At 71.6% G+C, this 111,088-nt stretch carries 111 protein-coding genes, 1 tRNA gene, 1 other RNA gene and 2 pseudogenes (2 of these 115 running past the window's edge); 74 read left to right on the forward strand and 41 right to left on the reverse strand.

All coding sequences use genetic code 11. The features are described 5' to 3' along the window. The 4 genes from mtrB to hpf form a co-directional block, all read left to right on the forward strand. Positions 1 to 756, forward strand: partial view of an MtrAB system histidine kinase MtrB gene (gene mtrB, locus ACFYPR_RS07725; protein WP_355063071.1) — the 3' end only. The gene continues 1,002 nt to the left of window position 1, outside the view; the window shows 756 of its 1,758 coding nt (coding positions 1,003-1,758); the start codon falls outside the window, past its left edge; the stop codon is at positions 754 to 756. After that, positions 753 to 2,570 carry an LpqB family beta-propeller domain-containing protein gene (locus tag ACFYPR_RS07730; RefSeq protein WP_354859043.1) on the forward strand — a complete coding sequence of 606 codons (1,818 nt, stop codon included), beginning with the start codon at positions 753 to 755 and terminating at the stop codon, positions 2,568 to 2,570. Before mtrB ends, ACFYPR_RS07730 begins: the two co-directional genes overlap by 4 nt. 4 nt (positions 2,571 to 2,574) lie before the next feature. Further along, complete coding sequence (locus ACFYPR_RS07735; protein WP_387258994.1) at positions 2,575 to 3,282, forward strand: ComF family protein; 708 nt, start codon at positions 2,575 to 2,577, stop codon at positions 3,280 to 3,282. Positions 3,283 to 3,527: 245 nt separating this feature from the next. After that, the gene (hpf, locus tag ACFYPR_RS07740; RefSeq protein ID WP_354859047.1) at positions 3,528 to 4,160 is read left to right on the forward strand and encodes a ribosome hibernation-promoting factor, HPF/YfiA family; all 633 of its coding nucleotides are present in this window, start codon (positions 3,528 to 3,530) and stop codon (positions 4,158 to 4,160) included. A gap of 63 nt (positions 4,161 to 4,223) precedes the next feature. On the opposite strand, the gene ACFYPR_RS07745 is transcribed toward hpf, so the two are convergent. Together ACFYPR_RS07745 and ACFYPR_RS07750 are read right to left on the reverse strand one after the other, a co-directional pair. Next, a complete protein-coding gene (locus tag ACFYPR_RS07745) occupies positions 4,224 to 5,339 on the reverse strand; it encodes a GNAT family N-acetyltransferase (RefSeq protein ID WP_387258996.1) in 1,116 nt (371 codons plus the stop codon). Continuing rightward, positions 5,336 to 6,487 carry a GNAT family N-acetyltransferase gene (locus tag ACFYPR_RS07750; protein ID WP_363935258.1) on the reverse strand — a complete coding sequence of 384 codons (1,152 nt, stop codon included), beginning with the start codon at positions 6,485 to 6,487 and terminating at the stop codon, positions 5,336 to 5,338. Before ACFYPR_RS07750 ends, ACFYPR_RS07745 begins: the two co-directional genes overlap by 4 nt. Before the next feature lie 168 nt (positions 6,488 to 6,655). Between ACFYPR_RS07750 and secA the strand changes: the two genes are divergently transcribed. Further along, positions 6,656 to 9,583 (forward strand): preprotein translocase subunit SecA, encoded by a 2,928-nt coding sequence (secA, locus tag ACFYPR_RS07755; RefSeq protein WP_354859054.1) that lies wholly within the window; start codon positions 6,656 to 6,658, stop codon positions 9,581 to 9,583. A 265-nt stretch (positions 9,584 to 9,848) separates the two neighbouring features. Here secA and ACFYPR_RS07760 read toward each other — a convergent pair whose 3' ends face one another. Then, a complete protein-coding gene (locus ACFYPR_RS07760; RefSeq protein ID WP_355063077.1) occupies positions 9,849 to 10,430 on the reverse strand; it encodes an Rv3235 family protein in 582 nt (193 codons plus the stop codon). 240 nt (positions 10,431 to 10,670) lie between these two features. Continuing rightward, positions 10,671 to 10,898 carry a helix-turn-helix transcriptional regulator gene (locus tag ACFYPR_RS07765; RefSeq protein WP_387258998.1) on the reverse strand — a complete coding sequence of 76 codons (228 nt, stop codon included), beginning with the start codon at positions 10,896 to 10,898 and terminating at the stop codon, positions 10,671 to 10,673. A 214-nt stretch (positions 10,899 to 11,112) separates the two neighbouring features. Here ACFYPR_RS07765 and ACFYPR_RS07770 point away from each other — a divergent pair, with 214 nt between their 5' ends. Beyond that, the gene (locus tag ACFYPR_RS07770) at positions 11,113 to 11,622 is read left to right on the forward strand and encodes a DUF6912 family protein (protein ID WP_355063079.1); all 510 of its coding nucleotides are present in this window, start codon (positions 11,113 to 11,115) and stop codon (positions 11,620 to 11,622) included. Positions 11,623 to 11,726: 104 nt separating this feature from the next. Here the strand turns inward: ACFYPR_RS07770 and ACFYPR_RS07775 are convergent, their stop codons facing one another. After that, the gene (locus tag ACFYPR_RS07775) at positions 11,727 to 12,824 is read right to left on the reverse strand and encodes a hypothetical protein (RefSeq protein ID WP_355063081.1); all 1,098 of its coding nucleotides are present in this window, start codon (positions 12,822 to 12,824) and stop codon (positions 11,727 to 11,729) included. A gap of 513 nt (positions 12,825 to 13,337) precedes the next feature. Between ACFYPR_RS07775 and pruA the strand changes: the two genes are divergently transcribed. From pruA to ACFYPR_RS07825, 10 genes are all read left to right on the forward strand, one after another. After that, positions 13,338 to 14,966: an L-glutamate gamma-semialdehyde dehydrogenase gene (pruA, locus tag ACFYPR_RS07780; protein ID WP_354859066.1), complete on the forward strand. Its 1,629-nt coding sequence runs from the start codon at positions 13,338 to 13,340 to the stop codon at positions 14,964 to 14,966. A 176-nt stretch (positions 14,967 to 15,142) separates the two neighbouring features. Then, complete coding sequence (locus ACFYPR_RS07785; protein WP_007455856.1) at positions 15,143 to 15,658, forward strand: PadR family transcriptional regulator; 516 nt, start codon at positions 15,143 to 15,145, stop codon at positions 15,656 to 15,658. A 64-nt stretch (positions 15,659 to 15,722) separates the two neighbouring features. Then, positions 15,723 to 16,844, forward strand: a complete 1,122-nt coding sequence (gene prfB, locus ACFYPR_RS07790) for a peptide chain release factor 2 (protein WP_354859069.1) — start codon at positions 15,723 to 15,725, stop codon at positions 16,842 to 16,844. A gap of 118 nt (positions 16,845 to 16,962) precedes the next feature. After that, positions 16,963 to 17,643 (forward strand): cell division ATP-binding protein FtsE, encoded by a 681-nt coding sequence (gene ftsE / locus ACFYPR_RS07795; RefSeq protein WP_354859071.1) that lies wholly within the window; start codon positions 16,963 to 16,965, stop codon positions 17,641 to 17,643. 67 nt (positions 17,644 to 17,710) lie between these two features. Further along, positions 17,711 to 18,586, forward strand: a complete 876-nt coding sequence (ftsX, locus tag ACFYPR_RS07800; RefSeq protein WP_354859074.1) for a permease-like cell division protein FtsX — start codon at positions 17,711 to 17,713, stop codon at positions 18,584 to 18,586. A 151-nt stretch (positions 18,587 to 18,737) separates the two neighbouring features. Then, positions 18,738 to 19,217, forward strand: a complete 480-nt coding sequence (gene smpB / locus ACFYPR_RS07805; RefSeq protein WP_354859076.1) for an SsrA-binding protein SmpB — start codon at positions 18,738 to 18,740, stop codon at positions 19,215 to 19,217. Positions 19,218 to 19,321: 104 nt separating this feature from the next. Beyond that, positions 19,322 to 19,697: a transfer-messenger RNA gene (gene ssrA / locus ACFYPR_RS07810) on the forward strand. A 266-nt stretch (positions 19,698 to 19,963) separates the two neighbouring features. After that, positions 19,964 to 20,620: a hypothetical protein gene (locus ACFYPR_RS07815; RefSeq protein ID WP_387259000.1), complete on the forward strand. Its 657-nt coding sequence runs from the start codon at positions 19,964 to 19,966 to the stop codon at positions 20,618 to 20,620. 142 nt (positions 20,621 to 20,762) lie between these two features. Continuing rightward, positions 20,763 to 21,251 carry a hypothetical protein gene (locus ACFYPR_RS07820; protein WP_387259001.1) on the forward strand — a complete coding sequence of 163 codons (489 nt, stop codon included), beginning with the start codon at positions 20,763 to 20,765 and terminating at the stop codon, positions 21,249 to 21,251. A 44-nt stretch (positions 21,252 to 21,295) separates the two neighbouring features. Then, a complete protein-coding gene (locus ACFYPR_RS07825) occupies positions 21,296 to 22,243 on the forward strand; it encodes a hypothetical protein (RefSeq protein ID WP_387259003.1) in 948 nt (315 codons plus the stop codon). Between the two features lie 42 nt (positions 22,244 to 22,285). Here ACFYPR_RS07825 and mdlC read toward each other — a convergent pair whose 3' ends face one another. Further along, positions 22,286 to 23,881, reverse strand: coding sequence for a benzoylformate decarboxylase (gene mdlC / locus ACFYPR_RS07830; protein ID WP_387259004.1), 1,596 nt, complete (start codon positions 23,879 to 23,881; stop codon positions 22,286 to 22,288). 142 nt (positions 23,882 to 24,023) lie between these two features. Then, positions 24,024 to 24,824, reverse strand: a complete 801-nt coding sequence (locus ACFYPR_RS07835; RefSeq protein WP_363940620.1) for an S-methyl-5'-thioadenosine phosphorylase — start codon at positions 24,822 to 24,824, stop codon at positions 24,024 to 24,026. A 172-nt stretch (positions 24,825 to 24,996) separates the two neighbouring features. Here ACFYPR_RS07835 and ACFYPR_RS07840 point away from each other — a divergent pair, with 172 nt between their 5' ends. The 5 genes from ACFYPR_RS07840 to ACFYPR_RS07860 all read left to right on the forward strand — a co-directional run bounded on the left by ACFYPR_RS07840 (position 24,997) and on the right by ACFYPR_RS07860 (position 30,720). After that, positions 24,997 to 25,587, forward strand: coding sequence for a YqgE/AlgH family protein (locus ACFYPR_RS07840; RefSeq protein ID WP_234583082.1), 591 nt, complete (start codon positions 24,997 to 24,999; stop codon positions 25,585 to 25,587). Between the two features lie 88 nt (positions 25,588 to 25,675). Then, positions 25,676 to 25,748 (forward strand) — tRNA-Ala (locus tag ACFYPR_RS07845). A gap of 436 nt (positions 25,749 to 26,184) precedes the next feature. Continuing rightward, positions 26,185 to 26,667, forward strand: coding sequence for a sigma-70 family RNA polymerase sigma factor (locus ACFYPR_RS07850; protein ID WP_354860799.1), 483 nt, complete (start codon positions 26,185 to 26,187; stop codon positions 26,665 to 26,667). An 8-nt stretch (positions 26,668 to 26,675) separates the two neighbouring features. Beyond that, positions 26,676 to 27,329, forward strand: coding sequence for a hypothetical protein (locus ACFYPR_RS07855; RefSeq protein ID WP_355063092.1), 654 nt, complete (start codon positions 26,676 to 26,678; stop codon positions 27,327 to 27,329). A gap of 115 nt (positions 27,330 to 27,444) precedes the next feature. Then, positions 27,445 to 30,720 carry a S8 family serine peptidase gene (locus ACFYPR_RS07860; protein ID WP_387259006.1) on the forward strand — a complete coding sequence of 1,092 codons (3,276 nt, stop codon included), beginning with the start codon at positions 27,445 to 27,447 and terminating at the stop codon, positions 30,718 to 30,720. 70 nt (positions 30,721 to 30,790) lie between these two features. Here ACFYPR_RS07860 and ACFYPR_RS07865 read toward each other — a convergent pair whose 3' ends face one another. Then, the gene (locus ACFYPR_RS07865; protein ID WP_030490864.1) at positions 30,791 to 30,913 is read right to left on the reverse strand and encodes a 50S ribosomal protein L36; all 123 of its coding nucleotides are present in this window, start codon (positions 30,911 to 30,913) and stop codon (positions 30,791 to 30,793) included. Between the two features lie 140 nt (positions 30,914 to 31,053). Here ACFYPR_RS07865 and ACFYPR_RS07870 point away from each other — a divergent pair, with 140 nt between their 5' ends. Further along, positions 31,054 to 31,965 carry a lytic polysaccharide monooxygenase gene (locus ACFYPR_RS07870; RefSeq protein ID WP_387259008.1) on the forward strand — a complete coding sequence of 304 codons (912 nt, stop codon included), beginning with the start codon at positions 31,054 to 31,056 and terminating at the stop codon, positions 31,963 to 31,965. A gap of 28 nt (positions 31,966 to 31,993) precedes the next feature. Here ACFYPR_RS07870 and mgrA read toward each other — a convergent pair whose 3' ends face one another. Beyond that, positions 31,994 to 32,989 (reverse strand): L-glyceraldehyde 3-phosphate reductase, encoded by a 996-nt coding sequence (gene mgrA, locus ACFYPR_RS07875; protein WP_354860792.1) that lies wholly within the window; start codon positions 32,987 to 32,989, stop codon positions 31,994 to 31,996. 70 nt (positions 32,990 to 33,059) lie between these two features. Between mgrA and ACFYPR_RS07880 the strand changes: the two genes are divergently transcribed. The 8 genes from ACFYPR_RS07880 (at position 33,060) to ACFYPR_RS07915 (ending at position 41,612) form a co-directional block, all read left to right on the forward strand. Beyond that, positions 33,060 to 34,040: an aldo/keto reductase gene (locus tag ACFYPR_RS07880; RefSeq protein ID WP_355063098.1), complete on the forward strand. Its 981-nt coding sequence runs from the start codon at positions 33,060 to 33,062 to the stop codon at positions 34,038 to 34,040. After that, entirely contained in the window at positions 34,037 to 34,543 is a 507-nt protein-coding gene (locus tag ACFYPR_RS07885; RefSeq protein WP_354860788.1) for a hemerythrin domain-containing protein, read from the forward strand. Before ACFYPR_RS07880 ends, ACFYPR_RS07885 begins: the two co-directional genes overlap by 4 nt. 55 nt (positions 34,544 to 34,598) lie before the next feature. Further along, positions 34,599 to 35,843, forward strand: a complete 1,245-nt coding sequence (locus ACFYPR_RS07890) for a histidine kinase (protein WP_387259010.1) — start codon at positions 34,599 to 34,601, stop codon at positions 35,841 to 35,843. Next, on the forward strand, positions 35,840 to 36,490 hold the full coding sequence (locus tag ACFYPR_RS07895; protein ID WP_266249167.1) for a response regulator transcription factor: 651 nt from the start codon (positions 35,840 to 35,842) through the stop codon (positions 36,488 to 36,490). Before ACFYPR_RS07890 ends, ACFYPR_RS07895 begins: the two co-directional genes overlap by 4 nt. Before the next feature lie 76 nt (positions 36,491 to 36,566). Further along, positions 36,567 to 37,646: a hypothetical protein gene (locus ACFYPR_RS07900; protein ID WP_354860785.1), complete on the forward strand. Its 1,080-nt coding sequence runs from the start codon at positions 36,567 to 36,569 to the stop codon at positions 37,644 to 37,646. Positions 37,647 to 37,712: 66 nt separating this feature from the next. Continuing rightward, positions 37,713 to 39,164: a sigma 54-interacting transcriptional regulator gene (locus tag ACFYPR_RS07905; RefSeq protein ID WP_354860784.1), complete on the forward strand. Its 1,452-nt coding sequence runs from the start codon at positions 37,713 to 37,715 to the stop codon at positions 39,162 to 39,164. Between the two features lie 2 nt (positions 39,165 to 39,166). Next, the gene (locus ACFYPR_RS07910) at positions 39,167 to 41,119 is read left to right on the forward strand and encodes a VWA domain-containing protein (protein WP_387259012.1); all 1,953 of its coding nucleotides are present in this window, start codon (positions 39,167 to 39,169) and stop codon (positions 41,117 to 41,119) included. Between the two features lie 28 nt (positions 41,120 to 41,147). Continuing rightward, the gene (locus ACFYPR_RS07915; RefSeq protein WP_354860783.1) at positions 41,148 to 41,612 is read left to right on the forward strand and encodes a hypothetical protein; all 465 of its coding nucleotides are present in this window, start codon (positions 41,148 to 41,150) and stop codon (positions 41,610 to 41,612) included. A gap of 228 nt (positions 41,613 to 41,840) precedes the next feature. Here ACFYPR_RS07915 and ACFYPR_RS07920 read toward each other — a convergent pair whose 3' ends face one another. Next, positions 41,841 to 42,854 carry a DJ-1/PfpI family protein gene (locus ACFYPR_RS07920; RefSeq protein ID WP_354860781.1) on the reverse strand — a complete coding sequence of 338 codons (1,014 nt, stop codon included), beginning with the start codon at positions 42,852 to 42,854 and terminating at the stop codon, positions 41,841 to 41,843. A 71-nt stretch (positions 42,855 to 42,925) separates the two neighbouring features. Here ACFYPR_RS07920 and ACFYPR_RS07925 point away from each other — a divergent pair, with 71 nt between their 5' ends. Further along, complete coding sequence (locus ACFYPR_RS07925) at positions 42,926 to 44,230, forward strand: MFS transporter (protein ID WP_354860780.1); 1,305 nt, start codon at positions 42,926 to 42,928, stop codon at positions 44,228 to 44,230. A 1-nt stretch (position 44,231) separates the two neighbouring features. Here the strand turns inward: ACFYPR_RS07925 and ACFYPR_RS07930 are convergent, their stop codons facing one another. Together ACFYPR_RS07930 and ACFYPR_RS07935 are read right to left on the reverse strand one after the other, a co-directional pair. Further along, positions 44,232 to 44,942 carry an RICIN domain-containing protein gene (locus ACFYPR_RS07930; RefSeq protein ID WP_387259014.1) on the reverse strand — a complete coding sequence of 237 codons (711 nt, stop codon included), beginning with the start codon at positions 44,940 to 44,942 and terminating at the stop codon, positions 44,232 to 44,234. 76 nt (positions 44,943 to 45,018) lie between these two features. After that, complete coding sequence (locus ACFYPR_RS07935) at positions 45,019 to 45,489, reverse strand: YbaK/EbsC family protein (RefSeq protein WP_354860779.1); 471 nt, start codon at positions 45,487 to 45,489, stop codon at positions 45,019 to 45,021. Positions 45,490 to 45,582: 93 nt separating this feature from the next. Here ACFYPR_RS07935 and ACFYPR_RS07940 point away from each other — a divergent pair, with 93 nt between their 5' ends. From ACFYPR_RS07940 to ACFYPR_RS07955, 4 genes are all read left to right on the forward strand, one after another. Then, positions 45,583 to 46,980 carry an FAD-binding oxidoreductase gene (locus ACFYPR_RS07940; protein ID WP_387259017.1) on the forward strand — a complete coding sequence of 466 codons (1,398 nt, stop codon included), beginning with the start codon at positions 45,583 to 45,585 and terminating at the stop codon, positions 46,978 to 46,980. Further along, positions 46,977 to 48,320 (forward strand): class I SAM-dependent methyltransferase, encoded by a 1,344-nt coding sequence (locus ACFYPR_RS07945; RefSeq protein WP_387259019.1) that lies wholly within the window; start codon positions 46,977 to 46,979, stop codon positions 48,318 to 48,320. The genes ACFYPR_RS07940 and ACFYPR_RS07945 overlap by 4 nt, the downstream gene beginning before the upstream one ends. 99 nt (positions 48,321 to 48,419) lie before the next feature. Then, positions 48,420 to 48,977: a helix-turn-helix domain-containing protein gene (locus tag ACFYPR_RS07950; RefSeq protein WP_387259021.1), complete on the forward strand. Its 558-nt coding sequence runs from the start codon at positions 48,420 to 48,422 to the stop codon at positions 48,975 to 48,977. After that, positions 48,970 to 49,839, forward strand: a complete 870-nt coding sequence (locus ACFYPR_RS07955; protein WP_387259023.1) for an SRPBCC family protein — start codon at positions 48,970 to 48,972, stop codon at positions 49,837 to 49,839. The genes ACFYPR_RS07950 and ACFYPR_RS07955 overlap by 8 nt, the downstream gene beginning before the upstream one ends. A gap of 119 nt (positions 49,840 to 49,958) precedes the next feature. Here the strand turns inward: ACFYPR_RS07955 and ACFYPR_RS07960 are convergent, their stop codons facing one another. Both ACFYPR_RS07960 and ACFYPR_RS07965 read right to left on the reverse strand, forming a co-directional pair. Further along, a complete protein-coding gene (locus ACFYPR_RS07960; protein ID WP_354863257.1) occupies positions 49,959 to 50,276 on the reverse strand; it encodes a helix-turn-helix transcriptional regulator in 318 nt (105 codons plus the stop codon). Continuing rightward, positions 50,273 to 50,638 (reverse strand): type II toxin-antitoxin system RelE/ParE family toxin, encoded by a 366-nt coding sequence (locus tag ACFYPR_RS07965; protein ID WP_354863256.1) that lies wholly within the window; start codon positions 50,636 to 50,638, stop codon positions 50,273 to 50,275. Before ACFYPR_RS07965 ends, ACFYPR_RS07960 begins: the two co-directional genes overlap by 4 nt. Before the next feature lie 102 nt (positions 50,639 to 50,740). Between ACFYPR_RS07965 and ACFYPR_RS07970 the strand changes: the two genes are divergently transcribed. From ACFYPR_RS07970 to ACFYPR_RS07990, 5 genes are all read left to right on the forward strand, one after another. Further along, a complete protein-coding gene (locus tag ACFYPR_RS07970) occupies positions 50,741 to 50,974 on the forward strand; it encodes a zinc-ribbon domain-containing protein (protein WP_007455911.1) in 234 nt (77 codons plus the stop codon). A gap of 7 nt (positions 50,975 to 50,981) precedes the next feature. Then, on the forward strand, positions 50,982 to 51,155 hold the full coding sequence (locus ACFYPR_RS07975; protein ID WP_354863255.1) for a hypothetical protein: 174 nt from the start codon (positions 50,982 to 50,984) through the stop codon (positions 51,153 to 51,155). A 169-nt stretch (positions 51,156 to 51,324) separates the two neighbouring features. Further along, a complete protein-coding gene (locus ACFYPR_RS07980) occupies positions 51,325 to 53,580 on the forward strand; it encodes a putative bifunctional diguanylate cyclase/phosphodiesterase (protein WP_387259025.1) in 2,256 nt (751 codons plus the stop codon). Between the two features lie 50 nt (positions 53,581 to 53,630). Further along, a complete protein-coding gene (locus ACFYPR_RS07985) occupies positions 53,631 to 54,389 on the forward strand; it encodes a MerR family transcriptional regulator (RefSeq protein WP_387259028.1) in 759 nt (252 codons plus the stop codon). 122 nt (positions 54,390 to 54,511) lie between these two features. Continuing rightward, complete coding sequence (locus tag ACFYPR_RS07990) at positions 54,512 to 55,312, forward strand: hypothetical protein (protein ID WP_355063120.1); 801 nt, start codon at positions 54,512 to 54,514, stop codon at positions 55,310 to 55,312. 7 nt (positions 55,313 to 55,319) lie between these two features. Here the strand turns inward: ACFYPR_RS07990 and ACFYPR_RS07995 are convergent, their stop codons facing one another. Beyond that, positions 55,320 to 56,741 (reverse strand): serine hydrolase, encoded by a 1,422-nt coding sequence (locus tag ACFYPR_RS07995; protein ID WP_387259031.1) that lies wholly within the window; start codon positions 56,739 to 56,741, stop codon positions 55,320 to 55,322. 156 nt (positions 56,742 to 56,897) lie between these two features. On the opposite strand from ACFYPR_RS07995, the gene ACFYPR_RS08000 reads away from it, so the two are divergent. Further along, a complete protein-coding gene (locus tag ACFYPR_RS08000; RefSeq protein WP_354855893.1) occupies positions 56,898 to 57,182 on the forward strand; it encodes an antibiotic biosynthesis monooxygenase in 285 nt (94 codons plus the stop codon). Between the two features lie 14 nt (positions 57,183 to 57,196). On the opposite strand, the gene ACFYPR_RS08005 is transcribed toward ACFYPR_RS08000, so the two are convergent. Together ACFYPR_RS08005 and ACFYPR_RS08010 are read right to left on the reverse strand one after the other, a co-directional pair. Continuing rightward, positions 57,197 to 58,759: an SLC13 family permease gene (locus ACFYPR_RS08005; protein ID WP_387259367.1), complete on the reverse strand. Its 1,563-nt coding sequence runs from the start codon at positions 58,757 to 58,759 to the stop codon at positions 57,197 to 57,199. A gap of 172 nt (positions 58,760 to 58,931) precedes the next feature. Then, positions 58,932 to 60,485 (reverse strand): gluconokinase, encoded by a 1,554-nt coding sequence (locus ACFYPR_RS08010; protein ID WP_354855892.1) that lies wholly within the window; start codon positions 60,483 to 60,485, stop codon positions 58,932 to 58,934. A 244-nt stretch (positions 60,486 to 60,729) separates the two neighbouring features. Between ACFYPR_RS08010 and ACFYPR_RS08015 the strand changes: the two genes are divergently transcribed. The 4 genes from ACFYPR_RS08015 to ACFYPR_RS08030 all read left to right on the forward strand — a co-directional run bounded on the left by ACFYPR_RS08015 (position 60,730) and on the right by ACFYPR_RS08030 (position 65,112). Continuing rightward, the gene (locus tag ACFYPR_RS08015; protein WP_355132996.1) at positions 60,730 to 61,878 is read left to right on the forward strand and encodes a hypothetical protein; all 1,149 of its coding nucleotides are present in this window, start codon (positions 60,730 to 60,732) and stop codon (positions 61,876 to 61,878) included. 46 nt (positions 61,879 to 61,924) lie between these two features. Further along, entirely contained in the window at positions 61,925 to 62,470 is a 546-nt protein-coding gene (locus tag ACFYPR_RS08020) for a hypothetical protein (protein ID WP_387259034.1), read from the forward strand. A 143-nt stretch (positions 62,471 to 62,613) separates the two neighbouring features. Beyond that, complete coding sequence (locus ACFYPR_RS08025; RefSeq protein WP_355063126.1) at positions 62,614 to 63,744, forward strand: epoxide hydrolase family protein; 1,131 nt, start codon at positions 62,614 to 62,616, stop codon at positions 63,742 to 63,744. A gap of 153 nt (positions 63,745 to 63,897) precedes the next feature. Beyond that, positions 63,898 to 65,112, forward strand: coding sequence for a hypothetical protein (locus ACFYPR_RS08030; RefSeq protein ID WP_387259037.1), 1,215 nt, complete (start codon positions 63,898 to 63,900; stop codon positions 65,110 to 65,112). A 24-nt stretch (positions 65,113 to 65,136) separates the two neighbouring features. On the opposite strand, the gene ACFYPR_RS08035 is transcribed toward ACFYPR_RS08030, so the two are convergent. Next, positions 65,137 to 65,574 carry a VOC family protein gene (locus ACFYPR_RS08035; protein ID WP_387259039.1) on the reverse strand — a complete coding sequence of 146 codons (438 nt, stop codon included), beginning with the start codon at positions 65,572 to 65,574 and terminating at the stop codon, positions 65,137 to 65,139. Positions 65,575 to 65,861: 287 nt separating this feature from the next. On the opposite strand from ACFYPR_RS08035, the gene ACFYPR_RS08040 reads away from it, so the two are divergent. Both ACFYPR_RS08040 and ACFYPR_RS08045 read left to right on the forward strand, forming a co-directional pair. Beyond that, positions 65,862 to 66,974 (forward strand): RICIN domain-containing protein, encoded by a 1,113-nt coding sequence (locus ACFYPR_RS08040; protein WP_387259042.1) that lies wholly within the window; start codon positions 65,862 to 65,864, stop codon positions 66,972 to 66,974. Beyond that, on the forward strand, positions 66,971 to 68,239 hold the full coding sequence (locus ACFYPR_RS08045; RefSeq protein ID WP_387259044.1) for a cellulose binding domain-containing protein: 1,269 nt from the start codon (positions 66,971 to 66,973) through the stop codon (positions 68,237 to 68,239). The genes ACFYPR_RS08040 and ACFYPR_RS08045 overlap by 4 nt, the downstream gene beginning before the upstream one ends. Positions 68,240 to 68,351: 112 nt before the next feature. On the opposite strand, the gene ACFYPR_RS08050 is transcribed toward ACFYPR_RS08045, so the two are convergent. Beyond that, complete coding sequence (locus ACFYPR_RS08050) at positions 68,352 to 71,438, reverse strand: DUF3427 domain-containing protein (RefSeq protein ID WP_387259047.1); 3,087 nt, start codon at positions 71,436 to 71,438, stop codon at positions 68,352 to 68,354. A 497-nt stretch (positions 71,439 to 71,935) separates the two neighbouring features. On the opposite strand from ACFYPR_RS08050, the gene ACFYPR_RS08055 reads away from it, so the two are divergent. After that, positions 71,936 to 72,172 (forward strand): cell division protein SepF, encoded by a 237-nt coding sequence (locus ACFYPR_RS08055; RefSeq protein ID WP_387259369.1) that lies wholly within the window; start codon positions 71,936 to 71,938, stop codon positions 72,170 to 72,172. Between the two features lie 29 nt (positions 72,173 to 72,201). Continuing rightward, on the forward strand, positions 72,202 to 73,098 hold the full coding sequence (locus tag ACFYPR_RS08060) for an SLATT domain-containing protein (RefSeq protein WP_387259049.1): 897 nt from the start codon (positions 72,202 to 72,204) through the stop codon (positions 73,096 to 73,098). Between the two features lie 182 nt (positions 73,099 to 73,280). On the opposite strand, the gene ACFYPR_RS08065 is transcribed toward ACFYPR_RS08060, so the two are convergent. From ACFYPR_RS08065 to ACFYPR_RS08075, 3 genes are all read right to left on the reverse strand, one after another. Further along, complete coding sequence (locus ACFYPR_RS08065; protein ID WP_387259051.1) at positions 73,281 to 73,796, reverse strand: flavoprotein; 516 nt, start codon at positions 73,794 to 73,796, stop codon at positions 73,281 to 73,283. Between the two features lie 68 nt (positions 73,797 to 73,864). Further along, positions 73,865 to 74,404 carry a cysteine hydrolase family protein gene (locus ACFYPR_RS08070; RefSeq protein WP_387259054.1) on the reverse strand — a complete coding sequence of 180 codons (540 nt, stop codon included), beginning with the start codon at positions 74,402 to 74,404 and terminating at the stop codon, positions 73,865 to 73,867. Continuing rightward, a complete protein-coding gene (locus ACFYPR_RS08075) occupies positions 74,401 to 75,666 on the reverse strand; it encodes a helix-turn-helix domain-containing protein (protein ID WP_354855877.1) in 1,266 nt (421 codons plus the stop codon). The genes ACFYPR_RS08070 and ACFYPR_RS08075 overlap by 4 nt, the downstream gene beginning before the upstream one ends. A gap of 128 nt (positions 75,667 to 75,794) precedes the next feature. Here ACFYPR_RS08075 and ACFYPR_RS08080 point away from each other — a divergent pair, with 128 nt between their 5' ends. From ACFYPR_RS08080 to ACFYPR_RS08100, 5 genes are all read left to right on the forward strand, one after another. After that, on the forward strand, positions 75,795 to 76,085 hold the full coding sequence (locus ACFYPR_RS08080; protein ID WP_387259057.1) for a hypothetical protein: 291 nt from the start codon (positions 75,795 to 75,797) through the stop codon (positions 76,083 to 76,085). Next, the gene (locus tag ACFYPR_RS08085) at positions 76,082 to 77,143 is read left to right on the forward strand and encodes an FAD-binding oxidoreductase (RefSeq protein WP_387259060.1); all 1,062 of its coding nucleotides are present in this window, start codon (positions 76,082 to 76,084) and stop codon (positions 77,141 to 77,143) included. Before ACFYPR_RS08080 ends, ACFYPR_RS08085 begins: the two co-directional genes overlap by 4 nt. Next, positions 77,143 to 77,436 (forward strand): hypothetical protein, encoded by a 294-nt coding sequence (locus tag ACFYPR_RS08090; RefSeq protein WP_387259062.1) that lies wholly within the window; start codon positions 77,143 to 77,145, stop codon positions 77,434 to 77,436. Before ACFYPR_RS08085 ends, ACFYPR_RS08090 begins: the two co-directional genes overlap by 1 nt. Positions 77,437 to 77,706: 270 nt before the next feature. After that, positions 77,707 to 78,342 (forward strand): hypothetical protein, encoded by a 636-nt coding sequence (locus tag ACFYPR_RS08095; RefSeq protein WP_387259065.1) that lies wholly within the window; start codon positions 77,707 to 77,709, stop codon positions 78,340 to 78,342. A 91-nt stretch (positions 78,343 to 78,433) separates the two neighbouring features. Next, positions 78,434 to 78,808, forward strand: a complete 375-nt coding sequence (locus ACFYPR_RS08100; protein ID WP_387259067.1) for a GIY-YIG nuclease family protein — start codon at positions 78,434 to 78,436, stop codon at positions 78,806 to 78,808. A gap of 238 nt (positions 78,809 to 79,046) precedes the next feature. On the opposite strand, the gene ACFYPR_RS08105 is transcribed toward ACFYPR_RS08100, so the two are convergent. The 3 genes from ACFYPR_RS08105 to ACFYPR_RS08115 form a co-directional block, all read right to left on the reverse strand. Beyond that, positions 79,047 to 79,253 (reverse strand): hypothetical protein, encoded by a 207-nt coding sequence (locus ACFYPR_RS08105; protein WP_387259070.1) that lies wholly within the window; start codon positions 79,251 to 79,253, stop codon positions 79,047 to 79,049. 322 nt (positions 79,254 to 79,575) lie between these two features. After that, positions 79,576 to 80,187 carry a hypothetical protein gene (locus tag ACFYPR_RS08110; RefSeq protein WP_387259072.1) on the reverse strand — a complete coding sequence of 204 codons (612 nt, stop codon included), beginning with the start codon at positions 80,185 to 80,187 and terminating at the stop codon, positions 79,576 to 79,578. Then, positions 80,184 to 81,275 carry an XRE family transcriptional regulator gene (locus tag ACFYPR_RS08115; RefSeq protein WP_363935079.1) on the reverse strand — a complete coding sequence of 364 codons (1,092 nt, stop codon included), beginning with the start codon at positions 81,273 to 81,275 and terminating at the stop codon, positions 80,184 to 80,186. The genes ACFYPR_RS08110 and ACFYPR_RS08115 overlap by 4 nt, the downstream gene beginning before the upstream one ends. A 196-nt stretch (positions 81,276 to 81,471) precedes the next feature. Here ACFYPR_RS08115 and ACFYPR_RS08120 point away from each other — a divergent pair, with 196 nt between their 5' ends. Further along, complete coding sequence (locus ACFYPR_RS08120) at positions 81,472 to 82,095, forward strand: hypothetical protein (protein WP_387178787.1); 624 nt, start codon at positions 81,472 to 81,474, stop codon at positions 82,093 to 82,095. Positions 82,096 to 82,100: 5 nt separating this feature from the next. On the opposite strand, the gene ACFYPR_RS08125 is transcribed toward ACFYPR_RS08120, so the two are convergent. Continuing rightward, the gene (locus ACFYPR_RS08125) at positions 82,101 to 82,469 is read right to left on the reverse strand and encodes a DUF4180 domain-containing protein (protein WP_354855861.1); all 369 of its coding nucleotides are present in this window, start codon (positions 82,467 to 82,469) and stop codon (positions 82,101 to 82,103) included. Further along, positions 82,462 to 82,911, reverse strand: a complete 450-nt coding sequence (locus ACFYPR_RS08130; protein ID WP_387259075.1) for a helix-turn-helix domain-containing protein — start codon at positions 82,909 to 82,911, stop codon at positions 82,462 to 82,464. The genes ACFYPR_RS08125 and ACFYPR_RS08130 overlap by 8 nt, the downstream gene beginning before the upstream one ends. A gap of 157 nt (positions 82,912 to 83,068) precedes the next feature. On the opposite strand from ACFYPR_RS08130, the pseudogene ACFYPR_RS08135 reads away from it, so the two are divergent. Beyond that, positions 83,069 to 83,623 (forward strand): annotated as a pseudogene (locus ACFYPR_RS08135) (AAA family ATPase); the annotation flags it as partial. Here the strand turns inward: ACFYPR_RS08135 and ACFYPR_RS08140 are convergent. Next, positions 83,616 to 83,981: pseudogene (locus tag ACFYPR_RS08140) on the reverse strand (ATP-binding cassette domain-containing protein); the annotation flags it as partial. The pseudogenes ACFYPR_RS08135 and ACFYPR_RS08140 overlap by 8 nt on opposite strands. Before the next feature lie 174 nt (positions 83,982 to 84,155). Between ACFYPR_RS08140 and ACFYPR_RS08145 the strand changes: the two are divergent. Continuing rightward, a complete protein-coding gene (locus ACFYPR_RS08145; protein ID WP_355063161.1) occupies positions 84,156 to 84,674 on the forward strand; it encodes a GNAT family N-acetyltransferase in 519 nt (172 codons plus the stop codon). A 92-nt stretch (positions 84,675 to 84,766) separates the two neighbouring features. On the opposite strand, the gene ACFYPR_RS08150 is transcribed toward ACFYPR_RS08145, so the two are convergent. Together ACFYPR_RS08150 and ACFYPR_RS08155 are read right to left on the reverse strand one after the other, a co-directional pair. Further along, positions 84,767 to 85,618: an aldo/keto reductase gene (locus ACFYPR_RS08150; protein ID WP_355063163.1), complete on the reverse strand. Its 852-nt coding sequence runs from the start codon at positions 85,616 to 85,618 to the stop codon at positions 84,767 to 84,769. 97 nt (positions 85,619 to 85,715) lie between these two features. Beyond that, positions 85,716 to 86,675, reverse strand: coding sequence for a LysR family transcriptional regulator (locus tag ACFYPR_RS08155; protein WP_355063165.1), 960 nt, complete (start codon positions 86,673 to 86,675; stop codon positions 85,716 to 85,718). 52 nt (positions 86,676 to 86,727) lie between these two features. On the opposite strand from ACFYPR_RS08155, the gene ACFYPR_RS08160 reads away from it, so the two are divergent. Continuing rightward, a complete protein-coding gene (locus ACFYPR_RS08160; protein ID WP_355063167.1) occupies positions 86,728 to 87,642 on the forward strand; it encodes a serine hydrolase in 915 nt (304 codons plus the stop codon). Positions 87,643 to 87,796: 154 nt separating this feature from the next. Further along, the gene (locus tag ACFYPR_RS08165) at positions 87,797 to 88,774 is read left to right on the forward strand and encodes an MBL fold metallo-hydrolase (protein ID WP_355063169.1); all 978 of its coding nucleotides are present in this window, start codon (positions 87,797 to 87,799) and stop codon (positions 88,772 to 88,774) included. A 32-nt stretch (positions 88,775 to 88,806) separates the two neighbouring features. Here ACFYPR_RS08165 and ACFYPR_RS08170 read toward each other — a convergent pair whose 3' ends face one another. Then, positions 88,807 to 89,346 (reverse strand): DUF1697 domain-containing protein, encoded by a 540-nt coding sequence (locus ACFYPR_RS08170; protein WP_355063171.1) that lies wholly within the window; start codon positions 89,344 to 89,346, stop codon positions 88,807 to 88,809. Between the two features lie 134 nt (positions 89,347 to 89,480). On the opposite strand from ACFYPR_RS08170, the gene ACFYPR_RS08175 reads away from it, so the two are divergent. Next, the gene (locus ACFYPR_RS08175; RefSeq protein WP_355063173.1) at positions 89,481 to 90,242 is read left to right on the forward strand and encodes a hypothetical protein; all 762 of its coding nucleotides are present in this window, start codon (positions 89,481 to 89,483) and stop codon (positions 90,240 to 90,242) included. Here ACFYPR_RS08175 and ACFYPR_RS08180 read toward each other — a convergent pair whose 3' ends face one another. The 4 genes from ACFYPR_RS08180 to ACFYPR_RS08195 are packed head-to-tail and all read right to left on the reverse strand — an operon-like array spanning position 90,243 to position 93,268. Then, on the reverse strand, positions 90,243 to 90,806 hold the full coding sequence (locus tag ACFYPR_RS08180; protein ID WP_355063175.1) for a heme-binding protein: 564 nt from the start codon (positions 90,804 to 90,806) through the stop codon (positions 90,243 to 90,245). A 31-nt stretch (positions 90,807 to 90,837) separates the two neighbouring features. Then, entirely contained in the window at positions 90,838 to 91,575 is a 738-nt protein-coding gene (locus ACFYPR_RS08185; RefSeq protein ID WP_354855847.1) for a hypothetical protein, read from the reverse strand. A 2-nt stretch (positions 91,576 to 91,577) separates the two neighbouring features. Further along, entirely contained in the window at positions 91,578 to 92,375 is a 798-nt protein-coding gene (locus ACFYPR_RS08190) for an ABC transporter permease (protein WP_355063177.1), read from the reverse strand. Next, complete coding sequence (locus tag ACFYPR_RS08195; protein ID WP_387259081.1) at positions 92,372 to 93,268, reverse strand: ABC transporter ATP-binding protein; 897 nt, start codon at positions 93,266 to 93,268, stop codon at positions 92,372 to 92,374. Before ACFYPR_RS08195 ends, ACFYPR_RS08190 begins: the two co-directional genes overlap by 4 nt. Before the next feature lie 132 nt (positions 93,269 to 93,400). On the opposite strand from ACFYPR_RS08195, the gene ACFYPR_RS08200 reads away from it, so the two are divergent. From ACFYPR_RS08200 to ACFYPR_RS08210, 3 genes are all read left to right on the forward strand, one after another. Further along, positions 93,401 to 94,672 (forward strand): sensor histidine kinase, encoded by a 1,272-nt coding sequence (locus ACFYPR_RS08200; protein WP_387259084.1) that lies wholly within the window; start codon positions 93,401 to 93,403, stop codon positions 94,670 to 94,672. Beyond that, positions 94,651 to 95,370, forward strand: a complete 720-nt coding sequence (locus ACFYPR_RS08205; protein WP_387259372.1) for a response regulator — start codon at positions 94,651 to 94,653, stop codon at positions 95,368 to 95,370. The genes ACFYPR_RS08200 and ACFYPR_RS08205 overlap by 22 nt, the downstream gene beginning before the upstream one ends. 126 nt (positions 95,371 to 95,496) lie before the next feature. After that, positions 95,497 to 95,988, forward strand: a complete 492-nt coding sequence (locus ACFYPR_RS08210; RefSeq protein WP_354855842.1) for a hypothetical protein — start codon at positions 95,497 to 95,499, stop codon at positions 95,986 to 95,988. A 100-nt stretch (positions 95,989 to 96,088) separates the two neighbouring features. Here the strand turns inward: ACFYPR_RS08210 and ACFYPR_RS08215 are convergent, their stop codons facing one another. Next, positions 96,089 to 96,877, reverse strand: coding sequence for a D-Ala-D-Ala carboxypeptidase family metallohydrolase (locus ACFYPR_RS08215; protein WP_354855841.1), 789 nt, complete (start codon positions 96,875 to 96,877; stop codon positions 96,089 to 96,091). Positions 96,878 to 97,182: 305 nt separating this feature from the next. Between ACFYPR_RS08215 and ACFYPR_RS08220 the strand changes: the two genes are divergently transcribed. Next, the gene (locus tag ACFYPR_RS08220; RefSeq protein ID WP_354855840.1) at positions 97,183 to 97,821 is read left to right on the forward strand and encodes a DUF6642 family protein; all 639 of its coding nucleotides are present in this window, start codon (positions 97,183 to 97,185) and stop codon (positions 97,819 to 97,821) included. Positions 97,822 to 97,909: 88 nt separating this feature from the next. After that, on the forward strand, positions 97,910 to 98,374 hold the full coding sequence (locus ACFYPR_RS08225) for a PPOX class F420-dependent oxidoreductase (protein ID WP_354855839.1): 465 nt from the start codon (positions 97,910 to 97,912) through the stop codon (positions 98,372 to 98,374). A 224-nt stretch (positions 98,375 to 98,598) separates the two neighbouring features. On the opposite strand, the gene ACFYPR_RS08230 is transcribed toward ACFYPR_RS08225, so the two are convergent. After that, complete coding sequence (locus ACFYPR_RS08230) at positions 98,599 to 99,240, reverse strand: NAD(P)H-binding protein (protein WP_354855838.1); 642 nt, start codon at positions 99,238 to 99,240, stop codon at positions 98,599 to 98,601. Between the two features lie 134 nt (positions 99,241 to 99,374). Between ACFYPR_RS08230 and ACFYPR_RS08235 the strand changes: the two genes are divergently transcribed. Further along, positions 99,375 to 100,421: a hypothetical protein gene (locus ACFYPR_RS08235; protein ID WP_354855837.1), complete on the forward strand. Its 1,047-nt coding sequence runs from the start codon at positions 99,375 to 99,377 to the stop codon at positions 100,419 to 100,421. 40 nt (positions 100,422 to 100,461) lie between these two features. Here ACFYPR_RS08235 and ACFYPR_RS08240 read toward each other — a convergent pair whose 3' ends face one another. Next, a complete protein-coding gene (locus ACFYPR_RS08240) occupies positions 100,462 to 101,694 on the reverse strand; it encodes a serine hydrolase domain-containing protein (protein ID WP_354855836.1) in 1,233 nt (410 codons plus the stop codon). Between the two features lie 94 nt (positions 101,695 to 101,788). On the opposite strand from ACFYPR_RS08240, the gene ACFYPR_RS08245 reads away from it, so the two are divergent. From ACFYPR_RS08245 to ACFYPR_RS08255, 3 genes are all read left to right on the forward strand, one after another. Continuing rightward, positions 101,789 to 102,382: a pentapeptide repeat-containing protein gene (locus ACFYPR_RS08245; RefSeq protein WP_354855835.1), complete on the forward strand. Its 594-nt coding sequence runs from the start codon at positions 101,789 to 101,791 to the stop codon at positions 102,380 to 102,382. A 189-nt stretch (positions 102,383 to 102,571) separates the two neighbouring features. Continuing rightward, entirely contained in the window at positions 102,572 to 103,537 is a 966-nt protein-coding gene (locus ACFYPR_RS08250; RefSeq protein ID WP_354855834.1) for a hypothetical protein, read from the forward strand. Between the two features lie 99 nt (positions 103,538 to 103,636). Continuing rightward, on the forward strand, positions 103,637 to 103,966 hold the full coding sequence (locus ACFYPR_RS08255; RefSeq protein ID WP_387259088.1) for a hypothetical protein: 330 nt from the start codon (positions 103,637 to 103,639) through the stop codon (positions 103,964 to 103,966). 35 nt (positions 103,967 to 104,001) lie between these two features. Here ACFYPR_RS08255 and dacB read toward each other — a convergent pair whose 3' ends face one another. After that, positions 104,002 to 105,585: a D-alanyl-D-alanine carboxypeptidase/D-alanyl-D-alanine-endopeptidase gene (dacB, locus tag ACFYPR_RS08260; RefSeq protein ID WP_387178829.1), complete on the reverse strand. Its 1,584-nt coding sequence runs from the start codon at positions 105,583 to 105,585 to the stop codon at positions 104,002 to 104,004. Positions 105,586 to 105,636: 51 nt separating this feature from the next. After that, the gene (locus tag ACFYPR_RS08265; protein ID WP_354855831.1) at positions 105,637 to 106,368 is read right to left on the reverse strand and encodes an aquaporin; all 732 of its coding nucleotides are present in this window, start codon (positions 106,366 to 106,368) and stop codon (positions 105,637 to 105,639) included. A gap of 109 nt (positions 106,369 to 106,477) precedes the next feature. Between ACFYPR_RS08265 and ACFYPR_RS08270 the strand changes: the two genes are divergently transcribed. Further along, complete coding sequence (locus ACFYPR_RS08270; protein WP_387178833.1) at positions 106,478 to 107,551, forward strand: NAD(P)-binding domain-containing protein; 1,074 nt, start codon at positions 106,478 to 106,480, stop codon at positions 107,549 to 107,551. 195 nt (positions 107,552 to 107,746) lie between these two features. After that, positions 107,747 to 108,028, forward strand: a complete 282-nt coding sequence (locus ACFYPR_RS08275; RefSeq protein WP_354855829.1) for an adhesin — start codon at positions 107,747 to 107,749, stop codon at positions 108,026 to 108,028. A gap of 39 nt (positions 108,029 to 108,067) precedes the next feature. Here the strand turns inward: ACFYPR_RS08275 and ACFYPR_RS08280 are convergent, their stop codons facing one another. Then, the gene (locus ACFYPR_RS08280; protein WP_387259090.1) at positions 108,068 to 109,138 is read right to left on the reverse strand and encodes a hypothetical protein; all 1,071 of its coding nucleotides are present in this window, start codon (positions 109,136 to 109,138) and stop codon (positions 108,068 to 108,070) included. A 91-nt stretch (positions 109,139 to 109,229) separates the two neighbouring features. On the opposite strand from ACFYPR_RS08280, the gene ACFYPR_RS08285 reads away from it, so the two are divergent. The 3 genes from ACFYPR_RS08285 to ACFYPR_RS08295 all read left to right on the forward strand — a co-directional run. After that, entirely contained in the window at positions 109,230 to 110,123 is an 894-nt protein-coding gene (locus ACFYPR_RS08285) for a sulfotransferase domain-containing protein (RefSeq protein ID WP_387259093.1), read from the forward strand. Positions 110,124 to 110,365: 242 nt separating this feature from the next. Then, positions 110,366 to 110,758, forward strand: a complete 393-nt coding sequence (locus ACFYPR_RS08290) for a cupin domain-containing protein (RefSeq protein WP_354855826.1) — start codon at positions 110,366 to 110,368, stop codon at positions 110,756 to 110,758. A gap of 42 nt (positions 110,759 to 110,800) precedes the next feature. Beyond that, positions 110,801 to 111,088, forward strand: the 5' portion of a protein-coding gene (locus tag ACFYPR_RS08295) for a glycoside hydrolase family 15 protein (protein ID WP_355063197.1). Its footprint extends 1,509 nt past the window's final position; 288 of the gene's 1,797 nt are visible here — the first part of the coding sequence; its start codon is at positions 110,801 to 110,803; the stop codon falls past the right edge of the window.

Here is a 111,088-nt window from a genome sequence, read left to right on the forward strand (position 1 = left end):
CGCGACGAGTTCGACCCGGCGGTGGCCCGCAGCGCCGAACTGCTCCAGGCCGAGCTGGACCGTTTCGAGGAGCTGCTCACCGACCTGTTGGAGATCAGCCGGTTCGACGCGGGCTTCGCCATGCTGGACGCCGAGCCGACCGACCTGGTGCCGGTGGTGCACCGGGTGGTCGACCGGTTGGCCGGCCTGGCCGAGCGGGTGGGCGTGGAGATCGAACTGGACCTGCCGAGCACGCCGGCGATCGCCGAGGTCGACCCCCGCCGGGTCGAGCGGGTGCTGCGCAACCTGGTCGGCAACGCCGTCGAGCACGGCGAGGCCCGGCCGGTGCTGATCACCCTCGGCATCGACGACACCGCGGTGGCGATCACGGTCCGCGACCACGGGGTGGGGCTGAAGGTGGGTGAGGAGAAGCTGGTGTTCAACCGGTTCTGGCGGGCGGATCCGTCCCGGGCCCGGCAGACCGGCGGCACCGGGCTGGGTCTGTCGATCAGCCTGGAGGACGCCCGCCTGCACGGTGGTTGGCTGGAAGCCTGGGGAGCGCCCGGGCAGGGCGCCCAGTTCCGGCTCACCCTGCCGGCCCGCGCCGGTGACCGGCTCACCACGTCGCCGCTGCGGCTGGTGCCCGCCGACGCGGCGCTGCCGTTCGGCGGCCCCCGCGACGGCGGCCCGCTGGCCATCGGGCCGGGCACCGGTGGAGCGCTGGCGATCGGCCCCGCGCCAGCGGGGGACGGCCAGCGGGCGGAGGTGCGCTCGTGAGGGCTCGACCACTGCTGGGCGCCCTCGGCGCGGCGCTGCTGCTCAGCGCGGGTTGCGGCATCCCGGCGTCGTCCGACGTGCGGGTGGACGGCAAGGCCGGCACGGCGACCGAGGCCGGGTCGAGCAACGGCCGAAGCAGCGAACCCCCGTCGCGTACGGCCAGCGGCAGCGACAACGAGGCGTTCGTGCGTAACTTCCTGTCCGCCGCCGCCGGTGAGCCGGACCGGGCGTACGAGCGGGTGAAGGCGTTCATCGCCCCGGAGCACAGGCTCCGCCTGCAGGACAAGAAGGGCAGCGAGGTCGCGCTGACCGTGGTCCGGCTGCGGGAGTCGGTCTTCACCTTCAACAGCGACTCGACCACCACGGTCAAGATCTCGGTGCAGCAGATCGGTGTGCTGCGGACCAACGGCACTCTGGCGCCGCCGGTGGCGACCGAGACCGAGTACGAGTTCCGGCTGCGCAGCGCCTCGCTCGGCGGCGCCGACAACGACGAGCGCGCCGGCCAGTACGTCCTCGACCCGCCGAACGTGCTGCTGCTCAGTGACGTCGCCCTGCAGCAGTACTACCAGGACGAGTCGATCTACTTCTGGAGCTCCGACCGCACCCGGCTGGTGCCCGACCAGCGTTATCTGCCGTTCGCGGTGCCGGACGAGCGCCGGGTCAACGAGGTCGTGCGTTGGCTGGTCGGCGGCCCGTCCGACTGGCTGCGGCCGGGCGTCGTCGGTCTGCCCGACGGCACCGAGCTGATCAACAACGCCACCGGCGCGAACAACCGCTGGGAGGTCAACCTGGACATGTCCGGCGACGACCAGAACCGGGTCGACCAGGTGATCACGCAGCTCGCCTGGTCGCTGGGTGACCTGCCGGGCGAGCTGGAGCTGAAGATCCGCAACAACTCACAGCCCGTACAGGACCTCAACGAGCGCCGGCTGGCCCAGCCGCTCTACCCGGTGCGGGAGGGCCCGCAGCGGTTCGGCGTCTACGAGGGCGCGATCCGTCCGCTCGACTTCGTCGGCGAGCCCGGCGGTGTCGTGCCCCTGGCGGCCGAGGTCAACCGCAACATCGTGTCCGCCGGCCTCGCGCGGGGCGCCAACCGGGTCCTCGCCGCGATGGTGGTGACCAGCGGCAAGGACCGGCAGCGACTCGCGGTGGGCGCCGGCGCGGACACGGTGGCCGCGCTCAACCGCGGCGACACGGAGTACGCCTCGATCAGCCGCCCGGTGTGGCTGCGTACCGTCGACTCCCGCCCGGCGCAGGGGCTGGTGGTGGCCGACGGTCGCCTCTACCGCTTCGACGAGGCCGCCCGCATGTCGGAGGTGCCGCTGAACCTGCCCTCGCCGCAGGTCACCGCGGTCGCCGCCGCGCTGGACGGTCAGCGGGTCGCGTTGGTCGCCGGCGGCCGGCTCTACGTCGCGGCGATCAACCTGGACGGCGCCGGGAGCGGGATGTCCGTCGGCCCGCCCCGGGCCCTGGTCACCTCGCTGACCGGTCTGACCGCGGTGGACTGGATCGGCGAGGATCGGCTGGTGGTGGCCGGGTCGGCCGGCCAGCCGGCGATCTACGAGATCAGCGTCGACGGGGCGCTGGAGACCCCGCTGCGCACCGACGTGGGCGCCAAGGTCAACCACCTGACGGCGTACCCCACCAACCGCAGCGTGCGCGTGCCCACCGGGGCGTACATGTACGAGGCGAACAAGGTGGCGTACCGCAGCAGCCCGTTCGAACGGATCGAGCCGGAGAGTGTGCGCGACGTCCCCGCGCCGCCGGCCGGGGTCCGGCCGAGCAACCCGTCTGCCCCGTTCTTCCTCTACTGACGCCGTGCGGGGGCTCTGGGCGGACCTCGCCGACCTGGTCCTGCCCGCGGACTGTGCCGGCTGCCGGGAGCGGCACGCCGTCCTGCGGCACGGCTTCTGCCCCGCCTGCGTGACGGCGCTGGGCCTGTTGCGTCCCCGGACGGTCCGCCCCACTCCCGCCCCGGCGGGGCTGCCGCCCTGCGTCGCCCTCGGCCCGTACGCCGGCCCGCTGCGTGAGGCCCTGCTGGCGTACAAGGAGCACGGCCGGCACGGTCTGGCCCGCCCGCTGGGCGCGCTGCTGGCCGAGGTGGTCGTTGCGGCGGTCGGCGGAATCCGCCCGCTGGAGTTGGTGCCCGTGCCCGACACCGCCGCGGCGGCCCGCGCCCGCTACGGCGACCACCTGGACCGGTTGGCCCGGCACTGCGCGAGCCGGCTGCGTCGGGGCGGCTGGCCGGCGCGGGTGCACCGTCCGCTGCGCGCGCTGCCCCGGCCGGACTCGGTGACGCTGGACAGCGCGGGCCGCGCCGCAGCGGCCGAGGCGGCGTTCCGACCCCGGTCCGGCGCGTCGGGTGGGCATCGCCGGGCGGGCGGCGCCCCCGTCGTGGTGCTGCTGGACGACATCGTCACCACCGGCGTGACCCTGGCCGCGGCGGCCCGGGTGCTGACGGCGAGCGGGCGGCCACCGGGTGTCGCCGCGGTGCTCGCCGCGACCGAGAAAAGGCACCAGTTGTAACCGACCGTGTTTCCGTTTCACCCGTTGGTGTATGAGGTGCGAAAAATCCCGGGCGGTCTTGGCAACATGGGGTGACTGCCGGGCGAACAGGAGTTAGCGTTTCGCTGTCAGGGGTAGGAGGTCGTTCCATCCCGCCCCCGGCGGTGAGAGGAGGCGTAGCCGTACTGACCGGTCGACGCCAGCGGGTCTCCCCACGGCGCGCGGCCGGGCCACCGGATCGAAGACGTCCGAACAAGGGAGGTCACGTGGACATCGTGGTCAAGGGCCGCAACGTCGAAGTGCCGGACCATTACCGGGTACACGTAGCCGAGAAACTCGCAAAGGTCGAACGCTACGACCATAAGATTATCCGCGTCGATGTCGAGCTGTTTCACGAGCGCAATCCGCGCCAGGCCGACCACTGCCAGCGGGTGGAGATCACCTGCATTTCCCGGGGCCCCGTGATTCGGGCCGAGGCTTGCACGAACGATTTCTACAGCGCGCTCGACGCCGCCATCGCGAAGCTCGACACCCGGCTACGCCGTGCGGCGGACCGCCGCCGCGTACACCGTGGTCGGCACGCGCCGATCTCCGTCGCCGCCGCCACCGCCGACCTGCCGGTCACGGATCTGGTGGCCGCCCCGCTGTCCGCGCCGGGCGCTGGCGCCCGCGCCGGCACCGCCGTGGCGGAGCGGGTCGAGGAGGAGCACGACCAGCCGTGGCACATCGCCCGGGAGAAGGTGCACCCGGCGGAGCCGATGACGATCGACGACGCCCTGTTCCAGATGGAGCTGGTCGGCCACGACTTCTACCTGTTCCAGGACAAGGAGACCGGCCGCCCCAGCGTCGTCTACCGACGCCACGCCTACGACTACGGCATCATCTCGCTCGACACCTGAGCCGGGCCTGACCCGCGCCGAGCACCGGGTTGTGGTGGGCGACCGCCACAACCCCGTGTCTCGTCAGCGCAGGTCGGCCGGCAGCAGGGCGAACGTCAGGTCGTCGAGGCGAGCACCCGCCAGGCCGGGCAGGCGACCGCGTAGCAGGGCCTCGCGCTGGAAGCCGACCCGCTCCAGCACGCGATGCGAGGCGGTGTTCTCCGGCACGGTGCCGGCGGTCAGCCGGGCGATACCAGCCAGGCCGAACGCCCAGTCGGCGAGCAGCCGGACCGCCCGGGTGGCATGGCCGTGCCCCCGCCAGCGCGGGAGCAGCGCGTAGCCGATCGACGCCTCACCACTGGTCACCTCGGTGTACGACAGACCGCAGCTGCCCGCCGGCTCGCCGGTGGCCACGTCGACGATCAGCAGCCGGGCGATGTCTCCGGTCAGCCATGCGCTCTCCGCGAGCCGGCAGCGCCGCTCGATCGCCTCGGGCGTCGGTGGCACCGGCGGGGCCTGGTTGGCGACCACCTCCGGCCGGCTGTGCAGCCCGTACATCATCTCCGCGTCGTCCGGCGCGAGGCGACGCAGCGCCACCACCCGATCGGTGAGCACCCCGTCGGGCAGGTCGGGCAACAGCCGGGGGGTCGGGCCGGGGGGATCGTCGGCGAGACGTACCCAGGTCAGCAGATCGTGCCGGCCGCCGTCCCGGCGCTGCCCGGCCGACCGACGCAGGCCCTCGTACCGGAAGCCGGCGGCCAGTGCGACCCGCTGGCTCGCCGCGTTCTCCAGCTCGGTGAGCAGCTCCAGCCGGAGCGTCCCGGCGCCGAAGGCGTGCTCGCTCAGCGCGCGGGTCGCGGCCGTGGCCACCCCGTGCCCCCGCGCCGCAGGCCGCAGCCAGTAGCCGATCTCCGCCTGACTCCGGCCGGGCACCGGGTTGCTCAACCCGGCCCCGCCGAGCAGCCGGTCGGTGGCCGGGTCCGCGATGGCGTACGCGGCGCCGCCGCCGGCCCAGACCGCCGGTGCGCCGGCCTCGACCCACCAGTGGGCGTCGACCTCGGTGTACGGGGCCGGCATGCTGGACACGAACCGCTGGCTGAGCGGGTCCGCGCAGCCCTCGACCAGGTCCGCGATGTCGCTGGCCCGAAACGGCCGAAGCCGCACCCCGTGCGCCTCGACGACTGGCGGTGCCCCGGTCATGCCAGATCCCCGGCGAGCAGCGCGGCCACCCAGGTGTCGACCCGCTCACCCCGGTGCTGGACCCCGCCCCGAGCGGTCCCCTCGAATGTGAAGCCCGCCTTCTCGGCGGCCCGCCGGGAGGCGGTGTTGCCCACGTTCGCCTTCCACTCGATCCGGGCCAGTCCCAGCGTGGTGAAACCCCAGGCGCTCAGCGCGATCAGGGCGGCCGGCAGGTGACCCCGCCCGCGGGCGGCCGGGGCGGTCATGAAGCCCACGTCCGCGAGCAGCGGGTCGGCGGGGGAGAGCCGCAGGTCCAGAGTGCCGACGTACCGGTCGTCCGGGTCGGCGATCACGAAGCAGGCGGAGTCCCCCCGGGCCCAGGCGCCCTGGGCGTAGTCCCGGTACCCCTGCGCGTCGGAGCGGTCGTACGGATCCGGAACGGTGGTCCACCGGATCGTCTCCGGGTCCCGGCAGGTCTGCACCACGGCGTCCAGATCGTGTTCCTCCATCGGTCGCAGCCGCAGCTCAGCGGCCGCCGAGGTGGCGAACAGGGTCGGCTGTGGGCGGCCGAAGACGGCGGCCCGGCGGGCGACCAGGGTGCCGGGGTCGGCCGGCCCGGTCGATCCGGGTTCGGGCACCTCGCCGGGCAGCAGCGAGCCGATCCAGCCGTCCGAGCCGCCGTCCGGCGCCGGGTTCGCCTGCCGCAGCCGGCCGTCGATCCGGAACCCGGCCCGGAGCGCGACCAGCCGGGAGGCGTGGTTACCCACCTCGGCCTGCCAGAGCAGCCGGCGCAGCCCCAGCTTCTCGAAGGACCAGCGGGCGACCGCCCGGGTGGCCCGGACGGTCACGCCCCGGCCGCGCGCCCACGGGGCCGTCCAGTAGCCGATCTCACCGGTGCCGGCACGGTCGATGGAGATCAGCCCGCACGAGCCGAGCAGGTCGCCGGTGGCCGCGTCGCAGACCGCGAACGGCGCCCCGGTGCCGTCCGCCCAGGCTTGCGCGCTCAGCTCCGTGACGAAACCGCGGGCGTGTTCGCGAAGGTATGGGCGCGGTACGGTGGTCCAACGCTGAATGTCCCGATCCTGGCAGGCGCGGTGTACGCCGTCGGCGTCCGCCTCCCGCCAGGGTCGCAGCAGCACGCCGTCCTCGACGATCTCCACAGGCTCCACCCGTGCATCGTGCCGGAACGTTCGCCGAAGGCGTAACCGGATTACGTCCCGGGCGGAACCCGTGCGCGAATTATGTCGGGTTCGGCGGGGTGGACCGCCGCCACCAGTGACCATCGCGCCGATGGAGCGCCTACGATGGTTCGAGACTGTCTAGGGGAGCGTTGATCCGTGTCGATTCTGGAAAAGGTCCTTAATGCGGGCGAGGGCCGCATGGTGCGCCGGCTCAAGGCCATCGCCGCCGCCGTCAGCTCGATCGAGGACGACTACGTCAACCTCACCGACGAGGAACTGCGCGGTATGACCGAGCAGTTCCGGGAGCGGCTCGCCGACGGTGAGACCCTCGACGACCTGCTGCCGGAGGCGTTCGCGGTGGCCCGCGAGGCGGCCGCCCGGGTGCTCGGCCAGCGGCCGTACGACGTCCAGGTGATGGGCGGCGCCGCGCTGCACTTCGGCAACATCGCCGAGATGAAGACCGGTGAGGGCAAGACGCTGACCTCGGTCATGGCCGTCTACCTCAACGCGCTCTCCGGCGACGGCGTGCACGTGGTCACCGTCAACGACTACCTCGCCCAGCGCGACGCGGCCTGGATGGGTCGCGTGCACGAGTTCCTCGGGCTGACCGTCGGTGTGGTGCTGCCCAACCGGCCGGCCAGCGAGCACAAGGCCGCCTACGAGTGCGACATCACGTACGGCACCAACAACGAGTTCGGCTTCGACTACCTGCGCGACAACATGGCCTGGTCGAAGGACGAGCTGGTGCAGCGCGGCCACAACTTCGCGGTGGTCGACGAGGTCGACTCCATCCTGATCGACGAGGCGCGCACCCCGCTGATCATCTCCGGTCCGGCCGAGCACTCCGCCCGCTGGTACGGCGAGTTCGCCGGCGTCGTGGCCCGGCTCCAGCCCGGCACGGACGGCGAGGGCGACTACGAGGTCGACCACTCCAAGCGCACCATCGCGGTCACCGAGCGCGGCGTCGCCAAGGTCGAGGACCGGCTCGGCATCGACAACCTGTACGAGTCGGTGAACACCCCGCTGGTCGGCTACCTCAACAACGCCATCAAGGCCAAGGAGCTCTACAAGCGCGACAAGGACTACATCATCAGCGACGGTGAGGTCCTGATCGTCGACGAGTTCACCGGGCGCATCCTGCACGGCCGTCGCTACAACGAGGGCATGCACCAGGCGATCGAGGCCAAGGAGGGGGTGGAGATCAAGCAGGAGAACCAGACCCTGGCCACCATCACCCTCCAGAACTACTTCCGCCTCTACAACAAGCTGTCCGGGATGACCGGTACGGCGCAGACCGAGGCGAGCGAGTTCAACAAGGTCTACAAGGTCGGCGTCGTGAGCATTCCGACCCACCGCCCGATGGTTCGCGAGGACCGGCCGGACGTCATCTACAAGACGGAGAAGGCCAAGTTCAACGCCGTCATCGAGGACATCGCCGAGCGGCACCAGATGGGCCAGCCGGTGCTGGTCGGCACCGTCTCGGTGGAAAACTCCGAGATCCTCTCCCAGCTGCTGCGCCGCCGGGGCATCCCGCACAACGTGCTGAACGCCAAGTTCCACGCCCGGGAGGCCGAGATCGTCGCCCAGGCCGGGCGTAAGGGCGCGGTCACCGTGGCCACCAACATGGCCGGCCGCGGCACCGACATCCTGCTCGGCGGCAACCCCGAGTTCCTCGCGGCGAACGAGCTGCGCCAGCGCGGTCTCGACCCGCTGGAGAACGAGGAGGACTACGCCAAGGCGATGGAAGAGGTCCTGCCCACCTGGAAGCAGGCCTGCGACGCCGAGGCGGACGAGGTCGCCGCCGCCGGTGGCCTGTACGTGCTGGGCACCGAGCGGCACGAGTCCCGGCGGATCGACAACCAGCTGCGCGGTCGCGCCGGCCGGCAGGGCGACCCGGGCGAGTCCCGCTTCTACCTGTCCCTGCAGGACGAGCTGATGCGACGCTTCCGGGCCGGCGCGGTCGAGGCGGTGATGGAGCGTTTCAACATCCCCGAGGACGTGCCCATCGAGTCGAAGATGGTCACCCGTCAGATCAAGAGCGCCCAGGCCCAGATCGAGGGTCAGAACGCCGAGATCCGCAAGAACGTTCTGAAGTACGACGAGGTGCTCAACAAGCAGCGCCAGGTCGTCTACGCCGAGCGGCTGCGGGTGCTCAACGGTGAGGACCTCTCCGACCAGGTCCGCAACATGATCGACGACACCGTCGAGGCGTACGTGCGGGGCGCCACCTCCGAGGGCTACGGCGAGGACTGGGACCTCGAGCAGCTCTGGTCCAGCCTCAAGCAGCTCTACCCGGTCGGCGTGACGATCGAGGAGCTGGAGGAGGAGGCCGGCGGTTCCCGGGCCGGCATGGACGCCGACTTCCTGGTCGCCCGCCTCAAGGAGGACGCGAACGCCGCGTACGACCGCCGCGAGGAGCAGCTCGGCACCGAGGGGGTGCGCCAGCTCGAGCGGATGGTGCTGCTCCAGGTGATCGACCGCAAGTGGCGCGAGCACCTCTACGAGATGGACTACCTCCAGGAGGGCATCAACCTCCGGGCGTACGCCCAGCGCGACCCGGTGGTGGAGTACCAGCGCGAGGGCTTCGACATGTTCGCCACCATGATGGAGGGCATCAAGGAGGAGACCGTCGGCTTCCTCTACAACGTGGACGTCCAGGTCAACGAGCCGGAGCCGGCCGCCGACTCGGAAGAGGTCACGCTGCTCGACAAGCCGGTGGAGATCCGGGCCAAGGGTCTCAACCGCTCGCCGCAGCGGCAGGGTCTGCAGTATTCGGCTCCGACCATCGACGGTGAAGCCAGCCCCGGCGCCGTCAACGTCGAGCAGGAGCAGCAGCAGGCACCGGCGCTCGGTGTGGGCCGGCCGGTCCAGAGTGCGCCGGCAGCCCCCGGGCGGAGCGCGCCGTCGGCCCCGCAGCGGCCGGCCTCCGGGCTGCGTGGCCCGACGCTTCCGACCGCCGGGTCCCGACGTCCGGTCCCCAACCAGGCCGACGCCGGCAACGGCCCGTCCCGCAACGCGCCGTGCCCGTGTGGCTCGGGCCGCAAGTACAAACGCTGCCACGGCGCCCCCAACGGCGGCAACTGACCGATCGCACGTCCCGATGGGCCCTGGCCGACGAGGCCGGGGCCCATCGGCGTCCCCACCCCCGCATCCCGCCACCGACGCCCGTGGCCGGGTGGCCGTGGCTGAGGGGCCGGGTCGCCCGTGGCCGCGCGGCTCGTGGCCTGCGGCGGGGTGGCGGGGTGGCGGGAGATCAACTCGGCTTCCTGGAAGTCGGGGTGTCAGCGCCAGGTTGATACCGCGACTTCCTGGAAGTTGAGTCGATCAACGCAGAGCAAGCGGCGGGTTGTCAGAGGACGTGCAGGGCCGTGCACAGCCAGCGGCCTCGCCGGTGTTCCAGGCGTAGCGCCATGGCCCAACTCCGGCCACCGGCGCCGCTCACCACGGCAGCCGCTTCCACAGCGGCTTCCCGAGGCTCGCACACCCGCATCCGGAGCAGCCGTAGAGCCGGCCGGGTTGCCCGACGGCGAGCCGGCCCGGCCCGCCCGGTCGCCCGGGCGAGTTCGGTGAGCAGTTCGACGGCCCGGCCCGGGTCGAGCAGCGGGCGTACCTGGGCCGGCGAGCGGTAGCCGTTGACCACCTCCAGGCAGGTGCCGACGAAGCGGTGTGCGGCCCGGGTCGCCTCGGGCGCGGTCGCCGGTGGGAGTGGCGCACCCGGGTGGCTGGCCGGCCGCGAAGGAGTACGGCGTGGGGTCGCGCGACGCTCCGCCGGCCGGACCGGATCCGGTCGTGTCGAGGCGAACAGGTCGAGGGCGAGCTGGCCGTGGGTCGGCCCCGGCCAGTACGTCTCGTCCGGGTACGGCGGATCGATGGGCGGGACGGGGCGCAGGCGCACAGGTGGCCGGGAGGGACCGGGTCGCCGCTCGCTCATCGCTGCTCCCTTTGATCTTGCGTTTGCCTTCGTTTGCCTCCGGCTGACTCGATTCTGCGCGACAGAACGGCCTCGGTCAATGCCTGCGGCGACGGACGCGTCGCCCACGGGCATGATCCACTCGGGTTCGCCGACATCGCGGTATCCCGGCGGGCCGGACAGCCCCATTTCGGCGATACGGAGTGGATCACGCGGGTCGGGGCGGCAGGTGGCAGGCGCGTCGGGCGGCGCTGCCCGGACCTACTCCGGATCGCGGTCGACGAGGGGGTTACCGCGTACCCAGTCGGCGGTTTCGGCGTACTTCTGCGCGATGTACTCCTCCAGCCGGGCGCGTTCGACCCGCCACTGACCGCGTCCGCCGATCTTGATCGCCGGCAGTTCCCCGCTGCGGACCATGTGGTAGACCTGCGAGTCCGACACGTTCAGCTCGACGGCCACGTCGGAGAGCAGCAGGAACCTCGGCTCCACGGAAACTCCCGGGGTTGACGTCGTTTGCATCAGTTTGCCATCGGTAGGGCTCACCGCCCAGCATCCCCGGCCCGGCGGCGGGCCAACCAGCGCCGGACACACCGGCGGGAAACTTCCACCGGCCGGAGGCGGGGTGTATGACGGTCACGGCGTGCGGCATGATCTGCGCCCGTGCCGGCTGCCGCCGGCACAGGACCGAGCGGGGAGACGACCGGTGACCGACGAGCTTGTCCGGGTGTACGTGCCGGCGACCGTACCCATGCTGACCCGCCTGCGCGAGCAGGGGCTGACCGCCGACCGGGCGCATGCGGTGACGCCCGCGCTGCGCGAGTGGTACGCCGAGGGTGACGAGGAGGAGTTGGAGTACGTCGCGTTCACCCGGGCTGCCCAGGACGCGCTGCACCTGCTCAGGGCCGATCCGGCCGCGCCCCGCCGCCGCGTGGTCGTCTCGGTCGACCTGCCGCCCGCCGCGCTCGGCCGTGGCGATGGTGAGCTGGGGTCCAGCTTGGTGACGTTGGCCGACACCGTGCCGGTGGGGGCCGTCGCGGCGATCCACGTGGACGGCGCGGACGCCGTCGAGGAGGTCGCCGCCGCGGCCGACGTGGTGGCCGAGGCCGCTGCCGGTGACCCGGACGCCCAGTTCACCGTCGACGGGGCCGAGGATCACGAGCTGGAGTGGTACGACGTGACCGAGCTGGACCTGCTGCTCCGCGCCACCGACTGAGCCAGCAGCAAACAGCGGGCCGCCCGCGCTCAGGCGACCGGCCAGCGCTCAGCAGGCCGGCCAGCGCTCAGCAGGCCGGCAGCGAACAGGCGAGCCGGTAGCGGTCACCGGGCCGGGTCGACATCGACGGCGTCGTGAGCGGTCGTGTCCGCCTCGTCCTCGTCCTCGTCGGTGTCGGTCTCGTTCCTGGCTGTCGGCGGCGTGGTGCCGGGACCGTCGGCCACGGCCGGGTCGTCGTCGGTGTGCGCCGGGCCGAGCGTGCGGCCGAACGCGATGAGCGCGGTCAGCGCCCCCACGAAGAGCATCCAGATGCCGTTGTCCACCCGCGAGGTGCCCAGCGACGTCTGCGCCACCGCGTCCGCCTCGCTGAGCGCGCTGGCCAGGTCCAGCAGCGACCGGCCGCCGATTCGGATGATCACCTCGGCGAGCAGCAGGAGCAGGCCCGGCCCGGCGCCGGCGAGCAGGTAGGCCGGCCAGCGCAGCGCGGGCGTCTGCGGATCGCGCCGCAGGGCTCGCCGCCGTGCCCAGGTGAGGTAGCCGAAGGCGAGCAGCCCGGCCAGCAGACCGGCGATGAGGGACTCGGTGCGCGACACCCACTTGGCCGCGTCGACAAGCGACTGCTGGCTGTCGCCCGCGCCGAACAGGTCGAACAGCGGGTCCCGGGCACGACTGAACGCCACCACGAAGACCAGCGCGCCCAGCGCGGCGGTCACCACCGCGCCGACCGCCGGGGCCGTTCGCGCGCCGGCGATCGCCCCGCCGATGATCGCGGCGGCCGCCGTGGTCCCGGCGATCACGTTGGTGGTCGAGGTGTCGAAGTAGGTGAGGTTGATCGCCAGCGCGGCGATCAGCCCGACCACCATGCCCGCGCCGATCGCACCGACGAAGCGCAGGGTCGCCCCGTCGCCGTACCGCCGGGTCAGCAGGTTGCCGCCGGCCAGGGCGGTGGCGGCCCCGGCCACCAGCGCGGCCGAGATCACACCGGGCAGGGCGAACGCGGAGAGGCTGATCGCGGTGATGCCGGCCGCCGCCGAGGTGATGGCCTCCCGGGTCGACCAGAGCATGGCGGCCAGCCAGCCGAGCGCCAGCAGCGCGAGCACGGCCGCGCCGGGCGCGAACACCGGTCGGCCGCCGGGGGAGGCCGCGTCGACCGCCGGCTGGTCCGACTCCGCGGCTGGGACGCGGCCGGGCTGCTTGGTCATCGTCTCCCCTTCGAGGCGCCAGGTCACCGACCATTCAGGGTACGCGGACCGCCGCGACCCCCACCGAACGAGCCACACCCCACGGCTACGCCCAGCCAACACAGCCGAGCCATCACGGAGAAGTCGAGTGGCATCAAACTGCCCCGGGGACGGCTGCAGCTCCGCAAGACGGTCGGCGCGTCGAGGCGTACCCCCGAAGGAACCGCGACGGAGGCGCGGACCGCGACCAACGTCGGGGCTGGGGCGAGCGTCCCCGGCGGAGGGATCAAGCCTGACCGCCCGGAGCCGGGGACGGTCGCCCCAGCCCCGCCACCGTGAGCGGTAAGGGGAGCAGGCCCAGTCGGTCCTTCGCGATCGGGTGACGGCGGCAGCAGTGCCAGCACCTTCGCGTGAAACAATCGCGGGAGGTCCCGCCGCTGCTCGGCCCTCCCGCGCGGCGTCCGGTGTCCGGCCGTCCGGTCGGTGCCCGCGGGTCCGGTTTCGCCACCGCTGTCGAGATCGCCAGGAGCCTTGATGGATGCCGTGTTCTCCGTACCCGAGCCGCGCAACGAGCCGGTTCGCAACTACGAGCCGGGCAGCGGAGACCGGGACCGGCTCCAGCGGCGGCTGACCGAGCTGGCCGCCGAGCGCATCGACCTGCCGATGACCATCGGCGGCGAGCAGCGGATGGCGGCCGGCGACCCGATCAACGTGGTGCAGCCGCACAAGCACGCCCACGTGCTCGGCGTGACCGCACACGCCACCCACGACGACGCCCGCGCCGCGATCAAGGCGGCCAAGGACGCCGCCCCGATGTGGCGGGCGCTGCCGTTCGAGGAGCGCGCCGCGATCTTCCTGCGCGCCGCCGAGTTGCTCGCCGGCCCCTGGCGGGACACCCTCAACGCCGCCACCATGCTCGGCCAGTCGAAGACCGCGATCCAGGCGGAGATCGACGCCGCCTGCGAGTTCATCGACTTCCTCCGGTTCAACGTGCACTTCGCCCGCCGCCTGCTCGAGGAGCAGCCCGCGTCCTCGCCGGGCGTCTGGAACCGCTTCGACCACCGCCCGCTGGAGGGCTTCGTCTACGCGGTCACCCCGTTCAACTTCACGGCCATCGCCGGCAACCTGCCGTCGGCGCCGGCGCTGCTGGGCAACACGGTGATCTGGAAGCCGGGCCCCACCCAGCAGTTCGCCGCGCACTTCACCATGCGGCTCTTCGAGGCCGCCGGCCTGCCGCCCGGTGTGATCAACATGGTCACCGGTCGGGGCGAGGAGGTCTCCGACGTGGTGCTCGCCGACCCGGATCTGGCGGGCATCCACTTCACCGGTTCGACCAAGGTCTTTCAGCAGTTGTGGCGGACCGTCGGCGACAACATCTCCCGCTACCGGGGCTACCCGCGGCTGGTGGGCGAGACCGGTGGCAAGGACTTCGTGGTCGCGCACACCAGCGCCGACGTGGACGCCCTGCACACCGCGCTGATCCGCGGCGCGTACGAGTACCAGGGCCAGAAGTGCTCGGCGGCCTCACGGGCGTACGTGCCGCGTTCGCTCTGGGAGGGTGGCCTGCGGGACCGCCTGGCCGCCACCGCCGACTCGCTGACCTACGGCGACGTCACCGACTTCAGCAACTTCGGCGGCGCGGTGATCGACGACAAGGCGTTCGCCCGGCACACCGCGGCGCTGGAGTTGATCGCCGGTGACGACACCTGCCGGGTGCTCGCCGGCGGCACGGCCGACGACTCGGTCGGATACTTCGTCCGGCCGACGCTCTTCGAGTGCTCCGACGCCGCCCACGAGACGTTCACCACCGAGTACTTCGGGCCGATCCTGGGCGTGCACGTGTTCGACGACGCGCGCTTCGACGAGGTGGTCACGCAGGCCGAGTCGATCGCCCCGTACGCGCTGACGGGGTCGGTGTTCGCCACCGACCGCCGGGTGATCGATTCGGTCGGCGAGCGCATGCGCTACGCGGCCGGCAACTTCTACATCAACGACAAGCCGACCGGCGCGGTGGTCGGGCAGCAGCCGTTCGGCGGCGCGCGGGCCAGCGGCACCAACGACAAGGCGGGCTCCTGGCTCAACCTGGTTCGCTGGGTTTCGCCGCGGACGATCAAGGAGACCTTCGTGCCGCCGACCGACCACACGTACCCCCACATGGGCTGACCTGCGGCGACCCGCTGGCGGCGTGCGCAGCGCCGCCAGCGGTCGGCCGAGGGGCCGCAATCCATCGATAGTCCTCAACGGACAGTCTGCCGCCGACAGTGCACATAGGAAGTCCTGTCGGGTGGCAAACTGCCAAATCCTGGACGCCGGCAGCGCAAAGTGGCAGCGTAACGGCCATGGCGGAATCCGGAGTCAACCCCACGGCGGCGGCCCTGCTCGGGCTGCTCCACGAGGGTCCCATGACAGGCGGCCAGTTGATGGCTGCCGCAGAGCGCCGACTGGCGCCCTACTGGTCGATGACCCGCAGTCAGGTCTACCGCGAGTTGCCGGTGCTGGCCGAGCGGGGGTACGTGCGGCTCGGCAAGCCGGGCCCACGAATGAGCCAGCCGTACGCGCTCACCGCAAGCGGGAAACGGACATTTTCCCGCTGGCTGGCCGAGAACCCGGGGCGGGACACCATCCGCAACCCGATCGCGCTCCGGATGGCCTTCGGCAACCTGCACTCGTCCAGCCAGCTCAAGAGCCTGTACGCCTCGGCCAACGAATACCACACCGAGGCCCTCGCTCAGGTACGCGAACAGGTCAAGAACGCCAAACGGGACGGCGAGACGTACGACGCCAGCGCGCTGGAGTTCGCCGTCGCCTACCACCGGGCGGCCCTGTCGTGGCTGAAGTCCGCCCCCGTCGGGTGATCTCCGGCGGGTTCGCCGACACGGAACGAGCTGTGCTGCTCCCGGCACAGTACGCTTGTCTGTCGTGACCGCTGCCGATTACGCCGAACAGCTCAAGGAACTCGACGCGACCCTGCGCAACATCGAGGCCGTCCTCAATCTGGACCGGCTGCACGAGGACAAGGCCCGCCTGGAGCAGGAGGCGTCCGCCCCCGATCTGTGGGACGACCAGGCCAAGGCGCAGCAGGTGACCTCGCAGCTGTCGTACGTCAACGGCGAGATCAGCAAGCTGGGCAGTCTGCGCTCCCAGCTCGACGACGCCCGGGTGCTGCTGGAGTTGGCCGAGGCCGAGTCCGACCCGGGCGTGCTGACCGAGGTCGAGACGGAGATCACCGGCCTGACCAAATCCATCCAGGAGATGGAGGTCCGCACCCTGCTCTCCGGCGAGTACGACTCCCGGGAGGCGCTGGTCGCCATCCGGGCCGGCGCCGGCGGCGTGGACGCGGCGGACTTCGCCGAGATGCTGCTGCGGATGTACCTGCGCTGGGCCGAGCGGCACGGCTACCCGACCGAGGTCTACGAGACCTCGTACGCCGAGGAGGCGGGCCTGAAGTCGGCCACCTTCGCGGTCAAGGTGCCCTACGCGTACGGGACCCTCAGCGTCGAGTCGGGCACCCACCGGCTGGTCCGGATCAGCCCGTTCGACAACCAGGGTCGCCGGCAGACCAGCTTCGCGGGCGTGGAGGTGCTGCCGGTGACCGAGCAGACCGACCACATCGACATCCCGGAGAACGAGGTACGCGTCGACGTCTACCGTTCCTCCGGGCCGGGTGGGCAGAGCGTCAACACCACCGACTCGGCGGTCCGGCTCACGCACATCCCGACCGGCATCGTGGTGACCTGCCAGAACGAGAAGTCCCAGCTGCAGAACAAGGCCTCCGCGCTGCGGGTGCTCCAGGCCCGGCTGCTGGAGCGCAAGCGCCAGGAGGAGCAGGCCAAGCTGGAGGGCCTGAAGGAGAACGCGGCCGGTTCGTGGGGCGACCAGATGCGCTCCTACGTCCTGCACCCGTATCAGATGGTGAAGGATCTCCGAACCGAGCAGGAGACCGGCAATCCGAGCGCGGTCTTTGACGGCGAGTTGGACGGTTTCATCGAGGCCGGCATCCGTTGGCGTAAGCAGCGGCAGCTCGCCGGCGACGGTGCGTGACGACTCGCGGGCGGAGCGCTTCGTCGATCTCCAGGTGAGGGCCTGATTCGACGACGCGCGCCGCTTCTGCGGGGCGTGGGGCTTGGCTCAGTTGTTACACCGCGTAGACTCACCACCCGTGATTCAGCTTGAGCAAGTGACGAAGACGTACCCGAAGGCGTCCCGGCCTTCGCTCGACAACGTGTCCGTCTCGATCGAGAAGGGCGAGTTCGTCTTCTTCATCGGTCCATCCGGCTCCGGCAAGTCCACAATCATCAAGATGCTGCTGCACGAGGTCACCCCCAACAAGGGGCGGGTCCTCGTCAACAGCAAGGACGTCACGTCGATGCGCTCCTGGAAGCGACCCCACTTCCGGCGTTCGATCGGCTGCGTCTTCCAGGACTTCCGGCTGCTGCCGAACCGCACCGCGTACGAGAACGTGGCGTTCGCCCTTGAGGTGATCGGCAAGACCAAGGCGGTTGCCCGCCGGGTCGTGCCGGAGGTGCTGGAGCTGGTCGGGCTCGGTGGCAAGGAGCACCGCTATCCGCACGAGCTCTCCGGTGGTGAGCAGCAGCGGGTCGCCGTCGCCCGGGCGTTCGTGAACCGTCCGCTGATCCTGCTGGCGGACGAGCCCACCGGAAACCTGGACCCGGACACCTCGATCGAGATCATGCGCCTGCTGGACCGGATCAACCGCACCGGCACGACCGTCGTGATGGTCACCCACGACTCCAACATCGTGAACCAGATGCGCCGCCGCGTCATCGAGATCGAGAGCGGTCGCATCGTGCGTGACCAGGCCCGCGGCGTCTACGGGTGAGCCGGCGCTCCGCCCCTGCGCAGCCTGACGACGAACACCTCATGCCGGAGACCCGGAGGAAATCCCGATGCGCGTGAAATACGTCCTGTCCGAGGTACTGGTCGGACTGTGGCGCAACGTGACCATGACCATCGCGATGATCATCACGATGGCGGTCTCGCTGACCATGCTCGGCGCCAGCGGTCTCATGTACCGCCAGGTTGACGACATGAAGGACCTCTACTACAAGAACATCGAGGTCTCGATCTTCCTGAGTCAGGAGGTGAGCGAGCAGCAGCGCACCGACCTGGACGCCAAGCTGAAGGCCGACCCCCTGGTCAAGGACGTCATCTACGTCAACAAGGACGAGGCGTACAAGAAGTTCCAGGAGATGTACCAGGACGCGCCGGACCTGGTGAACGCGGTCAAGCCGGACCAGCTGCCGGAGTCGTTCCGGCTCAAGCTGAACAACCCGGAGCAGTACAAGAACATCTACGACCAGTACAAGGACACCGAGGGTGTCGACGAGATCGTCGACCAGAGTCGACTGCTGGACAAGATCTTCGACGTCCTCACCGCGATCCAGAACATCGCCCTGGCCGCCGCGATCGTGATGGCCATCGCCGCACTGCTCCTGGTGGCCAACACCATCCAGGTCGCCGCGTACAGCAAGCGGCGTGAGGTGGCGGTCATGAAGCTGGTCGGCGCGTCCAACTGGTTCATCCAGGCGCCGTTCGTGCTGGAGGCCGTGGTGGCCGGCCTGATCGGCTCACTGCTCGGCCTGGTGGCCCTGGTCGCGGCGAAGTATCTGCTCTTCGACGGGTCGCTCAAGGCGTTGCAGGGCCTGCTGTCGCCGATCAGCTGGGGTGACATCCTGTTCATCTTCCCGCTGATGGCCGGCGTCGGTGGCCTCGTCAGCGCCGCCACCGCCTGGATCACCCTGCGCTTCTACCTGCGGGTCTAGGCAGCGTACGGGTCGTCCCGTCGTCACTCGGGGACCCTCCCGCGGCCGGAATAAACGGCGCGGGAGGGTCCTTGTCATTCGGGTAGCATGATCGGTTGTCCGGCCGGGGTGAGCCCGGCGACGGACGTTTCCGGGAGAGGGGGTGGCGCCGATGCCACGGGAAAAGGGGCGCAAGGTGGTCGCCTCCAACAAGAAGGCCCGCCACGACTACGCGATCCTCGACACGTACGAGGCGGGCATGGCGCTGACCGGCACCGAGGTCAAGTCGCTGCGGGCCGGGCGGGCGTCGCTGGTCGACGCGTTCGCCCAGGAGCGCGACGGCGAGTTGTACCTGCACGCGATGCACATCCCGGAGTACACCCAGGGCACCTGGACCAACCACGAGCCCCGGCGTACGCGCAAGCTGCTGCTCAACCGGGGCGAGATCGACAAGCTCGTCGGCAAGACCCGCGAGGGTGGTCTGACCATCGTCCCGTTGCAGGTCTACTTCTCCGACGGCTGGGCCAAGGTCGAGATCGCCCTGGCCAAGGGCAAGAAGTCGTACGACAAGCGCCAGGACCTCGCCAAGCGCGACGCGGACCGAGAGATCGCCCGGGTGTCCGGTCGACGTGGCAAGGGAATGGGCGACTGATTCATCCCTTTTGCCCGGGTCGGCGCGCCGACCCGGGGCTCGGGATGAAACCCGTTGCGGCAGGCGTTAGTCTTGTCAGTGCCGCCGCAAAGGCGGCCTGTCGAGGGGGTGACTGGTTTCGACTTCGTACGCAGCGACAGGGGAAGCGAGCCGAGGAAGCCGACGTCGTCTCGAGAATCGGTCGTCGGAAACTTATAAGCGCCAAGAACAATCGCGCTGACTTCGCTCTCGCCGCCTGAGGCGAGTAGCTAAGTCTGTCGGCCTGGGAACGCCTTCGTCCCAGTAGCCGGCATCAGCTAGAAGGCTGGCCAATCGGACCCGGTCGCGGGGTCCGTGCGGCGAGATCAATCAGCGACTGGGCCCGTCACACCAACTTGCTCGCGTGAGCGGTGGGGCCGAGTAGAGGCACAGCGAGCTGCGCTCGGAGAAGCCCTGACAAACCGGCGAAGGACCCGGGTTCGATTCCCGGCACCTCCACCACCTCGAAAGGATGCGCCCCGGCCCACCGGCCGGGGCGCATCGTCGTATCCGCCGGGCGACCTCGGAAGCCGAGGCGGTTGATCCACTCCACATCGCCGACCTGCGGGTATCCAGACGTCCGGACACCCCCACATCGGCGACCTGGAGTGGATCACCGCGCGCTGGGCTGCCCGCCGCGCTGGGCTGCCTGCCGCGCTGGGCTGCCTGCCGCGCCGCGACACCGACGCCGGGCACTGCGGGGGGTTGCCGCCGCCTACGCTGCCGCTGTGACGAACCAGCAGCTGCGCCTGTCGGTCGGCGCGTCAGCCGGCCAGCGTACGGTCGCGGTGGTGACGGGGGTCCTCGTCGCGGCGATCGGTGCGGCGTTCGTGGTGGTGCCCCTGCTCGCCGGCGGGCTGGTGCGCCGCCTCACCGGCCCGGGAGACGGGTTCGCTTCCTACGAGGAGGCCCGCGACCTGCCGCCGGGAATGCTGCCGCCCGCGCTGCGGGAGTCCGCGAGCGGCTCGGGAGGGCCCGGACCGTTCCTCGGGCTGTGCGGGCTGCCGTTCGTCCTGCTCGGCGTCTACCTGGTGCTGCGGGTGCTGCGTACGGCCGCCTGGCTGGATGGCAGCCGGGTGCGGGTGCGGGGCGCCATCCGCAGTCGTACCGTCGATCTCGCCATCGCCCGCGTCGACTCCCGTTCCCGTGGGGAGGTGGGGGCCGACCCGTCGGCTCGTGCGGGTCGGTCGCCGGGAATCGTCGTCACGAATCGGGCCAGTGGGCATCGGGTCACCATCCCGCTGCGGGGGATGGGTCTGCCCGTCCTGCCGCCGTCCGAGCTGCGCGCGCTCGCCGACGCGTTCGCGGCAGGTCGACCCGGTGCGGAGCCCAGTGACGAGGCCCGCGCCGTCGCCGCCGATCTGCGGCGTCTGGCGGACGCCTGAGCGGCCCGCTGACGGCGGTGTCCGACGTCCCGGTGGGGCCGGTGTTACCAGTGGGACGGATGAGCAGGAAACGCCTCTGGACAGGGCGAACGGGCGGGTTCACCATCACGGTATGGGATAGCAGACCCGCGCGGGAGGTGCCATGGTCACCGGTGGAGTCCAGCAGCCGTCAGTCACCGCCCCGCCGTCCGCCGCCCGCACGCATCCGGCCGGGCTCCCCGGTGAACCGGGGCCCGCCGGGCTCGCCGGCGACCTGCACGCCCTGGCCCGTGCCGTCGCGGTCGCCACGACCGAGCCGCGCTGGCGGGAGATCGTGCTGCTCCGCCTGCGTCCGGTCGGGCAGGGCTTCGCCGAGCACGTCCGGGTCACCGAAGGGCCGGCCGGCCTCTATCGGGAGCTGCTCACCCACTCACCCCGCCTCGACCACGGGATCCGGCTGCTGACCCGGGAGCACACCGCGATCGTCGCCGCGATCCTGGCCGTGCAGCGGGTCGCCGAGCGGTCCGAGGCCGGCCCCGACGAACTGCGCCGCCGGGCGGGGCACCTGCTGCGGACGCTGGCCCGGCATCGGCGGCGTGGTGCCAATCTGCTCTGGCAGGCGTACCAGACGGATCTGGGCGGCGAGACCTGAGCCGGGGCGGGAACCCGCCCGGCGGCGGTCCCGTCGAACCTGGCATGCGTCGACCGGTTCTGCTGCTCGTACTGCCGCTGTTGTCCATGGTGGGCTGCGCCGCGACCGGCGCGGAGCCCGCCGCCGCGCCCACCACGACGGCGCATCGCGCATTCGACCAGCGGGCCAGCGCGGTCGCCGCGGCGTGGCGGCCCGGTCCCGGCTGGCGTGACGGCTACGTCCCCCTGCAGGGGCCGACGGTGCTCACCGGCGACCCGCGCTTCACGCCGGACACCGAGACGGCCTTCCGGTCCGGCTGGTACCGCGCCCAGGTCGCCATCCCGCCCACCCGCGTCGGTGCCGAGATCCGGTTCCCGGACGGGCGGTTGACCCTGCCGCTGGTCAGCGCGGCCGAGGCGTACCGGCAGCTCGACCGGGGTGACCCGCTGCCCTGCCCGGGGCGGCCGAAGCGGGCCGGGCTGCCGACTCCCGGCGGTCCCACCGTCGAGCCCGGGCCGGACGGCTGGGCGACCAGCACGACGGAGACAGCCTGCCTTCCGCTGACCGTCACCGGGGTGACCCTCGGTGCCGTGCCGGTCCGCACGAGTCGAGGTGAGGCGCAGGTCCCGGCCTGGCTGTTCACGGTGGAGGAGCTGGCCACCCCGGTGGCCCAGCTCGCCGTCGCGCCGACGGCCGTCACGCCCGTCCCCCCGGCGCCCACGCCGACCCAGCCACTGCCGGAGGGTCTGGTGGCCGCCCAGGACATGGTGGCGGTGGACGGCGCACGGTTGACCGTCCGGCTCGGCGTCGGTGCCTGCGACACCGACATCACCCCGGTGGTGTCGGAACGGCCGGACGTGGTCGTGGTCGGCGGCGCGGTCACCCGGTCCACCGGAGTCTGCACCGACGTGCTCAAGCTGGAGCCGGTCACCGTCACCCTGGCCGCCCCGCTGGGGGCGCGGCCGGTGCTGGACGTCTTCACCGGCGCACCGCTGACGATCGCCGCCCGGTGACGGCCGCCGGGCCTCTGCCGCTGACCGCCCGCGCGGGCTCGGTCAGAGGATCGTGGGAACGTCGGTGCTGATCGGTACCGGCAGCACCGTGGGTCCCTCGGCGCGCAGCCCGGTGGCGAGGGCGGCACCGAGCTGGTCGGGGGTCTGCACCACCTCGGTGGCGCAGCCGTAGCCGGCCGCGATGGCGGTGATGTCCAGCCCTGGCAGGTCCAGGCCGGGCACTCCGGGAGTGTCCTTGAACTCGGCGAACGCCTTGAGGATCGCGTACTGCTGATTGACCGGGACGAGGACCACCACGGGCAGTGCCAGGCGCGCGGCGGTCCACAGCGCCTGCACCGAGTAGTGGAACGAGCCGTCGCCGATCACCGCCACCACCGGCCGGCGACGCCCGGTGTCCCGCTCGGCCAGCGCCACCCCGACCGCGGCCGGCAGGCCGTAGCCGAGCCCGCCGCTGGCCATCGTGAAGTACGACGCCGGCCGGGTGATGCGCAGATGGCGGCGCAGTGCGGAGAGGTTGGACGGTGACTCCTGGACCAGCACGCCGTCGGCCGGCCAGTGTGCGGCCAGCGCGGCGAACATCGCGTCGGCGCTCAGCGGCACGGTGACCTCCGGCGGCGCCGGAGCGGCCCGCGGCGTCGGCGGCTGTCGGTTGGCGGCCGGAACCAGGTCGAGCAGCGCGGCGAGAGTCAGCCCGGGGTCGCCGAGCAGGCTGTCCCCGACCGGGGCTCGGGCGGCCTCGTCCGGGTCGTCCGTGACGTGCAGCAGGCGGGCGCCCTCGGGCAGGTGGTCGCCCGGGACGTGCGGGTAGTAGCGGAACACCGGGGCGCCGACGACCAGGACGGTGTCGTGCCCCCGCAACGCTTCGGCCAGCGGCCCGATGGCGAACGGCAGGACCCCGCGGAACTGCGGGTGATCTTCCGGGAACACGGCCCGTTCCGGTGCGGGGGCCGACCAGACCGGTGCGGCCAGCCGCTCGGCCAGGGCGACGGCCGCCGGCCAACTGCCGGAGCGGTCCACGCCGGGCCCGAACACCAGCACCGGGTCGCGGCTGTCGGCCAACACGCGCGCGAACAGGTCCAACCGCTGCGGATCCGGCCCGAAGCGGGTCGCCACCGTGCGCGACGCGGGAGGAGTCTCGGCGGGCCGGGCCCAGTCGTCCATCGGCAGGGAGAGGAAGACCGGCCCGACGGGCGGTTGCACGGCGGTCGCGTACGCCCGCAGCAGCGCCGCCGGAATGTCCTGCGCGCGGACCGGCTCGTAGCTCCACTTGACGTACGGCTCGGGCAGCTCGACCGCCCGTCGGCTGGTCAGCCGGGGCTCCAGCAGCAGCATCTCCCGGGTCTGCTGGCCGGCGGTGACGATCAGGGGCGTCTTGTTGTGCCAGGCGGTGACCAGGTTGCCCATGCCGTTACCCATTCCCGGGGCGGTGTGCAGGTTGACGTGCGCGGGCCTGCCGGCCGCCTGGGCGTACCCGTCGGCCATCGCCACCGCAGTGGCCTCCTGCAGCGCGTGGACGTAGTGGAAGTCGGCCGGGAAGTCCCGCAGGAACGGTTCCTCGGTGGAGCCGGGGTTGCCGAAGACGGTGGTCATGCCGAGGGTGCGGAGCACGTCGTACGTCGCGTCCCGGACCGTTGCCATCGTCACCTGCCTCCGTGTCGCGCGCAGGGGCGACCGTGGCCGCCCTCCCGATCAGCCGAATCTATCGGGATGTGACGGACCTTTCGGGCGTTTCCCGGCCGTCGGGGGTCCGGCTCGCCCACTGGGCCAGGTGCGGCGCAGGTCAGGGCAGCGCGAAGGGCAGTTTGATGCCGTCCAGCGCCCGGCCGCACGCGCAGTCCTGCTCGGCGGGCAGCGCGGCCACCGCGTCCAGCAGCACGTCCCGCAGGCGCTCGGTGTTGGCCGCGAAGACCCGGAACACCTCGTCCTGGGTCACCGACTCGCCCGCCTGCACCCCGGCGTCCAGGTCGGTGATCAACGCGATGGAGGAGTAGCAGAGCGCCATCTCCCGGGCGAGCACCGCCTCCGGGTGGCCAGTCATGTTCACGACAGTGCCGCCGATCGACGCGAACCAGCGGGACTCGGCACGGGTGGAGAACCGTGGGCCCTCGACCACCACCACCGTCCCGCCGTCCACCGCTGTGACGTCCCGGCCGGCCGCTGCGGCGAGCAGGGCGTGACGGCCCCGCGGGCAGTACGGGTCGGCGAACGGCACGTGCACCGCGCCCTCGTCGTAGTAGGTCTGCACCCGCCCGCTGGTGCGGTCGATGAGCTGGTCCGGCACCACGAACGTGCCCGGCCCCAGCTCCGGACGCAGCCCACCGACCGCGCACGGCGCCAACACCTGGCGTACGCCGAGGGACCGCAGCGCCCACATGTTGGCCCGGTACGGGATCCGGTGCGGCGGGTACCGGTGGTCGGAACCGTGCCGGGGCAGGAACGCGACCCGCCGCCCGGCCACCTCCGCGATGGTCACCGCGTCCGATGGTGGACCGTAAGGGGTGGCCAGCTCATGAGGGGTGCCGTCGAGGAGGGCGTAGAGGCCGGAGCCGCCGATCACCGCGAGGTCCGCCGTCGGTGTCATGGAGCCTCCGTCGCAACTGTCCGATCACCCGCCGGTCAGACCTTAGCCAGCACCGGGGACGCAGGCTATGGTGCCAGGCATGGCGTTGACAGCGCGGCTGATCCCGATGCACCGTGCGGATCCGGCGAATGACGGATCCCCGGTGCGGGCTCACGGTTGACGGGTAGGTGAGATGCAGGGAGAGGGCCAGGCGATCGGCGGACGAGCGATGGAGTCGATGACCGGGCGGCTGCTGGTCGCGACTCCGGCGCTCAAGGACCCGAACTTCGACCGTACGGTGGTGCTGCTGGTCGCCCACGAGCCGGGTGGCGCGCTCGGCGTGGTCCTGAACCGGGCGACCGAGGTGCCGGTCGCCGAGGTGCTGGGTGACTGGAGTGACCTGGCCCGCCACCCGGCGGTGCTCTTCGAGGGCGGCCCGGTGCAGCCCGACTCGGCGATCTGCCTGGCCCGGATGCGGCAACCGCTGCGCCGGCTCAAGGGCTTCCACCAGGTCTCCGGCGCGGTCGGCACGATCGACCTCTCGGTCGACCCGGAGAAGCTGCGGGAGAGCATCGGCGGGATCCGGGTCTTCGCCGGCTACTCCGGCTGGGGCAGCGGGCAGTTGGAGCAGGAGATCGCCGACGGGTCCTGGTTCCTGCTGGACGCTCTGCCCGGCGACGCCTTCGTCGACCGCCCGGACGACCTGTGGCCGATGGTGCTGCGCCGGCAGGGCGGCATGATGGCCGCCGTCGCCCACTTCCCCCCGGACGTGGCCCTCAACTGACCCGGCTGGGCGGGGACCCCCGCGAGATGACCATGCGGGCCGGTCTGTGTATAGTTTCCCAGTGCCCGGGCGACCGGGACGACAGCAAGGGGCCGTGGCGCAGCTGGTAGCGCACCACACTGGCAGTGTGGGGGTCAGGGGTTCGAGTCCCCTCGGCTCCACCCTTGCGAAACGCCCTGGCGGGGATCATTCCCTGCCAGGGCGTTCGGCTTTACCCGGGCGTTCCACGTGACCAGGCCGTCCCCGTCGTCGTCCAGGGTGACCTTCGGCCAGTCGCCGACACCGAGCCTTGTCACCGTGCCGAGGGTGCCGGCGCTGGAGAGCGAGCGACCGAACACCGAACCGCGCCGGCCACGAACCTGCGCGTACGCCGTCGGGTCGCTGACCTGTCTTCTCCGCGCACCGTCGCCCCCTGAAATCGATGAACATGCTCAGTCCAGGGCATGATGCCATCGACCAGCTCCACCGCGCGCCGGTCAGGCGGCGGTGTTGCGGGGCCTGCGGACCATCGCGACCACCGGGCCCGGTCGACGGGCCTCGTGCAAATCTTTTTCCGGCTGCGGTAAATGAATCACGGTGCTCATGCGTGTGCCAGGTGTGGAGCAAGAACGGAAGGACTTCGCGGACTTCTACCAGCGCTGCCGGGACAACTGCCTGCGTGCCGTACTGGCCAGTACGGGTGATCGTGCGCTGGCGGAGGATCTGGTCGCTGAGGCGTTCGCGCGGGCCTGGGCATCCTGGCGGAAGGTGAGTCGGCATCCGGCACCGACGGCGTGGGTGGTGCGTACCGCCCTCAACGTGCGGGTGTCCTGGTGGCGGCGGCGTCGGCGCGAGGTCGCCTTCGACGGCCACGACCTGCCCCGGCCGGATGACGACGTTCACGACGTCGACCAGGCGATGCTGAGCGCCATTCGTCGGCTGCCGAAACGGCAACGCGAAGTGATCGTGTTGCGGGTCTGGCTTGACCTGGACGCCAACACCGTGGCCGACGAACTGGGCATCTCACCGCGGACCGTAGCCGTCCACCTGTCTCGCGCCACAGCGACCCTGCGGGCGCAATTCGTGCCCGTGACCAGTTAGGACTCGAAATGAACGAGGATGAGGTGCTCAACGCGATGAGAAAAACTCTTTCCGGCGTGCGGATGGACCGTCCGGTCGAGGCGATCGAGAAGCGCGGCCGGGCCCGCCGGCGTAACCGTGGCGTGCTCGGTGTGGCCGCCGGTGGGGGACTCGCCGCCCTGGCCGCCATCGCGCTGGCCCTGCCGATCGGCTTCGGCCCTTCCGGCTCGTCACCGGCCGGCGGCACCGCGGCGCCGGCGGCCTCGGCGGGTGACGCCACGGCGCCGGCCATGGAACCGGCGGCGTTCTCGGTGGTCAGGCAGGCGGACGGCTCGGTGCAGCTGCGCCTGAGGTCCAAGCAGGTGATCGATCCCGATGCGCTGGAGAAGGCGCTGGCCGACGCCGGCGTTCCGGCCGTCGTCAAGCCGGATCTCCTGTGTACGCCAAAGGGCAGGGAACTGCCCCAGATCAAGGACGTCCTGACGTTCGAGCGGATCCCCGGGGTCGACGAGGACGGCGTGTCCGGTGACTCGGAGTGGGTGATCGCGCCGTCGAAGATGCCGAAGGGCAGCGTCCTGTACTTCAGTGTCTTCCCGGTGCACAAGGGCGAGGGCTACGCGAAGGTGGCCTGGGCCCTGGTGCCCAAGGACGCCCCGATGAACTGCCGGTCCGTCGCGAGCTGAGCCCGAGAGCCGGTCCGTTACGGACTCGATCCGTAGCGGACCGGCGTTTTCGCGTTTCACCATCTCCTTGAGTCCTGAGAGGAAAGCCCATGTGTGACCTGTCGGTGAAGAACTCGTGATTCGTAGACGCAACGTCGCGGCCGCTCTGCTGGCCGGGACCATCGCGGCGGTACTCGGTGCCACCACGCCCGCCGGCGCCGAGGCGGCTCCGGCCCCCGCGCAGAAGGGGAGTCGCGCGTCGGAGTCGGTCAGCATCACGCTGATCACGGGTGACCGGGTCGTCGTCTCCGCGCAGGGCGGCACCGCCATCGAGCGCGCGCCCGGTCGTGCCGGAGTCCGCTTCGTGAACCAGACCAGCGAGGGTCACCGCCTCGTGATCCCGGTCGACGCGCTGCCGTTGCTGCGCCAGGGTCGGCTGGACAAGCGGTTGTTCGACCTCACGGCACTTACCGAGTTCGGCTACACCGGCGACCGGGACCTGCCCCTGCTTCTCTCGTACGAGAAGAGCGCGAACGCGCGGGCAGCAGTCGATGCGAGCGCCCGAGTGAGTCGTGACATTTCTGGGCTGGGGATGCTGGCGGTGCGTGCGTCGCGCGCCAAGAAGGCCGACCTGTGGAATTCGTTGACCCGGGGTGCCGCCACTGACCGGTCCCTGAGCCCGGGCGTCGACAAGGTCTGGTTGGACGGTAAGCGCACGCTCGCCCTCGACACCGCCGTGGCGCAGGTCGGCGTGCCGGCGGCCTGGCAGCAGGGCCTGGACGGCACCGGCGTGACGGTGGCGGTGCTCGACAGCGGAATCGACGCCGGACACCCGGACTTCGCCGGCAGGATCGTGGCGAACGAGAACTTCCTCGAGGGTTCCGCGGCGGACGACATCGACGGCCACGGCACGCACGTCGCTTCGATCATCGCCGGCAGCGGCGCCGCCTCAGGCGGCAAGTACCGTGGTGTGGCGCCGGGCGCGAAGCTCGCCGTGGGCAAGGTGTGCGAGGGCAACTACTGCGACGAGTCAGCGATCCTGGCCGGGATGCAGTGGGCCGCCCAGAAGGCCCCGGTGGTCAACATGAGCCTGAGCGGCCCCGACTCCCCCGAGGTCGACCCGCTGGAGCAGGCGGTTGAGGACCTCACCGCGGCATACGGCACGCTGTTCGTCCTCTCGGCCGGCAATCAAGGCTTGCTCGGCAGTCGGACGATCGGATCGCCGGCCGCCGCTGACTCCGGACTGGCGGTCGGCGCGGTCGACGACCAGGATCACCTGGCCGGCTTCTCGAGCCGTGGTCCGCGCCTCGGTGACGGGGCGATCAAGCCGGACATCACCGCACCCGGTGTGGGCATCGTGGCGGCGCGGGCCGCCGCCGGACATGCGGGTGCCCCGGTCTCCGACCGGTACACGAGTCTGTCGGGCACGTCGATGGCCGCACCGATGGTTGCCGGCGCGGCCGCCATCGTCACCCAGCAGCACCCCGGCTGGTCGTCGCGTCAGCGCAAGACGCTGCTGATGGGCGCCGCGCAACCGGGCGAGGGGATCGACGTGTTCGCCCAGGGCGCCGGGCGGCTCGACGTTGCCCGGGCGGTGCGTCAGACGATCTCGGTGGACGAGGGCAGTGTCAGCTTCGGCGAGCAGGAGTGGCCGCACACCGACGACACGCCGGTCACGAAGACCCTCACCTACCGCAACGGCGGAACCACGCCGGTCACCCTGACCGTGGCCGTCGACGGCGACGCGGACACCTTCACGGTCGCCGCGACCAGCCTGACCGTGCCGGCCGGCGGGACCGCGACGACGACCGTCACGTCCGACACCCGCGGCGAGGGTCCGGACGGGATCCGGAGCGCCCGGGTCGTGGCCACCGCCCCCGGCGACGTCCGGGTCGAGACCCCGACGGCGGTCGAGCGCGAGGTGGAGAGCTACGACGTCACGTTCCGCCACTTCGGCCGGGACGGGCTGCTGAACCTCAACTACTGGGACCTCCTCATCGGGCTGGACACCCCTCAGTCGTACCAGCTCTTTGACGGCGAGGAGGCGCAGACGGTGCGGCTGCCCAAGGGCAGGTACGGCCTGATCGGCAATGTCTACGGCGAGACGGACACCACCATGCTGGTGCAGACCAGCTTCGTGGCCGACGCCACGAGGACCGTGACGCTGGACGCCCGCCAGGCCGGTCCGGTCACCATCAGAGTTCCTCGCGCGGACGCCCGGCAGGCCACGGCCAAGGTCGACGCGTACTGGACGGGCCGGAATGCCGGCTTCACGACGGAATCCGTGGTGCCCGGCGACCTGCACGTCGGCCAGATCGGCCCCGCGACCGCGGTGACCGGGTTCCAGAGTTCGATTTCCAGCGTCTTCGCCCGGTGGAAGAACGACGCCGAAGGGTTCCTCGACAGCCCTTACACGTACGAAACCTCGTACACCCGCCAGGGGGTCTTTTACACCGGTTTCGACAAGCAGGTCACCGCGGCCGAACTGGCCACGGTGAAGGCTCACTATGCCCGCGAGGCCGACGGCGCCACCGGCGCGAAGTACAACTGGCCGGTCGTCGGCACGGTCAGTGGCGGCACCGTCGGCCTGCCGTTCTCGCTGCCGTTCGAGCGCACCGAATATCTCGGCACGCAGGGCGGCGTGCAGTGGAGCACCACCTTCGAGCAGCAGGTGCAGACCGACCCGGAGTACGGGCCGGAGCGGGTCACGCAGACGGCCGGACCGGCGCAGGCGTTCACGGCCGGTCGGGTCTACCAGCAGGACTGGAACAGGGCCGTCTTCGCGCCCCTGGATCCCGGTGTCGCCGACGGCGACCTTGACACCGTCTTCCGCAAGGGCGACACGATCGAGGCCAGCATCCCGTTGTTCGGCGAGGGCGCCGGACACTGGGGCCAGCGATACCTGACGGACAGCGCCCGGACCGCCCTGTACGCCGGCGGTGCCTTGATCGGCGAAACCACATCCCTCGACGGCGAGTTCGCGGTGCCGGCGGAGCGACGCGACTACCGGCTGGAGATGTCGGCCACCAGCCCCGCGCCGCACCGGCTGAGCACCGCGGTCAGCGGGCTGTGGACGTTCTCCTCGGCGAACGGCGACACGCGGCTGCCGCTGTCCACGGTACGGTTCAGCCCGTCCTTGGACAGCAACAACGCCGCGCCGGCCGGCACCTTCACCGTGCCGGTCACCGTGACGCCGCTGGCCGGCTCGGCGGCCACCGCCAACCGCACGCTCACCGCGCAGTTCTCGGTCGACGACGGGAAGACCTGGCGGTCCGCCTCGGTCAGCGCCGACCGACGGACGCTGCGGGTCACCAACCCGGCAGCCGGCTACCTCTCCCTGCGCGTGAACGCCACCGACCGCACGGGAAACACCGCCACGGTGACCGTGATCCGCGCGTACGCCGTCAAGTAAGCAGCGCCGGGGCGGATGCGGTAATCGTGCCGCATCCGCCCCGGCGGAGGTGTATCCGATAAGTCTGTTATCAGCCCTGACGGCTCTTCCACTGCGGGTTCGCGCGGTTCACCACGACCACCCGGCCGCGACGACGGACCACCACCGAACCCGGCTTCTGCTTCAGCGCACGCAACGAGCTACGTACCTTCATGTCTGCCTCCTCGGCCTGGGGGTCTGGCCTGAAATCCGTACCGCCTATCGAAACGCCGAGGCCCGCCGGGCGATTCCCGGGCCCCGGGCGGTCGAACCTTTGGCGTCCCGCGTCCGTACCACTGCGCGGGAGGTCAAGCCATGAGCGTGCGTCGAGTGCTCGCCGCTGTGCTGGTCGCGGTGGCGGCCGCACCGCTGGGCGCGGCGCCCGCCTGGGCGCACGGCGCCCCCACCGACCCGATCAGCCGGGCGGCGGCCTGTGGGCCCGAGGGCCGGCACGCCGCCAGTGCGGCCTGTCGGGCGGCGGTGGCGGCGGGCGCGGCGGTACGGGAATGGGACAACGTACGCGTCGCGGCCATCAACGGTCGGGACCGGGAACGGATCCCGGACGGCGAGCTGTGCAGCGGTGGGCTGTCCGCGTACCGGGGACTGGACCTGCCCCGCACCGACTGGCCGAGCACCGAGGTGACCACGGGCGCGACGTTCACCTTCCGATACCGGACGACCATCGAGCACCGGGGCACCTTCCGGCTCTACGTCACCAAGCCCGACTACGACCCCCGCAAGCCGCTGACCTGGTCGGATTTGGAGTCGCGTCCGTTTCTGACCCGGACCGACCCGCCGGTGCGGGGCGGGGCGTACCAGCTGGCGGGCCGGCTGCCGGCGGACCGCAGCGGCCGGCACCTGATCTACACGATCTGGCAGAACTCGAACACCCCGGACACCTACTACTCCTGCTCGGATGTCGTGTTCCGCACGGCGCGAAGCGGCGCGACGAAGAGTGCGACGAAGGCGGCCCCGGCTGCTCCGCGTACCGCCGCCAGCCAGCCGGCCGCCACCGACCCGGCGGCGGTGGCGGCGGCGGCCGACCCGGGCGTGCCGGTTGCGTCGGTGACCGACCTCGGCGGGCGGTGGCCGGTGCTGGCCGGTGCGGCCGTCGTGCTGGTCCTGGCGCTGGTCGGCGTGGGCCGGCGACGACGCGGCGCGGCGGCACCGGTGGGACGGCAGTGCGAGGTCCGCAACCATCGGGCCGGGCGGCGCCGGATCTGGTGATCCGGCCCGCCGCTCGACCCGACGGCGCTCAGCTCAACAGCCGGTCGATCTCGGCCAGCTCCTCGGCGGTGAAGTCGAGGTTGTTCACGGCGGCGATGTTGGTCTCCAACTGCTCGACGCTGCTCGCACCGATGATGAGGCTGGTCATCCGTGGGTCGCGCAGCGCCCAGGCCAGCGCGAGCTGCGCGAGGGACTGGCCGCGCCGCTCGGCGACCGTGCCGAGCCCTCGGATGGTGGCCATCTTCTCGTCGCTGAGGTCGCTCTCGTTGAGGAAGACGCTGGTGCGCACCCGCGAGTCGGCCGGGATGCCGCCCAGGTAGCGGTCGGTCAGCAGACCCTGAGCGAGGGGGCTGTACGCGATGCAGCCGGCCCCGACCTGCTCCAGCGTGTCGAGCAGGCGGTCGGCCTCGGTCCAGCGGTTGAGCATCGAGTACGACGGCTGGTTGATCAGCAGCGGCGTGCCCAGCTCGCGCAGGATCGCGGCGGCCCGCGCGGTCTGCTCCGAGTTGTAGTTCGAGACGCCCACGTAGAGCGCCTTGCCGGAGCGGACGATCGCGTCCAACGCACCCATCGTCTCTTCGAGGGGGGTGTCCGGGTCGAAGCGGTGCGAGTAGAAGATGTCGACGTAGTCCAGGCCCATCCGGCCCAGCGACTGATCCAGCGACGAGATCAGGTTCTTGCGCGAGCCCCACTCGCCGTACGGGCCGGGCCACATCAGGTAGCCGGCCTTGCTGGAGATGACCAGCTCGTCCCGGTACGGCTTGAGGTCCGTGGCGAGCAGCCGGCCGAAGTTCTCCTCGGCCGAACCGGGCGGCGGGCCGTAGTTGTTGGCCAGGTCGAAGTGGGTGACGCCCAGGTCGAAGGCGCGTCGCACGATGTCGCGCTGGCGGTCGAACGGGCGGTCCGGGCCGAAGTTGTGCCAGAGCCCGAGAGAGACGACGGGCAGCCGCAGGCCACTGCGTCCGCTGCGCCGGTAGGTCATGGTGTCGTAGCGGTCATCCGCGGCGAGGTAGGTCACGATCATGAGCGTAGCTCCGGCCGGTGGTGCCGGGGATCGGGCGTGGAAACCAGGACAACGGGGTAGTTTCGAGGCCATGCGGTTCATCGCCCTCGACACCCCGAAACCGCTCTCCAAGATCGGCCTCGGCACCTGGCAGTTCGGCTCCCGCGAGTGGGGCTACGGCCCCGACTTCGAGCAGCGGGCCGCGCAGATCGTCCGGCGGGCCGTCGAGCTGGGCGTGACCGTCTTCGACACCGCGGAGATCTACGGGTTCGGGCGCAGTGAGCGGATCCTCGGTGCGGCGCTCGGCGACGACCGGCCCACAGTCGTGGTCGCCAGCAAGATCTTCCCCGTGCTGCCGGTGGCCGCGGTGGTGCAGCAGCGGGCGGTCGCCTCGGCGGCCCGCCTCGGCGTCACCAGCATCGACCTCTACCAGGTGCACCAGCCCAACCCGCTGGTCGCCGACCACACCACCATGCGCGGCATGCGGGCCCTGCAGGACGTCGGGCTGGTCGGTGAGGTGGGGGTGAGCAACTACGGGCTGCGCCGCTGGCAGGTCGCCGAGGCCGCACTCGGCCGGCGGGTGCTCAGCAACCAGGTTCGCTACAGCATGCTGGACCGCGCGCCCGAGCAGGACCTGCTGCCGTACGCGCGGCAGACCGGCCGGGTCGTCATCGCGTACAGCCCGCTGGCGCAGGGCTTCCTGTCCGGCCGGTACGACGCGAAGAACCCGCCGACCGGCGCGGTCCGCCGCGCCAACCCGTACTTCCTGCCGGAGAACCTGGAGCGGGGCGCCGTCCTGATCGACACGCTGCGCCAGGTCGCCGAGGCACACGACGCCACCCCCAGCCAGATCGCGCTGGCGTACCTCCTGCGTCACCCGAACGTGCTTGCCATTCCCGGCGCGTCAGGCGTGGAGCAGATGGAACGCAACGCCGCGGCGGCCGACCTCGACCTCACCGACGACGAGTACGCGGCCCTGGCCGAGGCCGCCAAGCGGTTCCGCCCGGTCACCGGGCTCGCCGCGCTGCCCCGGATGCTGCGTAACCGGATCGCCGGCCCGACGGAGAAATGAGCACAGTGGACGACATCACCGCACTGATCCTGGACGACCACGCCTCCTTCCGGCGCGGCTTCGCCCGCCTCGACGACGCCCGCGACGAGCAGGAGTTGCTGGCCATCTGGGAGGCACTCGCCCTGCACCTGGACATCCACGCCGAGGCGGAGGAGGCGATCCTCTACCCGCACCTGGTCAAGCACGGTGACGACGGCGAGGACGAGACCGCCGACGCGATCGGCGACCACAACAAGATCCGGGACGCCATCGCCGAGTCCAAGCTGCACCCGGTCGGCTCGAAGCCCTGGTGGGAGGCCGTCGGCACGGCCCGCCGGGAGAACAGCGAACACCTCGCCGAGGAGGAGGACGAGGCGCTGCCCGACTTCCGCCGGCACGCCAGCTTCGAACTGCGCGCCGAGCTGGGCCAGCGTTGGCTGATGTTCTACGGCGAGCACAAGAACGGCCGCGACCTGCGGTTCCGCGACAAGGACCCCCAGGGGTACGTCGCCGACCACCGCTGAGATCTCCCCGGTGCGGGGGAGTCGCACCTCGGGGTGACGGCAGCAGAATGACCGCATGACCTTCCGCGCGGCACTGGCCCCGCTGGTGGCCGGCAGCACCTGGCGACGCGGCGTGTTCCTGCTGCTCGGTGGTGTGCTGGCACTGCCGTACGGGGTCCTCGCGGTGACCTTCGCGCAGATGCTCACCGACTCGGAGATTCCCCGCCCGCTGGTCTACGTCCTGCTGGTGATCGCGGTGCTGATCGCCGTGGTGCCGTTGCTGCTGGACGGCAGCCGGGCCCTGGAGATCGCCGCCGTACGGGCGCTGCTCGGCGTCGACCTGCCCGACCCCGCGCCGGGGCGGCGCGGCGACCGGGAGAGCCGCCTGCGCAGCGCGCTCTGGATCGCCACGCACCTCATCGTCGGCGCCCTGGTGATGATCGCGCTGTTCAGCGCCCTGCCGATGGCGCTGGCGTTCATCGCCCAGCAGTTCGGTGTCGGCGCCGAGCTGACCAGCCAGGAGCGGTTCGGGCCGCTGGACGGACGGGACAGCGGCTGGCTGACGCTGACCGGGGTGGCCCTGCTGGTCGGCCTCGGCTACGCCGTCGCCGGGCTCGGCGCGCTCGCCGTCTCGATGGCGCCGGTGCTGCTCGGCCCCGCGCAGGCCGAGCGGATCGCCGCGCTGGAGGCGCGGGCCACCCGACTGGCCGAACGCAACCGGCTGGCCCGGGAACTGCACGACTCGGTCGGTCACGCGCTGACCGTGGCCACCCTCCAGGCCGGCGCGGCCCGGCAGGTGCTCGACAGCGATCCGGAGTTCGTCCGGCGGGCGCTCACCGCCATCGAGGAGGCCGGGCGGACCGCGATGGACGAGCTGGACCACGTGCTCGGGCTGCTCCGCGAGACCGGCGGCGACCGGCCGTCGGCGGCGCCGCAACGTACCCTCGCCGACCTGGACCGGCTGGTCGCCGACACCCGAGCGGCCGGGCTGACCGTGCACGCGCAGCGCGTCGGCGACCCGGCGCGACTGCCCGCGATCGTCTCCCGGGAGGGCTACCGGATCGTCCAGGAGGGACTGACCAACGCCGCCCGCTACGGCCACGGGCCGGTGACACTGCGCCTGGACCTGCGGCCGGACGCGCTGGAGCTGGAACTGGTCAACACGATGAGCCGCCCCGACCGGGCCGACACGGGGCGGTCCGGCCGGGGCCTGGACGGCATGCGGGAACGGGTGCTGCTGCTCGGCGGCCGACTCACCGTGGGGCCGGACGGCGACCGCTGGCTGATCCGGGCCCGCCTGCCCTACGAGGACGTGCGATGACCACCGGTGTGCTGATCGTCGACGACGACGAGTTGATCCGGGTCGGGCTGCGGGCCATCATCGACGCCCAACCCGATCTGCGGGTGCTCGCCGAGGCCGCCGACGGCGCCGAGGTGCCGCCCCTGGTCGCCCGGCACCGCCCGGACGTGGTGCTGATGGACGTGCGGATGCCCGGCATCGACGGCATTCAGGCCACCCGGCACCTGCTGGCCACCTCCGCCGACCCGCCCCGGGTGCTGGTGGTCACCACGTTCGCCAACGACGAGTACGTCTACGAGGCGCTGCGCGCCGGCGCCTCCGGCTTCCTGCTCAAACGGGCCCGGCCGGCGGAGGTGGTCGAGGCGGTCCGGGTCGTCGCGGCGGGCGAGTCGCTGCTCTTCCCGGCCGCGATCCGCCAGCTTGTCGGGGCGTACGGGCCGGCGGGTGGCGACCGACTGCGTGCCGCCCGGCTCACCGAGCGGGAGGCCGAGGTGCTGCGGCTGATGACCACCGGCCGGTCCAACCCGGAGATCGCCGCGCACCTGGTGGTCGGGGTGGAGACGGTCAAGACGCACGTCGGCAACGTGCTGGCCAAGCTGGGTGTCCGGGACCGCACGCAGGCCGTGATCGCCGCCTACGAGTCCGGCTTCGTCACCCCGTCCGGCTGACCGGTCCCCCACCCGGGGGAGCGGGTTCACCGCCGGCCGGGAGGGATTCGACCGGCTGTCGGTCGAGGCTGGGAGCATGACGACGATCACTGCATCCCGACCCCGTTCCGACTCCCGCTGGCCGGACCGGCTCGCCCCGCTGGCCGCCGGTTGGCTCGGCCTGTGGGGCGTACTCGCCCTGGTTGGCACACTCACCGGCGCCGGCTATCCGTTCGGCGCGAACGACACGCACGGCGGCGACGTCAACCTGCTGCGCCTGGTGCCGGTGGACCTGGCCACCCCGCTCTTCGCCGGCGTCCTGCTCACCGCCGCGGTGGCCGCCCTGGCCATGAGCCGCCCGGCGGTCCGCCCGCCCGGTCCGCTGCGGGCGCTGCTGGCCGGCTACGGCTGGGCGGTGGCGTTCGGACTCGCCGTGGTCGTCCCGGACGCGCGGGTGCTGATCGTCCTCGGCTACCTGCCGATCCTGATCGTCGGTGCGCCCTTCGGCTGGCCGCCGGTCGAGTACTCCGACGTCTTCAACTGGGCGCTGTTCGGCCGGTTCGCCGCGCTGGCCGGCGGGCTGCTGCTGGCCGGGACGGTGCTCGTCTGGCAGCGCCGCACCGCCGGGGCCTGCGTCGGCTGCGGGCGGGACGACACCGACCGGGGGTGGACCACCCCGGCCGCCGCCGCGCGCTGGGGTCGGTGGGCCGCCGGCATCGCGGCGGCGATTCCCCTGACGTACGCGTCGACCCGGTTCGCCTGGGCGGCCGGCATCCCGCTCGGCATCTCCCGCGAGTTCCTGACCGAGATGCAGGACAGCGGGCTGGTCTGGGCCGGGTTCGGGCTGGGCGCGTTCGCCACCGTCGGTGCGATCCTCACCCTCGGGCTGGTGCAGCGCTGGGGCGAGCGGTTCCCGCGCTGGATGGTCGGGCTCGCCGGTCGCCGGGTGCCGGTGCTGCTGGCCGTGGTGCCGGCCACCCTGGTCGCCATCGCGGTGACCGCGGCCAGCCTGGGGCTGCTCAGCAACCCCAGGTTCTGGGAACTCACCGGCGGCGGCGTCAGCCTGACCGGGGCGCCGATGCTGCTCTGGCCGCTGTGGGGCGTGGCGCTCGCCGCGGCGACCTACGCGTACCACCTGCGCCGCCGGGGGGCCTGCGGGCGCTGCGGCCGGGGCTGACGGTGGCAGCGGGGGTGCCCCTCGATGCCCGGGGTGCCCCCGCGAATGTGAGCTAGCGTTACTCGGGTGACTGCGCCTACCCCGGTAATCCCGGTTCCACCGGCCGACCTGCCCGGCACGCTCGGCGCGCTGCGCGCGGCCGGTCACCAGTACCGCACCGTCAAGCAGGAACTCCGCGACAACCTTCTCTCCCGGATGCGCTCCGGCGAGACCCGTTTCCCCGGCATCGTCGGCTACGACGACAGCGTCCTGCCCGAGGTCGAGCGGGCTCTGCTCGCCGGGCACGACATGGTGCTGCTCGGTGAGCGCGGCCAGGGCAAGACCCGACTGATCCGCGCGCTGGGCGGGCTGCTCGACGAGTGGACCCCCGTGATTCCCGGCTCGGTGCTCAACGAGCACCCGATGCACCCGCTCACCCCCGCGTCGGTCGCCCAGGTCGCCGAGGCCGGCGACGAGTTGCCGATCGGCTGGCTGCACCGCTCGATGCGCTACGGCGAGAAACTCGCCACCCCCGACACCAGCGTCGGCGACCTGATCGGTGACGTCGACCCGATCCGGATCGCCCAGGGACGCACCCTCGGTGATCCGGAGACCATCCACTTCGGGTTGGTGCCGCGTACCAACCGGGGCATCTTCGCCGTCAACGAGCTGCCCGACCTGGCCGAGCGGATCCAGGTGGCGCTGCTCAACGTGCTGGAGGAGCGGGACATCCAGGTCCGCGGCTACCAGCTGCGGCTGCCGCTGGACCTGCTCCTGGTGGCCAGCGCCAACCCGGAGGACTACACCAACCGGGGCCGGATCATCACCCCGCTCAAGGACCGGTTCGGCGCCGAGATCCGTACCCACTACCCGGTCGACCTGGAGTTGGAGCTGGCGCTGATCCGCCAGGAGGCCGACCTGGTGGCCACCGTCCCGGAGCACGTGCTGGAGGTGCTGGCCCGGTTCGCCCGCGCGGTGCGGGAGTCCCCGTCGGTGGACCCGCGCTCGGGCGTCTCCGCCCGGTTCGCGATCGCCGCCGCCGAGACGGTCGCCGGTGCCGCGCTGCGTCGCGCCGGCCTGCTCGCCGCCTCCGGCAATCCGGACGGTCGGCCCGAAGCCGCGGTGGCACGGGTCGGCGACGCGGTGTCGGTGACCAGCACGCTGCGCGGCAAGGTGGAGTTCGAGAGCGGCGAGGAGGGGCGGGAGATCGAGATCCTCGCCCACCTGCTGCGGACCGCCACCGCCGAGACGTTCCGCGCCCACCTGGCCGGCCTGGACCTGTCCGGGTTCACCGCCCTGGTCGAGGACGGGACGGCGATCGAGACCGGCGAGCTGGTCGGTTCCACCGAGCTGCTGCGCCAGGTGGGCACCGTGCCCGGCCTGGCCAAGGTGCTGGACCGGCTCGGTCTGGGCGACGCGCCCACCCCGGAGGAGGCCGCCGCCGCCGTCGAGTTCGTGCTGGAGGGGCTGCATCTGACCCGCCGGCTCGGCAAGGACGTGACCGACTCGGGTCGCACCGTCTACGGCGGCCGGGGCTGACCATGGCCGGCAACCGGTTCCGGTACGGGCAGTGGAACGGCGGGCCCGACCCGCTCGCACCCCCGTACGACGTGCGCGAGGCGGTGGACGCGGTCGGCGCCGAGGTGCTGGCCGGCGGCAGCCTGCGGGAGGCGCTGCGCGACCTGCTGCGCCGTGGCCCGCAGGGGCGTGGCGGGCTCGACGACCTGGCCGCCCGAGCGCGACGGCTGCGCCGCGAGGCGCTGCGCCGTGGCGATCTCGACGGCGCGGTGACCCGAGCCCAGGCGCTGCTCGACCAGGCCCTCGCCGCCGAGCGCGACGAGCTGCGGGGCCGCGACGACGACGGCGCGCGGTTCGCCGAGTCGGTGCTGGACAACCTGCCCCGCTCCACCGCCCGGGCGGTCGAGGAGTTGTCCGGCTACCAGTGGGCCAGCGAGGCCGCCCGCCGCTCGTACCAGCAGATCCTCGACCAGCTCCGCGACGACGTACTCGGTCAGCGGTTCGCCGGGCTGCGTGACGCGGTGCGCGCGTCCGCCGATCCGGCGGCGCAGCAGCGGCTCGCCGAGATGATGCGGGACCTGAACGACCTGCTGGCCCGGCACGGCCGCGCGGAGGACACCACCGACGCGTTCGCCGAGTTCATGCGCCGGCACGGTGACTTCTTCCCGGAGCGGCCGGAGACGGTCGACGAGCTGATCGACGTGCTGGCCCGTCGCTCGGCGGCCGGTGAGCGGCTGATGAACTCGCTCTCCGAGCGGCAGCGCGCCGAGCTGGCCGGTCTGATGCAACAGTCACTCGGCGACCGTCTCGCCGGGGAGCTGTCCGCGCTCGACGCGAACCTGCGGGCGCTGCGACCGGATCTGCGGTGGGGGCGTGGCGAGCGGGTCCGGGGCGAGCAGCCGCTGGACTACGCCGACGCGGCCGGGGCACTGGGTGAGATCGGCGAGCTGGACGACCTGCTGGACCAGCTCGACCAGGAACACCCCGGGGCCACGCTGGACGACGTGGACGTCGACGCGGTGGCCCGGACGCTGGGCCGCGACGCCGCCAACGACGTCCGCCGGTTGCGTGAGCTGGAGCGGGAGCTGCGCCGGCAGGGCTGGGTGGGCCGGGACGCGGACGGGCTCACGCTGAGCCCGAAGGCGCTGCGCCGCCTCGGTGGGACCGCGCTGCGGCGGGTCTTCGCCGAGCTGACCGCCGGGCCGCGCGGCCAGCACGACCTGCGCTCGGCGGGTGCCGCCGGCGAGGTCAGCGGCGCGTCCCGCCCCTGGGAGTACGGCGACGAGCAGCCGTTGGACGTGGTCCGCACGCTGACCCGGGCGGTCCGCCGGGCTGGTCCGACGGTTCCGCTTCAGCTCGCGGTGGACGACTTCGAGGTGGTGGAGACCGAGAAGCGGGCGTCTGCGGCGGTGGTGCTCTGCGTCGACCTGTCGTACTCGATGATCTCGCAGGGTCGTTGGGGGCCGATGAAGCAGACGGCGCTGGCGTTGGCGCACCTGATGGAGACCCGTTTCCCACAGGACGCCCTGCAGATCGTGGGCTTCGGCCGGGAGGCGATGACCCTCACCCAGCAGGAGCTGGCGGCGGTGGAGCCGGACATGGAGCAGGGCACGAACCTTCAGCACGCGCTGCGGCTGGCCGCTCGGCACCTGCGACGCCATCCGGACGCCGAGCCGGTGGTCCTGGTGGTCACCGACGGGGAGCCGACCGCCCACCTGGACCCGGACGACGGTGAGGCGCTGTTCCACTGGCCGCCGCTGCCGGAGACGATCGAGGCGACCGTCCGCGAGGTGGACAAGCTCAGCCGTTACGGCGCCACCCTCAACCTGTTCATGCTCGGCGACGACCCGGGTCTGCGCCGCTTCGTCGACGCGGTGGCCCGGCGCAGCCGGGGCCGCATGTTCACCCCGGACACCGACGACCTGGGCGAGTACGTGGTCAGCGACTACCTTCGCTCCCGCCAATCCCGCCGCTAACCCCCGGTGGGGCGGGTTGACTGGGGGGATGGAGAGCGGGGGATTGCGGCGGGCTTACGGCGCCCTGTTCGCGGAGGTCGACGCTGGCGGGTTCGGTCCGGCTCCGGAGGGGCAGCTCAGCGCCGAGCAGATCGTCGCGCATCTGGTCGCCAACGACGAGCTGATGATCCAGGCCACCGAGGCGTTGCTGGCCGGGTCGCCGTTCGCCTACTACGAGATGGAAGAGGACATCCACCGTCCGCAGCTCGACGCGCTCGCCGCCGAGCAGGGTGGTCTGCGTGGCCTGACCGCGCTGCTGCACGGCACCAGCGACCGGCTGTGCGGGCTGGTCGATCAGCTCGGCCTGGCAGCGGAGACCCCGGTCGAGACGCACCTACGCGAGGGCTTCGACCTCATCGTCGACGAGCCGCTGCCCTGGTCCCGCACCCTGGACCTGCACACCCGCGTCCACCTCCCCAAACACCAGGCCCAACTGCACCTGCTCCGCACCTGAGCCGCCTCGGCCCCGGCCTCGGTCGGCCCGGCCCGGCCCACGGTCGGCTGTTGGTGGCGTTCCCCGGGGTGTCGGTCTGCTGAGCGGTATACCTGTGAGTCATTTCTATGACTCACAGGTATATCGCTTCTCGCAGCGATGCCTCCCGCAGGACCGTCGTGTCGTCTTTGGGTGAAGAGCGGCGGCGACAGCGGCCGGCAGCCGACGCCGCGCCCGGGCCGGCGGCGATCAGACCGGGGTGCGGACCGCGGGCGACGTGTCGACCAGCTCGGGGCGGGGGTGGAAGGTGCGGCGATAAGTGGACGGGGCCACGCCGATGCGTTGGTGGAGTTGCTGGCGTAGCGCGGCCGTCGTGCCGAAGCCGCAGCGGTGGGCGATCTGGTCGACGGAGAGGTCGGTCGTCTCCAACAGCAGTCGCGCGTGGTCGGTGCGCTGTTGCAGCAGCCACTGGGCCGGGCTCAGGCCGGTCTCCGAGCGGAAGCGTCGGGTGAAGGTGCGCACGCTCATCCGCGCCTGCTCGGCCAGGTCGCGCAGCGCGATCGGCTCGTGCAGTCGCTGCCGCGCCCACTCCCGGGCGCCCGCCGTGCTGGTGTCGGTCGCCTTCGGCACCGGCTGCTCGATGTACTGCGCCTGCCCACCGTCGCGCCATGGCGGCATCACGCAGCGGCGGGCCGCCCGGTTGGCGACCTCGCTGCCATGGTCGAGGCGGATGACGTGCAGGCAGAGGTCGATGCCGGCGGCCACTCCGGCCGAGGTGAACACCCGGTCGTCGACGATGAAGAGCACGTCCGGGTCGAGGTCCACCCGGTCGTACAGGCGGCGGAACCGCTCGGCGTACGCCCAGTGGGTGGTGGCCCGGCGTCCGTCGAGCAGGCCGGCCGCGGCCAGCACGAACGCCCCCGTGCAGATCGACATGATCCGGGCGCCCCGGTCGTACGCCGACCGCAGCGCCTCGGCCACCTCCGGATCGATGCCGCCCGAGGTCAGCGCGGCGCCGTCGTGGATGCCGGGGACGATCACCGTGTCGGCGGTGTCGAGCAGCTCCAGCCCATGGTCGGGGAGCACCTGGAAGCCGGCGGTGCTGCGGACCGGCCGCCCACCCGGGGTGCACACCCGCACGTCGTAGCGGTACTCGTCGTCCGCGCCCCGGGCGGTGCTGAAGACCTGGGACGGGGTGCCCAGATCGAGGCCGACGACCTGTTCGAGGGCGAGGACGGCGATCCGGTGCGGGCCAGTGCTCATGGCCCGATTATTGCGCCTGATGGCTTTCCGGCCACTCGTCGCCAGCGAGGGCGCGACTCAGACTGATCAGCGTGACCAAGAACCGTCGCCTGCACCCCGCCTGGCTCGTCGCCGCCGTTGCCTTCGTGGCTCTGGTCGGCGCGGCCGGCTTCCGCGCCACCCCGTCGGTGCTGCTGCACCCGTTGCACGCGGAGTTCGGGTGGCCGCTCGCCACCATCTCCGCGGCGGTCTCGGTCAACCTGCTCCTCTACGGGCTCACCGCGCCGTTCGCCGCCGCGCTGATGGACCGGTTCGGCATCCGGCGGGTGGTCTCGGTGGCGCTGCTGCTGGTCGCCGCCGGCAGTGGCCTGACGGTCTTCATGACCGCGAGCTGGCAGTTGCTGCTGTGCTGGGGCGTCCTCGTCGGCCTGGGCACCGGCTCGATGGCGCTGGCGTTCGTGGCGACCGTCACCGGGCGCTGGTTCGTCCGACGACGGGGCCTCGTCACCGGGGTGCTGACCGCGGGTGGGGCGGCCGGCCAACTGATCTTCCTGCCGCTGATCGCCGTGCTGGTGCGCGACCACGGGTGGCGCACGGCGGCGCTCGTCGTGGCCGGAGCCGCGCTGGCGGTCGTACCCCTGGTGGTGTGGCTGCTGCGCGAACACCCGGCGGATCTCGACCTGCCCGCCTACGGCGCGACCGAGGTCGTCGCGGCGCCGCCGCCGACCGGCGGCGCGGCGACCCGGGCGCTGGGCGCGCTGGCCGCCGCGGCCCGGACCCGGCCGTTCTGGCTGCTGGCCGGCGGGTTCGCGATCTGCGGCGCCACCACCAACGGCCTCGTCGGTACGCACTTCGTGCCGGCCGCGCACGACCACGGCATGGCCGAGACCACGGCGGCCGGGCTGCTCGCGCTGGTGGGGCTCTTCGACATCGTCGGCACGATCGCCTCGGGCTGGCTCACCGACCGGGTGGACAGCCGGTTGCTGCTCGGCGCCTACTACGCCCTGCGCGGGTTGTCGCTGCTGGTGTTGCCGAGCCTGTTCGCGGGGACGGCCGAGCCGAGCATCCTGGTGTTCATCGTCTTCTACGGCCTGGACTGGGTGGCCACCGTGCCGCCGACGGTCGCGCTGTGCCGGGAGTACTTCGGCGGCGCCGGGGCGGTGGTGTTCGGCTGGGTGTTCGCCGCGCACCAGTTCGGGGCGGCCATCGCGGCGACCGGCGCGGGGCTGGTCCGCGACCGGCTCGGCGACTACGCGCTGGCCTGGTACGTGGCCGGCGCCTTGTCGATCGGCGCCGCCGGGCTGTCGTTGCTGCTGCGCCGACGGCCGGGCCGGCCGGTGCCGGAGGCCGTCCTGGTCGCCGCGACCGCACCCCGTGCGTGGAGCTTCCGGGGCTGAGTCAGCCCAGCGTCCACTGCTGGGCGGGCCGGCCGTCGCAGGGCCGCTGCCGGATCTCGTCCCCGGCCTCGGCGCCGTCGTCGTCGGCCTGCGCGCACTTACCGCTGTGCACCGCGACGACCAGCACCGGGCCGGTGCCGGTCGGGCTCAGCCGCCACTGCTGGTTGGCCTCACCGTGGCAGGGGAACTGCTGCACCGTCGCCCCGTCGTCACCGCTGCCGCCCTCGACGTCGAGGCACTGCCCGTGGGCGGCGTTGGTCAACGTCACCACGTCCGTTCCGATCGGGTTGACGACCCACTGCTGCTCCGGGCCGCCGGTGCAGGCGGCCAACTCGGCCTGCGCCTTCTCACCGTCACCGTCGAGCCCGAGGCAGAGCCCGGAGGGCGACCGCAGCACGCGGGGCCCGGTGGTCGGGACGGCCGGGGTGGCCGACGGGGTCGGCGACGGCTCGACCGAGGGGGTCGGGCTCGGCTCGGCCGCCGGGATGGTCGGCTCGGCCACGCTGGACGGCGCGGTGACCGCGGCGGGCACCACCGCTTCGTCGTCGCCGTCGAGGAGGCCGGTGGCGAAGACCAACCCGAGGAGTACGCCCACCAGCCCGACCGCCAACGCCACCCGCAGCAGCGGGTCGGCCAGCGGCCCGGAACGAGCTCTCCGCCGACCGCCGTAGACGGTGCCGGCGGGATCGGGGCGTTCCTCGGGCAGGGACATACGGGCCATCCTCACCCACCACGGCGGGCCGGGGCCAGCCCGGCCACGCCGGCCGGCCGCAGCCAGCCCGGTGCGATCAGCGGGTGGGCTGCGGGTCGGTGACGTCGGCCACAGTCGCGCCGAGGGCGGTGATGGCCGCGTCGGCGTCGACCGCGACGGCGAGACCGCGCTCGCCCGCGCCGAGGGTGATCTCCCGGCCGCGCAGTCGCTCGTCCGCGATCACCGGCCACGCGGTGCTCGCGCCGAACGGGGTGATCGTGCCGCGCTCGTACCCGGTGGCGGCCAGGGCGCCCGCCGCGTCCGGCATGGAGATGCGCTGCACACCGAGCAGGGCGCGCAGCTTGGGCCAGGAGACGACCCGGTCGCCCGGGGTGAGCACGAACAGGTGATCGTCGGCACCCCGGCGGACGACGATGGTCTTGACCACATCCGGGACGGCCACGCCCCGGGCCGCGGCGGCCTCCGCGAGGCTGCCGACCGCACCGTGGCTGACCAGCCGATATGGCAGTCCGGCGGAGTCCAGGGCGGCGATCGCGGGCGACGGCATGCCCGCCACGGTAACCGTCGAACCTGGCGTCGGACGGGAAACAGCAGGCGTCGACATCCCACCGTTTCCGGGGTGCGGGCGTAAGGTGATCACATGCGCGCTGAGCGTGTGGATCACCCCATTGACCATGATGAAGCGGTGGACACGCTGCGGCGGTCGTACGCCGCGGTGCCCACGGGCGAGCCTGTCCGGCTGGCCAAACGCACCTCCAACCTGTTCCGCCCCCGGTCCGCTCCCCGGACCCCGGGCCTCGACGTGAGTGGCCTCAACCGGGTGCTCGCGGTGGACGCGACCGCCCGGACCGCCGACGTGCAGGGCATGTGCACGTACGAGGACCTGGTCGACGCGACGCTGCCGCACGGGCTGATGCCCCTGGTGGTGCCGCAACTGCGCACCATCACCCTGGGCGGGGCGGTGACCGGCCTCGGGATCGAGTCGACCTCGTTCCGCAACGGCCTGCCCCACGAGTCGGTACACGAGATGGACATCCTCACCGGCTCCGGCGAGATCGTCACCGCCCGGCCGGACGGGGAGCACGCCGACCTGTTCACCGCCTTCCCCAACTCGCTGGGCAGCCTCGGGTACGCCACCCGGCTGCGCATCGAGTTGCAACCGGTCGGCCGGTACGTGGCGTTGCGCAACATCCGGTTCACCCAACTGGAGGCGCTCACCGACGCGATCGCCGAGGTGACCGCCACCCGGTCCTGGGCCGGCGAACCGGTCGACGTGATGGACGGCGTGATGTTCAGCCCCGGTGAGGCGTACCTGATCCTGGGCACCTTCACCGACGCGGCCGACCCGCCCAGCGACTACACCGGCCAGGAGATCTACTACCGGTCGCTGCGCCGGCGCACCCGGGACGTGCTGACCGCGTACGACTATCTGTGGCGCTGGGACACCGACTGGTTCTGGTGTTCGGCGGCGTTCGGCGCGCAGCACCCGGTCGTGCGCAGGCTCTGGCCGGCGCGTTACCGGCGCAGCGACGTCTACCACCGACTGGTCCGCCTCGAGCACCGGCACCAGGTGGCGGCCCGGATCGACCGGCTGCGCGGCCAGCCGGCCCGTGAGCGGGTCGTGCAGGACGTGGAGATCCCGCTGGACCGCACGGCCGACTTCCTGCGCTGGTTCGCGGACAGCGTGGGGATGACCCCGGTGTGGCTCTGCCCGTTGCGGTTGCGCGAACCGGAGGGTCCCGGTTCCGCGCGGTCGTGGCCGCTGTATCCGCTCCACGCGGGGCAGGACTACGTCAACATTGGTTTCTGGGGGAGCGTGCCGATCGCGCCCGGCGCCGCCGACGGCGACGTCAACCGCACGATCGAACGCAGGGTGTCGGAGTCGGGCGGGCACAAGTCGCTCTACTCCGACGCGTACTACGACCGGGACGCCTTCGATCGCCTCTACGGCGGCGAGACCTGGCGCGCGGTGAAGGACCGCTACGACCCGGACCACCGGCTGACGGGACTGTACGAGAAGGCGGTAGCACGAGCATGAGCCTGACCGATCGAGACCAGGGGGCGGCGAGCGTTCCCGCCACCCCGCCGGCGGGGGGCCGGCGCACCGGTCCGACCGTGGCGGACGTCGTCCGCGCGGTCACCGCCGGGCCGCTGCCGGTGCGGATCACCGGGTACGACGGCAGCGCCGTCGGCCCGGCCGACGCCGGCATCACCCTGTCGATCCGTTCCGAGCGGGGTTTGTCGTACCTGCTCACCGCCCCCGGTGACCTGGGCATGGCCCGGGCGTACGTCAGCGGTGACCTGGCGTTGCAGGGGGTGCATCCGGGCGACCCGTACGAGGCGCTGCGGGTGCTCAAGGACGAGTTGCGGCTGCGCCCACCGTCGGTGGCCGACGGGGTGGCGCTGGTGCGCGGGCTGGGCTGGGAGCGGCTGCTGCCCCCGCCGGCCCCTCCGCAGGAGGCGCTGCCACGCTGGAAGCGGGTGATGAACGGGCTGCGGCACTCGCGGGTGCGCGACAGCACGGCGATCTCGCACCACTACGACGTCTCGAACGCCTTCTACGAGAAGGTGCTCGGCCCGTCGATGACGTACACCTGCGCGGTCTACCGGTCCCCGGACGACACGCTGGAGCAGGCCCAGGCGGCGAAGTACGACCTGGTCGCCGCCAAGCTGGCGCTGAAGAAGGGCATGCGGCTGCTCGACGTGGGCTGCGGCTGGGGTGGCATGGTCCGGCACGCCGCGCGGGAGTACGGCGTGAAGGCGCTCGGGGTGACCCTGTCGAAGGCGCAGGCGCAGTGGGCGCAGGCGGCGATCGAGCGGGAGGGGTTGAGCGAGCTGGCCGAGGTGCGGCACCTGGACTACCGGGACGCGCCGGCGGAGCAGTTCGACGCCATCTCCTCGATCGGTCTGACCGAGCACATCGGGGTGCGCAACTACCCGTCCTACTTCGGCGCGCTGCGGTCGCGGCTGCGTACGGGTGGACGGCTGCTGAACCACACCATCACGCGGGCCGACAACCGGGCGCCCCACCGCTCGGGCGCGTTCATCGACCGGTACGTCTTCCCGGACGGTGAGCTGGCCGGCCCGGGTCGGCTGATCAGCGAGGTGCACGACGCCGGGCTGGAGGTGCACCACGAGGAGAACCTGCGCCAGCACTACGCGCTGACGCTTGCCGCGTGGTGTCGCAACCTGGTGGAGCACTGGGACTTCTGCGTCTCGGAGGTGGGCGCGGGGACCGCCCGGGTGTGGGGCCTCTACATGGCCGGGTCGCGGATGGCGTTCGAGCGCAACGGCATCCAGCTGCACCAGGTGCTGGCCACCCACAACGGCCCGGACGGTGTGAACGGCTACCCGCTGCGCCCGGACTGGTTGCCCTGACCACCTGCTGAGCGTCGCCTGAAGCCGCGTCGAGAAGTCGGCGCGGCTTTTCGCGAAGCGATTGACAAACAAGTTTTGTACGTACAAACTGATTTTGCCATGAGAGACGTCCTGTACCTGGAGCAGATCGAGCAGGCCGAAGTCCTGCTCAAGCCGCAGCGTGTCGAGGTGCTGCGGCAACTCGCCGAACCGCGCACCTGCACGGAGGTCGCGGCCCGACTCGACCAGACGCCGCAGCGCGTCTACTACCACGTCAAGCAGCTCGTCGCGGCCGGCCTGGTCGAGCTGGTCAACGAGCGCAAGGTCCGCGGCATCACCGAAGGCATCTACCAGGCCGCCGCCCGGTCCTACTGGCTCTCCCCGCGGCTGGTCGGCCGGATCGGGCTGCGCCGGGCCCGCGACGAGCTGAGCCTGGGCTACCTGCTCGACCTGATGGAGGAGGTCCAGGCGGACGTCGCCGCCCTGGACCGGGCCGCGCCCGAGCTGCCGTCGATCGGGGTCTCCGGGGAGATCCGGGTGCCCGCGGAGCAGCGCCCGCAGTTCCTGCAGGACCTGCAAACCGCACTTCAGGACCTGTTCGCCCGTTACGGCGGCAGTGAAGGAGACGCCTTCAAGCTCGCCGTCGCCTGCTATCCGAAAGGAAACGACAATGAGTGAAGCGTTGAAGGTCCAGGCCCGTCTCTCCGCGCCCGTCGGGCGCGTCCGCGAGGCCCTGACCGACCCGGCCGAGCTGCGACTCTGGCTGGCCGAGCACGCCGAGGTCGAGCTGCCCCAGCGGTACGAGTTCTGGGGCCGCTACACGCCCGAGGGTGACGCCCCGCACCAGCGCCTGCTGCACGCCGACGACGACACGCTGCGCTTCGGCTGGTTGCTCGACGGGGTGGAGACCACCACCGAGCTCCAGTTGACCGCCGAGAGCACGGACAGCACCGTGTTGACGCTGACCCAGAGCCACTTCGACTTCGCCGAGGCGATGAGCGGTTCCAGCATCCGGGGCGTGCTCCAGACGTTCTGGGCGCTGTCCATCGCCAACCTGGCCGCCCACCTGGAGGGTCGGCCGCTCCTGCCGCGTACCGACTTCACCTCCGCCGACCTGCGCGGCGAGCTGGTCATCGCCGCCCCCATGGACAAGGTGTGGGAGTCGCTTACCGACTCCGAGCAGTCCAGCGCCTGGTTCGGCTACCCCATCGGGATCGAGCCGTGGGTCGGCGGCCGGTACGCGATGGGTGGCTTCGAGACCGGGTACGCGGCCAAGATCGTCGACCTGGAGCCGGGCCGGAGGATGTCCGTGGACTGGGGACCGACAGGCGTCACGAACTGGGAGCTGGCCGAGTCCAACGGCCGGACCACGCTCACCTTCGTGCAGAGCGGCTTCGACGAGACCAACCCCCCGTACGCTGCCTGGAGCGGGTCGGTGTCCGGCCTGGCCGAGCTGCGCCGCTTCCACGAGGTGCCGGGCTGGCAGCCGATCTGGATCTCGACCGAGGTGCCCGGCCTGGAGCCCGAGCCCGCCAGCTGACCGTCGCGCCTTGATCGTGCTCGATCAGGGATGTAGTCGCCTCGTTCACGCCAGAGGCCATTACATCCTGGATCGAGCACGATCTTGTGGGTGGGGAGAGGGTGCTGTCGGCAGGCGGCTCACGCGATGGCGGCGATATCACCGTCGTCGAAGTAGATGGCCTGGTGGAGTCGGCCGCCGAGGGCGACGGCGTACCGGGCAACCACTTCCTGGCCGGAAATCCGGCCCTGCTCGATCTGGGAGACCCGCCCCTTGGTCACCCCCATGCGCTCGGCCACCTGCTGCTGAGTGAGGCCGCGGGCGCGTCGTACCTCGGCGAGGCGATGCCCGACGACTTGCGCGAGCAACTCCTGCTTTCCGGCCGCAACGGCCTCCTCGCCGCCGGCCCGCTGTACGTACTCCGACCGAATATCCGACCACCGCACATGTCCACTCACCGCTGGCCCCCCTCCTGCTGTGCGCGTTCCTTCAAGTAGATCTCATAGCGTTGTTCGGCGAGCGGGATGGCCTGTTGATACCAGCTCTGCCACTGGCCCGCCTTGTCGCCCGCGACCAGCAGGATGCTGGCGCGCCACGGGTCGAAAACGAAGAGGATGCGGACGGTGCCGGGTCGCAACTCCTTGAGATTCGCCAGCGACGACCCCCTGATCGTGTCGACCAGGGGGCGGCCCAGCCCCGGTCCTGCTTCGGCGAGCGCGTCGATGGCCTGGACGACCCGGACGAATGTCGCCTCGTCGAGGCTGTCGATCCAGGCACGGACCTCGTCGACGACGAAGACGTCCCACTCATCCTGCGGCACCCGAGGAGTATACCAATAGCTATACACTGTCACTGCGACTGTCGAACCGATCGGTGCCCCGGGTTCGGTGACTTTTCGGGGTGGAGTGGGTACTGCCGGGCGATGTTCTTCATCTTTGGTCTGCGTACCAAGGTCGACCGGTCCGGTGTCGTGCAGCAGGTCTGCCGCCACTGCGGTAACCACGCCGCGCAGGTGATCACCCGCCGGTCGACGAAATTCACCCTCTTCTTCATCCCCCTCATCCCGATCCGCACCCGGTACGCGCAGCAGTGCACGTTCTGTGGGGCGCAGTACGAGATCGCCAAGTCCGACGCCCAGCGCCTCCCGGTCGGCTGAGCCGCAGATGGCCCGCTTCCTGTGCTGGCTGATCGGTCGACCGTCGTCGACCGGACCCGTCGTGCACACCGCCGCCCGCCCGCCGTGCACCCCCGGCCGGCGTCTGCGTCGACCCGTGCGCCGCCCGCTGGCCGGCACCGCGCTGCCCCGCTCACCCTGGAACCGCTCCGCCGGCCGCTGACCTGACCCGCCGGCCGGTGCGCGACACAGGCCGTCACGAAGGCCCGGGCAGACCGCATCGACCTGGATGTTCGGCCCTGGCGGCGTTCCCGGGCGCTGGCTAGGCTTTCGGGGTTTGCCGTGGACCGGTCCGCCCGACTGTGCACACACGACGAAGAGCCGGAGCGACCGTGTCGCGACAGGACGTGAAGCAGGCCGCGGGGCAGCTCAAGCCCATCGGCCCGATCGTCGCGGTTGCGGTCCTGGTCGTGGAGGCCGGCTGGTTGGCCGCCGCGCTGCCCGGCGCCGCGCTGGTCAGCGACGTGGGCGCGCTGTTGGTGGCCGGCTGGGCGACCGTCGCCTGTGCCGGCGTGGCCCGTCGACACCCGGCCCCGCTGCGCCGATTCTGGACGCTGCTCGCGCTCACCATGGCGCTCGCCGCGCTGGGCCGGGCGACCTGGACGGCGCAGCGGCTCGTCGGCGGAGACCTGCCGCACACCCCGCTGGTCGGGGTGGTCTTCACCGCCGGCATCCTCACCGGCACCGCCGCGCTGCTCAGCTCCCCGTCCGGGCCCCGGACCGGGGTGGGGCGGGCCCGGACGCTGCTGGACGGCGTGATCGTCGCGCTGGCCCTGGTGCCGATCGGCTGGGTGCTGGTGTTCCGCGGGGTCGCCGCCGCCGAGCTGGCCGACCCGGCGCGCACGCTGGGGCTGCTCTACCCGATGTTCGACCTGATGCAGCTCACCATCCTGGTGGCGGTGGCCGGGCCGACGCGACCACTGTGGCGGCCGATGAGCGTGCTCGCCGTGAGCCTCACCATCCGGGTGGTCGCCGACGTCGTCTACGTCTCGCTGGTCGCCCGCGGTGACTACGCCGCTGGTCACCCCATCGACCTGTGCTGGCCGCTGAGTTACCTGCTGATCGGCCTGGCCACCGGGAACCGGCCGCCGCCGGACTGCGACGGCACCGACGAGACCGCGGAGTCACCGCTGCCACCGTGGTGGCGGGTGGCGCTGCCGTACCTGCCGGTCGGTGGGGCGATCATCGCGGTGCTGCTGGCCCGCCGGCCCACCGGCCAGACCCCGCCGCTGGTATTCGTGTCCATGATGGCGTTGCTCGCCGCTCTCGCCGTGCGTCAGGGGCTGGCCGCCAACGAGAACCTGCGCCTGGTGGCGCGACTGCGTCGGCTCGCGTACGGCGACCAGCTCACCGGCCTACCGAATCGGCTGCTGTTCAACAGGCTGCTGCGCCTGGCTCTGCGCGACGGTCGGCCGGTGGCCGTCCTGCTGCTCGATCTCGACGGGTTCAAGCAGGTCAACGACCGGTTCGGGCACGCCACCGGCGACACCCTGCTGACCGGCTTGGCGGCTCGGATGCGGACGGCGGTGGGTGGCGACGGCACCATCGCCCGGCTCGGCGGGGACGAGTTCGCGGTGCTGGTCGAGGGGGAGGGGCCGGTGTCGCCGGAGCGGCTGGCCGAACGTCTGCTGGACGCCCTGCGGCCCTCCGACGGTGACGAGGACGTGGGCGTGCACCCGTCGGCGAGCATCGGCATCGCCGAGTACGGGCCGCAGCACGCCTCGCACACCGACCTCCTGCGCGACGCCGACATCGCCATGTACGCGGCGAAGGCGGCCGGCAAGTCCGCGTACCGGACGTGCACCCCGGGCCTGCGCGAGTCGGCCGTGTCCCGGGCGGAGTTGATCGCCGACCTGCGCCGGGCCGTCGACGAGGAGCAACTGCACCTGGAGTTCCAGCCCATCGTCGACCTGTCCAGCGGCGCGGTCCGCAGCGCCGAGGCGTTGGTGCGCTGGCGGCACCCTCGACTCGGGATGTTGCCGCCGGCGAAGTTCCTGCCGCTGGCCGAGGAGACCGGGCTGATCCTCCCGATCGACCGCTGGGTGATCCACGAGGCGTGTCGGGCGGCGGCGACCTGGCGGGCCCGCGCGCCGGAGGCGACGGTCGCGGTGAACATCGCCGCGGCACACCTGCGCCGGCCCGACCTGATCGCCACGGTCACGGCGGCCACCGCCAGCGCCGGGTTGGCGCCGCGCGCGCTGACGCTGGAGCTGACCGAGTCGGCGTTGATCGAGGGGACCGACGCGGTGCTGGAACGGCTGCACCAGCTGCGTGAGCTGGGCATCCAGATCGCCATCGACGACTTCGGTACGGGCTACTCGTCGTTGAGCTACCTGCACCGCATCCCGGCCACCGAGCTGAAGATCGACCGGTCGTTCGTGGCGCGGCTGGGCACGGACGACCGGGCGTACGCCACCGTGGAGATGGTCACCCGGCTGGCCGGCGCGTTCGACCTGGCGGTGATCGCCGAGGGCGTGGAGACCGAACGCCAGCACGACGCGGTCACCGCGATCGGCTGCCCACGCGGCCAGGGCTATCTGTACGGGCGTCCGGACAGCCCCGCCACGGTGGGTCAGAATCGGGCTTGACCCTGACGTAACGGCAGGCGGGAGTCTGGTTCCCGGAAGGGAGGGGAACCATGGCGTACACGGTGGGTCAGGTGGCGAAGATCGCCAGCGTAACGGTACGGACGCTGCACCACTACGACGAGATCGGCCTGCTCTCGCCCAGCGGCCGGACGCCGACCGGCTACCGCCGCTACGACGACGCGGACCTGCAGCGGCTGCAAATCGTCCTGTACTACCGCGAGCTGGGTTTCCCACTTGAGGAGATCACCGCGATCATCGACGACCCGGCGGCCGACCCGGCCGCGCACCTGCGCCGACAGCACGAGCTGCTGACGGTACGGATCAAGCGGTTGCAGGAGATGGTCGCGGCGGTCGAGTTCGCGATGGAGGCGAGCAAGTTGAACATCCAACTCACGCCGGAGGAACGGTTCGAGGTCTTCGGCGACTTCAGGCCGGAGGAGCACGAGGCCGAGGCGGAGCGGCGCTGGGGTGACACCGACGCGTACCGGGAGTCGAACCGGCGGGTCGCCGGCTACCGCAAGGACGACTGGCTGCGCCACAGGGCCGAGAACGAGGACTGGGGCCGGCGGATCGTCGCGCTGCTGGCCTCGGGCGCACCGGCGGACGGCCCGGAGGCGATGGATCTGGCCGAGGAGCACCGGCAGCTCATCAGCCGCTGGTTCTACGAGTGCTCGTACGAGATGCACACCGGGCTGGCCGACATGTACCTGGCCGACGAGCGGTTCACCGCGTACTACGAGAACATCGCCCCCGGCCTCGCGGCGTACCTGCACGAGGCGATCCACGCCAACGCGATCAGCCGCGCCTGATCGACGAGGTGGCCGGCCGGAAACGGCGGTCGGTGCGGTCCGGCTACTCTGGCCGGACCGCACCGCGGTACGCGTCGATCGGCGACCGGCCGGCGGGCGCGCCCCGCTCAGGGGAGATGACCGTGCAGAAACCCAAGCTGGTCGCCGTCGGCGCTGTCCTCGTCGTGGCGGTCGCGGCCGGCGTGTGGGCCCTGGTCGCCGCCGGTGACGAGCCGGACGCGGGCCGCCCGTCCGCCGGCACGTCGACCGCGGCGACCGGCGCGGCTCCGGCCCCGACCGATCCGGCCGGTGTGCTGGTCGCCGCCGCCGCGAAGGTCGACGAACAGCCGTACCGGTTGACGGTGGGCAGCGGCGGAACGGCCGAGGGGGACACCACGGTCCTGGTGTGGGACCCGAAGGCGCGACGCGGCACGGAGACCACCTCGCTCAAGGTGCCCAACGGCGAGGTGAAGATCGAGCGGCTGAGCACCGGTCCAGACGTCTACGTGCGGGTCAGCGCCCCGGACCGCCGGATCCCGGTCTGGGACGGCAAGACCTGGTGGCACGTCGGCAGGCCGGGTCGGCCGGTCACCAACAAGGGCCTGGACAACACCCGGCTGGCCAGCACGCTGACCGCACCGGCCGCCGTCCGCCAGACCGGCACCCGGGAGTACGCGGGCACGCTGGACCTGCGCGACAGCGCCGCCGTCCTGGGCGGCGGGATCGGCGGGGTGCTCGGCGACCGGGCCGCGAAGGTGCCCTTCACCGCCAGCGTGGACGAGCAGGGCCGGTTGGTGCGTTACCGGATCGAGCTGGCCACCGAGCAGGAGAAGACGGCTCAACTCGACCTGACGTACTCGGATTTCGGGCTGCCGGTGACGGCCGATCCGCCGGCGGCCGACCTGGTCGGGGAGGACCCGCCGGCGAACATCCCCGGCGCCTGACGCCGGTTCACTCCTCCACCGATCCGTCGCTCGGGGTGACCAGGAAGTCGTAGACGGTCCGGGCCATCCGGCGGACGGTCTCGTCGCCGGTCGCCATCGGGCCGGCGGTGAGGAACGCGACGGCGGTCTCGGTGCCGGGGATCAGGTAGTAGCCGACGTCGTGGGAGGCGTCCGGCAGGTCGCCGGTCTTGTGGGCCACCGGAACTCCGGGTGGCAGCGCCGCCGGGATCTTGGTGTTCAGGGTCTGCTCCCGCATGAAGCCGATCATCAGGTCGCGGGAGGCCGGGGTGAGGATCTCGCCGTCCCAGACCGCGCCGAGCAGCGACACCACGTCGTCCGGGCTGGTGTAGTTCTCCTCGCCGCGCTGGGCCGCCGCGCTGTCGAGCATCCGGCGGGCCAGGATGGTGGACCGCTGGTTCATCGAGTCGATCAGCGCGTTGACCGGGGCGAACCCGCCCAGGTAGGTGATCAGCACGTTGGCCGCGACGTTGTCGCTGTACTTGATCAGGTACCGGGCGAGCCGGTACAGCGTGACCACCTGCGGGAACGTCTCGAACTGGAGCTGGCCGGTGCCGCCGACCACGTCCGCCGGGGTGACCAGCACGCCGTCGTCGAGCGAGACCTGTCCACAGTCGACCCGGCGCAGCAGCTCCACCAGGATCCACAGCTTGATGACGCTGGCGGCCTTGGGGCGCAGCGCGCCGTTGACCGAGACCTGCTGGTCGCCGTACCGGCCGGACAGGTCCCGAACGGTGGCGCCGGACGGGTTCAGGCTGGCGTCGGCGACCACCCGGGCGAGCTGCCCGCTGAGCGGGAACAGCCGGGCGCCCTCGACCGGGTCGGTGGGTGGCTGCGGGCTGGTGACCACCACGCCGGTCAGCTCCACCGGCTGAGCCTGCGGCCCGGACACCACGAGTGTGCCCGCGCTGCGCCCGATCAGCGGCACCCGGTAGCGGAAGCTCCTGCCCTCGACGGTGACCTCGCCGCTGGCCACCCCGGCGGCGACCCGCATGTCCGGATCGGCGACCCGGCCGGTGTCGCCGTCGCAGGCCCGGTATCGCACGGTGTGCCCGAGCGAGTCCACCGCGAACGCACCGCCGGGAAACGACAGCCAGGACACCTCACTGGTCGGCGCCCGCTCCGGCCCGGGCTCCACGCCCGGCTCGTCGCTGCGCCCGCCCCCGTCCACCGGCCCGTTCCCGTCGACTGATGCGCCGTCGGCTGGTCCGTCGTTCCCCGCCGGTCCGTCGTTGGCTGGCTCGGTTCCGTACCCCGGCGTGCTCTGGCGGTCCGGGCCGGGGCCGTCGGCGGTGGCCGGCCCGGTCGTCGCGACGACGACCAGGGCGACCGCCGCCGCCAGCCACCCGAGGGATACGTGGGGGTGCGGCGCGAACAGGGAAGATGAGTGCCTCTTGTCGCTTTTTCTCACGTTTGCACGATAAGAAGCGTGGGAGGCGGATGGGGCGGCCGGGACCGCCGTCACCCGTCCGGGAGCCGATGTCCCCGGGAGCGACATACCTCAGAGGTATAAAGATGACTCTGCGGTATCAGGGGCATCAGCGATACCCGGCCCGGGGAGGCACCTATGTTGATCATTGCCGGCAGTCTGCTCGTCGAGCCGGACGCCCGCGACGACTACCTCGCCGGTTGCCGGCAGGTCATCGAACAGGCCCGCGCGGCGGCCGGCTGCCTCGACTTCCTGCTCGCGGCGGATCCACTCGACCCGGGCCGCATCCACGTCTTCGAGCGCTGGGAGTCCCCGGAGCAGTTGGCGGCGTTCCGCGGCGCCGGGCCGAGCGACGCCCAGACGGCGGCCATCCTCGACGCCGACGTGCACCGTTACCTGATCTCCGGCGTCGAGGCGGCCTGACCCCGCCCCGGGCCCTACACCAGCAGATCGAGCAGGAGTACGCCGGCGAAGCCGACCACCGAGATGAGCGTCTCCATCACCGACCAGCTCTTGATGGTCTGACCGACGGTCAGGCCGAAGTACTCCTTGACCAGCCAGAACCCGGCGTCGTTGACGTGCGAGAAGAACAGCGACCCACAGCCGATGGCCAGTGCCAGCAGCGCCACCCCCGGCCGATCCAGGGTCGCGGCGAGCGGTGCCACGATGCCCGCCGCCGTGATGGTGGCGACCGTCGCCGAGCCGGTGGCCACCCGGATGCCGACCGCGACCAGCCAGCCCAGCAGCAGCGGCGAGAGGTTCGCGTCCTTGGCGGCGTCGGCGACCAGGTTGCCCACCCCGGCGTCCACCAGCACCTGCTTGAACCCGCCGCCGGCCGCCACGATCAGCAGGATGCCGGCGATCGGGGGCAGCGAACCGCCGAGCACCGAGGAAACCTGGGACCGGCTGAATCCGGCCTGGTAGCCGAGGGTGAACATCGCCAGGATCACCCCGGCGAGCAGCGCCACGATCGGCGTGCCGACGATGTCGAGCGTCTTGCGGCCCGCCGTGCCCTCGTCCAGCGTCAGCTCGCCGACCGCGCGGAGCAGCATCAGCACCACCGGCAGCAGCACGGTGATCACCGCGGGCCAGAACGCCGGGGTACGCCGGGCGGTCTCCGTGCCGCTGTCGTCCACCGGCTCGCCCGGTTGACCGCCGCCCGGGTTGACGAGATCGTCGTCGGTGAGCAGGTCACCGTCCACATCGCGCCGGTCCGGCGCCCCGGCCGTGCCCGTCGTTCCGGCGGTGCCTGTCGTTCCGGCGGTGCCCGTCGCTTCGGCTGTGCCCGCGGGGGTGGCGGGCTGGCGGCGGGTGGGCAGCAGTGCGGCCGGCGCGGTCGCCGGCACGTACCGGGCGATGAAGTTGCCGAAGACCGGCCCCGAGATGATCACCGTGGGGATCGCCACCAGCAGGCCCAGCCCGAGCGTCAGGCCCAGGTCGGCGTTGAGCGACGAGATCGCCACCAGCGGGCCGGGGTGCGGTGGCACGAGGCCGTGCAGCACCGACAGGCCGGCCAGCGCCGGGATGCCGAGTTTCATCAGCGGTACGTCGGTCCGCATCGAGACGAGCAGCACGATCGGCACCAGCAGCACCACGCCGACCTCGAAGAAGAGCGGCAACCCGATGAGCGCCGCCACCCCGGCCATCGCCCAGGGCAGCGCGCGGCCGGACACCCGGCCGACGACCCGGTTGACGATGCCGTCCGCGCCACCGGACTCGGCGAGCAGACCGCCGATCATGGCCCCCAGCGCGATCAGCAGCCCGACGCCGCCGACAGTGGTGCCGACGCCACCGGTGAACGAAGTGATCATCTTGTCGGGCGCGACGCTGGCGACCACGCCGAGCACCGCCGCGCCGAGGATCAGCGACAGGAACGGGTGGACCTTGGCCCAGGCGATCAGCAGCACCACGGCGACGATGCCGAGCAGCGCGGCGACGACGAGTTGGCCGTCGCCGGCGGTGGTGACCGGCTCGGCCGGTGCCGCGAGCGAGGCCGGCAACGCGAACGAAGCCGGGGCCGCGAACGAGGCCGGGGCCGCGAGAGAGGCCGGCGCGGTGAGCCAGGCCGGCGTGGCGAGGGAGGTCAGCGGTTCGGCGAGGGCGAGGGGTGGGAGCACGGCGATCACGACCTTCGGGACGGGGGTCGGCCCTGGGCGGGGCCGGCCGAAGGGCCTACATCGGTGGTCCTGCGGGGGTGGCCGGCTCGGCGGGCAGGCCGGGTGCCAGCCGACGCATCGACGTGAAGGTGGGCACCAGCGCGTCGTACAGCTCGGCGAAGAGCGGCAGCAGCGCCGCGTACGTGGCGGCGGCGGCCGGGTCGGGGCGGATGACCTCCTCGATGCGGACCAGGTCGGCCGCCACGTCGATGCTGGGGATCAGGCCCAGCGCCTGCATGCCGAGCAGCGCGGCGCCGAAACTCGACCCCTCGCGGCCGGCCGGGAAGCTCACCGGCATGCCGAGCACGTCGGCGAGCATCTGCCGCCACAGGCCACTGCGGGCGAAACCGCCACCGGCCCGGATCTCGCGGACCTCGTTGCCGGCGGCGCGCACGGAGCTGAGCACCAGAGCGAGCTGTTGGCAGACCCCCTCCATCGCGGCCCGGACGAGGTGTTCGCGGCGGTGCCCGTGGGTCAACCCGACGTAGGCGCCGCGGGGCAGCGCGCTCCAGTGTGGAGCGCGTTCGCTGTGCAGGTACGGCAGCATGATGAGCCCGCCCGAGCCGACCGGGGCGCGGGCCGCGAGGGCTACCAGCTCCTCCTCGGGGTGCTCGCCCAACTCCGGCGCGAGCGCCGCGCCCGCCCACTTGAGGACGATGCCGCCGTTGTTGATCGCGCCGCCGACCGCCCAGCGATCCTCGGTCAGCGCGTAGCAGAACACCCCGCCCAGCGGGTCCACGCCGGGGCGTTCGACCATGACCCGCATGGCGCCGCTGGTGCCGATCGAGCAGGCCACCATGCCGGGGTGCACCGCGCCCAGGCCCAGGTTGGCCAGCGGTCCGTCACCGGCGCCGACCACCACCGGGGTGCGTGGCGGCAGGCCGAGGGCGGTGGCGGCCCGCGGGGCGAGGCCGGGCAGGACGGCGGTGGTGGCGACCAGTTGGGGCAACTGCTCCTCGGTGATGCCGGCGATGGTCAGCGCCTCGGTGTCCCACTCGAGGGTGTGGATGTTCATCAGGCCGGTGGCCGAGGCGATCGAGTGGTCGGTGACCAGCGCGTCGCAGAGTCGCAGCAGCACCCATTCCTTGATGCCGACCCAGTGCGCGACGCGCTCGAAGAGCTTGGGCTCCTGCTCGGCGAACCAGAGCAGCTTGGGCAGCGGTGACATCGGGTGCATGGGCGTACCGGTGCGCCGGTGCAGGGCCAGCCCGGACGGCACGGCCCGCAGCCGCTCGGCCTGGCGGGTGGCGCGGGAGTCGGCCCAGGTCACCGACGGCGTGAGCGGGTTGCCGGCCGCGTCGAGCCCGATGAGGCTGTGCATGGCGGAGCAGAAGGCCAGGCCGGAGACCGGAACGGTCAGCTCGGTCACCACGGCCCGGATCGACTCGACGACGGCGGCGAGGATCACCTCCGGGTCCTGCTCGGCGTACCCGGGGTGCGGATCGTCGAGGGGGTAGGCGGCGGAGTGACTGGCGAGCAGCCGCCCGTCGGTGTCGTACGCCATGGTCTTGGTGCTCGTGGTGCCGATGTCGACCCCGACCACCACACCGGGCAGGGTGTCTGGCGGCATGACCCTCACCCCCTCCGTGCGGGCGGTGCGGCGGCGTCGCCACCCGGCTGCGGCTGACGTTACCGAGACAGCGACCGTCCCGCACGACACGACGGAAGGTGAATCGACGCAGCAGTATCGCCCTATCGTCCGGGTTGCTCCGCCATTCGGATAGTTCGCCCGTCCTGGCGTGTCCCGGCCGACCGTCAACACTGTTAATCCGAGTGCACCCCGGATTGGTGGCCTGCGCGGCGAAGGAGTCGGCGTGGCAAAGACTGAATCGACGGGTTCCACATGGCGGTACCGCTGGGCGCAGCGGCAGAACGTGCGGCGGGTCAGCACGTACCGCGGCGCGGAGACGGCCTGGCGGCGACGCGACGACGAGTTACGGCGGCTGCGCGCCCTGGCCGCCGACTTCCAGGGCTCCGCGGCGGCCGGCGCGGGCCTCCCACTTGAGCTGGTCGACGACGAGGTCGTGCTGTGGGCCCTGCCCGCCGCGCAACTGGTCGAGGTGCGACACACGACGGTGCTGCCCGCGCCGGACCTGACGGTCGCCGCGCCGGCCGCGCCGCTGCGCCCACGCCGGCCCGACGGCGTACGCGTCACCGATGCCGGCATGGCCGTCATCACCAGCCGTCGGCTGGTCCTGCTCGGCGGACGCGGCCGGCGCGACTGGGCGTACGGTCGGATGACCGGCCTGGCCCACGACCCGGCGGCGCCGGTGACCCTGATCCAGGTGCTGGACCGGCGGCGCACCTCCGGATTGTTGCTGCCCACCGACGCGGCGGCGGACTTCCGGTTCAAGCTGACGCTGGCCTTCGCCGACGCGATCGAGCAGCGCGCCGCGGTGCTCGCCCAGCTCGACGAGCTGATCGCGGAGCACGACCAGCTCAAACCGTTCCGGCCAGCGGTGACCACGCCGGCGCAGGCCCGGCTCTCCTCGCTCGTTCCCGGTGGTCGTCGGACCATCGCGGTGGCCGCGGGCATCGCGCTGCTGGTGCCGGCGGCGCTTCTCGACTCGAACCCGTCGGGCCCGACCCGCGGCGCGGAGGTCGCGGCGGCGGCCACTCCGGCGTCGACCCCCAGCGCGCTCCCCGCGCTGCTGCGCCCGGTGTCCCCGCCGCCCGCGCGCACCACCGCGCCGAAGCGGCCGTCGTCGCCGCGCCCGTCGTCCACCGCGACCGCCGGGCCGCGCTGCGGCGCGCCGGAAAATCCCCTGGGGTACGACTTCTGTGCCGGAACCCGGATCCGCCGGCCGGCCGCCGAGGTCTGCGACTGGTTCGACTGCGTGCCGCAGTTCTGGGCGGGCCGGGGCTATCTGGTGCAGTGCCGGGACGGCTCGGTCAGCCTTGCCGGTGGCCGGGCGGGCGCGTGCGCCGAGCATCGAGGCGTCCGGCGGGCCATCACTCAGTAACGTGATTTGGGGGTTATTGTCCGCTTCGGTCGGCCAGAATGATCGGGTGGAGATCCGGTCCGATGATGGTGCCCGGGTGCGGATCCGCCCGGTCGGCTACCAGCCTGGCATCGACCCGCCCGACGATCCCGAGCGGGCCGCGCCGGGATGGCAGGACTGGCTGCTCATCGAGGTGGACGCCCGCACCGCCGACGGCCAGACCTGGTCGCACCACTACCCGAGCCTGATGGTCGAGGAGGCCCGCGCGCTGGGCAGTTGGCTGCACGGTCAGGCGACGGCGGCCGGCGGGCCGAGCCCGCCCCCGGCGATGGTCCGCTTCACCGAGCCCAACCTGGCCCTGCGCACCCGGGCGATCCGCCGCCGCCGGCTGGAGTTGACCGTCGAGTTCTCCGCCGAGTCGCTGCCCCCGTGGATGCGCCGGCCGACCAATGCCGTCTATCCGCTGGTCCTCACCGTCTCCGCGGACGCCCTCGCCGTCGCCGCCGACCAGTGGGCCGGGCACTGCGAGGCGTACCCGCCGCGTACCCGGTCGCGGTTTCCGGCCGACGGCCCACTGCTCGGCCCCCTGCCCCATCGGCGGCGCGCGGGCTGACTGGAGTACGGTGATCCGCGTCAGCGACGAGAAGGAGGTGAGCCCCGTGAACACCAGTTGTCACGTCTGGGCGCCCTTCTCGTCCGTCCCCCTCAGCTGACGTCTTCGCGTCGGGGAGTGCGCCCTCCTTCATCGGAGGACACATGTCTGTTTCACCGTTCCGCATCGACGTCTCCGATGCGGTCCTCGACGACCTGCGGGCCCGACTGGCCCGTACCCGCTTCACCGACCGCAGCGGCGACCGACCGTGGCAGGGCGGCACCGATCCCGACTACCTGCGGGACCTGGTGTCCTACTGGCACGACGGGTTCGACTGGCGTGCCCGTCAGGCGGCGCTCAACGCGTACCCCCAGTATCTGGCGCTCGTCGGCGGCCGGAAGCTGCACTTCCTGCATGTCCGCGCGGCCCGCCCGGCCGGTACGCCCGCGCCGCCGCCGTTGCTCCTCAGCCACGGTTGGCCCAGCAGCTTCGTCGAGATGCTGCCCCTGGTCGACCGGCTGACCAGCCCTCTCGGTGGCGCGTTCGACGTGGTGGTGCCGTCACTGCCCGGCTTCGGCTACTCGGAGCTGCCCGACGTGCCGCTGACCCGGGCGGTCCTCGCCCGGACGCTGCACGAGTTGATGACCGACGTGCTCGGCTACGAGCGGTACGGCGCCTTCGGCGGCGACATCGGCGGTGTGGTCACCGGCTGGCTCGGTGCCCGGTATCCGGAGCAGGTGGCCGGCATCCACATGATCCATCCACCGTTCCCGGCCAGCTTCGACGACCGACCGCCCTCGGCGGCCGAGCGGGCGTTTCTGGACGCCGAGTCCACGTACGACGAGACCGACGGCGGCTACAGCGCCATCATGGGCACCCGGCCGGACACCCTCGCGGCGGCGCTCGCCGACTCCCCGGCCGGGCTGGCCGCCTGGCTCGTCGACAAGTACCGGGACTGGAGCGACAACCGCGGCGACCTGTCGAACAGCTTCGACACCGACACGCTGCTCACGATCATCACGCTCTACTGGGTGACCGGCACGATCGGCTCGTCGTTCCGGCAGTACGTCGACTTCGGCCACAACACCCCACGGCCCGACATCACCGTGCCCGCCGCGTTCACGGTGAGCACCGAACCCTCGCAGGCCAACTTCCCGCGGGAGATCGCCGAGCGGGCCTGCACCGACATCCGGCACTGGAGCGAACCCGGCCGAGGCGGGCACTTCATGCCGCTGGAGGAACCGGACCTGCTCGCCGCTGAGCTGAGGGACTTCTTCACCTCGCTGCGCTCGTAGGGCTGCCGCTGCCGTCCTGATCGGCGGCTGCTCCGGTTCTCTGCCGGAGCAGCCGTCGCCGCCCGTCAATTCTCTCCTTTCGGGCGCAACGGGAGACATCGATTCGACGAGCGTTGCCTGTCACGTACGTGAGCGGTTGTACCGCGTGTGACCGTGACCGCACTGCTGGCACCTCCCTCCTGGCGGCTCGCCTGGGCCGAGCGCGAGAACAAGCGGCGTCAGCGCGCGTACCGCGACGCCACCGCCGCCTGGCGCCTACGCGGGGACCACCTGGTTCGGCTACGCATCGAAGCCGCCGGGTTCCTCGGGTGTACGCAGCCACGCACCGGCCTCCCCGTCGACCTCGACGTTGACGAACTCGTCTTCCGGGTCGTACCCGTCGCAGAGCTGGTCGAGGCGGAGGCCCGGCACGTCGCCGGCCTGCCCACGCCCGGCGGCTGCGCCTTCACCGAGACACCCGACGCGGCCCTGCCGGCGGGCCTGCGGAGCGTCGACAGTGGCATGGCCGTCGTGACCAGCCACCGCGTGGCCTTCGCCGGCCGCGAGCACCGGCGCGAGTGGCGGTACGCGGACCTGCGCGGCGCCGCTCACCACCCCGGCGTGCCCGTCACCCTGCTGCACGACGACGGCCGACTCTCCGGGCTGCTGGTCCCGGCCAGCACCGCCGTGAACTTTCGCTTCTATCTCACCCTCGCGGCTGCTTCGGCTGCCGGGGATCGTGCCGCCGTCACCGCGCAGCTCGACGCCCTGCTGGCCGCGCACCAGGCATCCCCGCCCGTGCCACTGCCGGCGGTCGGGCCGGCCGACGCGCCGCTGACGGCGGTACGCCCCGACCGCCGGGCGCTCGCCGTCGCCGCCGTCGCGGCTGTGGTGTTCGCGGCGCTGGGCCCCGGTGCCGTGGGACCGTCGCAGACCGGCCCCCTGCGGCGGGCGGAGGCGGCGACCGTCGCGCCCATCGAGCCGGCCGTGCGGAGCACCAGTGTGCTCGCCCCGCTACGGGCGCCCGCCGTCCTGGTGGCACCGCCGGCCCTGGTCCCGCCCGCCCGTCCGACCGAGCCGGCGCGGGCACCGGCGGCCGGCCCGCCCCGGCCCGTCGCGCCCGTCCCGTCCGCCGTTGTTGCTGCCGCTCCGGTCCCGACCACCGCTGCGGTTCCCTCCGCCGAGCCGGTGCCCTCGAGCGCCCCCACCCCGTCGGCCAGCGCGTCGCCGACGTCCGCTCCGACGCCGACGGCTCCGCCCACGGCAGCCCGGCCCGCCGCACCGTCCCCGTCACCCACCACGACGCCCGATCCCACCCTGTTGACGGTGTGCCTGGATCCGCTGATACCGGTGGTGGACCGCTTGCTCTGCCCGCCCGCCGGGCCGTGACCTCGGGCTGCTGCTGCGGTCGGGTCAGGTCGTGCCGCCGAAGTCGGGCAGGGTGAGCGAGCCGTCCGGGCCGAGCGTGAAGCCGGGGTTCCAGGCGATCTCCCAGACGTGACCGTCCGGGTCGGCGAAGTAGCCGGCGTAGCCGCCGTAGAACGTCTCCCGCGCCGGCTGGGTCACCTCGGCGCCGGCCTCGCCCGCGGTGGCCATCACCTCGTCGACCTCAGCCCGTGAGCGAACGTTCTGGGCCAGGGTCATTCCGCCGAAGCCACCCGTGTCCGGGTTGGGGACGTCCGCGTCGGCGGCCAACTTGTCGCGGCTCCACAGAACGAGGGCCAGGCCGCCGGCCTGAAAGAAGACCGTCCCCTCGACCTCCTGGCCGCGCCAGCCGAGGCGCTCGTAGAACGCCTTGGCGCGTGGCAGGTCCGAGACGCCGAGGGTGATCAGGCTGATCCGCTGCTCCATCTTCGTAACCTAACGCGGGAGCCCTCGGCAGCCGGCCCCGACGTTGCCGGTAGACCAGAGCAATCCAATGTATCTACAATCATCGCTGTTAACGCTCACACTCGTCCCAGTGCTGAGGCAGTGACGCCGTGCCGATGTGACGATCGGCGCGCGCCGGGTGAACGCCCGGCAGCCGGCGGCTGCTCGGTCCGGCCTGCCCCGCTCCCAGACGGTTGCCGGCTGCCCGTGGCGGCCCCACCGGTCGGCCCATGCCCTCGGCCAGCTCGACCAACCCAGGGGAGAAAGCTATGCGAACGAGGGCACGATGGCTCGCGACGCTCGCCGCGCTCGGTGTCGTGGTCGCCGGAGTGGTGACACCCACCGGGCCGGCCAACGCGGAATCCAACGGCGGGGTGCGGGTGATGCCGCTCGGCGACTCCATCACCGAGGGCACCCAGGTGCCCGGCGGGTACCGCATCGGGCTCTGGCAGCGTCTCGCCGCCGGTCGGTACACCGTGGACTTCGTCGGATCGCAGTTCAATGGGCCGGCCAGCCTCGGCGACCACGACCACCAGGGGCATCCCGGCTGGCGCATCGACCAGATCGACGCCAACATCGTCGGCTGGCTGAACACCCAACGACCGCAGACCGTCCTGCTGCACATCGGCACCAACGACATCCTGCAGAACTACAACGTGAGCACCGCGCCGAACCGGCTCTCCACGCTGATCGACCACATCACCAGCACCGTGCCCACCGCCGAGGTCTTCGTGGCGCAGCTCATTCCGCTCTCCAACAGCGGCCAGGATGCGGCCGCCCGCACCTTCAACGCGGCGATCCCCGGCATCGTGCAGAGCAAGGTGAACGCCGGCAAGCGGGTGCACCTGGTCGACATGCACAGGGCTCTCACCACCGCCGACCTGATCGACGGCGTCCACCCCACGGCCGGCGGCTACGACAAGATGGCCGCCCGCTGGTACAGCGCGTTGCAGTCGGTGCCCGGAAGCATCGGCAACCCGAGCAGTGGCGGCGGACAGACCACCACGATCGTGGGCACCCGGTCCGGCAGGTGCGTCGACGTCCCCGGCTCCTCCACCACCAACGGCACCCAGGTGCAGTTGTGGGACTGCCACGGCGGCACCAACCAGCAGTGGACCTACACGTCCAGCAAGGCGCTGACCGTCTACGGCAACAAGTGCCTCGACGCCGCCGGCTACGGCACCTCCCCGGGCACCCAGGTCACCATCTACGACTGCCACGGCGGAACGAACCAGCAGTGGAACGTCAACGCCAACGGCACCATCACCGGAGTGCAGTCCGGCCTCTGCCTGGACCCGTACAACCAGGGCACCGCCAACGGCACGAAGCTCGTCCTCTGGACCTGCACCGGCCAGGCCAACCAGCAGTGGAGCCGCAGATGAAGCAGCCAACACGATGGCTGACGGCCGCGCTCGCGCTGGTCCTCGGCTTGGCGATGGCGACAGCGACACGGGACGCGGCCGCCGCGGACAGCCCGTACCAGCGGGGTCCGGATCCGACCCCGGCCAGCGTCGCCGCCACCCGCGGTCCGTTCGCCACGACACAGGCGACAGTGCCCGCCGGCAACGGCTTCAACGGTGGGTACGTCTACTACCCGACCGACACCAGGCTGGGCACCTGGGGCGCGGTAGCGATCGTTCCCGGCTATTCCGCCCTGTTCGCCAACGAGGAAGCCTGGATGGGCCCCTGGCTGGCGTCCTTCGGGTTCGTGGTGATCGGCATCGAAACCAACAGCCGCACCGACGGCGCCGACGCCCGCGCCACCCAGCTGCTCGCGGCACTGGACTACCTCACCCGAACCAGCCCGATCCGCAACCGGGTCGATCCCAACCGACTGGGCGTCATGGGCCACTCGGCGGGCGGCGCCGGAACCCTCCTCGCCGCCCTCCGGCGGCCGACCCTGAAGACGGCGGTCGGCCTCGCACCCGGCACCCCCGGAAACAACCTGAACATGTCCACCACCCAGGTCCCCACAATGCTCCTGTCGGGTCAGAACGACGGCACGGTCACGCCCTCGTACGTGCAGGGCATCTACAACACGTTGCCAGCCGGCGTGGAACATGCCTGGGCGGAGCTGGCCGGCAACGACCACCTCTCGTTCACCAGGTCGAACCCCACCGAGATGCGACTCCTGATCCCCTGGCTCAAGACGTTCCTGGACAACGACACCCGCTACACCCAGTTCCTCTGCCCACTGGCCGACAGCACCGGCGTCTCGCGGTACAACGCCACCTGCCCCCTGGTGCCGCCGGACGGGCCGACGTCACCACCCACGACCACGCCGCCCACGTCCGCCCCGCCCACGTCCACCCCGCCAACCACGAGTGCGCCGACCACGCCGCCACCATCCGGCGCCACCTGCACCGCGACGTACCGCACCATCAACTCGTGGTCCGGCGGCTTCCAGGGCGAGGTAACCGTGACCGCGGGCACCGCCGCCATCAACGGCTGGACCGTCAGGTGGAACCTGAGCAACGGCCAGAGCATCAACCAGGTCTGGAACGGCACCCTGAGCACGAGCGGCTCCACCGCGACGGTTCGGAACGTCTCCTACAACGGCTCGCTCGCCCCGGGCGGCACGACGAGCTTCGGCTTCCTCAGCTCGGGTACGCCAGCCGCCACATCACCGACCTGCGCGAGCCCGTGACCGGCCGTCGGTCGTGAACGCGCGTCGGGTGGCTCGAATTGGAGCCACCGGTTGATCGCCGCGCCCTCGGCCAGCGTCACGTGACGCCAGCGCCGAGGGTGCGGTGAGCCGGCTACGCGGCGATCGTGCGGGCGGTGGCGTAGACGTCGGCGGGTAGGGCGTGGTGGAGCCGCCAGAGAATCCGCATCGGCCGGTCGCCGGTGTGCGACTCGTACGTCATCGTGCCGGCGTAGAGGTACGGCGGCGCGCCCAGGTCGCGGTCGGCGATCCGGGTCTCCCGAACGAAGAGGTGCACTGTCGAACCGCCCGACGTGTAGCGCTGCCCTGTCGCCGAGGCCGCCGAGGTGGTGCTCTGCGACTCCCACTGGAACAGGGTGTCGGTGATGGCCCGGTCGGCGTACATGGTGGTGGGGGAGTAGTGCGCCTCCGACTTGACCAGGGTGACGAAGAACAGGTCGGCCTGGGCGTCGAGCAACCACTTCACCCCCTCGCGCAGTGAGCCCGGGTTGGTCATGCCGAACGCGGCGCACGCCTCGTTGCGGCTGTAGCGCGCGTGCACCCGCAGCGGCACGGCACCCGGGGCAGCAGTGGGCGTAACCCGGTGGATGCGGTCGCGCAGCACCTCGGCGACCTGCCGCAGCTCGGTGCAGCGCGCGGGCTCTTTCCACAGCCGCGCCAGCCGTTCGTCGCGCGTTGGCAGCGGGGCGTTCGGCCCCCAGAGGCTGAAGTGCAGCATGTCCAACAGTCGGCCGTTGCCCGCGTACACCTGCTGGCCAGGCGCGGGCGGTCCGGCCGCGACCCGGGTCAGCAGCTCCAGCCGGTCCGTGTCGTCGGTGTGCAGCATGCGGCCAATGGCCCGGCCCAGCTCCCGGTCACCCGGGCCGGGCGCGGACGTCTCGATGCCGGCGAGTCGGCGCAGACCGGTCCAGCCGCCGATGCTGGCCGACCGGTACACGTCCTCGATCTCCAGGCCGGTCTCGCGCAGGAACATCGTCAGGCTGACGTCCCCGAGCTGCCGCAGCTCGGCCACCAGGCCGGCCTTCGAGGTGGGCAGCGCACTCTTCAGGTTGGCGAGCACCACCTCCTTCGCCACGCGGTCCAGCTCGACGTGGCATCCGCTGGGCAGGCTCGGGAAGTCGTCGCGGACCGCCTCGGTGATGGCCCGCCGGCTCACTCCGGTCAGGGCACGCCACCGCAGGTCGAAGCGGAAGTTGGCGTGCTGCCCACCGATGAAGTCGAGCACCGTCAGGCAGGGCTTGTCGTCGTCCAGGCGCAGGCCGCGGCCGAGCTGTTGCAGGAAGATCGTGGCGCTCTCGGTGGGCCGCAGCATCAGGATCGTGTCGACCATCGGCAGGTCGACGCCCTCGTTGAACAGGTCGACGGTGAAGAGCACCCGCAGCTTGCCGGCCTTGAAGTCCCGCAACAGCGCTTTTTGCGTCAGACGGTCGACCCCCGAGGTGACTGCCGCCGCCGGCACGTCGTGCCGGTTGAACCAGTCGGCCATGAACTCCGCGTGCCCGATGCTCACGCAGAACCCGAGCGCCCGCATCCGCCCGACGTCCACCTTCTCGCGGACCGCACGCAGCACTGTCCGTGCCCGTGCGTGGTCGGCGGTGTAGAGGGTGGTGAGTTCGGCCAGGTCGTAGCCCTGGCCGCGTTTCCAGGTGACGTGTGACAGGTCCACGTCGTCGTGCAGCCCGAAATACTGGAACGGCGCGAGCAACTGCCGCTCCAACGCGTCCCACAGGTGCAGCTCAACTGCCGCATGGCCGTCGAACCACCGGCGCACGTCGGCGCCGTCGGCCCGGTCGGGAGTCGCGGTGAGACCCAGGAGTACGCGGGGACGCAGCCGCTCCAACAGCCGCGCGTACGTTGGCGCCTCCGCGTGGTGGAACTCGTCCACGATGACCATGTCGTACGCCTCGGGGTCGACCTCGCGGCGGTGCAGCGACTGGATGGAGGCGAAGACGTGCTTCCAACCGTTCGGCCGCTCGCCCGCAACAAGTGTCTCGCCGAAGCTGCCGTCGCCCATCACCTGCCGGAACGTCGACAGGCTCTGCCGCAGGATCTGCTCCTGATGAGCGACGAAGAGCAGCGAGTCTGCTCGTCCCGCCTTATTCAGCCGGCGGTAGTCGAGGGCCGCGACGACCGTCTTGCCGGTGCCCGTCGCCATCACGACGAGGTTGCGCCAGCGACCGTGCACCAACCGCTCAGCGTCCAGGTCGGCCAGGATCTCCGCCTGATACGGGTACGGGCGCACGTCCAGGTTCGAGATCTCGGTCGGTGCGCCTTCGCGACGCTCCCCGGTGAGTGCGTGCCGCAGCCGCTCGGCGTCCCGTTCCGTGTTGTACGCCTCGAACGCCGGATCGTTCCAGTAGTCCTCGAACGTCGCTGTGAACGTGTCGATGACGTGCGGCTGCTCGATGTTCGAGATGCGGACGTTCCACTCGACGCCGTCCACCAGCGCGGTCTTCGACAGGTTCGACGAGCCGACGTACGCCGTGGTGGTGCCGTTGGACCTGCGGAACAGCCACGCCTTGGCGTGCAGGCGGGTGGTCCTCGTCTCGTACGACACCTTGATCTCGGCGCCCAACTCCTTCAGCCGGTCGAGCGCTCGCTGATCTGTCGCGCCGAGGTAGGTGGTGGTGATGACGCGGACCTTGCCACCTCGGGCGATCAGCTCGCGGATAGCCGGCTCGACGATGCGCAGGCCGTACCACTTGATGAACGCGCAGAGCAGATCGACGCTCTCGGCCGACGCCATCTCGTGGTTGACCTCGTGGCCGATGCGGGGCTGGTGACGGCCGTTGACCAGTAGGGCACCGGTGGAGAGGGGAGTGGTGGGGCGCTGCGGGAAGGTGGGCTGCGCGGGAGGGGTCGGCGGGGCGGCGATGGCGTGGAGCAGGTGTTTGGCATCGGTTACCTGGTCGTCTTCACTCGCCGCCTTTGGGCTCAGGGTGGCGATGGCGTCGGCGATCTGGTTCGCCAGGGCGACCTGGTGGTGGAGCTTGTTGTCGCCGCCGGGGACGGACTGGAGGGCGCGGGCGGCCAGGGTAGCGATGTGCCGGGCGAGGGTGTGGTGGGCGTCGGCGGCATCGAGCTTGTGGTGCTGGATCAGGGCGGGGTCGACGTGCTGGAGGCGAGTCGCCAGCTCGCGGGTGATCAGGTGCTCGTAGATACCCCGGCCAAGGTCAACCATTAGAGCAAGCTATCCGATTTGCGCCGAAAACGCAGCCCGGTGGGTATTGATTTCTCCGATATTCTCATAGGTCATGTCTCTCGCGGGGTCGGTAGTAACAGGTCTGGCTGCAGCAGGCGCCTCCTTCTTCTGTCGGGAGCCCGACACCTCTGGACAGAGTGGATCAAGACTCATAAGATGGATCTCTTGCTGCTTTCAAGAACGTGTAGATTCGGTCGACGTGATGACGCCGTGTGAGGGGTTCCATCTACGTGAAAGACAACCTCTTGCTGCTGGCCGCCACGGCGCTGTGCCTAATTATTCTGATTTGTCTGGCAACCCTTTCTCGCATGTTTGCCGCTGCTGTGCGAGGTGGGGTAAGGCTGGCTAGGAATTATCCGAACGGTTACGATGAGGCAACCCCATTGCCAGTGTCCAGGCAAGTGGATGTTGTTATTGACAACCTCGCAAAAATGTATCCCTATAGGGTTTCGCAAGGCGAAGCGCCTGGGATGGACATGTCGGAGCCCGTCCGGTGCAGGCCTCGGCTCTACGGCGAGGCGGTAATTCAGATTTCGGCACATTATCGACGTGGCAGAACGGTCTCGCTTGACTGTGGCGGACTGCCTCAGGGCGAAGTTATCAGGGTTGCTGATTTTTGTAGCGGGCTGTCGGCCTCCTCGGGCGGTTGGGTTCTCCGGGTGGCGGATTTTGTTGTGCTTTTAACGCCTGGCACTGGCGATCATCGGTCCTGAAGGGATCGCGAAAGCGGGGAGGTATAACGATGGCGGGGATAGATGATGAGAGTGACCGTTTAACCGAGGAATCGGCGGACGGCAGCGCAGCGCAATACAGGGGGAATGACCGACTGCTGCTGCTGACTCACCAGGTCCGCGAGACCGAGCACCGCCTCGCTGTTGCAAGGAGTCGGAAGTGGTGGTCGAACGTATCTATGCTGCTAGGTCCGCTCCTCGGAGTTGTCCTGTACATGCTCTATTGGATTCCGGGAATACCGGAAGTGGTGCTTGAAGCTGTATACCTTCCGGCCATCCCAGTTGCCATCGCTTTCTGTATCGCATCGTATTACCTCAAGACGCATGCAGGTTATCCGGAAAGGTTGCCTAGCGGGAAGGTGGAATATCTAAAGGAGGGCGATCTAGAGCTCAAGCTGGCTAGGCAGAGAGATAATCGCAAGCATTTTCTGGCGCGTGTCGATACTGATACCAAGGTGAGGCGCATCGCGTACAAGGAGGATGCCTTCTTTGATATCGACCGACTCCGGCTTGAGAGTAAGGGATACAGGCGGTTTAATAACATATTGCAAGGCGTCTTGATTATTGGTTCCATAGCTGCTACTGGAGCGGCCGGGTTGGTTGCGGAGTTCAACTTTTTGCGGTGGGTCACTCTCGGCCTCACGCTGGCTGTAGGTATCTCAAGCGGTTTTATGGGCTATTATAAATACAAGGAGCGGAGCTTTTACCTACAGCAAACCGCAGATGCCATCGAAAATGAATGGGAAGCTGTCGAAGTTGGTGTCGGACGCTACAAGCGGTTCGGAGAGGATCAGGAGGGGGAGGCGCTGGCTGAGTTTGTGGAGGAAGTGCACCGCCTGAAGTCCGAACAGAAGAAGCGTCAGCAGAATCTGGAGCAGCCTCCCGAAGCCCGAAACCCAAGCGATTGAAGCGACGGAACGAGTAGAGGCCTACCCTTGGCTCTCCTCCCTTCGTGCGGGCTGGTGTAGGCGTAGTTTCCATTGCCGTCGGGCGTCCGTCCTCGCGGGGGACCCGAAGGAGTTGTGCCAAGTGCGCCTGCCGGTCCCGCTCATAAAGACCAGCGCGGCTCGATTGTCGACAGAGATGCCTTCTAGGACCGTCGAGCCAAGCGCGCGGCCTCGATGGCGACGTCCCACCGATCCCGCCCGGCCGGGTTCAGCGCCCTCCCGTTGGCCACGGCAACACCCGCACCGCGCAGCACCGTCAAGTGGCCCAGGTAAGCGGGATGGGCGGCCAGTTCCGGCTTGACGTGCGGAAAGGCAACGATCGGTAGGCCCGCCCCGAGCGACTCGTTGAGGACTCCAAGCGCCAACGTGTCGTTGATGCCGAGCGCCCACTTCGTCACCGTGTTGAACGTGACCGGTGCGGCCAGCACCACATCAGCCGGCGGGTGTGGCTCGGGATCGCCGGGCATCCGCCACTCGACGCGTACGAGGTAGCCGGTCTTGGCTTCCAGCGCCGCCCGGTCGAGCCATGGCGCGGCCGTGGGACTGACGATCATGCAAACGCGCCATCCGTCGGCGATCAGCAGGTCGACCAGTTCGTCGATGTGCTCCGCCGGACCTGCGGCGCAGACGACCAGATACAGCACCGGGCGTTCGGTCATGCCCGCAGTCTGCCGGACTTGGCTGCCGCCTGATCGGGCGCCGGTGCATTCGGCTGTCGTCGCGTCTCTCACAGCTTGTCGCGCACGTCCTGAACGTCGATGAGCTGTCCGGCTCCGATGAACCGGCGGGCAACCAACAGGCCCGCCTCGTGTGCGGGTTGTCCTCCGTGGCTGGCGGACGCGTCCGTCACGAACCACGGTGTCAGGTCACGTTCGAAGGCGTCGACCGCTGACTTCAACACGCAGCTCTCCGTCGCTACACCACAGAACAGCAGGTCGGTCCATCCCTCCCGTTCCGTCAGGGCAGCGCCGTCGGCCGAGAAGTACGAGTAGATCTTCTTGTCTATCACCGCTCTGGCACGGCTCGCATGCTCCGCCAGCTCGGGCACGATTTCCGTCTCGGGAGGATGCTGCACCGAGGACCAATGGATCAGTCGTTCGAACGGGCTGCCCGGGTAGTTGTGATAGCGAGTGAACACCACCGGCCGCCCGGTCGCCTCCCAATGCTCGACCAGCTCGACGACCTTCGGGATGACGCCCCGGCTTCGATCGTTGATGAAGCCGTTTTGCATGTCGATGACGATCAGCGCGGCGCGTCTCTCACTCATCCGTCGACTCTGCCACTCAACGCCGCAGTCTCGCGAAGGGCGACCTGCGCCTGCATCAGACGTGCCGGTAGGCCGCTCGTTGAGAGCGTCGCCTCGCGCATCATGCAGTGCTGCGCCGTCTCACGGGCCCTGGCTGTCGTCAATCGGGAGTGGGCAGCGCGCAGAAAACGCCAGCCGAACTCGGGCGGCACGACCGGGTCTCGCCCGTCTTCGACCTGGCGCTCGATGTGGCGGCAGTAGGCCCAGAGCATCTGCACGTCCACCTCACAGGACACCAGGTCGTCAACCATGAGCGCCCGCTCGGGTGACAGGGCATGGTAGGCGACTCCTGCCCAACTGGCGTAGCCGACCGAGACTCCCTGCACGCCGAAGGGCTGAAGGGAGGGCTGATCGAAGCCTAGGGCTAGCAACCGGCGCTCGACGTGGTCACCCACTGGTTCGGGACAGGACTTTGCGTGACGGTTGACCAGCACGGACGGCAGGCTCATCAAGCGCAGGGCGTTCTCAAGCTCGTCCCCGGTCCAGGCCGACTCCTCCAGGACGTACATCGACAGCACGTACTCGGGCCCGACGTTGGCGGAGGAGGGAAGAGGCGAGAGAAGTCTCGCAACCTGCTCGGCTGCCCAGGGCACGTCATTCTCGTAGCTGGCGTATCGCCATGCCGCCAGAGCGGTCAGAGCAGAAAAGTGCAGCTGCTGCGCGATGTGCAGCACCATGACACCGCAGGCGAAGACGTGAGCGGTACACGTTCCCCCTGGATGGGGCAACCCCGCGACTGCGACCTCCAGCCACTCGTGGTGACGTGGCTGGAAGGCTCCTTGCGCTACCAACTCCGCGGCTGCGGCTGCGCCCACATAGGCCGGAATGAACTTGTGGGACTGGACCCGGTAACCCGTACTGACCGTGCTGGGCTGGGGGGCGGCTCTGCTGGTGGTGCTGACGAAGCGATCTGCCACCTGGCTGTCGGCTCTACTCAGCACGGTGTCCAGAGCGGCCTGCATCTCCGGTCGAGGATGAACCGCTTCTCGGCCTGCCTCCCACTTGGAGACGGTGCGCTCACTGACACCGAGGTTCTCCGCGAAGTCGCGAATGCTCATCCGCAGCGCTTGGCGCAGCGCACGGGTTTCGCGGCCTGTCCACGCTTCGACAGTCGGCAAAGCTCTCGCCTCCCATCGCATCATGGCCGCTTCCGGCAGCCTATCGGCTCCCGGTGCAGCGTAGGTACAGCGCAGATACAGCGAGTAGTCATACCGGGAAGCCAAGGGCCTGGCCAGGGTGGACGCATGGCCCGGGGCGGGTGCTGGCTCCGGAGCTGCGCCGGCCCTCAACGGCGCAGTCCCGCACCCGCCCGCCCCGGCGCCACTCCATCCGTCGACGTCTCGGAGCCGCCATGACCACCCCTGAGCAACCCACGACACCGGCCGACCTGGTCGCCCGCTGGCTGCGCCTGGTCGCGGCGGACGCGGAGCTGTCGCCGTACCTCATCGGGGTTGACCTGGGCCGGCTCGCCGCGCACCTGGCGGCCGTGCTCGACGGGAACGCAACCCAATGGTGCGGCCTGGGGCTGTCGGAGGCGCAGCACCGGCGGGTCGTCGACTACCTGGAGGGCGTCCTGAGGGCGGCCGAGCTGCCGGACGGCCGGATTGCCCAGGTCAGGCGGGCATTCGAGGTGGCCGCGTGAGCCTCGCCGCCGCCTGGGCGTCGGTCGACGAGCGGGCGGCCGGCGACTTCTGGTGCACCCTGGAGGACCGCCGCCCCGGGTTGCTGCCGCAGCGCGAGGCGTCGCTGTTCTTCGCCGCGCTTGGCGGTCTCGTGGCCGGCGACGATGACCGGGCGGGCCGGGCGGCGCTGCTCATGGTGCTCGGCCGCGCGTACCGTCGCTACGACCTGCTTCCACACGCCACCACCCTCGGCGACGCGCTGCTCGCCACCCTGGCCCGCCACGCACCGCATCCCCTGTGGACGACCGTCGGGGAGCGCGCCGTGGACCGCGCCACGCACGCCGTCCGTCGCGCCGCCGCCCGCGTCGGCGACGGCCCGGCCTGGTGGCCCGCCCAGGTGATCGGCCACGAACGGCCGTCGCCGGGCATCGCCATCCTGACGGTACGTCCCTGGCGGCGGCTGCCCCACCACCCCGGCCAGGCCGTCCCCGTCTGCACACCACGACTGTCCGGCCGCTGGCGCTGGCTCTCCCCGGCCAACCTCCCACGCGCCGACGGCACCGTCGAGCTACACGTCCGCGCCGTACCCGCCGGCGCCGTCTCCCACCGCCTGGTCCATGACGTACGCCCCGGAGAGCTGCTCTGGCTCGGCCCACCCGGCAACACCGGCCTACGCCTCGACCCGACGCGTACCGGCGACCTGCTGCTCGTCGCCGGCGGCACCGGTCTCGCGCCGCTGCGCGCCCTGGTCGAACAGGTCGCCGCCGCACCGGACGGCCGGCGGGTGACCCTGGTCGTCGGCGTCCGCGCCTTCATCGACCTGTACGACGCAATCGCCCTCGACAAGCTGCAATGCGCCCACGACTGGCTGACGATCGTGCCGGCGTTCTCCGACGACCCCTGCGCGGAGCCGGCCGAGCAGGGCGACGCCGTGACCATCGCCCTCGACCACTACCGATCCGACCAGGACATCTACCTCTGTGGCCCGCCCGCGATGCTGGCTGCCGCGCGACCACGGCTGTTCGCTCTCGGTGTCCCCGCCGCCCGCATCAACCTGCCCGAGAGCTTCACCCGCTGATGGCCGTCTACCGCAGTCGACACACCCTGATCGGGCCGCTCACCCCCGACCGGGTCGCCGCCCTGGACCTGCCCCGCACCCGACTCGGACGCCGTGGCTACGAACCCGAACACGTCAACGCGCTGCTCCACCGCCTCGCCCACGAGTTGCACGAACAGGGCCGCCAACTCGACCTCGCCCAAGCCGAGAACCACCGCATCAAGAGCGCCCTACGCACCTGGCAGACCCGACAGACCAGGACCCGGCACGACATGTCGCGTATGCCGGACGTTGCAGGAGGTCCGGATGCGTGAGCTGCTGGATGCGGCGACGCGGCAGCGGCTCAGTCTTGCCGAGTACGACGCCGACTTTTACGGCGACCGTCGAGTCGACCGACGACCCCATCCTCAAGAGCGAGCGGATCCGGACGTTTCGCGAGCCGGGCAGCCCCCGTTGGGAGGCGTACGCCGATGGCCAGTGGGAGGAGCTTCGGATCGCTGCCGAGTCGAATCCGGAGGCGTTAAGGCCCATTCGGGCACCACGAGCCGAGCATGTCGGTCCAACTATTCGGTACCACCGCACAAATGATCAAGGCCCTGGGTTGGCTGATTGCTGATTATGGTCAACCGTCCAGGCGATGGCCCATTCAGGATCGGACCACCGAGGGTGTTCCTGTGCAACCCAATCCGTCACCTGACGCGGGCAATGGTTACCCGCAGCCATCGGACCCGACCCAGCCGATCTCACCGACCGCGTCGTACCCGACCGCGCCCGGCCAATATCCACCGCCGCAGGCCGCGCCGTATTCCGGCCCGCCCGCCGTTCATCCGCCGCAGTCGGCTGTGCCGTACTCGGGCCCGCCGGTGGGTTACCCGCCGCAGTCGGCTGTGCCGTACTCGGGCCCGCCGGTGGGTTACCCGCCGCAGTCGGCTGTGCCCTACTCCGGCCATCCGGCCGCGTATCCGCCGGGGCCGTACGCGCCCCAACCGCCGATTCCGCCCCACCAGGCATACCCGTACCCGGCCCAGCAGGCGCCCTATCCGCCGCAGTTCGCCGCGCCGATGCCTCCACCCGTCTACACCAGGGACTACATCGGCACCGGGTTCCACGTAGCCCACATCACGCTCTCCGTGCTCACCGGTGGATGCTGGCTGCCGGTATATGGCTTGCTCTACTACAAAAAGTCTCGACCGAAGACCGTGACCACCTACGGGCGGTGACGTCGAGTCATTTGCCTCCGACGGTATGACGACGGGCATCCCCGGCGCTGACGGGATCACGGAAACGGATTCGCATCGGTAGCGTTCGGGGATGCCCGATGCCGTAGATCTGCTGGCCGACTTCACCGCACCGCAGCCGTACACCAGGGACACGGTTGCCCGCGCTCCCCGCTCACCCGGCGTGCATGTGGTCCTGGAGCACGGTGTGGTCATCTATGTGGGACGAACGAAAAATCTCCGGGAGCGCCTTCGGCAGCATCTGACCGGAGACCGAATCGCGTCGGTCCTGCACGAACAGGTCGGCCACGAACTCGACAAGCGAGGCACCGAGGCGACCGCCTCCGACGTTGCGGACTGGTTGGCTCAGCGCGAGGTCCGCTGGCACGAAACCGACAACCCGGAGGGCGCGAAGGAATCCCTGGTAGTGGCCTTGAAACCCCGCTTCAACCGACAGGTCCCCAAGTAGCAGAGATGCGTCGGGAGAGAGGGGCACCGTTAAGCGTCGAGGTGGCGCCGGATCTGAACGCTTCCGGGAGAAATACATGCGTACCAAGAAATAAGCCCAGCGGGTCGGTCCGAGCGTCCGTACGCGTGCTCGGTCTCGTCGTGGCCGGAGCGGTGATCGCCCCGGCGAGCCCGGCATCCGCGGCGGTCCCCGGCCTGGTGCGAGTCTGCGCCACCAGCGTCAGCAACTCCGCCGACTCTCACAGCGCCACGGCGACCTGCCCGGTCGGGAAGGTGCTGACCGGTGCCGGGTACGAGCTGAACGGTGTCACCAGTGAGTGCATTGTGGACGACTTCCGTCCCAACGATGGTCCCGCGACCGCCCCCACGTCGGCCGCCTCGGGTGCGTAGGAGGAGGACCCGTTCGCCGGCAACTGGTCCGACACGGCGTATGCCATCTGCGCCACGGCGTAACAGTCACTCATCCGGTGTGGCCGCCCCGGGCGTTCGCGGGGCGGCTGCGCCGTTGACCGGTCGGCTCACGAGCCGCCCTGGCGTTGGACCCGTCCGTCGCCGGAGACCTTGGCCCGACCCAGGTCGCGTTCAGTGCCAGCGGGGCCGGTCGCGGTACGGCGGTGCCGTTGGTCGGGCGAGTGCTCCACGGGCGAACCCTGGCGGCCCGGAGCGCCGCTGCCCGGATGGCGCCGGCCTCGTGCCGACTCGCCGCCGCTGTCGTGTTTGTTCTGCTTGTGGCTACCCATGGCTTGCGCGTACCCGGTCACCCTGCGGCTAGTCATGGACCCAGGTCGGCGGCCGTGTCGGACCCGGAATGTAGGGCGGACGGCCGATCTGGAGCAGCCCGGCCTTTCGTGCGTATGAGGGAAACTCCGCCCCGGTACACGGCAGTCGGTGCTGTGTCTCGCGCAGTGCGTCGATGATGGCACCGGCGTTGACTTCGGTGAGCCTGCCGGATCGGCACCGATCTGCGAGAAGCCAGATCGTCCCGTGCACCTCCAGCCCGTAGGCACGGCCCACTTTGGTGGCAATGCGGTCATCGGTGACCGCCGTACCGCCGCGTATCTCGGCCGCTGCGAAGACGCTCGCCTCACCGACGTCTCGTCTGTCGGCGCCGATACGGCGTACCCAATCCGAAAAGCACCGGATCTCGGTGATTGTGTCGAGTGCGATGACGTCGATCCAGGCAAGCTTCAGCGCCGCGGTGAGAGCCGGCTCCCGCTGCGCACTGGTGCGGAGCTCATCGAGCACGACGGCGGTGGTAGCCGCGCGCCTTCCAACGATCAGGTCCGCCAGCACGTCGAGCCGGTCGGCGAGGGCGAAATGGTGCAGCACGGTGGTGTCGAAGACGAGCAGTGGCTCGCAATCCTGACCTGCGTTGCTCACGGTGCCAGGTCTGTTTCATCGCGCGCCGGCAGGTCGTCCAGCCCGATCTGGCCATGCAGGAGTTCGACCGCGCGGGCGTCCGATACGAGATACCGGCGCCACGCCTCCATGACGGCGTGCGAATAACCCGGCGGTACGCGAATGGCGTCGAGATCTGGCTGGGGGGCCCAGCCAACCGCATCCATGATCTCCGCCCGGGTTGGGGTGGTTCGGCTCCAGCGCACCGCTGACGCATCGAGCCACCCAGCGCGTTCCGCCTGGCGCACGGTCAGGGACCATGACGTGCGGTAGCGCGCGGTGAGCTGGATCATCTCTTCGCGGGAGGCTGGACGGCTGTTGACATCGCCGAACGCGGCGACCGGAAGGAGCAGCTCGGCGGCGAAAGCGTTGATCAGACTTTCCCGATCGGCGCGGGAAACGTGTACCGCCAGATCGCTGGAGTATTCGTCGCCCAGAACCAGGTGGCCCAGCTCGTGGGCGGCGGTAGCTCGACGCCGGCCAGGATCTCCCTCCAAGCTGACGACCGACACTGCCAGGTCCCCGTCCACCATCGATGCGCCTTCTCCCGGAAGGTCACTGACGAGGACGTACTGGCCGCTGCGTTCACAGAACTCCATCAGGGTGTCAATCGGCTCCGTACCAATCCCCCGCCTGTCACGCAGCCATCGAGCAGCGATACGGGCGTCATCATCGGAGGTGACACTCCCCTCGTACCGGACGGGACTGACGAGGGTGAGGGTGCCGGCGTCAAGTAGCTGGCGGACGTCCCTGAGCCAGGAGGCGAGTGTGATCTCCAGTCGTTGAGAACGCCTCGCCACGTCTGTGTCGTTGTCTTCGGCCATGAGTTCCGAGCGGCGCGAGATCACCGCCGATCGTCGCTCAAGCAGGTGATCGATAGGTACGTCGAGTGCGGCCGCGAGCCTGATGAGTTCCAAGGCGTCTACCCGCCGAACGCCGGACTCGATCTTGGCGATCATCGTTCGATCGAGGCCGAGTTGAGCACCCAGTTCGGCCTGAGAGAGGCCAGCCCCCAGTCGGGTCTGGCGCACCTGCTCGCCGACCGTCGTCCAGTCGCCGGTTTCGGTCATGGTGCGATAATCGCACGCGCCCTTGCTCTACGTCTCGACCGTAGCGAATCGACATTACGGATCTAGATGGCGTTTACGCTCCTCGATACCCCGACATGGCGTTCTCGGCCGCCGGATGGTCGAGGCCGGCCATAACCTGCGGGCAGCGGAGATCCCCACGTAGGGCGGACTGCTCCGCGACTTGAGGGAGGTAGACATGCCCAGGCCATTACCGGGGGAGCAGGCCCCGATCACCGTAAAGCTGGACCGGTGGCGGGCGGGGTTGCCGCCGGACGCCTGGCCCGACAACTTCCCATCGAGCGGCGAGGTCTGGCGGCGCGACGCCTTCGCGGTGGCCGATGCGTACCGAGCCGGCTCGGCCACCGCCCGGCAACTGCTGACCGCTGTGCTGGTCTGGGGTTACGGACCCATCGGGTACGGGCCGTGGCGCACCGCCAGGTCGCTCGGCGCCGACCCCGATGGCAAACGCCTGGCGTACGCGCTTGAGGAGGTGTCCGCGTCAGCACCCGACGAGGACGCGTTGCGCACCGCGTACCGCCGCTTCCGCGACCCCAACCACGCTCGCCTGCCGTGGTTGGGGCCGGGATTGTTTACCAAGGTCCTCTACTTCGCCGGCTACCGGCGAGGGGTTGGCGGCGTGCAGCCGCTGATCCTCGACCGCGTCGTGGCCAGCCGTCTCCCCAGCGAGGCCGGCGTCGGCCGCCTATCGGGCTGGCTGTCCGAGGAGTGGCTCGCGTACCTACGCTGGGCGGCCGACCAGGCGCAGGCCAAAGGCGTTGAGCCGGACGCGGTCGAGATGGCCGTCGTCAACGACCACTGAGACGGCTACGACACAGCGCGCAGGCGGGCGTCGAGGGCGTCGAGGTCGGGGACGAACCAGATGTGCCCGGCCTGGTTCGACTCGTGCACCAGGGCCCGTAGCGCCGAGCTGCCGTCCAGGTGCGCCGAGATGTCACCGACGACGGCGAGCCGCAGCCGGTAGTTGACGAACTTCTGCATCACGTCGCCGGCGAAGCGGGTGCCCAGCGAGAAGAAGCGTTCGTCGAGTCGGTTGGCCGGCACTGCGACCACCTGTGCGCCGGCGAAGGCCGCGCCGATCAGGTCCAGCGCGTCCTGTTCGGTGGCGACGGTCGGGCCGGCCGGGTCGCAGATCAGCACCGGCACCCCGGCGCGTTCCTGGATCTCGTCAGGCATCGTGGACCTCCCGGTCGAGTAGGCCGTTGTCGGCATTGAGGACGGCGTCGAGCAGGTGCAGCACCTCGGCGGTGCCGGCGGGATCACCGAGGATGATGATCTTCAGGCGGCGGCGGTCATCGTCGTGCACGGTCTGCACGCGCAGCGGCCGGGCCGGGTCGTGCCCGGTGTTGACGCTGGCCAGCACGAGCGTGCCGAGCCGGTCGGCGGCGACCCGGTCGACACCGTCGATCTGCACGATGCTCGACACCTCGGCCTGGCCGGCCACGGTGGCGGCGGGCGGCCGTCCGGTGAGCGCGTCGAGATCGCTGGCGGCGATCCGGTACTGCTTGCCGATCCGCACGGCGCGCAGCCGGCCGGAGCGGATGTAGCCGCGCACCGTCCGCACGTGCAGGCCGAGCCGGTCGGCAACCTGTTCAACCGAATACATTTCTTCCGTCATCGTTCCCTATCCTACCTCTACAGGGAACGATGAGGAATCATGCGCCGTCGGCTGTCACATCTCGACGCCCAGCGTCGGTGGGGTCCAGTACCGTCTGGGAACCATGGACGCGCAGGTCGGCGACGCCATCATCGGGCGGGATCACCCCGCGGGTCTGCTGCGCGCCGAGCTGGATCGGGCCGCCACCAGCCACGGCGGTTTTGTCCTGGTCACCGGTGAGCCGGGCATCGGCAAGACCACCCTCGTCACGTCGGTGGCGCGGGAGGCCCGCCGGCGCGGCGCGCTCGTGCTCGGCGCGGCCTGCTGGGATTCCGACAGCGCCCCCGGCTACTGGCCGTGGGTGCAGGTCTTGCGCGCCCTGCGCCGCTCCGCCGACGACTGGGCGCTCGCCCGACCGGACGCCGAGCCGGCCCTCGCCGCCCTGCTCGGCGAGACCGGCACCGGTGACGTGCCCGGCCTCGCCGCCACCTGGACCGCTCCGGACGAGGGCAGCCACGTCGCCGACCAGGAGGCGTTCGCCCTGTACGACGCGGTGACCGCCGCGCTGGTCGCGGTCTCGGCGCGCCGACCGGTGGTGGTCGTCCTCGACGACCTGCACTGGGCCGATCCGGCCTCGCTGCGGCTGCTGGCGTTCGCCGCCCAGCACACCTGGTTCGAGCGGCTGTTGCTGATCGGCACGTACCGCGCCGCGGAGGTCGAGGCGCCGCCGCACGCTCGCGGGCGGCCGGCTTGCGCAGGCCGAGCAGGCGGGCGAGGAGCACCAGGTTCTCCGTACCGGTCAGGTCCTCGTCGACGGAGGCGTACTGGCCGGTGAGGCTGACCCGGCTGCGGACCTGGTCAGCCTCGGTGACCACGTCGTGCCCGAACACCCGCGCGGTGCCGCCGTCGGGGCGCAGCAGCGTCGCCAGCACCCGGACCGCGGTGGTTTTGCCCGCCCCGTTCGGGCCGAGCAGGCCGTAGACGGTGCCGGCGGGCACCCGCAGATCCATGCCGGCCAGCGCCCGGGTCTCCCCGAACGAGCGGGTGAGCCCTTCGGCCTCGATGGCCAGTCCGGTGGAGCGTCTGTTCATCATCCGTACCTCTCGTCCGATGGCCGGGACGTCGTGGTTGGTGAGAGCAACGACGCCGCCCACTAAAGGGCGCGAGGTGACGACCGACCGCCCGCTAGATCGGAACTAGCGGGCGCCGTTCCGGGACGGAATGTCGGTGGGATCGGCTTGACTGGGGTCGACGAAGGGGACGGAATGGCGCAGGTACGCATCCAGCCGTGGCGCGAGGACGACCTCGACCTGCTGCGGCAGCTCAACTCACCGGACACGCGCAGACACACCGGCGGCCCGGAGACCGACGAGCAGGTGCTCGCCCGACACGACCGGTACGTGCACTTCGCCGAGGGCGGCCAGGGGTGCATGTTCACAGTGGTGCTGCCGAACGGCGCGCGGGCGGGCAGCGTCGGCTACTGGGCCCGCGAGTGGCGCGACCAACCGGTGTACGAGCTGGGCTGGGCGGTGCTGCCCGCGTACCGGGGGCAGGGGCTGGCCACCGCCGCGGTGCGCGCGGCTCTCGACGTGGTCCGCGCCCGACGGGACCGGCGCTACGCGCACGCGTACCCGTCCGTCGACAACCCCGCCTCGAACGCGGTCTGCCGCAAGGCGGGTTTCATTCTGCTGGGCGAGACGGATTTCGAGTACCCACCCGGGCACCTGATGCGTGCCAACGACTGGCAGCTCGACCTGACCGCCCCGCCGACCGACGGCTCCTGACCCGGGCGAAGAGCGCCATACCGCAGAGTCGTCCGGACGGCTCTGCGGTATGGCGCTCGAAGGACAGGTGCCCGCCGGGCGGCGGGCTCAGGTCAGCGGGGCACGTAGGCGAAGGTGTCCGGGTTCGGGCCCTGCCGCCCGGCCTCGCCCTTGTTCAGTGCGGTGATCCGCTCCATCGCCGCGTCGTCCAGCTCGAAGTCGAAGATGCGGGTGTTCTCCTCGATCCGCTTCGGCGTGGTCGACTTCGGGAAGATGATGTCGCCGCGCTGCACGTGCCAGCGCAGTACCACCTGGGCCGGGGTGCGGCCGAACTGCTCGGCGATGTCGACCACCGTCGGGTCGTCGAGCACCTTGCCCTGCGCGATCGGCGACCACGCCTCGGTGGCGATGTCGTGCTCGCGGCCGTAGGCGCGGACCTCGTCGTTGGTGAAGTACGGGTGCGCCTCGATCTGGTTGACCGCCGGCACCACGCTCGCCTCGTCGATCAGCCGCCGCAGGTGCGCCACCTGGAAGTTCGACACGCCGATCGAGCGGGCCCGACCGTCGCGCTGGAACTCCTCCAGCACCTTCCAGGTCGAGACGTAGTCGCCGTCGTACAGCGTCGGCAGCGGCCAGTGGATCAGGAACAGGTCGATGTAGTCCATCTTCAACGCGGCCAGCGTCGAGTCGAACGCCTTGCGCGCGTCGTCCGGGAGGTGGAAGCCGTTGTTCAGCTTGCTGGTCACGTAGACGTCGCCCCGGTCGAGGCCGGACATGCGGATCGCCTCGCCGACCTCGGCCTCGTTGCCGTACATCTCGGCGGTGTCGATGTGCCGGTAGCCCGTCTTCAGAGCCGTGGTCACCGCCGCGACGGTGTCCTTCGGCTCGATCTGGAACACACCGAAGCCGAGCTGCGGGATGGTGGTGCCGTCGTTCAGGCTGATATCAGGAATCGTGAGTGCCACTGCGGCTCCTTCGCGTCTTCGTTACCCATCATCCATACCCGCGCGGGTGGACGATTCACCGTCCAACGCGAGGTGACGAGCGCAACGTTGGCCCGCTTCACCCGGTTGTGTCGAACAACACCGGCCAGGGCCGTGCCGCCGGCACCGAGGGTGGCGTGGGCGGCGCCGGCTCGGCGACGGCCAGCACCTCGGCGGCGAGCTGCCCGACCATCGGGGCCGCCGGATGCGCCGACCGTTGCGGCCAGACCGCCGAGGTGCGCTTCGTCAGCGAGGTGTCGGCGATCGGTCGCCAGGCGATCCGGGGTTCCCGGCGAGCCAGCGTCGCCGGCTCCACGGCCACCCCACCGCCGGCCAGCACCAGCCCGAACAGGAATTCCGGGTTGCGTGCCGGCCGCACCCGCGCCGGCCGCCACCCGTGCCGCCGGCACACCGTGAGCAGGTGGTCGTGCCAGCCCGGCGCGGTGGCCCGGGGCGCGGCCACCAGGTCAAGGCCGGCCAGCGCCGCGAGCGGCACCTCCCGGCCTCGGGCCAGCGGCGAGGTCCGCGGCAGCAACACCCCCAGGGGTACGTCCACCGGGGCGCCGAAGCGCAGCCCGTCCGCCTCGACCGGATGGTGTACGAGCCCCACGTCCAACCGCCGCTCGGTGAGCATCCGCACCTGCTCGGCGGTGGTCAGCTCGTGCAGCTCCACGTCCAGGCCGGGTGCCCGGCCGGTGAGCTGGTCCAGCAGCGCGCGCAGCGTCACCGCCGGGGTCTCCGGCGGCACACCGGCACGCAGGATGCCCAGTTCGCCCGCGCGGACCTGCCCCATGAGGTTGCGCAGCCGGCCCTCGCCGGCGAGCAGTTCCTCCGCCTCGGCGAGCAGCAGACCGCCGGCGGTGGTGAGCCGCACCTGGCGGCGGGAGCGGTCGAACAGCTCGACCGCGAGTTCCCGTTCCAGCCGCTGGATCGACTGACTCAACGGCGGCTGGGCCATCCCGAGCAGTTCGGCCGCCCGCCCGAAGTGCAGCTCGTGGGCGACCACCACGAAGTGCCGCAGGTGCCGGAGCAGGTCCACGGCCCGGACCCTACGCCAGCGGCGGAGCACCGCCACTGGATACCGTGCCCGGGTGGACGTCAGGGAGCGGATCGAGGCCATCTTCGCGGGCGTCGGGGTGACCGCCAGCCTGCACGCCGTGGACCTGGACGCCGTGGACGTGGACGCCGTGCACCCGGACGCGGTGGACCGGCAGGTCGGGGTGCGGGCCGACGAGCAGGTGGTGATCGCGTCGATCTTCAAGATCCTGCTGGTGCTGGAGTTCGCCCGGCAGGTCGACGCCGGCCAGCTCGACCCCACCGAACGGGTCCTGGTCACCGCCGCCGACCGGCTCGGCGGGTGGGGGCTGGCCGGCTGCGTCGACGACGCCGAGGTGTCGCTGCGCGACCTCGCGTACTTCGCCATGTCGGTCAGCGACAACACGGCCGCCGACCTGCTGCTGCGCCGGGTCGGCCCGGACCTGCTGCCGATGCTCGCCGCCGAGCTGGGCCTCACCCGCACCCGCGTTCTCGGCGGTCCTCGGGAGCTGGTCGAGATGATGCTCGCCGACGTGGGGGCGCGGACCGAGGCGGAGTTCGCCCGGATCTTCCCGACGCTGCCGGCGGAGCGGGTCCAGGCGATGCGGGTCTTCGACCCCGCGCACACCACCAGCAGCACCGCCCGGGAGATCACCCGGCTGCTCACCCTGATCTGGCGGGACGAGGCCGGCCCGCCGGCGGCCTGCGCGATGGTCCGCGGCTGGATGGCCCGGCAGCTCTTCTGGACCCGGCTGGCCGCCGGCTTCCCGCCCGGCGTCCGGGTCTCCGGCAAGACCGGCACCCTGCCCGGCCTGCACCTGGAGGCCGGCGTCGCCGAATATCCCGACGGCGGCCGGTACGCCATCGCCGTCTTCGCCCGCGCCGACGAGCTGACCCCGCGCCGGATCGACGTGGACCTGGCCATGGGAAAGGCCGCCCGCACGGCTGTCGAGGCGCTGCGCGGCGACTGAGTTTTCCGAGCGTCCGAGCGCCGAAGGGCAGTCGCTGAGCAGGCACGATATGCCATGACGTATCGGAGCTGGCACCCTTCGATCTTGGACTGGGACGCGGTGGCGCTGGTTGGCTCGTGCCGACCGATCAACCGAGCACGGGGAGTAGATCCGCATGTCCAACCTCGACCGCCGTCGCTTCCTGCGGGACGCCGCAGCCACCACCGCCCTGGTCTCGGCCGGCGGCCTCGCCGCCACCTCGACCACCCCGGCCCAGGCCGCGCCGCCGGCCGCCGCGCCGACGCCCGAGCGCCGCCGCACCGGCGCGGTCAGCTTCCGCTGGTGGGGTACGGCCGGCTGGCGCATCGACATCGCCGACCGGACCGTCCTGGTCGACCCGTTCCTCAGCCGGATCGACACCGGGCTGTTCACCGGGGCGTTCACGACGGACACCCCGTTGACCGTGCGCGCCGACGTGATCGACCCGCGCGTCGAGAAGGCCACGACCGTCCTGGTCACGCACACCCACTGGGACCACTACATGGACGTCCCGTACATCGCGGCGCGTACCGGCGCGCGGGTGTTCGGCACGCTCACCGCGTACCACCTGGGGTTGGCCTCCGGGGTGCCGTCGACGCAGCTCAGCGCCGTGAAGGGCGGGGAGGTGCTCGACTTCGGCGACCACAGCGTCGAGGTGGTCGGCTCGCTGCACAGCCGCAACGCGTCGTACTCCGTGGCCTTCCCCGGAGTGCGGGTGAGCCAGCCGGCGCGGCCGGCGACCATCGCCGACCTCCCGGAGGGCGACACGCTGGGCTACCTGCTGCGGGTCGAGCGCGGCCCGTCGGTCTACTTCACCGGAGCCAGCGACGTCGCCGAGCGCAACCTGACCGGCCTGGCGCCGGACGTGGCGATGGTGGCCATGCAGAGCGCCACCACCACCGGCGACTACCTGCCCCGGCTGCTGGCCGGTCTGGACTACCCGAAGGTCGTGGTGCCGGTGCACTGGGACAACTTCGAGACGCCGTTGCGGAACCCGCCGGTCGTCGCGCCGGCCGACCGTGACCGGCTCGACGACATGATCGCGGCGGTGCGTCGGATCTCGCCGCGCAGCCGGGTGCTGGTGCCCGAGTACGAGACCGCGTACCACTTCTGACCGGTTCCGGGCGGGCGTCCGCGCCCGCCCGGTCAGCCGGCGGCCAGCTCCGCCAGGGCGCGCACCGACTTCCAGTTGCGGGTGGTGGCCACCACCCCGAGCTTCTTCTCCAGGTAGGCGTTGGTGAACTTCGTCCGGCCGTAGCTGCCGTCGGGGAAGTGGAGGAAGACCTCCCGACCGGTCACCGTGAACGACACGTTCTCACCGCCGGGCACGGCGAGCGCGTCCACAGTGGCCTTCGCCGGAGGGGTCGCCAGGAAGGCCACCAGCAGGAGCTTCGGATCGTCCTCGACCTCGGCGTACGGGTTGCCACCCGCCACCGCCGCCAACTCCCGGCCGCTGCGGACCAGCACCGGCACGGTCAGCCCCAGCTCGTCGGCGAGCGCCCGCTCGATGCCGGCGGCCAGCTTCTCCGCGTCGCGCACGGTGCTGCCGAAGGCCACGTTGCCGCTCTGCAGGTACGTCTCGACGTGCTCGTGCCCGAGGTCGGTGACGATCCGGCGCAGGTCGGCCATGGCGAGGCGGGTGGTGCCGACGTTGACTCCGCGCAGCAGCGCGACGTACCGGGTCATGGCTCCTCCTGGGTGCACGGCCGACCGGCTCAGCGTAGGTCGGGCGGCCACGGTCCGCCGGGAGCCACCAGGCCCGTTTCGTGTACGACAAGCGGCGCCCCCCGACAGGCCGCCCTGGCCGCTACCGTCGATGGATGCGATTCGCGCGCCCGGTCGGGCTGCTCCTGAGTGCCGCCGCCGTGCTGCTCTGGGCGGTCGGCATGACGGTGTGGCAACCGTTGACCGAGCCGATCGGCCCGTGGTCGGAGCGGCTGCCGGGCAACAACGCCTACTGGGCACGGGATCTGCGGTTCGTGGCGATCGTCGCGATCGTGCTCGGGCTGCTGCTGGCCGGCCGGGGGCAGCTCCGGTGGAGCGCTCCGGCGGTCGTGCTCGGCGGGCTCTGGATCGCGGCCGACGTGGCGATCGACCGGGCCGACCCGGCCGGCACGGGGTCGACCATCCTGCTCGCCGTCTCCGGTGCGGCGGTGCTCGGGGTGCTGGCGGCCGTCCTCTCGTGGCGGGACCGCGGCCGGCCCCCCACCACCGACCGGCGGGTGTTGACCGGCACGGCCTGCGTGGCCGGGGTGCTGGCGGTGGTGGCCGCCGGCATCGAGTCTCCGACCGACCGGGAGCCGGAGCTGACGGCGGCGGCCTTCGCCACCGGCGTACTCCTGGTCGCCCTGACCGTCGTCGTCGCCCTGGCGGCGGCACCGGCCCGCACCCGGGGCCGCTGCCTGCTGGCCGTCGGGCTCGGCGCGGTCGCCATCGGCGGTGTCGCGCTGGGCCGGACGGTCCCGCCCGGCCCGCGCATCCTGCCGATGATCGCGCTCGGCGCGGTGCTGCTCACCGGCGTCACCCTGCTGGCGTGGGACTGGCCGGGCGGTCGGCCGGTGTGGCGGCGGCACGCGCGCTAGCTACTCCACGACGGGCAGCACGACCTCGTTGCGGCGCAGGAACCACGGCTTCCACGGCGGGTCGAAGCGCACGTACCGGATCGCGCCGGTCGGTTGCAGCCCGGCCGCGGTCACCGACCGGCCGAGCATGGTGGCCCGCTGACTGAACGCCTGCTCCGTCCACCGCCCGGAGAACCGCATCGCCGCCGCCAGGCGTGCCGGAACCTCGCGGATGCGCACCCGGGTGTCCACCGGCTCGGGCAGGGTGGCGGTGGTGAAGGTGGCCGGCATGACGAACTGGATCAGGTACGCGCCCGGCCGCTCGCCCTCGATCTGAACCACCGGCACGGTCATGGCGATCTTCTCCGAGTCGTTGGCCGCCGACATCGCCGGCCCGGCCGAGCCGATCGGGTGCCGGGCCCGGTTGGCGCCCCCGATGTAGGCGGCCAGCGGCCGGAACGCCTCGATCGGGGCCCGGGTGAACGACGCCTGGATCTGCACCTCGGCCACCAGGTGAGCCGGGTAGCGGCGCAGCTCGAAGCCGGGGTGTCGGGACACCACCCGGTACGGCTGCTGCTCGGTCATCGCGCGCTCCCAGGATCTCCTGGGACAGACGCTACCGCCCCTCCCGCTCCCGCTCGGCCGAAGTCGGTTGTCCCGCACCGGGGACGACGACCCGCCAGTACTGGCGTTTGCCCTCGTCGCGCAGCACCACCCCGAGCCGGCCCAGCTCCCGCCGCAGCTCCCGGGCGTCGTCGCGGCGGTCCCGCTCGATGGCGCGCTCCCGGGCACGCAGCAGCGCGTCCGCGCCGGCGGGCAGACCGGGCAGGTCGGGCACCCACAGCCGGTACGCCAACCGGTGGGGATCGTCGTCCGCCCAGGCCCAGCCGTGCGCGCGGAACGCGGCGGCGAGCCGGGCGGCGGGCAGGTCCGTCGACTCCCGGACCAGTTCCGCCCCGTCGGGGTCGAGCAGCACCAGGTGCTTGTCGGCGACGAAGACGACCCGGGTGTCGGCGCGTGCGACGGTCCGGTTCTGGTCGGCGCGGCGCAGCCGGACCTGCGCCGCGTCGACGCTGACGATCAGCCGTTCGGCGGTGCCGATCCCGGCGAGGACCAGGCCGGCCAGGGCGCCCACGGCGATCGTGCCGGCGGTGGCCTGCGGCTCGGGCAGCCGGTCCAGCCACTCGACGAGGTCGCTGAACGGCACCCAGGGCAGCCGGGCGAGCCAGCCTGTCGTCGCCGCGAGGAGCCATCCGGCCCCCGCGCCGAGCAGCGGGAAACCACCCCACAGGACCGCCAGCTCCAGCGGCCCGCCGCTGACCGTGGTGCGCGGACGGTAGCCGGCCAGGTCCATGGTCAGGACACCTCGCGGCGGAGCGTCCGGACCATGCCGACGGCCAGTGGCAGGACCATCCAGACCAGCAGGGACACCGCCATCCGCCCCCACTGCTCACCGGTGAGCGCGTCGCTGCTGAACAGCGGTTCCATCGTCTTGTTGGTGTCCAGCCAGCCGGATGGGCCGCGCAGGGGCCGGACCATCTCGCCGAGCACCGCCCACAGGGTGGGCAGCAGCAGATACCCCACGATCGCCAGCGGTGGATTGAGCAGCAACAGACCGAAGGCCGCACCCATCAGCACGCTGGCGACCTGGAGGATCGCCGCGTTCAGCAGCAGCGACCAGTCGAACTGCCAGGTGCCCGCGCCGCCGGTGGCGGACGCCACGAGCGTGCCGACGGCGGCGACGGCCAGGCTGGCCAGCACCGAGGCGAGCGCGGTGAGCAGCACGGCGATCAGCTTCGCCCCGATCACCCGCTCACGGCGGGGCACCAGGGCGTACGTCGTGAGGGCGGTGCGTTGCGACCACTCGCTGGTGATCGACAGGATGCCCAGCACCGGCAGCAGCACCGACACCGGCAGCAGCGAGGGGACGAAGAAGTCGAGGAAGGTCTGGTCGGCGTCCTTGGCGTAGATCAACTGGAGCGTGACGATCACGGCGGTGACCAGGCCGATGGTGATCAGCAGCCAACGGCCGGCCCGGGTGTCGACGAGCTTGCGCAGCTCCACGGCGGTGAGCCGGAGCAGCGACGGACGGCGTACCGCCGGGTGCTGCCGGGGCGCGACGACGCCGGCGGCGGGTGCGGTGGTGGTGGTCATCGGACGGCCTCCTTGGTGGACTCGCCGGCGGTGAGGGTGAGGAAGAGCTGTTCGAGGCCACCGCTGCCGGCGGGGCGCAGCTCGGCCAGGGCGACGCCCGCGTCCGCGGCGGCCTGGCCGACCGTCTCGGCGTCGGCCTGCACGAGCAGCCCGTCGGTGCCGTCGGTGGCGCTCAGACCCGCCGCGCCCAGTGCCCGGCGCAGTGCCGCGCCGTCGCGGGCCCGCACGAGCGTTCCGCCGCCGGCGAGCAGTTCGTTCTTGTCGCCCTGGGCCACGATCCGGCCGCCCCCGATCACCACCAGCCGGTCCGCGACCGCCTCCACCTCGCGCAGCAGGTGGGAGGAGAGCAGCACGGTGCCGCCCCGGTCGGCGAAGTCGCGCAGCAGGCCGCGCATCCAGAAGATCCCCTCCGGGTCCAGGCCGTTGGCCGGCTCGTCGAGGATCAACACCCTGGGGTCGCCGAGCAGCGCGTGCGCCAGCCCGAGGCGCTGGCGCATGCCCAACGAGTACGCCCGTACCCGACGCTTCGCCGCCACCGCGTTCAACCCGACCAGGTCGAGCTTCGCGGCGACCTCGCGCCCGTCCAACCCCATGGTGTACGCGGACAACGTCAACGCCTCGCGGCCGGTGCGCCCGGCGTGCTGGGCGGAGGCGTCCAGCAGCACCCCGACCTCCCGTCCCGGGTTGGGCAGGTCGCGGTAGGGGCGCCCGGAGACGGTGGCCCGGCCGGCCGTCGGCGCGGTGAGCCCGCAGATGATCCGCATGGTGGTCGACTTGCCGGCGCCGTTGGGGCCGAGGAAGCCGGTGACCGTGCCCGGTTCGCACTGGAACGACACGTCGTCCACCGCCGGGTGTGGCCCGTATCGCTTGGTCAGGTTCTCCACGGTGATCATGCCGACGAGCGTGCCCGCGCCACCCGGCCATCCGCTGCGGCCGCCGGTCGGTGCCGCACCGACCTTGGTCGACGCTCCGGTCGATACTTTGGTAGCTGGCTGCCGGTGCCCGTTGCTGCCTAGCATGGGCGCGTGACCAGCCTCGCCGTCCCGGAACACCCCTGGCTGCTGCCGGGGGAGCTGGTCGTGCCGGGCGAACGTGACCGGGCACACCCGCGCCGCACCACCCGCGACTGGGTCGTGGACGGCCTCGCGTTCCTGGCCGGGCTGCTCTGGGTGCTGTTCACCACCGTGGACGCCCTGTCGCCCGCCCCGGAGACGGCGATTCCGCTGCCGCACGACTGGATGGTCGGCGTGGACGCGCTGCTCGGGCTGGCCTGCTGCGGGCTGCTCTGGGTGCGGCGGCGGTGGCCGCTCGGGTTGGCGGTGGCCACCCTGCCGCTGAGCGCGTTCTCGTTGGCCGCGGCCGTCCCGCTGCTGATTCTGTACTTCACCGTCGTGGTGCACCGCCGCACCGCCGTCGCGATCGCGCTCACCGGTGCCGGCCTCGTCACCAACCTGGTCTTCAGTTGGACGCGCCCGGACCCGAACTGGCCGTACTGGGCCACCGTGGCGTGGGGTGCGGTGATCACGATCGCCGTGCTGGCCTGGGGGATGTTCGTTCGGGCCCGGCGACAGTTGATCGTGTCGCTGCGGGAGCGGGCCGAGCGGGCCGAGGCCGAGCAGCAGTTGCGGGTCGCCCAGGCCCGGCACCTCGAACGCACCCGCATCGCCCGGGAGATGCACGACGTGCTGGCCCACCGGATCTCGCTGCTGAGCCTGCACGCGGGCGCGTTGGAGTTCCGCCCCGACGCGCCGGCCGACGAGGTCGCCCGGGCCGCCGGGGTGATCCGGGGCAGCGCCCACGCCGCCCTGCAGGACCTGCGGGAGGTCATCGGTGTGCTCCGGGCCGACGGCGACAACGTCGGCGACGCCCCCGAGCCGCCGCAGCCCACCCTCGCCGACCTGCCCGCCCTGATCGCGGAGTCGCGCGCGGCCGGGATGCGGGTGAACGTCACCGACACCGTCGTCGCGCCCGCGGACGTGCCGGCGGCGCTGGGGCGGGCCGCGTACCGGATCGTGCAGGAGGGCCTGACCAACGCCCGCAAGCACGCGGCCGGCGCGGCCGTCACCGTGGACGTGGCCGGTGGTCCGGGCGCCGGACTGACCGTGGCGATCTCCAACCGGTGGCCGCTGGGCACGCCGGCCGGGGGTGAACTGCCGGGTGCCGGCGGTCTGCCGGGCGCCGGCACCGGGCTGGTCGGCATCACCGAGCGGGTCACTCTGGCCGGAGGCCGGTTGGCGCACGGGCGGGACGAGGCTGGCGACTTCCGGTTGGCCGCCTGGCTGCCGTGGCCGGCGTGACCGGGCCGGCCGGCGGGGCCGGGGAGGCCACCGCGCCGGTGCGGGTGCTGATCGTGGACGACGACGCGCTGGTCCGGGCGGGGCTCTCGATGATCCTCGGCGGCCTGCCGGACCTGCGGGTGGTGGGCGAGGCGGCCGACGGCGGCGAGGTTCCGGCGGCGATCGCCGCGTACGCCCCGGACGTGGTCCTGATGGACATCCGGATGCCCCGGGTCGACGGGCTCACCGCCACCGAGGCGCTCCGCGCGCGACCGAACCCGCCGGAGGTGCTGGTGCTGACCACCTTCGACGCCGACGAGCAGGTGCTGCGGGCGCTGCGCGCCGGCGCGGCCGGTTTCCTGCTCAAGGACACCCCTCCAGCGGACATCGTGCACGCGGTACGCCGGGTGGCCGCGGGGGAGGCGATGCTCTCCCCGACGGTGACCCGCACGCTGATCGACCACGTGACCGCCGCCCCGGGTCTGGCCGGCCCGGATCCGCGTCGCGAGCGGGCGCTGCGGCTGCTCGGCGGGCTCAGCGAGCGGGAGCGTCAGGTGGCGGTCGCGCTGGGGCGGGGCCGCACCAACGCGGAGATCGCGGGGGAGTTGTTCATGAGCGTGGCGACGGTGAAGGCGTACGTCTCTCGGCTGCTGACCCGGCTCGATCTCAACAACCGGGTCCAGGTGGCCCTGCTCGTGCACGACGCCGACCTCGTCTGAGCGCCCGTTAGGGGGACGATTAGGGGGCCGGGGGTTGAACTTTCGTCCGATGCCGGCCGTACCACTGCCCGAGGATGTCGGTGCGGTGGGTCCGCCGTACCGCTGCCGAGCTGCGGGAGGCCTGCCGTGCGTGTTGGTGAGCAGTCGACGGATCCCATCGACCAGGTGCTGGGTGAGGTGCCACTGCCGGCGCCACTGACACCCGAGGATGTTCGGCTCGCGGTCCGGGCGGTGGTCGTGCACACCGCCGAGGAGTGGCCGACCGGGCCGCTGTGTCGCAACGACGGCGCCTCCTACCCGTGCCGACTGCACCGGTGGGGGCGTCGGGTTCTGGAGACACACGGGCTCAACGAGCGGCAGATCGAGGCGTTGATCCAGCACGGCAACCCGTTCGTGCACGTGCCCTTCCCGTTCACCGCGACCGGGCCGTCGTCCGCGCGTCCCACCGGCGCCCGGCCCGCGGCGACCGCCGGCTATCCGGCGCCGGCTCCCGGCCGCGCTGGGCTGCCGGCGCGACACCAGGCCGCGCGGGTCACCCCTGCGGGGGTACGACCTGCCTCTGCCGGCCGGCCGGTGACTCCCCCCGTCACCGCGCCGCGCTGGCCCCGGGCTAGCTGAACGGCGTTACCCCCGCCCGCCCTGTCCGGGGCGACACGACGTCGGCCCGACGCGGAGATTCCCCACCCGCGCCGGGCCGACGTCACACCGGCCGGCTCGTTCAGTCGTTACCGGCGCCGACGCCGCAGTCCGGCGCGGACCAGCTCGTCGTGTTCGAGCTGCGGTCGCTGCTGTTTTCGCGCCGCGAGTCGACGTGCACGTGGTCGTCGTGGTCGGGGTAGCCCGGTCCGTAGATCCCGCTGAAGCCGTTGTCACGGGCGCTCTTGGCCACGCGGCAGAGCGAGGACGTCCGCGAGGTGACGTCGGCGGCGTTGCCGTACAGGTGCTGGCTGTCCGACGCGCCACCGACCTGGTTGTTGCAGGCGCGGCTGCGGAATCCGCTCGACACGTTCAGCGGCTTGTCGCCGAGGCTCTTGCGCAGCGCCTCCAATTTCCACATGGTGCGCAGCGCGTTCTGCTTCGTCTGGTCCGCCGACAGCGGACCGCCGCTCCACCCGCTGCCGCCGCAGCCGTTGTCCAACTCGTTGTAGGTGAAGTGCGCGGGTGTGCAGTCGTCGTCCTGGAGCTGGTACAGCTTGGCGTAGGTCTGCGGCCCCGCGATGCCGTCGGCGCGTAGCCCGTACGCCTGCTGGAACCGCTTGACCGCGGCGGCGGTCTTCGGTCCGTAGCGACCGTCGTTCTCCACGATGTCCCGGTAGCCGGCCCAGCCGGCGACCCGGATCTGCAGCTGACGGACGTCGTCGCCGGAGCGCCCCTGGTACAGGTTGCGGTTCCACGTGTAGCAGCCGTCCGCGTACGCTGCCGGCGCGGCGACCACCGATGCGATCGCTGCCCCGGGCAGTGCCAGGGCGAAAGCGACAGCAACTCGCTTCAAGGTGTTTACGCGCACAGAAGTCCTCCCGATAGGAGAGCGAATGGGGTTGCTTCGGGACATCGACCGGGACGTCCCGTGATTTCCACCCTCGCACTGATCCGTGCGCTACGCGGCGATTAACGGGAATTGTCCTCACGATTCGTTGTTTCTGGGCGTCGGCTGTGAATTCGACTGATTTGCCAAACAGCCATTTCCCCCTGATCGACCCGGTGGCGCAAGAACCACACCGAACGTCGCATTCGGCCACACCCAGGGTGATGTTCCTCGCCCGTCGGGGGCCGGTAACGTCAGCCCCGGGCGACGGACTGGCGGAGGTGCACGTGGCACGCGGTGGCGTCTTCTGTGTCGAGGGTCAGTGGCACCGCGACCTCAACGAACGCGGTTCCGTGCTGCCCACCCTCGAACTGCTGGAGCGGCTGGGCAAGATCCGCTTCATCCACAAGGACGCGGCCACCCGCGACGAGCTGTTCTACTTCCTGGACCGCTGGCTGCTCAAGCAGTACGCCGACCACCGCGTCGGCTTCTTCGCCATGCACGGCGAGCCGAGCCGGCTCTGCCTCACCGACTGGCAGTCGGTGGAGCTGAACGAGGTGGCCGAGTTGATGGCCGGCCGCTGCGAGGGACGCCGGCTCTATTTCGGCAGCTGTTCGGTCCTACGCGCGTCGGACGCGGTGTTGCGCGAGTTCCTGGAGGTCACCGGGGCCGCCCTGATCTGCGGTTTCACCCGGGACGTCGACTGGGTCGAATCGGCCGCCTTCGAAACCGTCCTGCTCGACGTGCTGGCGAACGGGCAGCGGCACAATGCCGCCGAACTGCGGATGGGCTCCGCGCACTGGGCACCGCTGGCGTCGTACCTCGGCTTTCGGGTGATCTATGCCAACGGCCGGGCCTGGCGCCCGGCCGGCCGGCCCCGCGTGCCCACCCAGGCGGTGCCCCGCGCCGCTGCCGGCCCCCGCTGATCGGCCGCGGCCGACCTGCCGACCTGCCGCCCTGCCGCCCGGCCGACCTGCCGCCGCTGGTCGGTGGCCACCCTGGTAGGAACGAGTGATGGCGCCCAGCATCGCGAAGAACACCCGGGTCGACCGGGACACCCTGCTCGACTTCCTCCGGCCTCGGCACCGTGTCGTGCTGATGACCACCCGGGCCGACGGCCGCCCGCAGTCCTCCCCGGTCTCCGCCGGCATCGACGGCCAGGGCCGGCTCGTCGTGTCCACCTACCCCGAGCGGGCGAAGGTGACCAACATCCGTCGTGACCCCCGGGTCTCGGCCTGTGTGCTGTCCGACGACTGGAACGGCCCCTGGGTGCAGCTCGACGGCACCGCTGAGGTGCTGGACCTGCCCGAGGCGCTGGAGCCGTTGGTCGAGTACTTCCGCAGCATCTCCGGCGAGCACCCGGACTGGGACGACTACCGGGCGGCCATGGTGCGCCAGGGCAAGTCGCTGATCCGGGTCACCATCGACGCCTGGGGCCCCATCGCCACCGGCGGCTTCCCGGCCCGCCTCGCCGACTGACCGCGCCTTCTCAGTATGCGGCGGTGACCGCCACCCCAGGCCCGGCGGCGCTCGAACCCCTGAGCGCGCCCGCACCCGCCGGATGGGTTGGCGTGCTGTAGAGCTGCCCCGAATATGGGGCGGGCGACGATGGCGGCGCGTCCGTCGTGCCCCATATCTGGGGCAGCTCTACAGGGGGCGAGGGGAGGTCGGTTCGGCGGCTCGACAGTCGGTTGCGGCAATCGTCAGTACGCGGCGGTGAACCGCGCGTTGACGTACCGGGGCTGCTCGATCTCGTCGACGATCGCGACCGCCAGGTCCTCGTAGGTGAGCACCGACCGGCCCTGGTCGTCGGTGACCGGCTGGTCGGTGCCGGTGCGGTAATGCCCGGTGCGCTCGCCGGGGTGGAATTCCAGCGGCGGCGGTGAGACGTAGGTCCAGCTCACCCCGTCGGCGGCGGTGCGGTAGTAGTCCAGGGCGTCGGCCTGGCCCAGCGCCGCGTCCCGATACTGCTCCGGGAAGTCCGGCTCGTCGAGGATGCGGGTGCCACGGGGCGTGAGCAGGGTGGACCCGCCGCCCAGGTGGATGATCCGCGGTGCGGCCGGCATCGACCGCAGGGTGGTCACCAGGTTCTCGGCGGCGCTGCGCCACAGCCCGCGCTCGCCGCCGCCGATCGCCACCACCAGCGCGTCCGCCTCCGGGGCCAGATCCCGGACACTGCGCTCGCTGGTGGCGTCGCCGGTGACCGTCCGCACCCCCGCCGGCAGGTACGAGGTGGCCTCCGGGCGGCGGACCGCGGCGATCACCCGGTGCCCACGGTCGGCCGCCTCGGCGGTGACCCGCGACCCGGCGGTGCCGCCCGCGCCAAACACGACGATGGTGCTCACCAGCCCAGGCTAGGGCCGACTCGCCCCGGCGATGCCGTAATGACGAACCCCGCGGGGCGTTCGGGGGAACGTCGGACTGGCGTGGATCGACTACGGTGAGCCGAGCAAGATCCATTGACCTGAACGGGGAATCCATGAAGCACCTCTCCGCCCGTCGCCGGCTGCTCGCCTGGACAATGCCTGCCGCCCTGGCGCTCGCCGTCGTCCCCGCCCTGCCGGCTCAGGCCGCACCGATCAGCACGCCGACCACCGCTGTCACCGGCCCGGTCGACAAGGACCTCAACGGTGACGGCGTACCGGACCTGGTGACCGCCGGCGGCACCACGACGGGCCTCGACTCCGGCGTCTGGGCGGCGCGGGGCCGGATCAACGCGACCACCGGCGTCGGCACCGGCCGGGTGAAGGTCCCGGCGGTGAACATCGGCATCTACGGCAACGGCGTCACCGGCAACGAATCGCCGGCCGACTTCGACGGCGCCCAGATGATCACCGGCAGGTTCTTCGGCACCGCGAACCAGGACTTTCTGGCCTACTACCCGGGTGGCGACAACGCCGGTGGCGGCGTCATCATCAAGGGTGTCGGCGACGGCACGATGGCCAAGCCCTACAACGCCTCGGTCAGTCTCGCGCGCGAATTCCTGGCCGACGACTACGGCAACGCCCCGATCCAGCTCGTCAACGGGTACGTGGCGGACGGCGTCGGCGACGACATCCCCGACCTGCTCGGGATCGTCGGCGACACGACGAACGGCTACCGACTGGCCTACTACCCGAGCGTCTGGGCGGCGGGCCTCTACTTCAGGGTGGCGTTGAACACCACCACCCCGACCGGCGGCAGCGACTGGCAGAACTGGACCCTGGCCAGCACCGAGTTGGCTTCGGGCGTGGCCCTGGTGCTGCGCAACGCCACCACCGGCGACCTGTACCTGTGGCAGGGCGTGACGATGACCGACAACGGCGACGGGACCGGCGCGCTCGCCTACACCCAGTACCGGCTCGCCTCGGGCTGGAACACCGGTGCCGCGATCAGCAGCCTCGTCGCCGCCGACCTGAACGCCGACGGCGTGGTTGATCTGTGGGCGGTGTCCCCGGACGGCAGTGTGCGGGCGTACCTGATCTCGAACCTCTCCGCCACCCGGCCGGCGAAGATCCGCGCGATCCAGGCGCAGCAGCTCGGCTGAGCCGCGGTGCGGGCCCGCCGTGTCGACGGGCCCGCACCGGTCAGTCGACCAGGGCGGCGTAGACGAGCTGGCGCAGCTGGGAGCGCAGCGGGTACGTGCTCGACGGCATGAGCTGGGTGAACAGCAGCGCGGTGATCTCCTCGGCTGGGTCCACCCAGAACGCCGTGCTGGCGACCCCGCCCCAGTAGTACTCGCCGACGCTGCTCGGCACCCGGCTCGGGATCGGGTCCTCGACGACCGCGAAGCCGAGGCCGAAGCCGATCCCGTCGAGGGTGGTCTCGGCGAAGCCGCCGGTGGACAGGGTGCCCAGATCCTGCCCGCCGGGCAGGTGGTTGCGGGTCATGAAACGCACCGTGCGCGGCCCGAGCAGGCGTACGCCGTCCAGCTCGCCGCCGCGCAGCAGCATCTGCGTGAACCGGTGGTAGTCGGCGGCGCTGGAGATCAGGCCACCGCCACCGGAGAGCAGGCCGGGCTTGTGGTGCGCGAGCGTGCCGAGCCGGTCGTAGCGGACCGCCCGCCCGCTACGCGGATCCGGTGCGTAGAGCGCGGCCAGCCGCTCGGCCTCGTCGCCCTCGACCCACCAGCGGGTGTCCGTCATGCCCAGCGGGCCGAAGATCCGATCGGCGAAGAAGGCGTCCAGGCTCTGCCCGGAGACCACCTCGACCAGCCGGCCGAGCACGTCCGTGGCGACCGAGTAGCCCCACGCCGTGCCGGGCTGGAAGAGCAGAGGCAGCTCGCCGAAGGCCGCGCAGGCGGTGGCCAGGTCGACGTCCGCCGGCGGGTACAGGTCGTAGCCGGCCGCCCGGTAGAGCCCGTCGACCACCGAGGTCTGCATGAAGCCGTACGTCAGGCCGGCGGTGTGGGTGAGCAGGTGCCAGACCCGGATCGGCTCGGTCGCCGGCACGGTGTACGGCTTGAGCGCCGAGCCCTTCGAGTAGACCCGCAGGTCGGCGAACTCGGGCAGCCAGCGGCTGATCTCGTCGGTCAGCTCGAAGCGGCCCTCCTCCCACAGCATCATGGCGGCGACCGAGGTGACGGGCTTGGTCATCGAGTAGATCCGCCAGAGCGTGTCGGCTTCGACCGGGGCGCCCGACTCCCGATCTCGCAGGCCGTACGTCGAGGAGTGCGCCACCTCGCCGCGCCGGGTGACCACCACCTGCCAGCCGGCCAGCCGGCCGTCGTCGACGTACCCGCCGAAGTGCTCGTCGATCCGCGCCAGCCGCGCCGGGTCGAAGCCGATCTGATCGGGGTCCTTGCTTCGCGCCACACTCACGTCGCCGAACCTACTCGCCGGTACGCCCCCGCCGGAAGGGGCCGCCCCCACCGGGCCGTCCCGAGGCGTCGGTGGGCGGCACTAGCCTGGCCGGATGCCGGAGTTGACCGAGGACATGACCTTCCGCCACGAGGACTGGTACGCCGAGGAGCTGACCGACCGCCAGTTCGTGGCGTGCGAGTTCTTCGACGTGGACCTGACCGAGGCGGTTACCCGTGGTGCGGTCTTCACCGGCTGCACGTTCGGCAACGTGCAGTTCAACGCGTCCCGGCATCTCGACTCGGCGTTCACCCGCTGTGTCTTTCGGCGCTGCAACTTCTTCGAGGCCGAGTTCACCGGCTGCAAGCTGGTCGGGAGCAGCTTCGTCCAGTGCGAGCTTCGTCCGTTGCGGGTCGACGGCGGCGACTGGTCGTTCGTCGCGCTGCCCGGCGCGGACCTGCGCGCCGCCTGGCTGAGCGGCGTGCGGATGCGCGAGGCCGACCTCACCGGGGCCAACCTGACCGGCGCCACGGTGACCGGCGTCGACCTCTCCGGGGCGCAGCTGCACAACTGCCGCCTCGGCGGCGCCGACCTGCGGCGCAGCGACCTCACTGCGCTGGATCCGACGTCGGTCGAACGGGCCGGCGCCATCGTGGACGCCGAGCAGGCCCTCGTCATCGCGCAGGCGCTCGGCTTCCGGATCGGCTGACGCGGGGTCGCTCCCGGTCGATCGATCGCGGGATCGCCGGCTGTCCCATACCGTCCCGATCCGGACTGGACACGCCAGCCTGTCCCGATTTAGCGTGTCGACCACGCCCGTGCAAACGTGAAGCGACCCACAGTGGACGGTCGATCCCGTCGCGTGCGGTGGTGGCCGGGCGGCGGACTGGAGGGGTCGGTGGCGGACGAGGACCGTACGCGGGCGGATTCGCGGGCCGGGGACGAGTCGACCGGCCGACCCCCGTCGCACCGGCCGCGGAGCGTCGCCCTCGGGCTGAACCACCGGGCGCTGCGCCGGCTCGCCCGCGCCCGACAGCGGCGGCTCTGGGCGCTGGAAGGGCTTGGCGCACTGGTCTGCCTCGTGCTGCTCGTCGCGTACGTCGGCACGCGGTCCGGCCCGGAGTCGGACGATGGTCCGGTCGGTGGCTCGGGTGGCGTGCCCGCCGGAGCCACCCGACCGTCCGCCCTTCCGGCCGCCGACGGGCACGCCACCGATGCCGGGCCGGCGCAGCCCGGTCTGCGCCCCCGGGAGCGGCCGCCCTCGCCCGAGCCGCCACCGTCGACGAGCGCGCCCGCCCCGCCGCCGAAGAAGCCGGGGGCGTCGCCGCTGTCGGTGAGCCGCGCCGAGGTGCCCGCCGAGGTCGACCTCACCGCCGTGGGCACCCGTGACTGGATGCACTGGGGGCTGCGCGGCGGCAACTCGACCGTTCGCAAGCGCGCCGGCTCCGGGGAGATCGTCGACGGTGGTGGGAAGGGCACCCGGGTCGGTTGGGACGGCAATCAGGAGGTCGTCCGCTGGTCCGACGGCGCACCCGAGCGGTCCGATCGCGGCAGTTCCAACGGCGTCTACACCTGTGGCGTGGGCAACGGGTTCACGCTGACGGTCGCCGGCAGCGGGGCGCCGCGCACCGTTCAGCTCTACGCCGGGATCTGGATGGCACGGGGTCGGCTGGACGCCCGGCTGTCCACCGGGGGGCCGGTCAGCACCGTACGCCTGGAGGATCCGTACACCAGCCAGAGCGCCCAGTTCACCATCCGCTTCGAGCTGCCGAAGAATGCCCGGTTGGTGCTGACCTGGACCGTCGAGAAGGTCTTCACCGAGCACTGCGGCAACGTCGGCCTCCAGGCCGTCGCGCTGCGCTGACCCGTCCACGTGGCGGGACAGTTTGTCCGTCGCCCTCGGTCGACAGCGACGTAACTTTCTGCTGTCCCCGTCTCACCTTCCACTGTGGAGGCAGCGCAGATGAGCAGCAGTACCGCCCACCGCGTCCGTCCCGCCGTCTTCTCCGGCGCCGATGAGCTGCCCGGCGAGGTGCTCCGCGACATTCCTCTGCCGCCGTACGTGACGGGCGAGGACGCCCAGTTCGCGGTGCGCGCGGTGGTGGTGCACGCGCCCCGGCGCTGGTCCGGCGGGGTGGTCTGCCGCAACGACGCCAGCCCGCACCCGTGCCGGCTGCACCGTTGGGGCACCCGGGTGCTGGCGCTGCGTGGATTGCGGGCCGCCGAGATCGCCGCGCTCATCGAGCGCGGCGACCCCGCGGCGGTGCCCCCCACACCGAACCGCCCGGCCTGACCCCGCAGTCAGGCCGGGCGGTTCCCGGCCCTCGGTCAGCAGGTGATCGGCTTGACCCAGGAGCACTCCACGCCCTCCGGCGTACGCGGCGTCTCCGGCACCGCGGGCGGCGCGACCCGTGCCGCGCTCGCGCCGTCGTCCCGATGGCCGGCCAGCGCCACGGCGATCTGGTCCTCCAGCGGCTTGACCGACGCCGTCAGGTAGTTGTTCAGCAGGATGGAGAACGCCAGCAGGTGGCCGTCCGCGCTGGTGACGTAGCCGGACAGCCCGGAGACGCCGGTGAGGCTGCCGGTCTTGGCGTGCACGTTGCCTGCCGCCGGGGTGCCGGCCATGCGGCTGCGCAGCGTGCCGCCGACGAACCGTTCCGGCTGCCCGGCGATGGGCAGCGCCGCGTACCAGGTGGGAAACCAGGGCTCGGCCCGGACGGCGGCCAGGAGGTCGACGAACTCCGCCGCCGGCACCAGATTGCGCCGGGACAGCCCTGAGCCGTCGCGCTGGCGCAGCGTTCCGGTGTCCATCCCGGTGTCGGCGACGTACTCGCTGATCGCGGTGAGGCCGGCGGACCAGGTGCCGGCCCCGGAGAGCACCCGGCCGATCTCCTTGGTCAGGACCTCGGCGTGCCCGTTGTTGGAGAGCTTGAGGAACGGCGTCATCAGCTCACCGAGGCTCATCGAGTCGTGTCGGGCCACCGGGTGAGCCGTCTCCGGGGTGGCCTGGCCGAGCACCGTCCGGCCGAGCACCCGTACGCCGTGCCGGTGCAGCGCCGCCCGGAAGACGTCGGCCGCGTAGCCGGTGGGCTCCCAGACGGTCACCCAGTCGCTGGCGGGCGCGTCGCCGACGGCGATCTGACCGGTCACCACGATCGTGTTGCCGCCGTGTTCGCGTTCGATGGAGATCGAGGTCTCGCCCTCGCTGACGGTCTCGGCGCGGTTGTCGATGCGGACGTAGCCGGTGGGAGGCGTGGTGCTGACCAGCGGCCTGGCGCCGGCCCGGTCGGCCGGCGCGGCGTGCACGATCACGGTGCCCGCGTCGTAGTCGGTGTCCGGCGCGACGGTCAGCGCGGAGACCTGCGCCGCGTAGTAGTAGGGCTCGTCGTCCCAGGTCCAGTCGGGGCCCAGCCGGGTGCTGTCGTAGCGGGTGTCGTCGGCGATCAGGTTGCCGGTCACGACCCGGACGCCGTCGGCGGCGACCTGCGCGGCCAGGGCGTCGTAGTCGGCCGCGAGCATTGTCGGATCACCGCCGCCGCGCAGGTACAGGTTGCCGGAGAGCAGACCGGCGCGGCGCTTGCCGGTGGTGTGGACGTCGGTGCTGAAGTGGTGCCCGGGGCCGAGCAGCTCCAGGGCGGCGGTCGAGGTCAGCAACTTGGTGTTGGAGGCCGGGACCAACCGCCGGTCGCCGTTGCGGTCGTAGAGCGTCTGCCCGGTGCTGGTGTCGACGACGACCACTGACGTCTGTGCGCCGGCCAGCCGACTGTCGGCGAGGATCGTGTCGATGGTGGCGCGCAGTCGGGTCGTCGCGGGGGTGGGCGACTCGGCGGTGGCGCCGGACGCGCCGACGGTGGCCGCGGTGACGGCCAGCGCGAGCAGCGCGACAGCGCGCGGAAAGAGACGACGATGCATGCGCCGATGCTGTCACGAAGATAATCGCCAGAGAAGGGCCTCGGCCGAAGGTTATTGCCGCTCGCGTTTACCCGGTCGACCGACCGACCTGTCGTGCCCGCCCCAGTAGTGCCGCTGCGCGCCCATCACCAGCGGCGCCACCAGCGCGGCGAGCGCCCCGCCGAGCAGCGGGAAGACGATGAACACCCAGAGCTGGCGCAGCGCGGTGCCGCCCTCGAAGACGGCCGGACCGAAGGCGCGGGCCGGGTTGACCGCGGCGCCGGTCAGCGTCACGCCGACCAGCTGGGTCGCCGCCAGGGCCAGGCCGATGGCCAGCCCCGCGACGCCCGGGTTCTCGCTGCGGCTCGTCACGACCAGGATGACCAGCACGAAGAGGAAGGTCAGCACGATCTCCAGCACGGCCGCGCCGCCCCGGTTGATGTGCGCGCCGTACCCGTTCGAGCCGAGCGCCCCGGTCTGGTCCGCCACGTCACCCCAGCGGGTCAGCGCCCAGAGCAGGAAGCCGGCCACTGTCGCGCCGGCGAACTGGGCGATCCAGTAGGCCACCGCGCCGATCACCGAGATCTTGCCGGACAGCAGCACGCCGAGCGTCACCGCCGGGTTGACGTGACTGCCGGAGAGCGGGCCGATCGTGTAGACGAGGGCCAGCATGACGAACCCGAAGGCCAGCGCGACGACCACCACGCCGCCCTGGACTCGGGCGGCGACGGCCGCGCCCACGCCGAAGAAGACCAGCAGCAGGGTGCCGAGGAACTCGGCAGCGGCGCGACGGGCATCATCCATTCACTCAGCGTATGGATAATTCGGGCGAACCGATGGGGGAATCGGCGCTGTGAGCAGGGCGACGACCCGCAGTGGGCACAGCGCAGCCGGACATCGCGTTACACAACGCGTGAACACCCACTCCGTCGACGTCGTGGTGATCGGGGCCGGTCAGGCGGGCCTGAGCGCCGCTCACCACCTGCGCCGCACCGGTTTCGCTCCCGGCGACGGCTTCGTCGTCCTCGATGGTGACGACGGCCCGGGTGGGGCCTGGCGGCACCGCTGGCCGACCCTGCGCCTGGAGCGTGTGCACGGCTTCCACGACCTGCCCGGGATGCCCTTCCCTCCCGCCGACCCCCAGCGCCCTGCCGCCGAAGCGGTCAGCGCCTACTTCGCCGCGTACGAGCGGGCCTTCGACCTGCCGGTCCGCCGGCCGGTGCGGGTCCGTGCCGTGCGTTCCCGCCCGGACGGCCGACTCGACGTCGACGCCGGCCCCGACAGGTGGACCGCGCGAGCCCTGATCAACGCGACCGGCACGTGGACCAGGCCCTTCTGGCCGTACTACCCGGGTCGCTCGTCGTTCGGCGGGCGACAGCTGCACACCGCCGACTACCAGGGGCCGGCGGAGTTCACCGGCCGCCGGGTGGTGGTGGTCGGAGGCGGCACCTCCGCGGTGCAGCTCCTCGCGGAGATCTCGACCGTCGCGGCCAGCACGACCTGGGTGACCCGCCGGCCACCGCAGTTCAGCGACGGCGAGTTCGGCCCGGAGCTGGGCCGGGCCGCCGTGGCCCGGGTGGACGCGGCGGTACGCGCCGGACGCCCGCCGGGCAGCGTCGTGGGTGTGACCGGACTGCCGGTCACCCCCGAGATCCGCCGGCTGCGCGAGCGTGGTGTGCTCGATCGGCTACCCGTCTTCGACCGCATCACACCCGACGGGGTGGCCTGGGCCGACGGGCGTTTCGTCCCCGCCGACATCATCCTGTGGTGCACCGGTTTCCGCGCCGCGCTGGACCACCTGGCACCGCTCGGGCTGCGCGCTGCGGGCGGCGGAATCGTCATGGACGGCACCCGCGTGGTCGCCGACGACCGGGTCCACCTGATCGGCTACGGCCCCTCGGCGAGCACCATCGGCGCCAACCGGGCGGGCCGCGCGGCAGTCAACGAGATCCGCTCGTTGCTCGCCCCCGCCCCCGTGCTCGACTGATCCGGCTCTATTTGACGGATCGCCCGGCAGCGGGCACCGTGGGCAGGGACGGGGCCCGTCAGCTGCCCCGATTCGATGCGACGGCGATGACCGTCCGTCCCTCCCGTCGCCTCCCACGCGTGCTCGTACGCGGGCCAACTGTCCGGTCTGCGCGACAACCGACCGCGAGCCGAGAATCCACGAGGAGTTCCGCCAATGCTCACCATGACCGACAACGCCGTGCTCGTCATCCGTGACCTCGCCAACCAGCAGGACGTGGCCGAGGACGGTGGTGTGCGGATCGCCGCCGACGCAGACGCCGGATCGCTCACCGTGGAACTGGTGCCCGAGCCGGAGCAGGGCGACCACGTCGTCGACAACCAGGGCGCCCGGATCTTCCTCGATCCGGACGCCGCCGAGCTGCTCGGCGACGCCTCGGTGGACGCCACCGTCGACGACGAGGGAATCATCCAGTTCGGTTTCACCGAGCGGCAGTAGCAGGTAAACCGGGCTGCGGTAGCACGTTCACGGCGGTTCTCACCGCAGCGATCGCCCTCGCTGCGGCGGGCCCGGCCGAGGGTTCCGCCCGGGCCCTGCGGCGTCGTCCGGTCGCACCAACGTGGCGAGCACGTGCGCCAGGTGGTGCGACGTGCTCCACGCCGTCCAGTTGGCGATCGACCCGGCGCCGGCGCCCCGACGGGCGCGGCGCAGCAACTCGTGGTCGCCCCAGGAGAACGCCGCTCCGGCGCTCGACCAGTGCGGCGCCGCCACCAGCGTGCGGCACAGGTCGGCGAAGCGGTCGTCGCCCCGGCCGCCACGGCGCGACCAGCGGTAGACCCACCAGCCGTCGTCGGCGGTGTACCGCACGGTGGGCGTCCGGTCGCCGGGGTCGCCGGGGTCGGACAGCGCCGGGCCGACGCCGTAGTCGCCGTAGTCCACCCCGACGTCGGCCAGCCGCTGCCAGAGCTGCCAGTCCCAGCGCTCCAGCCGGACCGGCTCGTCGGTGGGCAGCCGGGACAGCGTCGGCGGCATACCGCCGGCTGCCACCGTCGCCGAGCGCCAGGCGTGGCGGCGGGCCCAGTCCAGCAGCCGGCGTACCCGCGGCTCGGCCACCCGCACGTCCGCCGGGCAGCAGACGTCGCCCGCGTCCACCAGCAGGTCGCACTCCTCCGGCGCGAGGCCGGTGAGCCGCCAGATCCGCTCCACGGCGGTCGTGTCCGCGTCCGGCCCCGCCCGGTCCTGCGCGGCGCGCAGCCGGACCAGCGCCCGCCGTGCGTACGCCCGGGCCGCCGTGCCGTGCGCGACCAGCCGCCGGTCACTCTCCGCGAGCCCGATGACCGGCATCAGCGGTACGCCCCACCGGGCCAGCTCCGTGTCGGCCGAGTCGGGCAGGGCGGTGACGTCGACGGCCGGCAGCAGGCCGGACGGCAGGCGGCGCAGCGCGTCAGTGGTGGAGCGGTCGACGGCGCTGACCTCCAGGATCGGGGCGAGCAGCGGGGCGACCGCGGGGTCGAGGTGGTTCAACGCTTCCAGCTCGCCGCGTCGGCGGCTGGCGAGGATGGGGCGGTAGACCGGTTCCGCCGCCCGGCCCCCGTGGGCGGGCACCATACTTCAATCTAGTCAGGCATTCGCATGCGTCCACACGATCCGGGCCGAAAATCTGCTGCCTGGCTGTCGCTTCGGCGACTAAGCTCGCCCGATGTCCGCGTCACCCCACCGTTACCGCTCCGTGGACGAGGACAGCGCCCGCTGGGTCGGGTTCCCGTTCCGCGACGGCGACATCGTGATCAGCACCCGGTCCAAGAGCGGCACCACCTGGATGCAGATGATCTGCGCGCTGCTGGTGCTCGGCACCGCGGAGCTGCCGGCGCCGCTGCCCGAGCTGTCGCCCTGGCTGGACTGGCTGGGCGAGCCGCGCGACGCGGTGTACCAGCGGCTGGCCTCCCAACCGCACCGCCGGTTCATCAAGACGCACACCCCGCTGGACGGGGTGCCGCTCGACCCTCGGGCGCACTACGTGGTGGTGGCGCGGCATCCGCTGGACATGGCGGTGTCCCTCTATCACCAGTCCGCCAACCTGAACCGGGTCCGGATGGCCGAGCTGACCGGCCAGCCCGTGCCGGCGGGACCGCCCCGGGCCCGTCCGTCGGTGCGGCAGTGGTTGCCGAGCTGGGTCGACCACGAGGTGGACCCGCGCGCCGAGCTGGACTCGCTGCCCGGGGTTCTCTGGCACCTGAGCGACGCCTGGGCCCGCCGACACGAGCCGAACGTCGAGCTGGTGCACTACGACGACCTCCAGGCCGACCTGGGTGCCCAGATGCGCCGGCTGGCCGACCTGTGGGGGGTCCCGGTGTCCGCCGAGCGCTGGCCGGCGCTGGTCGAGGCGGCCACGTTCGGCCGGATGCGGGAATGCGCCGACCAGCTCGCCCCGGACATGCTGGGGGTGCTGCGGGACCGCCGGGCGTTCTTCCGCCAGGGTGGCTCGGGGCAGGGGCGCAGCCTGCTGGACGCGGCCGGTCTGGCCCGCTACGAGGAACGGGCGAGGGCCCTGGCCCCGCCCGACCTGCTCGCCTGGCTGCACCGCGACGCCTGAGGGTGCGCAGACGAGCGCGCGGCGCCGCCTCGACCGTGGTCGGAACGTCGCCGCGCTCTGGCCGTCTCCCACCACCGCAGCCGTTCGGCGGTACGCCAGCGGGGACCTGGCTCGACCGGCCGCTCGCGCCGGTCAGCGTTGTCGATCCCCGGTCGGGGCGGATCCAAACCTGCCGACCGTGGGGAATTCCACCATCTGCCAGTCCCGGCGTGACGCGCGACCGAACGGGGTATGAGCGGGCCATGGAGCATTTCACGATCGCGACCGTCGCCGAGAAGAGCCCGGACTTCCGGCGGGTGCTGTGGACCGGCGAGCACACCCAGCTGGTGATCATGACCATTCCGCCGGGCGGGGAGATCGGCGAGGAGGTGCACGAGGGGATCGACCAGATCCTGACCTTCGTCAGCGGGACGGGCGAGGCCCGGGTCGCCGGTGCGAAGCGGGAGGTCGTCGCGGGCGACCTGGTCGTCGTGCCGTCCGGGACGAAGCACAACTTCGTCAACACCGGCCCGAACCCGCTGGTGCTCTACACCGTCTACGGCCCTCCGGAGCACGCCGACCAGGCCGTGCACCACACCAAGGAGGAGGCCGACAAGGCCGAGGCAGCCGGCGAGGACGAGCCGCCGACGTCGTGACGGCGGCGGCCTGAACCGGGCCGATCCGGGTACGCGCGGCGGGTGACGCAGCCGGCGATCTCCGACTACGGGTTCCTCTCGGACTCCCGTTCCGGCGCGCTGGTGGGGATCGACGGCTCGATCGACTGGTGGTGCCCGCACCGGTTCGACGGCGCCTCGGTCTTCGGGCGGCTGCTCGACCCGCGCGCCGGGCACTTCCGGTTGGCGCCGGTTGGCGCCGGTGGCCCCGGCTTTCGGGTGGAGCGCTCGTACCGGCCGGACACGCTTGTGTTGCGCAGGGTGCACCACACGCCGCAGGGCAGCGTGGCGGTCACCGACGCGCTCGCCGCC

It is taken from the genome of Micromonospora sp. NPDC005254, from assembly GCF_042872525.1.
Classification (GTDB): domain Bacteria; phylum Actinomycetota; class Actinomycetes; order Mycobacteriales; family Micromonosporaceae; genus Micromonospora.

Bases quoted from the DNA above. Each gene is read 5' to 3' on its own strand.
- ACFYPR_RS07970 (WP_007455911.1), top strand. From the start codon at position 50,741: ATGTTCTTCATCTTTGGTCTGCGTACCAAGGTCGACCGGTCCGGTGTC.
- ACFYPR_RS08275 (WP_354855829.1), top strand. From the start codon at position 107,747: ATGCTCACCATGACCGACAACGCCGTGCTCGTCATCCGTGACCTCGCC.
- ACFYPR_RS07975 (WP_354863255.1), top strand. From the start codon at position 50,982: ATGGCCCGCTTCCTGTGCTGGCTGATCGGTCGACCGTCGTCGACCGGA.
- ACFYPR_RS07890 (WP_387259010.1), top strand. From the start codon at position 34,599: ATGACCTTCCGCGCGGCACTGGCCCCGCTGGTGGCCGGCAGCACCTGG.
- mgrA (WP_354860792.1), bottom strand. From the start codon at position 32,989: ATGATCGTGACCTACCTCGCCGCGGATGACCGCTACGACACCATGACC.
- ACFYPR_RS07745 (WP_387258996.1), bottom strand. From the start codon at position 5,339: ATGACCGGGGCACCGCCAGTCGTCGAGGCGCACGGGGTGCGGCTTCGG.
- ACFYPR_RS08180 (WP_355063175.1), bottom strand. From the start codon at position 90,806: ATGACCGAGCAGCAGCCGTACCGGGTGGTGTCCCGACACCCCGGCTTC.
- ACFYPR_RS08070 (WP_387259054.1), bottom strand. From the start codon at position 74,404: ATGAGTGAGAGACGCGCCGCGCTGATCGTCATCGACATGCAAAACGGC.
- ACFYPR_RS08195 (WP_387259081.1), bottom strand. From the start codon at position 93,268: ATGATCACCGTGGAGAACCTGACCAAGCGATACGGGCCACACCCGGCG.
- dacB (WP_387178829.1), bottom strand. From the start codon at position 105,585: ATGCATCGTCGTCTCTTTCCGCGCGCTGTCGCGCTGCTCGCGCTGGCC.
- ACFYPR_RS08245 (WP_354855835.1), top strand. From the start codon at position 101,789: ATGCCGGAGTTGACCGAGGACATGACCTTCCGCCACGAGGACTGGTAC.
- ACFYPR_RS08050 (WP_387259047.1), bottom strand. From the start codon at position 71,438: ATGGTTGACCTTGGCCGGGGTATCTACGAGCACCTGATCACCCGCGAG.
- ACFYPR_RS08225 (WP_354855839.1), top strand. From the start codon at position 97,910: ATGGCGCCCAGCATCGCGAAGAACACCCGGGTCGACCGGGACACCCTG.
- ACFYPR_RS08120 (WP_387178787.1), top strand. From the start codon at position 81,472: ATGCCCAGGCCATTACCGGGGGAGCAGGCCCCGATCACCGTAAAGCTG.
- ACFYPR_RS07870 (WP_387259008.1), top strand. From the start codon at position 31,054: ATGAGCGTGCGTCGAGTGCTCGCCGCTGTGCTGGTCGCGGTGGCGGCC.
- ACFYPR_RS07920 (WP_354860781.1), bottom strand. From the start codon at position 42,854: ATGAGCACTGGCCCGCACCGGATCGCCGTCCTCGCCCTCGAACAGGTC.
- ACFYPR_RS07945 (WP_387259019.1), top strand. From the start codon at position 46,977: ATGAGCCTGACCGATCGAGACCAGGGGGCGGCGAGCGTTCCCGCCACC.
- ACFYPR_RS07760 (WP_355063077.1), bottom strand. From the start codon at position 10,430: ATGAGCGAGCGGCGACCCGGTCCCTCCCGGCCACCTGTGCGCCTGCGC.
- ACFYPR_RS08115 (WP_363935079.1), bottom strand. From the start codon at position 81,275: ATGACCGAAACCGGCGACTGGACGACGGTCGGCGAGCAGGTGCGCCAG.
- ACFYPR_RS07825 (WP_387259003.1), top strand. From the start codon at position 21,296: ATGCGTCGACCGGTTCTGCTGCTCGTACTGCCGCTGTTGTCCATGGTG.
- ACFYPR_RS07785 (WP_007455856.1), top strand. From the start codon at position 15,143: ATGGCGGAATCCGGAGTCAACCCCACGGCGGCGGCCCTGCTCGGGCTG.
- ACFYPR_RS08170 (WP_355063171.1), bottom strand. From the start codon at position 89,346: ATGACCCGGTACGTCGCGCTGCTGCGCGGAGTCAACGTCGGCACCACC.
- ACFYPR_RS07855 (WP_355063092.1), top strand. From the start codon at position 26,676: ATGAACGAGGATGAGGTGCTCAACGCGATGAGAAAAACTCTTTCCGGC.
- ACFYPR_RS08130 (WP_387259075.1), bottom strand. From the start codon at position 82,911: ATGACGGAAGAAATGTATTCGGTTGAACAGGTTGCCGACCGGCTCGGC.
- ACFYPR_RS08280 (WP_387259090.1), bottom strand. From the start codon at position 109,138: ATGGTGCCCGCCCACGGGGGCCGGGCGGCGGAACCGGTCTACCGCCCC.
- ACFYPR_RS08165 (WP_355063169.1), top strand. From the start codon at position 87,797: ATGTCCAACCTCGACCGCCGTCGCTTCCTGCGGGACGCCGCAGCCACC.
- ACFYPR_RS07940 (WP_387259017.1), top strand. From the start codon at position 45,583: ATGCGCGCTGAGCGTGTGGATCACCCCATTGACCATGATGAAGCGGTG.
- ACFYPR_RS08010 (WP_354855892.1), bottom strand. From the start codon at position 60,485: ATGCCGCCAGACACCCTGCCCGGTGTGGTGGTCGGGGTCGACATCGGC.
- ACFYPR_RS08265 (WP_354855831.1), bottom strand. From the start codon at position 106,368: ATGGATGATGCCCGTCGCGCCGCTGCCGAGTTCCTCGGCACCCTGCTG.
- ACFYPR_RS08235 (WP_354855837.1), top strand. From the start codon at position 99,375: ATGAAGCACCTCTCCGCCCGTCGCCGGCTGCTCGCCTGGACAATGCCT.
- ACFYPR_RS08065 (WP_387259051.1), bottom strand. From the start codon at position 73,796: ATGACCGAACGCCCGGTGCTGTATCTGGTCGTCTGCGCCGCAGGTCCG.
- ACFYPR_RS08185 (WP_354855847.1), bottom strand. From the start codon at position 91,575: ATGGACCTGGCCGGCTACCGTCCGCGCACCACGGTCAGCGGCGGGCCG.
- ACFYPR_RS08290 (WP_354855826.1), top strand. From the start codon at position 110,366: ATGGAGCATTTCACGATCGCGACCGTCGCCGAGAAGAGCCCGGACTTC.
- pruA (WP_354859066.1), top strand. From the start codon at position 13,338: ATGGATGCCGTGTTCTCCGTACCCGAGCCGCGCAACGAGCCGGTTCGC.
- ACFYPR_RS08095 (WP_387259065.1), top strand. From the start codon at position 77,707: ATGATCAAGGCCCTGGGTTGGCTGATTGCTGATTATGGTCAACCGTCC.
- ACFYPR_RS08255 (WP_387259088.1), top strand. From the start codon at position 103,637: ATGAGCAGCAGTACCGCCCACCGCGTCCGTCCCGCCGTCTTCTCCGGC.
- ACFYPR_RS08285 (WP_387259093.1), top strand. From the start codon at position 109,230: ATGTCCGCGTCACCCCACCGTTACCGCTCCGTGGACGAGGACAGCGCC.
- ACFYPR_RS08125 (WP_354855861.1), bottom strand. From the start codon at position 82,469: ATGCCTGACGAGATCCAGGAACGCGCCGGGGTGCCGGTGCTGATCTGC.
- ACFYPR_RS08080 (WP_387259057.1), top strand. From the start codon at position 75,795: ATGACCACCCCTGAGCAACCCACGACACCGGCCGACCTGGTCGCCCGC.
- ACFYPR_RS08045 (WP_387259044.1), top strand. From the start codon at position 66,971: ATGAAGCAGCCAACACGATGGCTGACGGCCGCGCTCGCGCTGGTCCTC.
- ACFYPR_RS07935 (WP_354860779.1), bottom strand. From the start codon at position 45,489: ATGCCGTCGCCCGCGATCGCCGCCCTGGACTCCGCCGGACTGCCATAT.
- ACFYPR_RS07820 (WP_387259001.1), top strand. From the start codon at position 20,763: ATGGTCACCGGTGGAGTCCAGCAGCCGTCAGTCACCGCCCCGCCGTCC.
- ACFYPR_RS07900 (WP_354860785.1), top strand. From the start codon at position 36,567: ATGACGACGATCACTGCATCCCGACCCCGTTCCGACTCCCGCTGGCCG.
- ACFYPR_RS08035 (WP_387259039.1), bottom strand. From the start codon at position 65,574: ATGGAGCAGCGGATCAGCCTGATCACCCTCGGCGTCTCGGACCTGCCA.
- smpB (WP_354859076.1), top strand. From the start codon at position 18,738: ATGCCACGGGAAAAGGGGCGCAAGGTGGTCGCCTCCAACAAGAAGGCC.
- ACFYPR_RS07885 (WP_354860788.1), top strand. From the start codon at position 34,037: ATGAGCACAGTGGACGACATCACCGCACTGATCCTGGACGACCACGCC.
- ACFYPR_RS08100 (WP_387259067.1), top strand. From the start codon at position 78,434: ATGCCCGATGCCGTAGATCTGCTGGCCGACTTCACCGCACCGCAGCCG.
- ACFYPR_RS07910 (WP_387259012.1), top strand. From the start codon at position 39,167: ATGGCCGGCAACCGGTTCCGGTACGGGCAGTGGAACGGCGGGCCCGAC.
- ACFYPR_RS08145 (WP_355063161.1), top strand. From the start codon at position 84,156: ATGGCGCAGGTACGCATCCAGCCGTGGCGCGAGGACGACCTCGACCTG.
- ftsX (WP_354859074.1), top strand. From the start codon at position 17,711: ATGCGCGTGAAATACGTCCTGTCCGAGGTACTGGTCGGACTGTGGCGC.
- ACFYPR_RS08055 (WP_387259369.1), top strand. From the start codon at position 71,936: ATGTCGGAGCCCGTCCGGTGCAGGCCTCGGCTCTACGGCGAGGCGGTA.
- ACFYPR_RS07840 (WP_234583082.1), top strand. From the start codon at position 24,997: ATGCAGGGAGAGGGCCAGGCGATCGGCGGACGAGCGATGGAGTCGATG.
- ACFYPR_RS08090 (WP_387259062.1), top strand. From the start codon at position 77,143: ATGGCCGTCTACCGCAGTCGACACACCCTGATCGGGCCGCTCACCCCC.
- ACFYPR_RS07865 (WP_030490864.1), bottom strand. From the start codon at position 30,913: ATGAAGGTACGTAGCTCGTTGCGTGCGCTGAAGCAGAAGCCGGGTTCG.
- ACFYPR_RS07950 (WP_387259021.1), top strand. From the start codon at position 48,420: ATGAGAGACGTCCTGTACCTGGAGCAGATCGAGCAGGCCGAAGTCCTG.
- ACFYPR_RS07835 (WP_363940620.1), bottom strand. From the start codon at position 24,824: ATGACACCGACGGCGGACCTCGCGGTGATCGGCGGCTCCGGCCTCTAC.
- ACFYPR_RS07915 (WP_354860783.1), top strand. From the start codon at position 41,148: ATGGAGAGCGGGGGATTGCGGCGGGCTTACGGCGCCCTGTTCGCGGAG.
- ACFYPR_RS07955 (WP_387259023.1), top strand. From the start codon at position 48,970: ATGAGTGAAGCGTTGAAGGTCCAGGCCCGTCTCTCCGCGCCCGTCGGG.
- ACFYPR_RS07775 (WP_355063081.1), bottom strand. From the start codon at position 12,824: ATGACCAAGCAGCCCGGCCGCGTCCCAGCCGCGGAGTCGGACCAGCCG.
- ACFYPR_RS08190 (WP_355063177.1), bottom strand. From the start codon at position 92,375: ATGACCACCACCACCGCACCCGCCGCCGGCGTCGTCGCGCCCCGGCAG.
- ACFYPR_RS08060 (WP_387259049.1), top strand. From the start codon at position 72,202: ATGGCGGGGATAGATGATGAGAGTGACCGTTTAACCGAGGAATCGGCG.
- ACFYPR_RS07930 (WP_387259014.1), bottom strand. From the start codon at position 44,942: ATGTCCCTGCCCGAGGAACGCCCCGATCCCGCCGGCACCGTCTACGGC.
- ACFYPR_RS07985 (WP_387259028.1), top strand. From the start codon at position 53,631: ATGGCGTACACGGTGGGTCAGGTGGCGAAGATCGCCAGCGTAACGGTA.
- ACFYPR_RS08175 (WP_355063173.1), top strand. From the start codon at position 89,481: ATGCGATTCGCGCGCCCGGTCGGGCTGCTCCTGAGTGCCGCCGCCGTG.
- ACFYPR_RS08040 (WP_387259042.1), top strand. From the start codon at position 65,862: ATGCGAACGAGGGCACGATGGCTCGCGACGCTCGCCGCGCTCGGTGTC.
- ACFYPR_RS07880 (WP_355063098.1), top strand. From the start codon at position 33,060: ATGCGGTTCATCGCCCTCGACACCCCGAAACCGCTCTCCAAGATCGGC.
- mdlC (WP_387259004.1), bottom strand. From the start codon at position 23,881: ATGGCAACGGTCCGGGACGCGACGTACGACGTGCTCCGCACCCTCGGC.
- ACFYPR_RS08025 (WP_355063126.1), top strand. From the start codon at position 62,614: ATGTCTGTTTCACCGTTCCGCATCGACGTCTCCGATGCGGTCCTCGAC.
- ACFYPR_RS07895 (WP_266249167.1), top strand. From the start codon at position 35,840: ATGACCACCGGTGTGCTGATCGTCGACGACGACGAGTTGATCCGGGTC.
- ACFYPR_RS08000 (WP_354855893.1), top strand. From the start codon at position 56,898: ATGTTGATCATTGCCGGCAGTCTGCTCGTCGAGCCGGACGCCCGCGAC.